The organism is Mangrovimonas aestuarii, from assembly GCF_028767185.1.
Taxonomy (GTDB): domain Bacteria; phylum Bacteroidota; class Bacteroidia; order Flavobacteriales; family Flavobacteriaceae; genus Mangrovimonas_B; species Mangrovimonas_B aestuarii.
Map to the genome: position 1 here is coordinate 1 of NZ_JARACK010000010.1, position 100,698 is coordinate 100,698.

The window sequence follows — 100,698 nt, forward strand, 5'->3', positions numbered from 1 at the left end:
CTCCTCCATCTGGTCGCCAGGGTTGTTCTCATCACATAGGCTAAGCGGTGTTGGCTGGGCCAGTACCGGTAGCTGGTTCACGATAAGCTCCAAACTGGTAACACTGGTACAGCCCGAAGCAATATCCACCACGTTAACCCATACCGTCTGTGCATAGGCTACCGTATTGGTATAGTTACCTGGAAGTACGATAGGATTTGTACCAGTAATAGCATTGGCTTCAGTTTCGTAAAACCCAATCAGATAGTCCATTGGGTCTAGTCCGTTAAGTATCTCACCCTCTTTTAAATTTAAGTTAAACTGGGCTATACCGTCATCACTGGCATCGTCGCACACCTCTAGTGGTGATGGGTCCATAATCTGTGGCTCTGGATGAACGATTAACTGTACCTCTATGATGGTGGGACAGTCTGTGGCGATGGCCATACTCTCCACATTGGCGTAAAGGGTCTGTTGGCAGGCAACTATATTGTTATAAGGCACATTTGTGTCTATGGCATTGACTCCAAAAAGGGCATCGTCCATGGTCTCGTGGTAGGTCACAACAAGGGTGGTATCTCCACCGGTAATCTCCCCATCCAAGCTGGCTAAGTCAAACTCAGAAAAACAGTCCGCATCGGGGTCGCACACCTCATACGGCGCCGGTATGTTGGCACCCGGTGCCTGTTGCACAGACAGCTCAACTAATGTGGTGGCATAACAACCTGTGGCTTCATTCTCCAATCTGGCATAAATGGTCTGCGGATTGGAAATATTGGTATAAGGTATTGACAATGGATTTAAATTATTATCAGCATCCGTTTGGCTGTAATAATAGCTTACCGAATAACCAGGAACGCTACCACTAATGTCGGCGCTAACTAAGGTAAGGTCGATAGACGTCAGTCCATCGGCTATGTTATCGTCGCATACAGCCAATGTCGGGTTGGGATTGTTGATCGTTGGTTGTTGGTGTACGATCACCGTTTCTGCCGTTGTGGAGGGACAGTCGCCATTGGTAGTATATTCCACAGTGTACACATCACCAGGGTTCCCTCCGGTGATGGTTCCCGTTACTGCATCTATTGTCCCTGGACCTGTCATAGAGGTCATCGAATAGGTCCCGCCTGGGGTTACAGCTTCAGCCATAGCTCCATCGCAGGTTGGTGAAAGCGTAAAACTCGCATCGTCGTTGGCTAGAAGGGTTACTGTTACAGACTCATTGATCTCCGTAAAACAATTTGAAGGCTGGTAAGTATATTCGACTCCATCAATCCAATACCCTAAATTTGAGCTCGTAAAAGTAAGTGTATTGGTTTGCTGTGCGGTAGTATATGATATGTACTGGATTGTATTTGGAGTTCCAGAGTTAATGGTTTGAACATTAACACCATCAGAGACAGTCATTACAGAAGCATTAGAATTAGGACTTACACTCAAAGTTATTGTTGTTCCCTCAGGAACAGCATCTTCAAGGGTTAATACCATGGTTTGGTCTGCACTAGAAATTTGAGCGGAGTTTGTATTATTTGCTGAACTCCCTACTGTCAATATTGCCCCTAAAGCATTAGCATTAAATTCACCCCCATTAGCACTAATAGCATTTCCTGAGATTAAATCAAAATTTGTTTCAGATGACACCACCGTTAAAGTCTGGTCTTCTGTTATGGAAGGAATTATTATGGAAGCTACTCCCAAATCACCTAAGGAAACGGATTGGTTAGCACCTCCGTTTAAATGATAGGTAACTATGGTATTGGGAGTTCCTGTAATTTCAAATTCAGCATTCCCTCCAGGACACACAGAACTTGACACATAGTTTACGTTAGCTAATGATTCAGGTATTACCGTAACATCAAAACTATTCGTTAATATAACTTCCCCACAATTATCAGTAATGGTTACTGTATAGGTTGTGTCTGAATCAGGTGAAAATGTAGGGGTTGGACTCGTGGGATCACTAACTCCACTTATGGGCGACCATTGAAATGTTGCATTGGAATATGAAACATCAACATTATCGATAGTTTCTCCGTAACAAATTTGTTGATCATAAATATTTACATCATTTAAAAAAGATATATATTTAAAACATATCTGTTGAAGGTTATAATACCCTCCTGTTGAACCGGTAAACCCAAAATAAACACTTGATGCGCCATTAAAAGCAACATTTATCAAATCTCCGGTATAAGATATACGTTCAGCACAGTCGAAGAAAACTTTAAATGTTTGAGTAGTCGCCCGCCATTGAATTTTTACTTCATGAGTATTACCATCTTCTATATTTACTGAAGTTGCCGAAGCATTAACAGGCCCGTCGAGGTTAGACGTAGAGGCATGGTTACTAACACCATTTTTGAGCAATGCAACGTGATCTCCATAGGGATCTGCCCTGTTACCGTTTTGATAGGTATCGAATTCAACAATGAGGGATGATAAAATCCCCTCATATCCAACACCTCCCCCTGATGCCCCTATAGTTGGTAAAGGTGTCGTTTTCATAACAAATGCAAGGCCATCGGCACCATTTGCATCATTACTTCCAAAATCTGCATCAAATATTATATCAAAATCATCATTTAGATCTATTGCATTATTGTACCATACTGCTCCCGATTGGTTATTGGTAGCACTAGTGATTTTATAGCAATCATCACCAACTAAAACCGCATCGTCTACAAATGATGGGATAAGCTGTGCAAACATTTTAACGCTAAAGAGCAAGAGTATAGCTAAAGTTTTGGCAGTTCTCATATCAGTTATTGGGGATTTTAATTCTTAAAAGCTTGCATGAAAATTATCTTCTTTAAGTAAAACAATATTATTATCAAACTATTTTAGAGCACAAAACAAGCAAAGCTTAAAAACGCCCTACAAAGTAGGGCGTTTAGCTATATAATCATTGTATATATTATCTGGTTAAATAAACCCAACCGGTTTTAGTTTTACCTCCATCATATTCTACTTGATAGAAATATGTTCCTACAGGAAGTTCATCACCTCCTTCAGATTGACCATACCATTGATTAGTATAGTCATTTCTTGAATACACTAACGTTCCATATCTATTGTAGATATTAATGCTTGTTACAGCAAGTCCACTTAACTCAAAGAAGTCATTGTAAGTATCTCCATTAGGTGTAATTACCTGAGGAAACTCACCACATTTCTCAGACACTAACACTTGAGCTTCACTAAAACAATGTGTTAGGACATTTTCAACTCTAACAACATACATTCCAGGAGTTTGAACAGACAATACCATTTCATTTTCACCATCAACTTGAATACCATCCATATACCAAGTAATATCTACTTCAGATTCTGTTAAGTCATTGATAACAACACTTACATCTATTGACTGATTCCCTGTAGGGCACACCTCATACTCTTGATCGAACAAAATCACTGGATCTTCACCTGAAATCAAGTTAAACGAAATTGTACTAATACACCCTGAGGCATTATCAGTTACTTCTACTAGAATAGCCTCTCCATTCGGTACTCCTAAATACTGATTTGGAGTATTTATCACATTAAAAGATTCATCATAATAACTAACTGTTACATCTGTTAATCCATTCAACAATTCACCTTCAACAAGAGTTAAATCATAATTAGCTAGACCGTCTGCATCATTATCACACATTGCCAAATCACTTGGCTGAACCAATGCCGGACCATCTGAAAAGCCTAAGCTTAACTCCAAAACCTCATAACATGTAGAAGCATTTTCTACTCTAATAAAAATTGTCTCACCAGAACTTGTATAATTAGAAACAGTAGCTATTGGATTAACATTATTAGCAGCATCTTCTAAAGTATTGAAGTATGTGATAGTTGCGCCAGTAACCGTCGCCAAAATATCACTTTCAAAAATGGTTAAATCAAAATCAGCTGATCCTGAATTATTATCACATACTGTAGATTCCAATGGCAGACCATCATTAAAATCACTCAAGTCAAAATCTTCTACATTTATCGTAAATGAAGAAGGAGTCAATAAAAGCCCACAATTATCTAATATATAAACTGTATATTCAGTAGTCTCTGTAGGTGTAAAAACTGGGTTTGGACTGTTTGGATTACTTACTCCTGTTGTTGGAATCCAATCGTATGAAGCTCCTAATTCATAAGTAACATCAATATTTGACACAGAATCACCTGAACAAATTGATTCGTCCTGTAATTCGAGGGTATTAGCAAACGAAACATATTTAAAGCAAAGCTGTTGAAGACTTGAAGAACCACCAGTAGACCCCGTAAATCCAAAATATACATTTGTAAGGCCACTAAAGACAGTATTCACTATATCTCCGGTATAGGAAAGTCGCTCCGAACAATCAAAATACACCTTAAATGTCTGAGTATCCACTCTCCAGGTAACTTTTACCTCATGATAAACTCCATCTTCAATATTACCTGACGAAGCAGATGCATCCACTGGCCCAGCTAAATTATAGGTTGAAGCATGATCTGCAACACCATTATACGTTAAAGCAACATGGTCAGCAGCGGGGTCACTTCTGTTCCCATTCTGCCAAATATCAAATTCAACGGCTAGCGAATTGTTAATCCCTTCGTAACCTAAACCTCCTCCAGGAGTTCCTATTATTGCATTTGCATTAGACTTTATTACTAATGCCATCCCATCGGCACCACCATCGTTATCACTGAAACTAAGATCGAAAACGATATCAAAATCCTCAGTTAAATCAATAGGGTTGTCATACCAAACTGCTCCTCTTTGAGTTGGGAGGTCATCTGTAATTCTGTAACAGTCATCTCCTAGCGAAACTGCATCTTGGACGAACGTAGGAACCAACTGAGCATAATTGTTAAAAATACCGCAAAAAAATATTAATGCGGTTAATGTTAATGATCGCATACTTGTTTTATTGTTGTTTAGTTTAAAAAATGTTTAGGCTAATCTGAATTGGAATCCATAGCATAATTCCAAATTCGCGTAAAAATAGCACCTTATTAAAGGCATTCCTCTTAATTAACCCTCATTAACCTTGGTCAACCTAACAAAATAAACTCAAGACGCTTACAGCTCAAAATCACCTCAAAGAAAATCCTTTGGCAGCCCACCAAGGGTGAATTTCTATCACCAATCGACCACTCTTAACCATTGGATCCAAATTAGCAAGACTATCGGCCATTTGTTGTGTAGGCACATTGTATATGGTTATTCCACGAATAATTCCGTCGTCTCCAAAAGGACCAGAGATATCAGCAAAACCTTGATCATACATACGCCCCAAATGAGCCAAGTGCAACCTTTGAAGGCTATCGGCTTCTACCTTTGTTTGAGAACGATTAGACCCACTTTTTAAAAATGCCATGAAGTACTGTTGCATAATAATGGTGTCTCCCGTTTTTTCGTCCACATAATCAAAAGTCTTGAAACCCTTACTTTCTAAATCTGTTTTAATTTCTTTGATTGAAACCTTTTGAACCTCCTCTACAACTTCCTCGTCAGTTATGGATTGTTTATTATTTTGACTATTACAGGCTACTAAACTAACAAGTGATAATACAATACATAAAGATTTAATTTGTTTCATAAGTTCCATGTTTTAAAGGGTTGCTTACTCAATTGTGAATTATAATATTTTGTTTGTCCGGTAACCTCTTGTCCCAGCCATTTTGGTTTATCAAAGTTTTCATCTACTGATGACAACTCTATCTCTGTGATAATCAGACCCTCATTATCTCCAAAAAACTCATCAACCTCAAACAGGTGATTGCCAAAAGGAACGTCGTAACGAACCTTTTCAATAACACCAGGTTCGCAAAGCGCAAGTAAAGCTTCGGCTTCGGACTTTGGAATAAGTTTTTCCCATTCAAAACGACTTAACCCATCTTTCGAGCTTTTTCCTTTAACAGTTATCACCCCGTCTTCACCCACCAACCGTACTCTTACGGTTCGTTCGGGATGGGTGTTTAAAAACCCTTGAACTATTCGCTTTTGTTTTGAAGCCTCTTTTTTAAATGCATCAGAGAGCACCAAATACTTACGCTCTATTTCTATCATTTATTTACCAGTATTTTTATTTTATCTGAAGTTATACGGCCAGATTCATAGTCATGATTATTTAACCAAACCATACAATTGGCTATTGTCTTTGCACCAATAGACTTATAGGTTTTCAAACTTCCAACAAGCAAAGGATTAAAAATTTTCATAACAAACTTGGCTAAACTTTCTCCAAACCTACTTTCTTGCCTATCTCCTGTAATTAAGGATGGTTGCAATATGTAGGTGTTGGGAATTTGCAACCCCAAAACGGCTTCTTCCATCCTCCCTTTGGTTCGGTTGTAAAAAATATTGCTGTTTTTATTCGCCCCTAAGGCAGATACAACTATAAAAGTATTGATATTATTGGCTTTGCAAAGTTCGGCTGAATCGACAGGAATACCGTAATCAATTTTCACGTAGGTTTCTTTATCGGGAGTTTTAACCTTTGTTGTTCCAACACAACAAAATACGACATCACCTTTAAAAATATCCTGGTAATCTTTTAGGGAAAAGACATCTATTAAGTGTTCTTCCAATTTAGGGTTAGAAATACCGCATGTAGATCGACTAAACAACATAATTTTTGAATACCGCTCGTCTTTCAAAAGTCTGTGCAAAAGGAGTTTTCCCGTCAATCCTGTTGCTCCCAATATGATTGCTGTTTTCCCCATAGATTATATTGGCTTTGATAAAGATATTATAATTTTACAAGATGCAACCAGAGCTTTCCATTAGAAAAATTATCCATGTAGATATGGACGCTTTTTACGCTTCTGTCGAGCAAATGGACAATCCTAATTTAAAGGGAAAGCCCATTGCAGTAGGCGGCAGCTCTAAACGCGGAGTTGTTAGCGCTGCCAGTTATGAAGCTAGGAAATTTGGTGTACGAAGTGCCATGAGCGGTATGCTGGCAAAACGACTTTGCCCTGAGCTCATTTTTGTTAGACCACGCTTTGACCGCTATCATGAAATCTCAAAGAAAATAAGAAAGATATTCTTCGAGTATACGGATTTGGTTGAACCTCTTTCATTAGATGAGGCTTATCTAGATGTTACCAAAAACAAGAAGAACCTTCACAGTGCCACACTAATTGCCCAGGAAATACGTAGCCGCATTCACAATGAAGTTGGCCTAACAGCGTCGGCAGGTATTTCCATCAATAAATTTATTGCCAAAGTCGCCAGTGACTACAATAAACCCAACGGGCAGAAAACCGTAAACCCCGAAGAGGTACTTTTGTTCTTGGAAGATTTGGACATTAGGAAGTTTTATGGGATAGGCAAAGTAACTGCCGAACGTATGTACCAACTAGGTATTTTCACCGGTAAGGACCTGAAAGGGAAATCGATAGAGTTTCTTGAAAGTCACTTTGGGAAGTCGGGAAGCTACTATCACCATGTAGTTCGAGGGGTTCACAATAGCCCAGTAAGACCCAATCGTATAAGAAAATCACTGGCCGCAGAACGCACTTTTAGCGAAAATCTTTCCAGCGAAATATTTATGCTTGAGAAACTGGAGAATATTGCCGAAGAGGTTGCTAGAAGACTAGCCAAAAGTAAAGTAGCAGGCAAGACCATTACCCTGAAAATTAAGTATAGTGATTTTTCCCTACACACTAGAAGCAAAACACTCCCTTATTTTATAAGTGATAAAAGCTTAATTATAGAAACAGCTAAAGAACTTCTTTATCAGGAAAGGCTTGAAAACTCTGTTAGGCTTCTTGGTATTTCACTTTCTAACCTGAATACCGATAAACAAAAACAAGCCAAAGAAACCAAAACTGTTAGTGTACAACTGAAGTTTGATTTTTAAAACAAAAGCACCACAAATTGTGGTGCTTTCTTTATTATTTAATGAAGAGAAGTATTTTAAATTTCCGTCACTCTAAGAGTATTTACCATCCCTTTATCCTGTATTGGCATAGCCGCTAAACTAATTAGCATATCTCCAGGCTCCAAATATCCCATATCCTGAGCCATGGCATTTACATCTTCTATAGTTTCATCGGTGCTAACAAATCTATCATAGTAAAAAGCTTTAACACCCCAAAGCAAACTCAATTGGGTTAAGATGTGCTTATTTGAGGTAAACACTAAAATATGTGCTTTTGGACGCCAAGCAGAAATTTGGAAAGCTGTATACCCACTGTTCGTTAAAGTTGAAATTGCTTTTGCATTAATTTCATTAGCCATTAAAGACGCATGGTAACAAATCGATTTTGTAATATAACGCTTAGTACGGATATGCGGTGGTGCCTGTGGCACTTGGATAAGTGGAGAATCTTCAACACTTCTAATTATATCCGCCATTTTTGCTATAACTTGAATTGGATACGACCCCACTGAGGTTTCTCCAGAAAGCATTACCGCATCGGCTCCATCCATAACCGAGTTGGCCACGTCATTAACTTCTGCTCTAGTAGGAGTTAAACTGGAAATCATCGACTCCATCATTTGTGTTGCGATTATTACCGGAATACGGGCTTGCTTAGCACGATGTACAAGCTTCTTCTGAATTAAAGGCACTTCTTGTGCTGGAATTTCAACCCCTAAATCGCCACGTGCAACCATTAACCCATCACAATAAGCGACGATTTTATCTATATTTTCAACCGCCTCAGGCTTTTCTATTTTAGCGATTATAGGAATTTTATGGCTGCTGTGCTCCCGGATCAATTCCTCCAATTGAATTAAATCATCTGCGTGTCTTACAAAAGACAATGCAATCCAATCTACTTCCTGCTCAATTGCAAAGATGGCATCAGCGATATCTTTTTCCGTTAAAGCCGGTTGTGAAATATTTGTATTCGGAAGATTAACACCTTTTCTAGAACGTAAAGGCCCCCCTTGAACAACTCTAGTAATCACCTCAGTTTTTCTATCGGTAGAAACCACTTCAAAAATCAGCTTTCCATCATCCAACAAAATGCGTTCACCTGGATTTGTGTCCATTGGAAAATTGTCATACGTCATGTAGACTCTTTCCTTAGTCCCCTCAAACACTTCTCCAGTAGCGAAAATAATCTCATCATTTTTATTGACAATCACCTCCTCCTTCATTATGCCTACTCGCAATTTAGGTCCCTGAAGATCTGCAAGAATAGCAGCATTATAACCATACTCGTCATTAAGTTCACGAATCATATCTATTCGCTCCTTAACATCGCTATAATCGGCGTGAGAAAAATTAATTCTAAACACATTTACTCCTTCGTCCAACATTCCTTTCAAAACATCTTTAGTACTTGTGGAAGGACCTAGAGTGGCAACTATTTTTGTTTTTTTTCGTAAAAGCATCAATCAAAAATTAAATGGTGTTTCAACTTTATTTTATCGGAATCTAATGAATAGGCGGTAACAACTTGCGGTATTTTTTGGATTTTATCAAGAAGCAACTTTTCTTTGGTGCTTTGAGAAAGACCTTTAACTTTAAGAATATAGTTCACTTTTTTGTATTCTGGCACCAAATAAAAAGGTTTTACAACCTTGGTTTGAGCACTGAAGAGAGAGACAGCTTGACTTTCATCCTCAACTTCCAGTCTACAAATATTTGAAACCAAATTCCAACTGCTCTGCATTTTTTCATCGTCCCACTCAAAGATGGCATAGGTTTGATTGCTCCTAAAGTCCAAATCCTTGGTTTTTCGCTTCAAACCAATATCTAAATACCTATTAATTAAATATGCTAAACGATAGTCGTCAATCGTACAGTGAATTCCAAATAAGGCATAAGGTTCTTCTTCAAAAAAGTCTTCTAAACTGAGTTTATGAACCGCCATAGATTACTTAATTAGTCACGTAAATATAGTATTAAATAAGGCATAAACACATTATTTGAGCTAAACTTAATACAAAATTATTTACGAAAACGTTGTAGTTATACAGAAGTATATTACTACATTTTTAAAAGAATTATTGCTGGGATTTTGTTATTTGCTTTTGAAAAACAAAATAAGCACGCTTAGATGCTTTCTCTTCGGCCTTCTTTTTTGACGTAGCTCGCGCTTTGGTTACCACCTTTCCATCGATAGAAAGCTTTACCGCAAAGTGACGCACATCGTCATTACCGGTATCGTCATAAACATTATAGTCGAAGGTTCTCTTTTCTTTCTGACACCATTCAATCAGCAAACTCTTATAACTAATAACCTTACCTTCCAATTTGCCAATATCTACGTAAGGAATAATAACCCTTTTATAAATAAACTTCTCACAATATTTATAGCCTCTATCTAAAAATATGGCACCAATGAGAGCTTCAAAAAGATTTCCATGAATGTTATCACCAAACTGTCCCTTAGGAATTTTACTCTCTACAAGATCGATAAGACCGAGTTCTTTTCCCAGTTCGTTAAGATGCTCACGACTTACAACTTTTGAACGCATTTTTGTAAGGTAACCTTCATCACCACCGGGCACTTCTAAATATAGGTGTGAGGCTATTACGGATCCAAGCATAGCATCTCCTAAAAATTCAAGACGCTCATAGTTAATAGCGTTTCCCTCCCCATCTTTCAGGTTCATCGAACGGTGGGTAAATGCCTTTTTATAATATCTTATTGTTTTGGGACGGAATCCTAAAATCTTATAAACAGACATAAAAAAATTCCCGTCGTCTTTCGAACGGGAATTTAATATGTTGCGAATGGATTTCATTCGAATATTTAATCTATTTTCTTGAACAACACACAAGCGTTGTGACCACCAAAACCAAAGGTGTTACTCATGGCTACTTTAACGTCACGCTTTTGGGCTTTGTTTAAAGTTAAATTCAACTCAGGGTCTATGTTTTCATCTACTGTTGAATGGTTAATTGTTGGCGGTACAATACCGTGCTCCATAGCCATTAAGGAAGCAATTGCCTCAATAGCACCTGCAGCCCCCAACAAGTGACCTGTCATAGATTTTGTAGAGTTAATATTTATGTTCTTTGCATGATCGCCAAACACTTCAGAAATAGCCTTTAATTCTGCCACGTCTCCAAGCGGAGTTGAAGTTCCGTGTGTATTAATATGATCTACTTCTTCAGGTTTAACACCTGCATTCTCTAAACAATTTTTCATTACAGCAATCACTCCAATACCATCAGGATGTGGAGCTGTCATGTGGTAGGCATCAGACGACAATCCTCCACCAACAACTTCAGCATAAATCTTGGCACCGCGTGCTTTAGCGTGCTCATATTCTTCAAGAATGATAGCTCCTGCACCTTCACCCAATACAAACCCATCACGAGTAGCATCAAAAGGTCTTGAGGCCGTTTCAGGACTTTCATTTCTTGTAGACAGTGCATGCATCGCATTAAAACCACCCATTCCAGCAATGGTTACTGCAGCTTCACTTCCTCCAGTTACAATAACATCACAATGTCCTAATCTAATATAATTAAGCGCATCGATAATTGCATTGGCAGAAGAAGCACAGGCCGACACAGTGGTATAGTTAGGTCCCATAAATCCATTTTTAATGGAAATGTTACCTGGCGCAATATCTGCAATCATTTTAGGGATGAAAAACGGATTGAATCGTGGAGAACCATCTCCAGCGGCATAATTTAACACCTCTTGCTGGAAAGTTTCCAAACCTCCAATACCTGCTCCCCAAATAACACCAACTCGTAATTTGTTAATGGTATCCAAATCCAATTTTGAATCAGCAATAGCTTCATCAGATGCAACCATAGCATATTGGGTGAATTTGTCCATTTTACGAGCCTCTTTTCTATCAAGAAAATCGGTAGCGTTAAAGTTTTTTAATTCGCAAGCGAATTTGGTTTTGAACTTTTCAGTATCAAAATATGTTATAGGCGCGGCACCACTTTTACCACTAACCAATCCATCCCAATACTCATCTTTAGTATTGCCGATAGGGGTTAAAGCACCTATACCTGTAACTACAACTCGCCTTAATTCCATAAAGTAAATTCCTTATTTAGCAGCTTCAATATAAGATATCGCTTGACCTACTGTTGCAATGTTTTCAGCTTGATCGTCTGGTATTTGAATGTCAAATTCTTTTTCAAACTCCATGATTAACTCAACGGTGTCTAATGAATCTGCTCCTAAGTCGTTAGTGAAGCTAGCCTCATTTACAACTTCGTTTTCATCTACACCTAATTTGTCTACGATAATCGCTTTTACTCTTGATGCAATGTCTGACATAATCTTTAATTTTAAGTTTTAATTTAGGAGGCAAAAATAAAAAACTTTATTTTAATACACACCTTTACTTAAAAAATGTGTCCGTAATTTAGTAAAATAAAATTGAAGTATTTATTTTTTACCTTCTATTTGTTCTGAATTATTCTTTTTTTTGCGGTAATATTCAACTCCTTAAATATCTGTTATGAAGCGTATCGTAATTTTTGCTTCGGGCTCTGGCTCCAATGCCGAAAACCTTATCAAATACTTTAGAAACACTACTACTTCAGAAGTAGTACAAGTATTGACCAACAACCCACATGCTAAAGTATTGGACCGCTGTAAAACCCTTAAAGTTAGTGCGCTTTCATTTAACAGAACAGCGTTTACTGCTAGTGAGGATGTACTAAACCTATTAAAGGCAGCCCAACCAGACCTTATTGTTTTGGCTGGCTTCCTCTGGAAAATGCCAGAGAACATCATAGCAGCATTCCCTAATAAAATTATAAACATACACCCTGCTCTATTACCAAAGTTTGGAGGAAAGGGAATGTACGGGATGCATGTCCACAATGCCGTAGTAGAAAATAAGGAAACCAAAACCGGTATTACCATACATTACGTAAACGAAAATTACGATGAGGGCACTACCATTTTCCAAGCAACATGCGAAGTAACGCCAACCGATACGGCTGACGATGTCGCTTCAAAAATCCATGAATTGGAAATGGAACATTTCCCTAAAGTGGTAGAAAAACTGTTGACCGAGTAATTAACAAGGTAAAGATCCCTGTTTTCACAGGAACAGAAGATGGGCAAAAAAAAGAAAAAATACTACACTGTTTGGAAGGGTCATCACACTGGGATCTTTGAATCCTGGGATGACTGTAAAGCACAAATCAAGGACTATCCCGGCTCACTCTACAAATCATTCCCAACCTTCGATGCTGCAAAAAAAGCCTACAAAGGAAATTATAAAGACTACGTTGGCAAAACCAAAACCTTAACTAGCGGACTCTCTGATGAACAGCTTAAAAAAATAGGTCTACCCAATTACAACTCCATTTCGGTTGATGCAGCTTCAAGTGGCAACCCTGGAAGAATGGAATATAGAGGTGTAGACACCAAAACGAAAAAGCAGCTTTTTATTCAAGGTCCCTTTGAAGAAGGTACAAATAACATTGGAGAGTTTTTAGCTATTGTTCACGGACTGGCATTTTTAAAAAAACACAATAGCAACCTTATTATTTACACCGACTCAAAAACAGCTATTAGTTGGGTAAAACGAAAGACGTGTAACACTAAATTGGAACGCACACAAAAGAACAAACCTCTTTTTGAATTGGTAGACCGTGCCGTGCACTGGTTAAAAACCAACACCTACACCACTACTATCGTAAAATGGGAAACCAAAGCCTGGGGAGAAATACCAGCAGATTTTGGAAGGAAGTAACTTCAAACCTAAAACTACACCCCAAACAGCAATCAATATTATCAATTTAAATATCAAAACAATCAATATTGTTTATAGTAGTAAAAATCTGTTAAGTAAGTAGTATTGCATGTAATCTTCATTAACTAAAATTACAAGCAAATGAAAAACCTAACATTGTTTGGCTGTCTCTTAGCGGTGAGTACAATATTCACTTCCTGCCAAAACAAAAATGAACAAATTGCTGATTTAGATGCTAAATCTGGAGCCACAAAACAAAGCAACTCCAATCTTAAGGCTACAAGCAACAGTGACTGGTGGCCAAACCAGCTAAACCTTACTATTCTTCGTCAGAACTCAGCGCTTTCCAACCCTATGGCTGAAAATTTTAATTACATCGAAGAATTCAACAAACTTGATTACGATGCCCTAAAAAGCGACATAAGGAAAGTGCTAACAGAATCTCAAGACTGGTGGCCAGCCGATTTTGGGCATTATGGTGGTCTCTTTATTAGAATGGCATGGCACAGCGCCGGAACCTATCGTACTGGTGACGGGCGTGGAGGCTCTCGCTCAGGGCAACAACGCTTTGCCCCGTTAAACAGTTGGCCGGACAATGCCAATTTAGATAAAGCAAGGAGATTGCTTTGGCCTATTAAACAAAAATACGGAAAGCAAATCTCTTGGGCCGACTTGATGGTACTTACAGGCAACGTAGCCCTAGAAGACATGGGGTTTGAAACCTTTGGATTTGCAGGTGGTAGAGAAGATACCTGGGAACCGGAAATAGACGTTTACTGGGGTGCAGAAAACAAATGGCTTTCTGACGAATCGCGCTACTCAGGAAATCGCAAATTAGAAAACCCATTAGCAGCAGTACAAATGGGGTTGATTTACGTAAACCCTGAAGGCCCGAACGGAAATCCAGACCCGATGCTAGCAGCAGAAGACATCCGCCAAACCTTTGGCAGAATGGGTATGAACGACGAGGAAACCGTTGCCCTGATTGCAGGTGGTCATACCCTGGGGAAAGCGCACGGAGCAGGCGATGCCTCTAATGTAGGTCCCGACCCAGAAGCAGCTGGAATCGAGGAACAGGGTTTTGGATGGAAAAGCACCTATAAATCAGGAAAAGGAGCTGACGCTATTACTTCAGGCCTTGAAGTAACCTGGACAGCAACACCAACTAAATGGAGTCATCTGTTTTTCTTTAGCCTTTTCGAAAATGAATGGGAATTAACCAAAAGTCCTTCAGGTGGACACCAATGGGTAGCCAAAGGCGAACCAAAAATGATGGTACCTGATGCCTTCGACTCTGAAAAGAAACACAAACCAACCATGTTCACTACCGACCTTTCACTTAGATTCGACCCTGGATTCGAAAAAATATCAAGAAAGTTTTACGAAAACCCAGAATTATTCAACAAGGCATTTGCTAGAGCTTGGTTTAAACTAACCCATCGAGACATGGGCCCAAAAACAACATATCTAGGACCAGAAGCTCCAGCTGAAGACTTAATCTGGCAAGACCCAATACCTGTAATAAACCACGAACTAATAAACAAACAGGATATCGAGTCTTTAAAATCAATCATCCTGAATTCTGGCTTAACGATTAGCGAAATGGTCTCTACCGCATGGGCTTCTGCTTCTACGTACCGTGAATCGGATAGAAGAGGCGGAGCTAATGGAGCAAGAATTCGCCTTGCCCCGCAAAAAGACTGGGAAGCCAACAACCCTGACCAACTAGCCAAAGTATTGGCAGTATTGGAAAAAATCCAAAGCGACTTCAATTCCAAGTCTACAAACAAAAAAGTTTCTGTAGCAGATTTAATTGTACTCGCAGGCGATGCAGCCATAGAAAAAGCAGCAGCCAATGCAGGCCACCCTGTAACCATACCTTTTGTTCCTGGAAGGATGGACGCCCTTCAAGAACAAACAGATGTCAACTCTTTTGCAGTACTAGAGCCAATGGCAGATGGCTTCCGAAACTACCTAAAAACAAAGTACACTATTCCTACAGAAGAGCTTTTAATAGACAAAGCACAACTCCTTACCTTAACCCCACCTGAAATGACAGTTTTGGTCGGAGGAATGCGCAGCCTGAACGCCAACTATGACGGATCTAACAAGGGAATTTTTACAGATAAAAAAGATGAGCTTACGAATGATTTCTTCACAAATCTTTTGGACATGAGCACAGAGTGGAAAGCTACATCAGACAGCAAAGAGGTATTTGAAGGACTGGATAGAAAAACCGGTAAACACAAGTACACGGCTACTCGTGCTGATTTGATTTTCGGATCTAACTCTGAACTTAGAGCCTTAGCTGAAGTCTATGCCAGTGCCGATGCCAAGGAAAAATTCATCAATGACTTCGTGGCTGCTTGGGACAAGGTTATGAAACTTGACAGATTTGACCTTGTGTACACTAAAAATTAAAAGTCATTACATGATACTAATCACTATTTCAATAAAGGCACGAACACGAAGTTTCGTGCCTTTATTGTTTATTATTTCTTGATAACCGCTCACAAAACCCAACACATCTTAAAACCAACACATTAAACACGAAACATCACAACTTACACTATAACAACATTTTAACTTATACATTCCTTGTTTATATATATATACAGTATATTTGCAAAAAATTTCAACGCGCTTTATGAGCAAACTAGTTATTGTTGGGACGGTAGCCTTCGATGCCATTGAAACCCCTTTTGGCAAAACCGATAAAATCCTTGGTGGTGCCGCCACCTTTATAGGCTTAGCCGCCTCCCAATTTCATGTTGATTCCTCTATAGTTTCGATTGTTGGTGGAGATTTTCCTAAGGAACACCTCGACTTACTTTCAAACAAGGATATTGACCTTAGTGGTATAGAAATCGTTAAAGAAGGAAAAACCTTTTTCTGGAGCGGTCGTTACCATAACGATATGAACTCTCGAGACACATTAGCAACGGAGCTTAATGTTCTTGCAAATTTCAACCCCGTGGTGCCTCAGGAATATAGAGATGCAGAAGTGGTAATGCTAGGTAACTTACATCCGCTTACTCAAATTAGCGTGTTGGAACAAATGAACAACAACCCAAAATTGGCCATTTTAGACACCATGAACTTCTGGATGGACAATGCATTGGAGGATTTGCACAAGGCTCTAAAACTGGTTGACGTTATTACCATCAACGACGAAGAAGCCAGACAGCTTACAGGAGAATATGCCCTTGTAACTGCTGCTAAGAAAATCCAAGACATGGGACCTAAATACGTGGTGATTAAAAAAGGTGAACATGGAGCCTTATTATTCCACAATGACAATGTTTTCTTTGCTCCCGCCCTTCCTTTAGAGGAAGTTTTTGACCCAACAGGTGCTGGGGATACATTTGCAGGGGGATTTGCAGGATATCTAGCAAAAACAGGAGACTTCTCCTTTGAAAACATGAAAAACGCTGTAATTTATGGATCTACATTAGCTTCGTTCTGTGTAGAAAAATTTGGAACCGAGCGCATGACCAACCTCACAAATAAAGAGGTTCATCAGCGCCTACAGCAGTTTAAAGATTTAACTCAATTTGAAATAGAACTATCATAATATCGCGCGCCTTTATGGCGCGCTTTTAACTCTTACAACACAACAACAGGATTATGAGCGATGCTTTAAAACATGAATGCGGAATAGCACTCATCAGACTCAAAAAACCACTAGAATTCTACAAAGAGAAGTACGGTACGGCGTTTTACGGTGTAAACAAGATGTACCTGATGATGGAGAAGCAACACAACCGTGGCCAAGATGGAGCAGGGTTTGCCAGCATTAAACTGGACACCCAACCTGGTGAACGCTACATTAGCCGCGTTCGTTCTATTGCACAACAACCTATTCAAGATGTATTTGCACAAATTAACCAGCGAATTAACAACGAATTTGCTGAACACCCAGAATATGTTGACAATGTAGCTCTACAGAAAAAACATATCCCATATATCGGCGAAGTGATGCTAGGGCATGTTCGTTATGGAACATTTGGAAAAAACAGTGTAGAAAGTGTTCACCCGTTTTTAAGACAAAACAACTGGATGTCTCGCAACCTAATTGTTGCCGGAAACTTTAACATGACCAATGTTAATGAACTTTTCGATAACTTAATCCGTTTAGGGCAGCATCCAAAGGAAAAGGCCGACACTATTACCGTAATGGAAAAAATAGGTCACTTCCTAGATGACGCCGTTTCTAAACAATATAAAAAACTTAAAAAGGAAGGCTACACAAAACACGAAAGCTCACCACTTATTGCAGAGCGCTTAAACATTGCCAAAATCCTTAAGAAAGCTTCTAAAAACTGGGATGGCGGTTATGCAATGGCTGGTTTATTAGGTCACGGTGATTCGTTTGTTTTACGTGATCCTGCAGGAATCCGCCCTGCGTTTTATTACGAAGATGATGAAGTTGTCGTTGTAGCATCGGAGCGCCCAGTAATTCAAACCGTTTTCAATGTTCCTTTTGAAACGATCCATGAATTAGATCCTGGACACGCTATTATTACTAAAAAATCAGGAGAAACGGAAATAACAAAAATCATTGAACCGTTAGAAAGAAAAGCTTGTTCTTTTGAACGTATTTATTTCTCTAGAGGTAGCGATGCAGAAATCTACCAAGAACGTAAAGATCTTGGAAAACTGCTAATGCCAAAGGTTTTGGAAGCGATTGAAAATGACACGAAAAACACTGTTTTCTCTTATATTCCAAACACAGCTGAAACGTCTTTCTTCGGAATGATAGAAACGGTTGAAAAACACCTCAACGAAAAGAAAACCCAAGCCATCCTAGATGGAAACGGCCAACTTTCAGCAGATCGCGTGAAAGAAATCTTGGCTGAGCGCCCTAGAATTGAAAAGATTGCTATAAAAGACGCTAAACTTCGCACATTCATTACCGAAGATAGTAGTCGTGATGATCTAGTAGCTCACGTTTACGACGTTACTTACGGCGTTATTAAGCCTAAAGACAACCTTGTAATTATAGACGACAGTATTGTAAGAGGAACTACTCTTAAAAAGAGCATTATAAAAATGGTTGACAGGCTTAAGCCTAAAAAGATTGTGGTTGTTTCGTCAGCTCCTCAAATACGATACCCTGATTGTTATGGTATTGACATGGCAAACCTAGAAAGCCTTGTAGCATTCAGAGCTGCCTTGGAATTATTAAAGGACAATAACCAATATCATTTGGTGGACGAAGTATACAAAAAATGTAAAGCTCAGGTTGATTTACCTGACGCAGAGGTACAAAACTTCGTCAAGGAAATCTATGACTCGTTTACTGATGAGCAGATTTCAGACAAGATTTCAGAATTGTTAAGTGATGAGACTGTTAACGCTGAGGTAAAAATCATTTTCCAATCAGTTGAAAACCTACATAAGGCCTGCCCTAAAAACCTAGGGGACTGGTACTTTACGGGAGATTATCCAACTGACGGAGGTAACCGAGTTGTTAACCGCGCATTTATAAATTTTGTTGAAGGAAATAAAGAACGCGCATACTAAATAAGCCACAATAGGCTTGTAATTAAAGGGATACAAAACACACTTAATCCGATTTAAGTGCATTTAATCTAAAAGATTATAGCTGTTATAAAATTAAAATTAATTTAGTATCACCATAACATAAGTAGGTTAAGTTCATGGTAGATTTGGGGCAAAAAAGGTGAGTACAATACTCACCTTTTTTATTTTATATAAATCCCCTTTTTGGTCTCTTCAGCCGATTTCTCTTCAATCTCATTTAGACTGATTTATATACCATTCAACTATTTTTTTTCGCGCCTAAGCTTCGGTCGCACTATATTCGTAGGACCATAACATAAGTAGGTTAAGTTTATGGTAGATTTGGGGCAAAAAAGGTGAGTACAATACTCACCTTTTTTATTTTACGCAACCTCAGAAAATCCCTCCTGTTATACCTAAATAGGGTTAACCACCTTTTAGTCCGATTTTTATACCATTCAACCATTAAATTTTCCCACAAACATCAATGCGACTTATCTTCGTAAGACCATAACATAAGTAGGTTAAGTTTATGGTAGATTTGGGGCAAAAAGGTGAGCATTACGCTCACCTTTTTATTTTCATCACCTAACTCTTTGCTAAAGACACAAAAAAAGCAGCCCAAACGGCTGCTTTGAAGTTTATTAAAGCAATCTTGATAATTACTTGTTCTCAGAATAACGACGTTCTACCTCGTTCCAGTTGATTACGTTAAAGAAAGCCTCTATATAATCTGGTCTTCTATTCTGATAATTTAAATAATATGCATGCTCCCAAACATCCAATCCTAAAATAGGCGTTCCTTGACATGTAACACCAGGCATTAATGGATTATCTTGGTTTGGAGTAGAACATACCTCAACCTTACCTCCTTTGTGAACACAAAGCCAAGCCCAGCCAGAACCAAACTGAGTAGCCGCTGCTTTACTAAATGTATCCTTAAAAGCATCGAAAGAACCATAAGCCGCCTCAATAGCATCTTTTAATTCACCAGACAAACGCCCTTTTCCTTCTGGGTTCATCACATCCCAAAATAAAGAGTGGTTGTAAAAACCTCCTCCATTATTTCTTACTGCACTATTGCTCATATCTAAGTTAGCTAGAATATCTTCAATAGACTTTCCTTCCAAATCAGTTCCTGCAATGGCATTGTTTAAATTATTGGTATAACCAGCATGATGTTTACTGTGGTGGATTTCCATGGTACGTGCATCAATATGAGGCTCTAAGGCATCGTATGCGTATTTTAACTTTGGTAATTCAAAAGCCATAATAATGTTGTTTATATATTAGTGTAAAAATTCCCTCAAATTTAAAGATAAAAGCCCGCAATTAAAAATATTTAATAGCAATCGAATCATCGATAGTTTTTATCTTGTATTCAAATTTCTTTTCATGGAAAACAACACGCCTTTTACCATCTACAACGCCTCTGCTGGAAGCGGAAAAACATTTACTTTAGTAAAAGAATATCTCAAGGTTGTATTAGGCAACAAAACCAACGATAGCTTTAAAAACATACTCGCCATTACCTTTACCAACAAAGCTGTTGGCGAAATGAAAGAACGCATTATAGCTACCCTAAGGGACTTCGCATCTGAAGACATTCTAATAAATCCAACAGACATGTTCAAAACGCTCTGTGATGACCTTCAAGTTACTCCAGAAAGACTTCACACAAAGTCTAAAAATGTACTAGAAACCATTTTACACAATTATGCTTCGTTCGACATTTCTACTATTGACGGATTTACCCATAAAATCATCCGCACTTTTGCACACGATTTAAATCTACCCCTAAATTTTGAAGTGGAACTCGACCAAGATAGTCTTTTGACTGAAGCAGTGGACAGACTCATTGCAAAAGCTGGAACTGATAAACAGCTCACCAAAGTACTGGTAGAGTTTGCAATTGAAAAAGCTGACGATGATAAAAGCTGGGATGTATCGTTCGATTTCAATAAAATAGCTAGACTTCTGGTAAGCGAAAACGACAGATTATATATATCACTCTTATCCGATAAAACATTTGATGATTTTAAGGTTCTAAAAACCAATTTGCGAAGCTTGATTAAGGAAACCGAAAAGGCAATCATTGATACTGCTGAAGGGGTATTAGCTCTCATTAGTGAATGCGGTCTTGAGCACAGTGATTTTAGCAGAGGCTCCGTACCCAACCATTTTAAAAAAATGAGTCAAGGGGTAATTGACTTATCCTTCGGATTGAAGTGGCAGGAGGAAATTCACGACAAGCCATTATACCCAAAAAAAGTATCGTCAGGAACAGCCCAAACAATCGATGGAATTCAACTTGAAATTGGTGCTGCTTTTGAAAAAACCAAAGCTTTGGTTTTCCATATAAAGTTTCTAAAACAATTTTATAAAAATATAACTCCCCTATCAGTTCTTAACGCCATAAACAAAGAATTGGATGACCTTAAAAACGAACAAAACAAGATTCTAATCTCTGAGTTTAACGGCATAATTAGCCATGAGCTAAAAAACCAACCCACACCCTTTATATACGAACGTTTGGGAGAGAAATTTATGCACTATTTTATAGATGAGTTTCAGGACACATCAGAGATGCAATGGAACAACTTAATCCCACTAATCAACAATGCATTGTCTGGTCAAAACTTAAAAGGGCAAGCGGGAACAGCCATGCTAGTAGGCGATGCCAAACAATCTATTTACAGATGGCGGGGAGGAAAAGCGGAACAATTTATCGACCTCTGCAACAACCATAACCCTTTTTACATTGAAAAAAAGGTAGAAACACTTCCTGCGAACTATAGAAGTTTTAAGGAAGTTGTGAATTTCAACAATGGCTTTTTCACCTACCTTTCAGAGAACATGTTTAGCGACACCAGTTATGGAGAACTCTACCAAAAAAGTGCAAAACAAGATCTTAAAATCGACAATCAAGGCTGTGTAAGCTTAAGCTTTTTGGATATAGAACGTGGAGATAATCGGGATGAAATTTACCCTGAAGCTGTGAATAGCAAAATAGAACAATGCTTGGCAAACGGGTTTACCCTTAAAGAGATTTGCGTATTAGTTCGCAAGAAAAAGGAAGGTGTTGCCATTGCAGATTTTTTAAGTGAAAAAGGCTTAAAAATTACATCTTCGGAAACCTTGCTAATAAACAATGCTCCTCAAGTGCAGTTTTTAGTGAATTTAATGAAACTGTTCGTTCAGCCAGACAACCATGAAATTACCGTTGAAGTTCTTCATTTCCTATCTGATTATTGGAACATTGAAGACAAACACAACTTTTTCAAAACCCACGTCAAACTTTCCGCAGATAAGCTATTGAATAGTTTTAACAACTATGGTGTTTCCATTCAAATGCCCATACTACTTAGTCTTACTTTATACGATATGGCCGAAACTTTGGTTAGAGAATTTAAACTCGTAAAAAACTCCAATGCCTACATTCAATTTTTCTTGGATCTAATATTGGATTACTCCCAGAGCCATAGCCCTGATCTCTTGTCGTTTTTAGACTATTATGAAGCAAAAAAAGACAATCTGAGCATTGTATCCCCTATTAATCAAGATGCCGTCAGTATAATGACCATTCACAAATCTAAAGGGCTAGAATTTCCTGTAGTTATCTTCCCTTATGCCGACTTAGATATATACAGAGAGCGTGAGCCTATGGCTTGGTTTCCTCTTAATACTGATGAATATGAAGGGTTTGATTATGCCCTATTAAACTATAACAATGATTTTGTACAGTTTGGAAAGTCAGGCGAAAAGATTCATTCAAGCCACCAAGCAGAATTAGAATTAGACAACATAAACTTGCTTTATGTAGCATTAACAAGGGCAGTGGAACAATTACATATTATTTCCAGTTTAGATATAAATAGCAAAGGGGAAACAACAATGAAAAAATACTCTGGCTTATTAATCAATTATCTTAATGATATTGGAAAATGGAGAGACTCCCAACACGATTATTGCTTTGGCAGTTTTAAAAAAATATCCATAGCCAAGGAGAAGAATGAGGAAAACCACTTACAGGAAGACTTTATTTCTATCCCTAAACACGAACACAACATTAATATTGTGACTAAGTCAGGTTATTTGTGGGACACAGCTCAAGAAAAAGCTATTGAAAAAGGGAACCTCATCCACAATATTATGGCTAAGATCAAAACTAAGACAGATGTCACCAATACCATGAGACTTTTTATTAAAGACAACATAATCACAACTGATCAAGGTCAAATTTTAGAGAATTTGACCTATCAAATTGTGAATCATGAATTACTGAGGCCCTATTACAGTACTGAATACGAAATTTACAACGAAAGAGAAATTATTACAGAAAACGGTCAAATATTGAGACCCGACAGAGTTGTTATTACCCCAGATAAGAACGCCATAATTTTAGATTACAAAACCGGAGAGGCTTTACCAAGTCATGAAACACAAATTAACAGCTACGGAAAAGCTGTAGAATCTTTGGGGTTTACAGTCGCCAAAAAAATTCTCGTCTACACGAATGATGAGATTACCGTAAAAGAAGTATAAATTTGCAAAAAACTTAGTATCATGTACGGAAAAATAGAACAATATCTAAAAGAAGAAATACAAGACATCAAAGACAATGGTCTTTATAAAGAAGAGCGCATCATTACTTCTCCTCAAGGAGCAGAAATCACACTTAATACTGGTCAGAAAGTTTTGAATTTTTGCGCCAACAATTACTTGGGATTATCATCCCATCCTGATGTAATCCAAGCTGCAAAAGATGCTATGGATACTCATGGATTTGGTATGTCATCTGTACGTTTTATTTGCGGAACACAGGATATCCATAAAACATTAGAACAAAAAATAGCTGATTTCTACGGCACTGAGGACACAATTCTATACGCTGCTGCATTTGATGCCAATGGAGGTGTTTTTGAACCACTTTTAGGTCCTGAAGATGCAATAATTTCAGACTCATTGAACCACGCTTCTATTATCGATGGTGTTCGTTTGTGTAAAGCCGCCCGTTACAGGTATCAAAACAATGATATGGCAGATTTGGAAGAACAGCTTAAAGCTGCTAACGATAAAGGAGCCAGATTCAAAATAATTGTTACAGACGGTGTATTCTCAATGGATGGCCTAGTGGCACCATTAGATAAAATTTGTGACCTAGCCGATAAATACGATGCATTGGTTATGATTGATGAATGCCATGCTGCTGGATTTATTGGCGAAACCGGACGAGGCACTTTAGAAGAAAAAGGAGTTTTAGGACGAATTGATATTATCACAGGAACTTTGGGCAAAGCCTTAGGCGGAGCTATGGGAGGCTATACTACAGCTAAAAAAGAGGTAATCGATATGCTTCGACAGCGTTCTAGACCTTACTTATTCTCAAACTCTTTGGCTCCAGCTATTGTAGGTGCATCAATTAAAGTGTTTGAGATGCTCGAAAAAGACACCTCTTTAAGAGACAAGTTAGAATGGAACACGTCTTACTTTAAAAAAGGGATGAAAGAAGCTGGGTTTGATATCATAGATGGAGACTCTGCTATTGTACCGGTAATGCTGTACGATGCAAAGCTTTCTCAAACCATGGCTAATATGTTATTGGAGGAAGGAATCTATGTTATCGGATTCTTTTACCCTGTAGTGCCAAAAGAAAAAGCAAGGATAAGAGTTCAGCTGTCTGCCGCCCATACCCAAGGACATTTAGATAAAGCTGTCGCAGCATTTATTAAGGTTGGAAAGACATTAAATATTATTTAATATGTAAATTAAAACGTGCTTAACTCCCTCAAAATTCGTACAAATAGCCATTTTTTTTATATCTTTAGTTTTGTTAATATATTTTAACATGTTACATTTGTTAGTAACTAACACTTAAAAATTAAACTTTTGAATATGAAAAATCTTAGCAGATTACTATTTGCGGGGTTACTGTTTCTAGGTTTCAGTAATACCTATGCACAGGACGAAAACAACCCTTGGGCGATCAGTCTTGGAGTGAACGCCGTTGACTTTTACCCTGGAGGTGATGACTCACCTTATGTGGGAGACATTTTTGACGAGTATTTCAATGCCAGCGATCATTGGAACGTTCTTCCTTCTCTATCTTACGTAACTGTATCAAAACATATCTCAAATGGATTCACTTTTGGAGTTACAGGTTCTATCAACCGCATCGATAACTTGGGTGAACTTTCTGTAGATGATTTCTCATATTATGGTGTGGATGGTACAATTAAGTACCATTTTAGAAGCTTAAAAACTTTTGATCCATTTTTAGGTGTTGGTGGAGGTTACTCATGGGTAGACGGCATTGGAGCAGGAACCTTAAATGGAAGTCTTGGATTTGACTTTTGGTTTACTGAGAACATTGGAATGACTGTTCAAAGTTCTTTTAAAAATTCATTTGAGGACTACTTACTTACTCACTTCCAACATTTCGCTGGAATTAAGGTGAAGTTTGGTGGTAAAGACACAGATGGCGATGGTATTTATGACAAAGATGATGCCTGTCCAGATGTACCAGGTTTAGAAATATTCCAAGGTTGTCCTGATACTGATGCAGATGGGATTGAAGACAGAAAAGACGATTGTCCTAACGAAGCTGGTTTACCAGAGTTTAATGGTTGTCCTGACACTGATGGTGATGGTATTCCAGACAATAAAGATGACTGTCCAACAGTTGCTGGCTTAGCTGAGTTTAATGGCTGTCCTGATACTGACGGAGATGGTGTTCCAGACAATTTAGATGAGTGTCCAAACGAAGCTGGTCCTGCCGAAAACAATGGCTGCCCTTGGCCAGATAGAGATGGCGATGGTGTTCCAGACAAAGATGACTTATGTCCAGATACACCTGGTACTGTTGCCAACAATGGTTGTCCTGAAGTTTCAGAAGAAGTTCAGAAACAATTGAACGCTTATGCTAAGACTATTTTGTTCGATACAGGTAAATCTTCTATCAAACAAAGCTCTGAAGAGGTACTTAATGATATTATCACCATATTAAAAGAGTACCCTAACGCTAAGTTCCACGTTGAAGGACATACTGATAGTGTGGGTGCTGAAAACATGAACATGGACCTTTCAGAGAGACGTGCTCGCGCTGTAAAAGACTACCTAATTGCGAATGGTATCGACGAGTTCAGACTATCTTCTAAAGGTTATGGAGAGGATAGACCAATCGACACTAATAAAACTAAAGCTGGTAGAGCCAACAACAGACGTGTTGAAATCAATCTAGTTAAAGAATAGCATTTACTATTAAACAACTATAAAAAAACGCTCCGGTATTCCGGAGCGTTTTTTATTTTTATGAAATGGTTACATTCATTCAAGAAGTCCTCCTCAATCTACTAAAGGAGCAACAGGATATTTCGCAACTTACATTCATTCTCCCCAGTAAGAGGGCTGGTGTCATACTGAAGAACCAATTGGCTAATTTAACAAAGAAACCAATTTTCCTGCCGCGAATAGTAAGCATTGAATCATTTGTCGAAGAACTTTCCGGACTTCAGACCACTTCTTCAACAGAACTATTACTTGAATTTTACTTAGTATATTGTAATAATACCGTAAAGGAGCAACAAGAATCTTTCGAAAACTTTTCTAAATGGGCTCAGGTTATAATACAGGACTTCAACGAAATAGACCGCTACCTCATTCCTCAAAAGCAATTATTTCAATATTTAAGCGCTATACAGGATTTGAGTCACTGGTCTGTTAACGAGCCAAAAACCGAAATGGTAAGCAATTACCTTAAATTTTGGAATAGACTTTACGAATACTATTTAAAATTCACGAATGCATTAGCTGAAAAAGGCATAGGGTATCAAGGGATTATTTATAGAGCTGCAGTAGATAAAGTTAACGACTACATTTCTGCAAATAAAGAAAAGCAGCATGTATTCCTGGGCTTTAACGCATTAAACACAGCCGAATCAGAACTTATACAAAGGCTGTTAGAAAATAATATGGCTAAAATATTTTGGGATATAGACGAAACATTTTTTAACCATCCAAAACACGATGCTGCTTTATTTACCCGAGAACACAGAAAAAATTGGACCTACTTTAAAAGCAACCCTTTTAATTGGATAACCAATAATTACAGAACGACTAAAAACATAGACATACTAGGAGTTCCCAAAAACGTTGGTCAAGCAAAACAAATAGGACATATTCTAAACAACCTTACTAAAACTAATAGAAAACTAGATAAAACAGCTGTGGTTTTGGGTGATGAAAATTTACTTATACCTGTTTTAAATAGCATTCCAAGCTCAGTAAACTCCCTTAATATTACTATGGGATTCCCATTAAGTTCGGTGCCGCTTGCCACTCTATTCGAACAATTGCTTGAAATGCATAAAAAAGGAACGAACTCTTTTTACCATAAAGATGTCATTAGCATATGCTCTCATCAATTTATAACTTCCTTACTAAAAAACAATCCTGATGATAACAACAGCATTATTAAGGATATTCAAAACAACAATTTGGTTTATATCACTATAGAAAATCTTAAGGAATTGGCACCTGAAAAGACTGCTCTCATGAACTTATTGTTTGGAAACTGGAAGAATGACGCCAACATTGCCATACAAACCATACAAGAAATAATATGGCTCTTAAAAAAAGATTTAGACCTTCAAAAAGATCGCAATGCCCTCCCTTTAGAATACCTCTATAGATTTAACGAAGTATTCAATGAACTGTCGAGATTAAATACTCAATACGGCTACCTTAAAAATATTAGTGCTCTCACAAGCGTCTACAAAGAACTGCTTAGTAGGGAAACATTGGACTTTCAGGGAGAACCTCTTGAGGGTCTTCAAATCATGGGGATGCTAGAATCCAGAGTATTAGATTTTGAAACTGTTATTATCACCTCAGTGAACGAAGGTATTCTTCCTGCGGGAAAAACTCAAAATTCTTTTATCCCTTTCGATGTAAAACTAGAAAATAACCTCCCGACATATAAAGAAAAAGATGCAGTTTATACCTATCACTTTTACAGACTGTTACAGCGGGCTAAGAATGTTTACATTCTTTACAATACCGAATCGGATGCCTTGTTGGGCGGAGAAAAAAGTCGATTTATAACTCAATTGGAACTTGAAGGTATCCACAATATAACACACAAAATAATACCACCAGTAGTTCCTGCTTTAGAGAACAAATTAACTCAAGTCGATAAAAATAACGATGTCATTGCTTCTCTTAACAACTTAGCATTAAAAGGCATTTCCCCATCTGCCATCACGTCTTACATAAGAAACCCATTAGATTTTTATTACCAAAAAGTACTCGGCATAAAAGAATACGACATGGTTGAGGAAACGGTTGCTGCAAACACCTTGGGTAGTGTTATCCATAATACCCTAGAAGACTTTTACACGCCGATTATAGGCAAAACTCTTACAGAGGAAAACCTGGAAAAAATGAAGGCTAAGATTCCACAAACCGTAAGCTCTCATTTTAAAACGCTTTACAAAAAAGGGGACATCACAAAAGGTAAAAACCTAATCGTTTTCGAAATCGCAAAACGTTACGTTCTCAATTTCATCAACAAGGAGATTGAAGCCCTAAAAAAAGGAGATTCGATTAAAATTATTGCACTGGAAGAGAAACTAGAAACAACATTAATAGTAGAGGGTATAGATCAGCCCGTTAAAATCCATGGTTTTGTAGACCGTATTGATGAGTGTAATGGTATTACACGGGTTATTGATTACAAGACAGGGAAAGTAGAAAGCTCACAAGTTACCGTAATTGATTGGGAAGAACTAATGACAGACTACAACAAATACAGCAAACCTATCCAAATTCTTACATATGCCTTAATGATGGAATCAAAAACACATTCTGAAAAGCCTTTGGAAGCAGGCATTATATCATTTAAAAACCTCAATGCAGGATTTATACCATTCACAAAAAAAGAAAGTGTAAGAGGCCGTAAAGAAAGCTTGATAACTCAAGAGACCTTAAGTAATTTTAAAGTACAACTGGAAAATATTTTGAGGGAAATCTACAATCCTGAAATACCGTTCGTTGAAAAAGAAGTTTAAAACGACTAATTTTGTGGTTATTTTTCATCTAATAGCTAAAGTGAAGGCATAAAAAAACCGCAATCTAAACGATTACGGTTTGTGGAGAAGATGGGAGTCGAACCCACGACCTCTTGACTGCCAGTCAAGCGCTCTAGCCAGCTGAGCTACATCCCCATTTTGCTATTGCGGCGTAAAAATAACATAAAATTGCAGGAATACACAATAAAATTTAAAGAGATTAACAAATTGGCAATACCAGCTTTAATTGCTGGAGTGTCAGAGCCTTTATTATCACTTACCGATACAGCTATTGTTGGGAATATAGAACTTAACGCCACCGAATCTTTAGCGGCTGTTGGCATAGTAGGCACATTTATCTCTATGTTAATTTGGGTCTTTGGCCAAACAAGAAGCGCTATATCATCCATTATCTCACAATACCTTGGCGCGGGAAAACTGGATGAAGTGCGTTCACTACCCGCTCAAGCTATATTAATTATAACTAGCCTCAGCTTATTTATCATCGCCTTAACACTACCCTTTTCATCATCTATATTTAAACTCTATAATGCTACTGGACTTATTCTAGAATATTGTGTTGATTATTTTCAGATACGAATATTTGGCTTACCCTTTACCCTTTTTACCATTGGTGTGTTTGGCGCCTTTAGAGGTATGCAGAACACCTTTTACCCAATGGTTATTGCCATAGTTGGAACCTTAACAAACATTGTCTTTGATATAATATTGGTTTACGGTATTGATAGCCACATTCAGGCCATGAACGTGAAGGGTGCCGCATATGCCAGTGTAACAGCACAAATAACAATGGCTTTCCTATCTGGATACTACCTATTACAAAAAACCCCAATCCCTCTAAAGGCATCATTTCCCTTTAACAAGGAAATAAAGCGCTTTCTACTTATGATTGTCAATCTTTTTGTTAGAACAGTATCGCTAAACGTTGCACTATATTTTGCCAGCTCCTTTGCGACCTCATATGGAAAAGAATATATCGCTGCTTATACTATAGCCATTAACATGTGGTTTTTGGGAGCATTTATTATTGATGGTTATGCTAGCGCTGGAAACATTCTCTCAGGACGTCTTTTGGGCGCTAAACAATACAAAACCCTGATAATACTGAGTAACTCACTAATTAAGTACGGCATAGCTGTTGGTCTTATTTTAGCCTGCTTAGGAGCTATTGCTTATAAACCTATTGGAAACATATTTACTGATGATTCGTTAGTACTGAAACAGTTTTATGAAGTATTTTGGATGGTTTTAGTAATGCAGCCACTCTGTGCCCTGGCATTTATTTTTGATGGAATGTATAAAGGCATGGGAAAGATGGCTCAATTAAGAAATATTTTGCTTTTAGCGACTTTTTTTGTGTTTGTTCCGGTACTTTTTTGGTTCGACCACTTAAACTATAAGCTTTACGCCATATTCATCGCATTTACAGCTTGGATTCTAGCTAGAGGAATTCCCTTGATCATTAATTTTAGAAAAACGTTCACTCCACTTGCACGAAATAATTAACTTTGGTCGATAACAAAACAGCATAACAAAATGAACTTTTTAAACTTTTTTAGCGGGAATGGACTGTTCCTGGTGTTAGCAGTAGTATTGATTGTTGTTTACATCATCAACAGAAATCGAAGACCAAAATAAACCAAGCCTATAAAATTAATCCAACCTATAACGCACACCCAAAAACAAACGTCTTCCTTGATTAGGAGCGTAAACATAAGATGGGTCGAAGGTTAAAGCGTATGGATTATTTGGCGTAGCCTGAATTGAACCATCCGGATTGTAAGTTATATTTTCATCAAAAGGATCATTAGCTCTAGCTATTATAAACGGATTTCCCTTATTTGGCGTCCAATTCAGCAGGTTCTTTACACCTCCATAAAATTCGAAGTGTACTATGCCATCATAAGTAAACTGAATGTTTTGAATACTCCAAACCGGTGAATATTGTTCTCTAGGATCTAAATCACCTAAAAGAGGTAACCTCATAGGCCCATAGATATTTCCGGTATAGTCAATACTCAGATTGTATTGATATAGCTTATACGTAAATGCCCATGTACCGGAGAATTTTTCGGTTAGCATTTGCTGCTCCTTTTGCCCGCCTTCGGTTTTGCTCACATCTTGGTAAGTGGCACCCAAAAGTAATTTTATTCCACTCCCAAAAGTTGCATCTACATTAACACTTACCCCTGTAGTGACTGCCGAACCATCAAGATTGTCGTAAATAATTTCATTAGGATCAGTATCGTAATCAGGTATAATTAAATTGGTAAAGTAAGTATACCAGGCCGATGCATCTAACCCAAATTGCATACCACCTTGCGTATAGAACTTTTTCATATAATTTAAATTAATATTATATGAACGCTCTGGCTTTAACTCTTCCTCAATCACAACATCACGGGCTCCAGTTAGTGCCGCATGTTCTTCAGCAAATAGATTTACCACCCTAAACCCAGTGCCTAAATTCAATCTGATAATATCTTCTTTGTTCGATTTGTACTTGTATGCTATTCGAGGTGTAAAAATATTTCCGTGTCGTTTATCGTAATCGTATCTAGCCCCCAACAACAACTTATGTTTCACACCAAAAGCCATTTCATCCTGCACAAAAACCGAAGGGATTACAACTTCATCGGGCTCAACCGTTACCGGCGTATTATCGTTATAAAAATTATATCTTGAAGCCACTCCAAACAGCATATCATGACGGCTTATGGCTTTATCCCATGTCAATTGAGCAAAACCTATACGTTGCTGTGCTAGATAAGGCATATCACCATATACAGAGTTTTGGTCATGGTCGGTATAAGAAAACTGGAATAACATTTTCTCTTCCACAGGAAGCTGATAGTTACCCAACAACTCATATCGTGTAGTATAGATACTTTCACCGTAAACTTCACCACCGCCGCGATAGTTTTTGTTCCATTGCATTTCACCTCCCCAACGATCTTCGTAGAAAAAACGTGTTGCTATTGAAAACTTCTTATTACTCGGTCGCTTTAAATCCCCTTTAAGAAACACCGAAACTCTATCCTGCAAGGTAACATCGGTAAAATTATCACCGTTGTTGTCAATTGGATTGCTGTAATTGTAATAGTTCGACCCAAAAAGAAGATTCAGTTTCTTTCCTAATGTTGATTTCAGCCCTAAATCGAAATTAGTCTCTCCCCATCCTGTTGTAAAAACATCTGTTGCTACTTGTGGTGCGTGTTCTGGCAGTTTGGTAATAATGTTGATAAGACCACCAACAGCCTCACTTCCGTACAATGAAGAAGCTGGCCCTTTTACTATTTCTACCTGCTCAATTAACGAATTGGGTATTCCCGACAAACCATAAACGGTTGACAACCCACTAACAATCGGCATTCCATCAATCAGCACCAATGTATAGGGTCCTTCTAGACCATTTATATGAATATCTCCAGTATTACATACATTACAATTAAGTTGTGGTCGCACCCCATTTACCGTTTGCAATGCTTCAAACACATTAGCCGTAGGGTTCTTTTTTAAGAATGTTGTGGAATATACTTCAACAGGTACAGGGCTCTCAAGCCTTGAAACAGGTTTCAAAGTCCCAGTAACGACAACTTCCTCTAAACTTTCCGATTCTTCTAAATTAAAATTAACAACTAAGTCTTTATTGTTGATTGTGATGACCTTGTGTTGACTTTTAAATCCAGTAAAAGATGCTGTGACAGTATAAGTTCCTGGAATAATACCAGAAATAACATAATTACCATCGTCGTCACTTACAGTTCCTTTATCGGTCTTATTTATTACAACGTTTGTATAAGGCAAAGGCATACCGTCAGAGTAAGTTTTTCCACTTACATTAAAACGCTCCTGCGCATAGCTTACAACACTAAAAAGCATTAATAAAATGCTAAGATTTTTCATCTTCAAAAACTATTTATTTTGCAAAGGTAAAGTTTTTTTTAGACAAGACTAAAAATATATTTTTATAAAAGTAAATAATGTATATTTGCACTAAATTTTTAGGTATGGTAACCTTTTCAGAGGAGAATTATTTAAAAGCCATTTACCATTTGGGTAAACACGGTAGCACTTCGGTAAGCACAAATGCCATTGCAAAAAAAATGGAAACTAAAGCCTCGTCTGTAACAGACATGTTAAAAAAGCTGGCTGAAAAAGATCTAGTTGACTATATAAAATACCAAGGTGTAAGCCTAACAAAAACGGGAAAACTCACTGCAACGAATGTTATAAGAAAACATAGATTGTGGGAAGTATTTTTAGTAGATAAACTTAATTTCTCTTGGGATGAAGTTCATGAAATTGCAGAACAATTGGAGCACATCAAGTCTGAAAAACTCACCAATGAACTAGATGCTTTTCTAGACTACCCTACCCACGATCCACATGGTGACCCAATACCCGATAAAGAAGGGAACATAAAAACCACCAATAAAATATTGTTAGCCCAGATGTCTATTGGAAAAAGTTGTTTATGTGTGGGAGTAAAAGACTCCTCAACAGAATTCCTTAAATATTTGGACAAGCATAAAATTGCCTTGGGAACAAGTCTTAAAGTAATTTCCAAAGAAGCTTTTGACAATTCAATTACACTAGGAATAAAAGATAACGAAATAACCGTATCGCATGTCATTGCGAACAATCTCTATGTAAAACAACAATAACTATGCTCAAAGATATTATACTATATTTTGAATCTATTGACCCAGTTTTAGGGGCTTTATACGCTTCTCTATTCACATGGCTACTTACTGCTGCCGGAGCGAGTTTAGTTTTTTTCTTTAAAGGAATGAATCGCGCTATACTAGATGGCATGTTGGGCTTTACCGGCGGTGTGATGGTTGCTGCGAGTTTTTGGAGCTTATTGGCTCCTGGCATAGAAATGAGCCAAGGTGAAGGCTTTATAAAGGTAATTCCTGCAGCAGTAGGTTTTTCTATGGGAGCTCTATTCATTTATGGACTAGACAAAGTACTCCCCCATTTGCACATCAACTTTAAAGAAAGTGAAAAGGAAGGTGTCAAAACTCCATGGCACAGAACAACTTTACTGGTCCTGGCCATTGCCCTACACAATATTCCAGAAGGGTTGGCTGTTGGAGTACTTTTTGGCGGCGTTGCTGCTGGAATACCAGAAGCCACTATTGGAGGCGCTGTAGCGTTAGCCTTAGGGATTGGAATACAAAACTGCCCAGAGGGGCTGGCCGTTTCCATGCCATTACGCCGACAGGGAGTCAGCAAATTCAAAAGTTTTTGGTACGGTCAACTATCTGCAATTGTAGAACCAATATCTGCTGTTATAGGCGCAGTTGCCGTATCGTTCTTTACCCCTGTACTTCCTTATGCCCTAGCCTTTGCTGCTGGCGCTATGATTTTTGTGGTTGTAGAGGAAGTAATTCCTGAAACCCAAAGAGACAAGTTTACAGACATCGCTACATTAGGGTTTATTGGCGGTTTTATCGTTATGATGACTTTAGATGTAGCTTTGGGATAATAAAAACGTAAAAAGCCTATAAAAAAACGGTCACCTTTTTGGATGACCGTTTTTTTTATTCTCTATAGACAATTTAATCGTTTAGTTTCAATACTGCCATAAACGCCTGCTGAGGAATTTCTACGTTACCAACCTGACGCATACGTTTCTTTCCTTTTTTCTGCTTTTCCAAAAGCTTACGCTTACGTGAAATATCACCTCCGTAACATTTCGCTGTTACATCCTTACGAAGTGCCTTAATGGTTTCTCTAGCAATAATCTTAGCTCCGATAGCAGCTTGAATTGGAATATCGAACTGTTGCCTAGGAATAAGCTCTTTCAACTTCTCACACATTTTCTTTCCAATGTTATACGCATTGTCCGCATGAATCAACGCTGATAAAGCATCAACCTGTTGAGCGTTAAGCAGAATATCCACACGTACTAATTTTGAAGCACGCATTCCTATTGGCATATAATCAAAAGACGCATACCCTTTAGATACCGTTTTTAAACGATCGTAGAAATCAAAAACAATCTCAGCCAATGGCATATCAAAAGTCAACTCAACTCGTTCAGGAGTTAAATAATTTTGATTGGTAATAAGACCACGCTTTTCAATACACAACGACATAACATTACCAACAAAGTCTGCTTTGGTGATTATAGTTGCTTTGATATATGGTTCTTCCACTCGATCCAATCCAGAAGGATCTGGTAAATCGGTTGGGTTATTTACAATTATTATATCATCAGGGTTCTTTTTGGTATAGGCATAATACGATACGTTAGGAACCGTAGTGATTACCGTCATATTGAATTCACGCTCTAAACGCTCCTGAATAATCTCAAGGTGAAGCATTCCTAGGAACCCACAACGGAAACCGAACCCAAGAGCAGCCGAACTCTCTGGTTGAAATACCAATGAAGCATCGTTAAGCTGGAGCTTTTCCATTGAGGCCCTTAACTCTTCGTAATCTTCTGTGTCTACAGGGTAAATCCCTGCAAAAACCATTGGTTTTACATCTTCAAATCCACCAATAGCATTTTTTGTTGGGTTTTTAGAATCGGTAATTGTATCACCTACTTTTACTTCACGCGCATCTTTTATCCCAGTAATAAGGTACCCAACATCCCCTGCTTTTATTTCCTGCTTAGGCACTTGGCTTAACTTCAAGGTACCCACCTCATCGGCATAATAAGACTTCCCTGTAGCTATAAACTTAATCTGTTGATTTTTCTTAATGGAACCATTGATTACCCTAAAATACGTTTCTACTCCACGGAATGGGTTGTAAACAGAATCGAAAATCAATGCCTGTAAAGACTCATCCGGATTACCTTTAGGTGCAGGAACACGCTCAATAATAGCTTCAAGAATTTGCTCAATACCTATTCCTGTTTTAGCACTCGCCGGGATAACCTCACTAGGATCGCACCCCAATAAGTCTACGATATCATCTGTTACCTCTTCAGGGTTTGCGCTTGGCAAATCCACTTTGTTCAAGACCGGGATGATTTCAAGATCATTCTCTAAAGCCAAATACAAGTTTGAAATGGTCTGTGCCTGTATACTTTGAGCCGCATCTACAACCAAAAGCGCACCTTCACAAGCTGCTATGGAACGAGAAACTTCATAAGAGAAATCTACGTGGCCAGGAGTATCAATTAGATTCAATATATACTGCTCTCCTTTATAAGTGTACTCCATTTGTATGGCATGCGATTTAATGGTAATACCACGTTCACGCTCCAAGTCCATACTATCAAGCAACTGCTCCTGTTTTTCACGCTCGGTGACAGAACCGGTAAAATCCAACAACCTATCAGCCAACGTACTCTTTCCATGGTCGATATGGGCTATTATACAAAAATTTCTAATGTGTTTCATAATCTAGAAAACTGGATATATCCAATCTGCAAATATAGTTATTTAAATGTGCTTTTGCTGTTTTGGTAAACTAGTATTTACAACAGAAAAACAACGAAGGGTTTATCAATTGCTTTTTTCAAAGAAAATCTTATGTTTGTAAAAACATAACCTACTTAATTCTTTGGAAATTCGTCTCATCCATCTATTGGCCTTATTCTTATGCGCTGTACTTGGCTACAGCCAAGGGTTAGAACTAGATGGAACAGTATTAGACGATAAAAACTCTCCCATAGCCTATGCAAATGTTATTCTTCTATCCCAAAAAGACTCTACTTTAGTATCTGGAGTAACTTCTAACGAAAAAGGCATATTCCACTTTCAAGATTTAAGGCCAGGAAACTATATATTAACAACTAGTTTTATGGGGTTTAAAAGCTATTCTCTAACATTAGAATTAGAGAACAAAATGGAGATACCTCCAATAATCCTTAAGGAAAATGAACAGCGTTTAAACGAAATAAACCTAGTTGGGACAAAACCTACACTAAAAAAAGAGGTAGACCGATTGGTCTTTCGTGTAGAAAACACTGCTTTAACCGAAGGCAGCATTTGGGATGTGCTTCGAGGCACTCCTGGAATTTTAATGATCAATGACCAAATAACTGTTAAGAATAGTGCCAACATTATCTATTTGATTAATGGCAAAAGGGTATACTTAACAGGAAATGAATTACAACAACTATTTTCAAGTTCTAATGCCGCTTATGTACAATCAATTGAAGTAATAACAAATCCACCTGCCAAATACGATGCTGAAGGAGGGGCGGTGATTAACATAAAAATGAGCAAAAATCTTATTACTGGTTATAATGGAAGTCTATTTGCAAATTACACTCAAGGAACTTACCCAAGACCATCGGTTGGAACAAGTCATTTTTACAGAAGAAAAAACACTGGTATTTATCTAAGCTATACGTACGATGCAGAAAAACTTAATCGTATTGATCGCTCGAATATAGTTTTTACTGAAAACGAATCTCCAATAGGGTCTTGGAAAAGCGATGTTGACCGAAACACCTCATCAAAATCACATAATGCCAATTTGAATGTTGAACATGCGTTTAACGATAAGAATGAACTTAACTTTTCGGCAAACACAAACTACACACCTTATTGGAAGCGCAGTACACAAACAGCAACTCAAGCTATAGACTCATCTTTTAACTCGTTAAACAATACAAACGACAATAAGTTAAACCTAGCCCTCAACCTAGATTACAGCCATCAATCAAACAAAGGAAATAAACTTAGTAGTAACCTGCACTTTACAAATTATGATTATGACAGGTTGCAAAATGTAACAACAGATTATATTGATGCTAACGGAATTTTTATCAGAAACAACTCCTTTAAAGCCATATCAGACCAAAAGACTAACATATATTCCGGGAATCTGGATTACTCAATTCCCATGAAAAATGAAGCAACCTTTGAAACTGGGGCTAAAGTAGCTTTTGTTGAAACAGAAAACGACATTGAACAAGCCCTAACAAACAATGGATTAACACTTTATGACAACCTAAATTCTGGAGTATTCGACTATAAGGAAACTACTTTGGCGGCATACGTAAGTTATAGCAAAACTTGGGGGAGTTGGAGTTTAAACTCAGGACTTCGTGCAGAAAACACTTCGATAGATTCTAAAACATCAGGAGCTTTCAACGACAATACCCAAGATTATTTTAAAGTATTTCCTACCGTAATATTTTCCTATAATTTCAACAACAACCACAACTTTAGCTTAAGTTACAACAAACGTATAACACGCCCTTCTTACACCAACCTAAACCCTTTTAAGTTTTACCTTTCTGACAATGCTTTCGTGCAAGGCAACCCTGACCTTAATCCTACTTTATCACACTTAACAACATTATCGTATACACTTAAAGACACATACACTTTCGAGTTATATTGTCGCTTCGAGAAAAATCCTATATCAGAAATCCCCCTTCAAGATAACAACAACAACAAAATAAAGTATGTTGCCACAAACCTTAAAGAAGCACACGATTATGGTTTCGACTTTATAACCTACAAACCTTTGACCAATGCTTGGTCTATTTACCTAGTAAATTCCATTTTCTATGATACTGCAGAGTTTTTTGCTTTAGAAAACAACACCCCTCTACAAAGCAACCAACGTTGGTCTATGTATACTAATGCTGTAAATTACTTTTCCTTTTTGGAGGACAAATCCCTTAATGCAGAACTATCTATTCTTTATATTTCACCTGTAATCGATGGACCTTCAAGAGTCTCCTCTAGAACTCAAGTTGACATTACAATAAAAAAGAGTTTTTTAGAAGGGAAATGGATTGCTTCTATGGCAATGAACGACATTTTCAGAACTACCGATTTTACTGTTACGAATAATTATTTAAATCAAGACAACAAAACCTACTCTTGTTTTGACAACCAATGGTTTCGATTTGGTGTACGATACAATTTTGGAAACACAGACCTAAAGGCAAACACAACCACAACATCTCATAACGAAAGAGAACGCCTAGAAAGCAACGATCACTAATCTTCCCATTCTGCTATAAATAAATTGGTATCGTGCCCGCCACCATTATTTCTGTTGGAAGAAAAAACCAATTTTGTGCCATCGTTTGAAAATACAGGAAACGCATCGAATGTATCACTATGAGTAATTCGTTCTAGATTTTTACCATCTAAATCAATCATATACAGATTAAATGGAAAACCACGTTCCGACTCAAAATTAGATGAAAAAATCACTTTTTCACCTGATGGATGAAAAAAAGGACTCCAATTTGCATTCCCTAAAAAAGTTAGTTGCCTTAACTCACTTCCATCGGCATTACAGATGTACAATTCCATTTCTGTGGGCTGAACAAGTCCTTGAGCCAACAATGCTTTATACTCATCAATTTCCCCTGGAGTTTTTGGTCTTGAGGAACGAAAAACAATTTTTGTACCGTCTGGCGAAAAGAAAGCCCCACCATCATAACCTAGTTCATTTGTAATTTGCTGTACATTGCTTCCATCTAAATTCATAGTATATAACTCCAAATCCCCACTTCTTGTAGATGTAAAAACTATTTTATCCCCTTTGGGAGATACCGTAGCCTCAGCATCATAACCTGGCTCTTGAGTTAATCGCTTTACAATATTCCCTTTTAAATCAGACACAAAGATGTCGTAACTATCGTAAATTGGCCAGACATATTTGCCATTCTTTCTAAGGGGAGTTTCAGGGCAAACACTATCCTTCATATGCGTTGAAGCATAAACAATGTACTTATTATCCGGCAAAAAATATGAGCATGTTGTTCTTCCTTTACCAGTACTAACCATTGGAGGCATAGTATCTTTAAACTCGTCATTGGCATCCATTAAAAACATTTGATCACAACCCACTTTCCATTTTGAATTATTAGACTGAAACACTAATTGTTTATCATCAAAACTCCAATATGCCTCGGCATTATCACCCCCAAAAGTTATCTGTCGCAATGATTTAAAATGAGATTCATCTTTAAAAATCAAACCATTGCCATCCATAACTATAGGAGCAGCAATAGTATCAGTTGGATTAACCTTAACTGGAACCCTAGGATCATCATCAGTATGCCTATTTCTACATCCTAACAACAAAACACCCATTGTAACAGAAAACAACCATTTTAGACACATAATATTGTTATTTTTAAGTAAAAATAACACTTAAAATGAAACAACTAATCTTTCTTTCATTACTCACTTTATTTACGGCATGTAAAAAGAACCCGTCTTTAACAGAAAACAATATTAAAAAAGACATAACGTTTTTGGCAGATGATAAACTAGAAGGTAGAGAAACGGGCACAAAAGGAGAAGAAATGGCCGCAAATTATATCGCTAAACGATTTAAACAACTGCAACTATCACCCAAGGGAACAAATGGATTTTTACAAACATTTTCGTTCAAACCAAAAATCAACCCTCATGAAAATGTTAAATACACTAATACATCTACAGAAAGCTCTATAACAGGGTCCAATGTCATAGGTTTTTTGGATAACAAGGCCTCCAACACTATAGTTATTGGCGCACATTACGACCATCTTGGATTTGGAGATGAAAACTCATTACACCGCGGCGAAAGAGCTATTCACAATGGTGCTGATGATAACGCAAGTGGTGTGGCGGTTATGCTAAGGCTTGCAGGGTTATTAAACGAACAAAACAAAAACAATAACTATTTGTTCATTGCCTTTTCTGGTGAGGAAATGGGACTTTTGGGTTCAAACTATTTTGTAAAACACCCTACAGTAGACCTAAAAACGATAAACTATATGATAAATCTGGATATGGTAGGGCGCCTTAAACCAGATAACACTTTAGCAGTTTATGGAATTGGCACCTCACCATCATGGAAACAAACTATAAATGCCACTAACACAAACTTCAAATTAACAGAGAAAGAGTCTGGAATAGGCCCATCAGACCACACATCGTTTTACCTCCATAATATTCCTGTGTTGCATTTTTTCACAGGGCAGCACAAAGATTACCATAAACCAGATGATGACATTGAAAAACTCAACTATGAGGGGATGGAGGCAATTTCCAACTATATTTTTGATATCACCACGGAACTAGATGACAATGCCAAACTTGCCTTTAGGAAGACAAAAAACGAAAGTGAAGAAGTTCCAAGATTTAAGGTAACTCTAGGAGTTGTTCCTGATTATTTATTTGATGGTAAAGGAATGCGAATTGATGGTATTAGCGAAGGCAAACCCGCTCAAATAGCTGGACTACAAAAAGGTGATATCGTGCTTAAACTTGGAGATCTTGAAGTTATTGATATGATGAGCTACATGAAAGCACTTGCTGTATATAACAAAGGCGACGAAACCGAAGTAACTGTAAACAGAAATGGAGACACTCTTATTGTTAACTTAAAATTCTAGATAATTACATCATTTTCAGTACCTTTGCAGCCCTTTAATAAATATTTTGACCTTTGGTAAAGATAGACAACATAGAACTCCCTGATTTTCCGCTGCTTCTAGCACCAATGGAAGATGTTAGCGACCCTCCTTTTCGGGCATTGTGCAAGGAACAAGGAGCCGATGTAGTATATACTGAATTTATTTCCAGTGAAGGATTAATTCGTGATGCTGCAAAAAGCACCATGAAATTGGACATCTACGAAAAAGAGCGTCCAGTAGGAATACAAATATTTGGAGCCAACCTTGAAAGTATGCTTCAAACTGTTGACATAGTTGAAAAATCTAATCCTGATATAATCGATATCAACTTTGGTTGTCCCGTAAAGAAAGTGGTTTGTAAAGGAGCCGGAGCAGGCATCTTGAAGGATATCGACCTTATGGTGAAACTTACCCAGGAAATGGTAAAGCGCACCAGTTTGCCAATTACCGTCAAAACTCGTTTGGGGTGGGATCACGACTCTATAAAAATTGTTGAAGTTGCCGAACGTCTTCAAGACGTAGGTTGCAAGGCCATATCCATACACGGGCGCACACGAGCACAAATGTACAAGGGTAATGCCGATTGGCGGCCTATTGCCGAAGTAAAAAACAATCCACGCATGAATATTCCTGTGTTTGGAAACGGAGATGTAGACACTCCAGAAAGAGCTATGGAAATGCGTGATGTCTACGGATTGGATGGTTGTATGATTGGACGTGCTTCAATAGGAAACCCTTGGTTCTTTAAACAAGTTAAGCACTATTTTAAAACAGGAGAGCACCTAGCGCCGATTTCGCTTGAAGAAAGAGTAGATGCAGCTCGCAGACATTTACAAATGGCCATTGATTGGAAAGGGGAAAAGCTCGGTGTTTTCGAAACCAGAAGGCATTACACCAATTACTTCAGAGGTATTCCCGGCATTAAACCTTTCAGAATGAAAATGGTAACCAGTGACGATCCTGCTGATGTTTTTACTGCTTTTGATGAAGTATTAGAAGCTTTTGGTGATTTTCAATTCACAGAATAGAACACACCCAGATCAACGATAATTACCACTCTTTTAAGTTTCAACTTTTGGGTTGTAGACTAGACTTTAGAAATCCTTAACATGAAATTAAAATTTTGATGTTATTTTTGAGATTGGTATATTCACAAAAAAATGCCTAGAACAACAATATCCATATTCTTTTCTATTCTGTTTGTGCTATTTGTTTCTGCACCAACAGTAATTTCTGTTATAGAAAAGAGTTTCGATGTTTCGGTATTTTTCAGCATGAATGAAGAAGAAAACAACGAAAATGAAGTTTCTAAGAAATTAGAACTTAAGATGTTTGAACTTACGGATACTGCTCAATTATCACAATTAGAGCGATCAGTTAAAAACGAAATCGTTTTTTACTTAAAGCCCTATGCGTTATTGTCTGCTGACAACACCTCACCCCCTCCTGAACAAGTATAATACACATTTATTTACAGCAAATTCACTGTTCTGAATTTGCCTATTCAATTATTTATTATCTGAAAAATGTTCAATTGCTTTGGTCTTTACATATACCAAAGCCTAAGTGTATTATATTATGTTCAAGTATATTAAAAATGACTTACCGGCAAGTATCGTAGTTTTCTTCGTAGCTCTCCCCTTATGTTTAGGAATAGCCTTAGCCAGTGGTGCGCCATTGTTCTCTGGTTTAATTGCCGGTATTATTGGTGGGATTGTTGTTGGTTCTTTAAGTGGCTCCAATATTGGAGTGAGTGGACCTGCAGCAGGTTTGGCCGCTATCGTATTAACTGCCATAGGCGCCTTAGGAGGATATGAAAACTTCCTTCTTGCTGTCGTTTTAGGTGGAGTCATCCAACTGATATTAGGATTCTTAAAAGCAGGGGTTATTGGATATTATTTCCCATCATCAGTAATTAAAGGGATGCTTACAGGAATTGGAATCATCATCATCCTAAAACAAATACCTCACTTTTTTGGTTATGATGCCGAACCTGAGGGAGCGGACAGTTTTCTTGAGGCATCTGGAGAAAACACCTTTTCCTCCATTTTGCATATTTTCGACAATATTATCATGGGGTCTATGATCATTGGTATAGCTGCACTTGGTGTAATCCTTTTTTGGGATAATATACTTGCCAAAAAAGCCAAGTTTTTTAAAGTTATTCAAGGGCCTTTAGTTGCGGTTGTATTAGGTATTATATTTTTTGTAATCACCAAATCCAACAGTGCTTTAAGCATTTCCGATTCCCACTTGGTTAGCGTGCCTATTCCAGATGATTTTAGTTCTTTTTTAGGACAGTTCTCCTTTCCTAATTTTGCAGCAATTACTAATTACGAGGTTTGGGTAACAGCATTTACAATTGCACTGGTAGCTAGTTTAGAAACTTTACTATGTGTAGAAGCAACGGATAAATTAGACCCACACAAAAATGTAACCCCAACCAACCGAGAGTTATTGGCACAAGGAACGGGAAATATTTTTTCTGGATTAGTTGGAGGTTTACCGATTACCCAAGTAATCGTTAGAAGTTCTGCCAATATTCAATCGGGAGGACGAACCAAACTGTCAGCCATTATCCACGGAATACTGTTATTAATTTCGGTTATCTTGATTCCAAGATTATTAAATATGATTCCTTTATCTGTTTTGGCTGCCATTCTATTGGTCGTGGGCTATAAACTGGCAAAACCAAAATTGTTTTTGGAAATGTACAGTTTAGGTTGGAAACAATGGCTTCCATTTATCGTTACTGTACTGGGTATTGTATTTACAGATCTATTAAAAGGAATAAGCCTAGGACTTGTTGTAGGGATTATTGTTATCCTCTTGAAAAGCTACCAAAACTCTCACTTCTTGCACATTGAAGACAAAAGTAACGCTAAGCATAAAATAAAAATGACACTTGCAGAAGAGGTAACCTTCATCAATAAGGGGGCCATTCTTAAAGAATTACACAGCTTGCCTCGAGACACTTATCTGGAAATTGATGTGATGAAGACTCGTTATTTGGATCATGATATTATTGAGATTCTAGAAGACTTTACCCATATAGCGAAAGAACGAAACATCGATGTGAAATTGATATCTGAACGGGGAGTGATTGAAAACCCTCCAAGTTTTATTCAGTTCTTTAAAGAACGTCCAAAATCCAAACTAAGCTTAAGCTAACACTTATGGATTCTAATGCACAAAACATATTGGTGCTTTCAGATTTGGGAGGTACAACTGATACTACCTTAAAGAGTGCAGTGAGTTTGGCCAACATGATTAATGGCAGAATTGAGTTGTTTCATGTGAAAAAGCCAAAAGACATTGTACAAATGGAAAATCAGTTGTCGGCAATTCGAAGCATTAACGAAGAAAAGAATAGAACTAGAAAGAGCATTCAAAAAATGATCCAGCCAATTGCGCAAACTTATGGAATACCAATCCAGTTTAACTTTGCTTTTGGCAACGTCATAAACGAAATAGGATCATATATCAAAGAATCCCGTCCAGATATCATTGTTATGGGTAAAAAGCAGTCCAAACTGCTTAATTTAGGAAGTGATAGGTTAACCCAATTTATACTGGACGAACACGAAGGCCCAATTATAATAGCCGGTATGGAAAACAGCTTAGAACCCAATAAACAATTATCTTTGGGAGTTTTTAATGGCTCATATTCGAGCTTTACCGAAAACCTATTGCCTTTTACTGAGCAACCTGTAAAATCCTTCAAAATAGTGCATGGTGATGACACTATAAGCACATACAAACATTCTGAAAATAAAGACATTGTGGAGTATATTTTCGAAGCAGGTGATCAAACCATTAAAAACATATCCAAATACCTATCTAAAAGCAATGTAAATTTGTTTTCTATAGATAGAAGACAATCAAAGTCAAAGAATAATATAAAATCAAAACATACAGATATTTTAAATATTGTAAATAACATTAATATCTCACTCTTATTATCGTCGAAGTAATTAAGAGACTATAAGTGAGTTATAAAATCAACTAAAATTATGAAAGCACATACTAAAGAGACACAAGCTACAATGACTCCAGAAAAGTCATTAACATTTTTAAAGGAAGGAAACTTAAGATTTCAGAACAACCTAAAGGCTAACAGAAACTTATTGGAACAAGTTAATGACACAAAAGAAGGCCAGTTCCCCTTCGCAACAATATTGAGCTGTATAGACTCAAGGGTATCTGCAGAACTTGTATTCGATCAAGGGCTGGGAGACATTTTTAGTGTGCGCATTGCAGGGAACTTTGTAAATGAAGATATTCTGGGAAGTATGGAATTTGCCTGTAAATTGGCAGGAACCAAACTTATTGTCGTACTAGGGCATACCAGTTGTGGAGCAGTAAAAGGGGCTTGTGACCACGCCGAAATGGGAAATCTAACTAAATTGATTGAAAAAATCACACCTGCTGTTAATGGAGTCGCAGAACCAGCTGACGAAAGTTTGAGAACGTCAAAAAACTTAGAGTTTGTAGATGCCGTTTCCGAGAAGAACGTTCATTTAACTATTGAAAGAATTCGTAAGGAAAGTCCAATTCTTGATGAAATGGAAAAAAATGGAGAAATTAAGATTGTTGGGGCAATGTACGACATCAATACTGGAGCTGTTAATTTCTATGAATAAAATTAAATTGCAGTTTTACATCTAAGATATATAGGCAGCGTTAGCATTATTGTTAACGCTGTTTTTTTTGTATTTAATCCACTTATTTTCAAACAAAAGAGACTTGTAGACATTTTTATATTTAGGATATAAAAGTTAAATTAGAGAAGTGATATAAAAAATATAATTTGAACAAATTATTCTCCAATTTTAAAGGTGATATGTTCGGAGGTGTTACTGCAGGTATTGTAGCATTGCCGTTGGCTCTTGCCTTTGGAGTTAGTTCAGGACTCGGACCTAGTGCGGGTCTTTATGGCGCTATTTTTTTAAGCTTCTTTGCAGCCCTTTTGGGAGGCACTAACACTCAAATTTCCGGCCCTACAGCACCAATGACAGCCGTAAGCATGGTAATTATTGCTGGTATAATTGCGACCAATGACGGCGATGTAGAGAAAGCCCTCCCTACTATTTTAGTTGTGTTTTTGCTATCCGGCCTTATGCAGATTGGATTAGGAGTTTTAGGTTTAGGAAAGTACATTAGATACATACCGTACCCTGTTGTGTCTGGATTTATGTCGGCGATAGGAGTAATAATTATCGTAACGCAAATTTTGCCATCTTTGGGATATTACCCAAAAGAAGATGCGGATTACGTAGCACAGTTTAAACCTATGGCAGAAGAGGCCATCCTAGAAAATATTTTAATTGAAGAAGCTGATGAAGGTATTTTGGTATTGGAAGATTTTAGGGAAACCATCGACCGCGCTGAACATATTTCGGAAGCCGATATTCTCAAAGAATCTGAAACCTTGGCAGCCAATAATGCTTCTGGCGTTGTAGGTGCTATTAAAGTATTTCCAAGAGCCCTTATGAAAATTAATTGGTTGGAACTGATTTTGGCCCTAGGAACCATTTTGATTATTTATGGCTTTAAGCGGATAACAAAAGCTATACCAAGTACCTTGGTAGCCTTATTTGTGATGTCTACAATTGCTATTGTTTTTGGGTTGGACTATAAACCTATAGAGCAAATTCCCAGTGGATTTCCATCACTTAATTTAGAAATGTTTACCAATTTTAGCTTTAATCAAGTAACTCCTTACATTTTTACTGCGCTTACATTAGCTCTTCTAGGCGCTATAGACTCTTTACTGACAAGTATTGTAGCAGATAATATGACCAAAACGAAACACCAACCTAATAAGGAATTGGTAGGGCAAGGCATAGGAAACAGTATAGGAGCAGTTTTCGGAGGACTACCAGGTGCAGGAGCCACCATTAGAACAGTCGTGAATATTCAATCGGGAGGGAAAACGAAACTTTCAGGAATGATTGCTGGTTTAGTATTACTCATCATTTTATTATTGTTGGGACCAGTAGCTTCCAAAATTCCTGCAGCAGTTTTGGCTGGAATATTGATTACGGTGGGTATTGGCGTTATGGACTACAAAGGGCTTAAGGCTATACCCAGCATGCCTAAAGATGTAAAAATAGGACCTATTCGATTCAGTATGGAAGTTATGATTATGATCGTAGTTTTGATACTTTCAACTACTTGGAATTTAGTATATGCTGTAGGAATTGGACTTGTCATCGCATCTCTCATGTTCATGAAAAAAATTGGAGACCTCACAGCCGAACGCTCTGACGTAAAACCTTTAACCAAGGCAAAGTCTATAGATGGCGGCCCCTATTTTCCGAAAAAGTTACAGGAGGAAGTATTTATAAAATATCTAAAAGGACCATTGTTTTTTGGTTCCACCGATGACTTTCATAGCTTGGCGGCACAAATACCAACGACTGCCAAAGTAGTTATAATTCGGTTAAGCCGCATGCAATATATGGATCAATCTGGTTTATACGCCTTTGAAGATGTACTTCAAGAATTAGGAAAAAATGGTGTGACCATTTTATTGGTTGGACTTTTGAAGCAACCTCGCTATATGATGGAACGCATTGAAATTATACCAGAACTAATCCCTGAAGATTGTATTTTTGATACTTTTAAGGATTGCATACAATGGATAAAAAGTAACGGGCAGTATTAGAATTAAAATGGATTTAAATAGAGTTTTTGAAAATAACGAAAAGTGGGTTCAAGAGAAATTGGCCAAAGATGAAAACTACTTTAACAAATTAGGAAAAGGTCAAAATCCACAGTTTCTTTATATAGGTTGCTCAGACAGTCGTGTTGATGTTGAGGGACTCATGGGCTTAGAGCCTGGTGAAGCATTTGTTCATCGAAACATTGCAAATATGGTTATTGCAACAGATTTAAATGCGATGTCTGTAGTGGAATATGCGATTAATCACTTAAAGGTGGCAGATGTAGTAGTTTGTGGTCATTATGCTTGCGGAGGCGTGAAAGCAGCTATGTTATCTGAGGACTTGGGCTTGTTGAACCCTTGGCTGCGCAGTATCAGAGACGTATATCGTTTACATGCCAAAGAACTCAACAGTATTGAAGATGAAGACAAAAGATACAATCGGTTAATTGAACTAAATGTACAGGAACAATGTGCAAACTTAATTAAAACGGCCGCTGTACAAAAAGCGGTTAGGGAACGTGGATTAAAAGTTCACGGATGGGTTTTTGATGTTCATACTGGAAAACTAATCGATTTGAGCATCGATTTTGAAAAGCAATTAAAGAACATCATGGAGATTTATCACTTGGATTAATACATTTACATTATTTAAAAAAGGGGATTTGACAGTATACCCCCCTTTTTTACATGAAAAAACTTAATTAATTAAATATTTTATTCCAAGAGGATTACTCTATTTCAATACAAGCTTTTTAGTTATACTTGCATTTCCAGAAGTAAAATGAACCATATACACTCCGCTTTGTAAGTTTGAAAGGTTCAATCGTTTGCTATAAAACCCTGAATTATTTGATAGCTGTGTACGGAAGACCTCTGCACCAGTTATATCATAAATTGCAACCTTATTTTTATCGGACTCTAAGGTGTTTACATCATAAACCAAGTTAACTTGCTTATCCAAACTTGGATTAGGGTACATACCAAAAGTTATGTTTTCGGTTACATCTTCAATACCAAGAGTTGTAGTTACATTTTCAAAAGTAAACGACACACCCCCCGTGCTACTACCATCAAAATCAACAAAATACATTCTGTAAACAGAATTATCTTCATATTTTATGTAGTAAGCTTGAGTTGGATCTACATTGAACGTAGACGACACATACGATTTCCAATCCCAGCCTATAGTATTGATTTCTTCAGAATAGGTTAAACTTGGGACGGTAGGCATTCCAGATGTTTCCTCATTTTGTGCTACACTTACCTGATCACTGTGCAAAACTCCAGTGACAGGCCAGTACAAACTACCGTCACCATAGTAATCAGAAATATATTTAGTGAATACAAAATCCCAATCGGCAGTAGCTGGTTGAGCTACTACTTCAGCACCGTTTACAAGCGAATAAAAGTTATAGGTATTGTTAGGGTTATTTGAATTGGCAAGCGTTACCGTTGTATCGGCACTCCAAGTAGTTGTACCAGCATCCCAAGTAGCATATTTAAAGGTATAACCATTATAAACATCTTCGTTCATAAACTTTCGGTAAGTGCCATCAGTATATTTTAAAACAAAAATAACGGATCCCTCCACATGGTGATTTACAGGGTTATACTCTCCAAAACCATAAGACGCAGATCCATTGTCGAAAGCTCCATTCCAAGAAGTTTCACTATTGTAAAGCTGTATCCAGGATGATTGATCTGCAATTTGTATGGTATTCCAATCGGATGGATTGTCAGAGACTTCAAAAACTTCAATTCCTGCATGGTCGTTAACACGAATCCCTATATTAAATGCTCCTGTTCTCAAAAATGCTAAATCCCAAGAATTAGCAGCATAGGAATTTGCCGTTTGTGTACTCAATTTATAATACACTTGGTTGGCGTAAGAAGGTGTCATACTTAGATCTACTGTGATTTCCTGTGCTAAGGCTACAAGTCCAAGACAAATTGCTGCAAAGGATAGTAATGTTCTTTTCATAATGATTGATTTTTAATGATATTTAAAGAATGAGAATGAATATTATTAATTGCTATTGTCGGTAAGCAATTCAAATTGGAATTCTGGATAACCACGAATGCCATTATCGTTGCTAAGTGCCAAGAATTTTATTTTATAAAAATTTCCATTAGGGTCTTTTAGAATGTAGAAGCGGTCTGTATACTGTTGCCCTTCAAAAACATCACGCCAATTACTTCCGATAACTCTTTGGTCTTCCTGAAGTTGAGATTCGTCTAAATCGCTATAAACAAACTCATCGTATGCTTTAATGTCAGTATCAACTTGATAAGCCGTAACTCCGCCTTTGCGATTATGAACTACAAAATCTGAATAGCCATAACTTCCATTACCCTCAATAATATTGGTGAAAACTGTAAAGCACATATCCCACTTTTCTTTTTCTGGCTCAACACTTACAGTTGTTTTCGTATTGAAACTAAAGAATGAAAAGTTGTAATCGCTATCTTTACCTATTGAAACTTCCTGATGATTGGTATCGTCAAGATTAGCATATTGAAGCACATAATTCTCGCCATCTTTTAGTACCCTAATTTTCATCCAGCCACGGTGTTCACCAATAACCGAAGCAGTACCAACTGTTGGCGTTTCTGTTCCTATTTCATAGCCTAGGTTAAGTAAGTAAACTTTGTTATTTTCTGGATTGTCGGACACCTCTTCAATAGCCGTACCCATAATATCCCCATTAGGAGCATCTACATAAGCTTCGTTTGCTGCATCGAAAGTTCCAATAGCCACTTGTGGCTGTAGGTTGGTTACATCATCAGAATCAATAGCATCGATATCCGTGGAGTTTAATAGAGCGGCCGCCATATAAATCGACCCATTTAAACCCACTCTAAATTCATTACCGGAATAAAAGCCTAAGTCCCATGAATCACGTTGTACCAGCGTAGTCGCATTACCGCTTAAATCAACATATACTTGATTACCTTCATTTGGCCCTCCTAGCTCAGGCTGAACAACACCCGACATTACAGGAGCACCATTAAGCACAATACTGTTATTCCCCTGTATTATGGCACCTTTATAATCTACATCAATAATGGTAAAGGTAATTTCAGTCGTTTCGTCCAAAAAAGGATTAAGCTTATTAAATGTTATGGTGTTTGTTGTTTCACCAGTATTGATTGACAATGTCAAAATATTATCGTTTGCTGCGGGAGTCGTTGTAAAGTCTTCACCGTAAATAGCGTTAACTGCATTTATAGCAACTGTAATTGTACCAGAATATTTTGCTGATGCCGAATAAACTAAAGGTAAATTTTGCTGCGATTCTATTTCCATCAAGTTTGCCGAAGTACTATTAAAGGCTACTACAAACGTGTCATAGTTTATACTGTCATCGTCTTTACTACAACTGTTAAAGGAAAACAGTAGTGCAAAAGCAAAGACTATTCGGATAAGTTGGTTGATTGTTTTCATCTCGATTATATATTTAAATTATATGCTAGTTTTAAAAAAAATGAACGGCCATAACCACGCATAATACTGGGTTGACCATTGTTATGAGTTCCTCCCGTGCTTGAAGTTGTGGCAACACGGGTAATATCCATTAGGTTTCTGAAACCAAGAGTTACTAATAATTTGTTTTTGATAAATGGTTGTTTTACAGAAGCATCCATCCAATTATAAGCGTTGGTAGTTCCTTGAACATATACTTGTTCACCATCTTCATTGGTACTTTCTAAAAACTGACGCTCCTCTCCAACATGTTTAAAATAAACGGCCAATACCGTTAAAGTTTTCGGGATAGTGTAACTTATGTTAGCGTTAAGCTGGAGGTTGTACAGAAAATCGTCCTTAGGATTATTATTGCTGTCCAATGTTTTTGAAATACCCAACACGCCTATACCCAATTGTGCTCTTAAAGTTTTATAGCTTAAACTGTTTTCTGTAAAAGCACCAATGGATTTGTAACGATCTATGTTATTGTATTTATAAGCTAAAGGACTTAAAGTCTCAACAGTAAGCTCTATACGATCTTGCACAGCTAAATATGAAAAGCTGATCTTATTGTTAAGACGCCAATTTTTATCCTTAAAATTAAATTTCTTTTTAAGATGTAGGAAAGCAGACAGACCTCGTTCGGGATCTAGATCAGGATTGCCTTGAACGTTATGGTTTACATCAACAAAATAAGTAAATAGTTCTTCGTAGTTTGGCGTTCGATTAGCAGTCCCCAAAACAGCTCTTAACTCCCATTCTTTTTTAAAATTATATTTTGAACTCAAAGAAGCATCATACTGGTTATCGAATAAACTAGAAAAACTCACTCTTGTACCTGGCATAAATGAGAGCCTCTTGGAAAGATAAATTTCAGAAGATGCGAATACACCATAGGTATCAAGTTGGTTTTTTACCAGCTCTATTCCCGGATCAATCGAAATGGCATAGGGAGAGCCTTCCCCACTAACAAAATCAACTTCGTAGCCAGCCTGTAGGTTAATTTTTCTTGTGTCAATAAGGTTACTGAGTGTCCCCCTTGAGAAGAATGCCGACCGTGATAGATATTCTCCTTTTTCAACGTTTTCTTTTACTTCTGTAAAAATCCTATATGTATATCGCTCTAAGTCTTTTGTTTGCTGTTGATAAGATACCGACACATTATAGTTCACCTTATTATTGATTGTACCTACAGCATTTAGATGATGATAAAAGCGACTGTTTGTGTAAACCTCATCCAAGGAACTTGGATTGATCGTTCCAGTTGCAGGGTTTTCGTTTAAATCTGGGCTTTCATCATATTTATATATGTCTTCATTAAAGTACTCAAATTTGTAGAAAGTGTTAATTACATCACTTTTAAAGCTTAGCAGGGCTTTTGTACTGTTTTGAAGTTTGGGCAACCATTCATACCCACCAAGGCTATCGCTCAAATAATAATACTCTCCTTGCTTATCACCCTTGTAACCAGAAAAATCGTTTCGTGTATGCCCTAAACTAGCAAACCAATGGTCATTAATATTGCTACCTAGTTTAGCCGATTGAATATGTCGTCCTCCATCAAAAGCATCATATTCTCCTCCGACGGTTTCTTCTTGAGCGTATATATCAACTTCCCATTTATAGTAAGACGCCTTTTTGGTAATAATATTAATTACTCCAGCAACAGCATTCGACCCGTATTGCACGCCCATAGCACCTTCAACTATTTCTATGCGCTCAATATCGTCTAGATTAATTTGGGTAAGATCCGTATTGTTACCCATACCCTCTTCATTAACAATCGGGATATTATCCACCAACACCTTAACATATTGTCCGTCGAGACCAAACATGCTGATCTCAGATTTACCTGTAGAGCTATTTGGTATAATATTAATGTTAAGCGTCTGGTTTAATAGGTCTGCAAGATTATTGGCTGCCTGCTGCTCAATGTCTCTTCTTGAAATAACCTCAACTTCAAAAACGGACTTTTCTACAGATTGCGGATTCAACTGCCCCGTAAGAACCACTTCCTCTAAGGATTGCATATTTGTAGTGTCCTGAACTTTCTCTTGACTGTAGGAAATGAAGAAGGAAAAAAAGAAAAAATAAAACAGAATTTTATTTTTATTTAGACTCATTATTAATAGTTTTGCTGCAAATATAGAAACTATTTTTATTTAGATTCAATAAAGATTATTTAATTTTTAAAAAACATCATTATCAACAAATCAACTTTATACAAAATGAAAAAGTTATCCATTCTTTTAGTATTATCATTGGCATTTACCTTGAATTCACTAGGGCAAAGCAAGAAAAAGCAAGACGAAAAAGCCATCAAGGACATGTGTGGTTGTTACGAAGTAAACTTTAATTTCGTTGAAACCTTTAGCTACTCTCAGGACTCTTTATACAAAGCATCTAAGATTAAGCATGCTAGAGGCTTAGAGTGGATTCAATTAATTGAAGACAGTAAGAATAAGATCTCTATGCAACATCTTCTTATTGTAGGAAGACCTGACACACCACACATCGTAAAACACTGGAGACAAGACTGGTTATTCGAAAATACCGACCTATACATGTTCGACCATGAAAACAAATGGAAGTACGTAAGCTTACCTAAAAAAGAAGTTAAAGGACAATGGACACAAAAGGTATTTCAAGTTGACGATAGTCCTCGTTATGAAGGAACAGCTACTTGGGTGCATGTTGATGGAAAAAGCTATTGGGAAAATACCACCGATGCTCCATTACCAAGACGTGAATACACGCAACGAAGTGATTACAATGTTACAACAAGACGCAACAGACAGGAAATCACCGATAATGGATGGATTCACGACCAGAACAACGACAAAATTATCCGTGAAAATAATAAAGTAGACATCCTATTGGCCCAAGAAAAAGGATATAATACATATACAAAAGTAGACGACAGTAAATGTAAAGCAGCTCAAGACTGGTGGGCAGAGAACCAATCAAAATGGGCTATTGTACGCACTAAATGGGAAAAAGTATTCGCAAGAAAGATAGACTTGGCTTTAGAAAGTAAGGTTGATAATAAACAATTGTTTAAATACCTATTTTCTGATGACAATAGTAGCTCGGAAGACATTAGCAGCATTATTGACTCATTTATAGTTAACCAATAATCTTATGAGTTTCAATTTCAAACCTACATTTTTATTCATATTGGTTGTCCTGCAAGTAGCTATGGCCGTTGCCCAGGACACCAATGTGTTTTTAAGTCGTGACTTTTGGAAATCTCAGCCTACAGTAGACGATATTAAAGCCAAGATAGACAAAGGTACTGATATAGCTCAACTTAATGGTTATGGCTTTGATGCCGTAGTCTATGCTATTTTAGAACAGGTGCACAATTCCACCATAAAATACATGTTGTCTATACCTGGCAATGGAGTTAACAAACTTACCCACGACGGACGCACTTATATTTTCTGGGGAGCTTACAAAGGCAATATTGAGTTGATGGAATACCTTTTGAAACAAGGTGCAAAAACCGATATCACTGACGATAAAGGCAATACTATTTTAAACTTTGCCGCCTCTACTGGACAACAAAACACAAAAGTGTATGATATATGCCTTGCCAATGGTAACAATTTGGAAAAAGACCTTAATCCTGATGGGGCAAATGCATTACTTTTGGTAGCACCATACATCAAGAATAACTCCCTATTGGAATACTTTACCAGTAAGGAACTTGACATAAATAGTACCGATAAACTTGGTAACGGAATATTTAATTACGCCGCTAAATCAGGCAACATCAACTTGCTTGAATCATTAATTAGTAAAGGTGTCAACTACAAATCCCTGAATAAGGAAAATGGGAACGCCATGCTTTTTGCCGCCAAGGGAACTAGAGGCAACAGGAATGGTATAGAAATATATGAGTTTTTAGAAAAGCAAGGAATCAATCCAAATGTAATTACTTCATCTGGGACAACCCCGCTTCATATTTTAGCAAGAAACGGTAAAATTGAAGTTATCTCGTATTTCTTGGAAAAGGAGGTAAATGCTAACCAGGCAGATGCCGATGGGAACACTGCTTTTATTCTGGCATCATCTGCCAACGATTTAGCCATCGTAAAGGTATTACACACAAAAACTAAAGACATTAATACCACAAACAAGAAAGGTCAATCTGCCCTAACTATGGCCGTTGAAAACAATTCGCTTGAAGTTATTTCGTTCTTAATCAAGAACAGAGCTAACATAAATATTGTAGACAGTAAGGGCAACACATTGATGTACTACCTTATTGAATCTTATAGCCCAAGGTCTGTAAATGAATTCCAATCGAAATTATCAGTATTGAGCGACAATGGTGTAAAAATCAATACCACTCAAGCAGATGGAAATACACTATTCCACCTTGCTGTAGAAAAGCAGGATGTGAAACTTTTAGAGCTTATAAACGGTTTTGGAATCGATGTAAACGCCACTAACAATAATGGTTTAACACCACTTCAATTAGCTGCTATGACAGCTAAAGATGCAGCTCTAATAAAATACCTTATTTCTATTGGGGCAGATAAGTCTGTAGTTACAGATTTTGGCGAAACACTTTTCGATCTAACTCAGGAAAATGAGAAGTTTAGAGACCAATCAACCATTGAATTTTTAAAATAAGTTATGACGATGAAGTTGAAATCGATATTAGCCGCATTTTTGGTTATGGGAATAACCCTTTCGTTTACCATATCTAAGAGCCAAACCTACAAATGCATGATACAAATGACCAACTATACTGGTGAGGGTGCCTATGTTGTAGTATCGTTAATCAATCCTAATGATGAGTATGAAGAAACACTTTACGTACATGGTGATGATGATGAATGGTATTTCGACATTACAGAATGGTGGCAGTTTTACGGGAAAAGACGTCCTAATATAGATGCCATCACAGGTGCAACCATAAGTAGCGGACAGCGCACTATTAACGTGATAAACATAACCGACAACAAAATTGACGCTGGTTATAAGATCCGTTTTGAAACTGCAGTTGAAGATCAGCAATACCACACAAGTGATGTAGAATTTGAGCTAACATCAGAAAGCGTAAAAAGTAAAGTAGAAGGAAATGGCTTTATCCGTTACGTACGAATAATGCCAAATTAAAATTGATAAGTTATAAAACAGCATAAGCAATGACCATTTCAATTTGGAGGTACAGTCACTTAGCCTTGGCTGTATCTTCTTTTGTGTTTATAGTATTAGCTTCGGTAACCGGAATAATTCTAGCTTTCGAACCGATTTCCAATAAAGTAAAGCCATATTACGTCGATGGAGCAGAAAACCTAACGCTTGCAGAAATTATTCCTGTACTTAAAGCTGAGTACGACGAAATCATGACACTTTCAGTAGATGCCAACGGTTTTGTATCAGCTTCAGCAATTACTAAAGATGGTAATATTTTAGATGGTTATATAGATCCGTTTTCGGGTAAAAAAATTGGTGATCCAATTAAAAAAGCGGCGCTGTTTGAATTTGCTACCAATCTACACCGTTCGCTTTTTCTAAAAAGTACAGGTAGAATTTTAGTTGGCATTGCTTCTTTTCTATTATTTCTAATTGCTGTTTCAGGACTGATTTTGGTTTTAAAGCGTCAAAAAGGTATTAAAGCCTTCTTTGGAAAAATAGTAAAAGAGAATAATCCCCAGTTTTTTCATATTGTTTTAGGACGATGGAATTTAATTCCAATTGCAATCATTACATTAACCGGAGTATATCTGTCGCTGTTTCGCTTCGAAATATTTCCAAAAGAAGGTATAAATCACAAAGTCAACTACGATACCCTAAGCGACTCACCAAACTTGTCCTTAAAAAGTTTTGCTGTATTCAAGAACATCAGGCTAAACGTTGTAAACGAAATTGAGTTTCCATTTTCAAGCGATATGGAAGATTTTTATGTTCTTAAACTTACCGATAAAGAATTATTGATAAATCAGTTTACGGGAAGTATTGAAAGTAGTGTAGACTATCCTTCGGCCAATGTATTATCGCAACTTAGTATTGCACTTCATACTGGAGAAGGAAGTATTATTTGGGCTTTAGTTTTGGCAATTGCATGCATGAACATTCTTTACTTTGTGTACTCTGGATTTTCAATGACTCTAAAACGCAGAAAATCGAGAATAAAGAACAGATTCAATAAAGATGACTGCGACTATATTGTTTTGGTAGGATCGGAAAACGGCACTACCATGCAGTACGCCTCCTTATTCCATAAAGCCTTATTAGAAACAAGGCTTAAAGTGTACATGGATGAACTAAACAACTTAACAACCTACAAGAATTTAAAGCACTTAGTAATTTTCACTGCAACTTACGGTCAAGGTGAGCCGCCAGCCAATGCCATAAAGTTTAAATCGCTTTTGGAAAAACATCCAATAAAAAATCATTTTTTATATTCTGTTGTTGGGTTTGGCTCTAAAGCCTACCCAGGTTTCTGTCAATATGCTATTCAAGTTGACCAGTTGTTAAGCAACAATAAACAGGCTACTTCTTTATTGGATTTACACACTGTGAATAACAAGAATTTTAATGACCTTAATACTTGGGCCGATAAATGGGCAACTGCTTTAGGCCATAAAATTGATATTTCTAAGGGAAGGAACATCTACTCCCCACCGCAATCCCAACTGTTTAAAATTATTGACCGAACCCTTCTTGAAAACACCCAAGACGACACCTTCCTTATTACTCTAAAACCCCATAAACGCAATCGCTTTGTTCCTGGTGACTTGCTTGCTGTACAACCAGGTGATAACGAACAGGAACGCTTGTATTCCATTGGCGCGACAAAAGAAAAGGAATTGGTATTAAGTATTAAAAAACACGAGTACGGACTTTGTTCAAACTACCTCTACAAACTAAAAAAACAAGATGTTTTAGATGCACAAATCATCACCAATAGCCCCTTTCATTTTCCGAAGGGCAAGCAACCCGTTGTGATGATTGCCAATGGTACAGGTATAGCCCCGTTTTTGGGCATGATAAACCAAAACTCAAAAAAACAGGAAACACATCTATATTGGGGAGGCAAAACCCCACAAGCATTTAAAATCTACGAAGAAGGTTTACAACAGAATTTAATTGACGGCAACCTCTCCAAGCTACATTTGGCTTACTCACGATTAAATAAACAAAAAGTTTATGTTCAAGACCTATTAAATCGTGATGCCGAGGTTATAGCAGATATAGTGAAAAATAAAGGAACTGTAATGGTTTGCGGATCGTTATCTATGCAAAATGACGTCCTGAAGGCACTAGATGGTATTGTCACTTCTTTAAACAAAAAGCCACTGGAATACTATAAAACCCAAAAACAGATAAAACTGGATTGTTATTAATTAAGCTGTCTCCTTATTTCCATGCTCATTTTCTCTAGACTCTAAAAAACTTGGAAAAACCAGTGTCACCAAGTTTTTCACCGGTTGATACAAAATAGAATTTTCCAATTCATCTTCCTCCACAAAAGGTAAAGTGTTGTTCATTTTAGAAAAGACAATCAGGATTACACTTAAGACCAATGCTATTTTCAAGGCTCCAAAAACGCCTCCCAAAATTTTGTTGAGCATCCCCAAGGCCGCAAAATCGGCCAGTTTTGTTAAAGCCTTTCCTGCCAAAGCAATTACTACAACGATAACCACAAAAGTGATGGCAAAAGCTACAATATTCACATAATTATCATCCCAATTTACGTAGTCTATCAACATGTTTCCGGCAAAATAACTAAAATGGATAGCGCCATAAACTCCAGCCACTAATGCCACCAAAGAAGCAATCTCAACGAAAAGCCCCTTTATAAATCCACGAACCAATCCAAACAGCAACAATGCCGCTAAAACAATGTCTAAAACGTTCATATAAAAATTAATTTCAACAAATATAAACTAACTTTGCAACTTGAAAATAAATCCACGAAACTTAGGATACATCATGACGAGAGACGAAAAATTAAAAGAGCGTTGGGGGCTTTTGGTTGAGCGCTTATCGGTTCAGTTTGCCGATGGAGACACCTTAGACCTCGATGCCATTATATATTTAGTTGGCGTGCAAGAACTTGGTCAGTTGCATCGCCGTTTTAAAAAAGACCATAAAGTAGATTTAATGCACATAGCTATTTGCCGACTTCTAGAACCATATGGCTATTACCAGTTTGATTATATTGATGAGGATGGCTGGCCTCACTACAACATTAAAGAAGAGCTGCCACATTTAAAGGCAGGAGAACAGAGTATCCTTATGAAAGAAGCCATTGTAAACTATTTTCTTGAACGGGAGTATATAGAATAAGATTTTTTAAATTTGCACTCATTTTAATTGATGCCATGATAGATAAGATTAAAGAGCTCATAGCTGAAGCCGAAGCATTTAACGGACAAACAAAAGAAGAAGTAGAAGCTTTCCGTATTAAATTCCTTGGAAAAAAAGGATTGCTTAACGACTTTTTTGCAGAATTCAAGAACGTAGCCAACGACCAAAAGAAAGAATACGGTCAGGCTATCAACCAACTGAAGAATGCTGCACAAGATAAAGTTACCGCTTTAAAGGACGCTTTGGAAAGTAAGGAAGAGGCTAAAGGGATTTATGGAGATTTGTCCAGACCTGGTGAGCCTATCGAGATTGGTGCACGTCACCCAATATCTATCGTAAAAAATCAAATCATCGATATCTTTTCCCGCATAGGGTTTAACGTGAGCGAAGGCCCGGAAATCGAAGACGATTGGCACAATTTTACCGCATTGAACCTTCCGGAATACCACCCGGCTAGAGATATGCAGGACACATTCTTTATTCAGACGAATCCGGACGTTCTCTTAAGAACACACACCAGTTCTGTTCAGGTGCGATACATGGAAAACAACAAACCGCCTATTAGAACCATTTCTCCAGGTCGTGTGTATAGGAACGAAGCTATTTCTGCACGTTCTCACTGTTTTTTCCATCAGGTTGAAGGACTTTACATTGATAAGGATGTAAGCTTTGCCGATTTAAAACAAACGTTACAATACTTTACAACAGAGATGTTCGGTAAGAGTAAAATTCGTTTGCGTCCATCGTACTTCCCGTTTACTGAACCTAGTGCCGAAGTAGACGTGTATTGGGGTCTTGAAACCGAAATTGATTACCGAATAACTAAAGGTACCGGTTGGTTGGAAATTATGGGGTGTGGTATGGTAGATCCAAATGTATTGGAAAACTGCGGTATCGACTCCAAAGAATATTCTGGTTTTGCTTTTGGTATGGGTATTGACCGTATTGTAATGTTATTGCATCAAATTGGAGATATCCGTTTGTTAAGTGAAAACGACGTGCGTTTCTTAGAGCAATTTAAAAGCGCCCTTTAATCATGAAAAAGGATATCGAAATCCCAAAAGTTGAAGGTGTATATATGGCGGTAGTACAGGAGTACAACGACATTTATAAAACCAACGATTGGAATGCTTACCTCATCAACGATAATGATGTAGCCCTAGAAATGGTTTTAGTTGTTTCTAAAGGATATGACAGAGACAGAGAAACATCTCTAATGCGCCATAAATTAGAAAAGCTACCACCTAAAAGTTACGCTAAAATTGAGTGGATGCAAGATGATGTACTAGCTCTTAACAACAGCTTTAAGGTTACTTTTTTTGAAGGAGGAAAAATGTACGACAGAAACTTTATCTTCAGCAAAAATACTATTAACGAAAAGGCGTTGAGAAATATTCCACTTATGCATGCAAAAGGAATTTTGGTACAATAAACTTTAGTTTAGCTACCCTACCTCTTTTTTAAAGTTATTGAAAAAGTCAATCAACTGATCGGGCTTTCTTAAATAATAACAAAGGTCGTTTTCTTCGAGAAGATCTTTTAAGTTACTCATACTACCTCCAACTAATAAAGGAAGATTTGTATGATCTATAATAGCCTTTACTTTATCTTGAATGAAACTAGGGTTTGTAATTACAAACATTGTCATCATAACATCTGGCTTGGAAATACTTATAACTTCCTTAAGGTTATCCAATGGCACATTTTGCCCAAGATAGTATGTTTTCCATCCCATCTCCTTTGCAATGTAATAGGCTAGCAATAACCCTATTTCATGTTGCTCTCCCTCTGGCAAAAATAAAACTACCTTTGGGGCATCTTCATTAGGAGTAGGCAAGAAATCAATCGCAGAGAATAACTTTTGCCTGATTAAATTGGATATAAAGTGCTCCTGTGCTGGCATTACCCTTTTAGTTCCCCATAGAACTCCTACCTGATTAAGAAATGGATATATTAGACCTGTGATTGTGTTTAAAAGCCCATTCCTAATTATTTGAGATTTTAATATTTCAAGAAACTTATCCTCATTCATTTCGAGCATACTCCTTACCAAAATATTAACCTCATCATTTTCCAGTGGCCGAACTAAAAGCTCTTCCACTGCATCATGAATTTCGGCTTGACTCATCTTATCTATTTTAGAAACACGAATACCATGCCTATTCAAAACGCCTACATTTATCAACGTACGCAGTTGTTCATCAGAGTAATATCTGATGTTTGTCCCTGTTCGTTCTGGCTTGATAAAAGAATATCTGCTTTCCCATTTCCTCAAAGTATGAGCATTAACTCCAGACAGAGCAGCAACTTGGGCCATAGAATATTTCACCATAATATCAAATTATTAAAGTTGAACCCGTTAATAATTAATTTCTATGAAGTAAAATTAATCAAATTAAAACACAATCAAAAACTCTTGTCTAATTTTAACAATTAAACTATTTGACAAAAAAATAAATTTACGTACATTTGTCTAACAATAACTAAAACACCTTTAGACATGAAAAATTTATTGTACTTATTATCAGCTTTTTGCCTTAGTTTATTTGTGGTCGCATGTAGCGACGACGACGATGGCAATAATGACATTTTTGAACCAACACAAGACATTGTTGAAATAGCTCAGGATACCCCAGAATTAAGCAGTCTGGTAGACGCTCTAATTCAAGCAGACGCCGGATTGGTTGATGTATTATCAGGTGAAGGCCCATATACAGTCTTTGCTCCAGACAATCAAGCCTTTCAAGATCTTTTAGATATTCTTGGAGATGACTACAACAGTATCAGCGACTTCGATACAGCAGACGAAAAAGCCCTACTAGCAGAAGTATTAACTTATCATGTTGTAATGGCAGAGGCCTATTCAAGTGATTTAAGTGATGGACAGAATTTAACAACTGTCCAAGGTGAAAACATATCTATTGTGCTTGACAACGGAGTATATATCGATGATGCCACGGATATGTTTGCTAAGGTAACAGAAGCCAACATCGAAGCAACCAATGGTGTTATACACATTGTAGACAAAGTACTTTTACCCCAATCCGTCTTAGACGCACTAACATTACCAAATATTGTTGAGATAGCACTAGACAATGAAGATCTAAGTAGCTTAGTAGCTGCATTACAGCAAGCAGATGCCGGCTTAGTGGAAGTCTTATCTGGAGAAGGGCCATTTACTGTCTTTGCACCTACCAATCAAGCTTTTCAAAATATCTTAGATGCATTAGGCGACGATTACAATAGTATAAGTGATTTTGATACTGCTGACGAAAAAGCGTTACTAACAGAAATACTAACTTACCATGTGGTACCCAATGCAGCTGCTTATTCTGGTGATTTGAGCAATGGCCAAACTATTGAGACCGCTCAAGGCGAATCAATCGGTATAAACTTAGATGGAGGCGTTTTTATTGACGATGCAACTGATTCTAACGCTCAGGTAACTAATGCAGACATAATGGCTAGTAACGGAGTTATTCACATTGTTGACAAAGTATTGTTGCCTCAAGCTGTACTTGATGCATTAGCCCTACCAAATATTGTTGAATTGGCTTTAGCCAATGAGAATCTAAGCAGCCTAGTTGCAGCGCTACAACAAGCAGATGCAGGGTTGGTTGATTTGCTTTCTGGAGAAGGACCGTTTACCGTGTTCGCCCCAACCAATGATGCTTTTCAGGACTTATTGGATGAGTTAGGAAACGATTACAATAGTATAGAAGATTTTGATACGGCAGAGGAAAAAGCATTATTGGCCAACATCCTGCAATATCATGTAGTTACTGCAGCAGCCTACAGCACAGATCTTAGTAATGGGCAAACAATTACTGCTGCCCAAGGCGGAACTTTAACTGTGGATTTGAGCTCTGGAGTAGCAATTGTGGATGAACAAGGAGGAAACTCTAACGTAATTGCTGCAGATATAGAGGCTAGCAATGGAGTGGTTCATGTAATTGACCGTGTATTACTACCCAATTAATTCTACCTAAACTAATTAATAGTCAAAATGCCTGTTACCGATCTACAATATCCGTTAACAGGCATTTTCGTAACAAAAAATATTTTTCTTAAATTGAAACAATATATCCCTACAAATGAAACCATCTAGCATAGTTATAATTGGCTCAGGATTTTCTTCTCTATCAGCAGCATGCTATCTAGCAAAAGCAGGATACAGTGTCACAGTTCTAGAGAAGAATAAAACTGTTGGAGGTAGAGCAAGGCAATTAAAACACAAGGGTTTCACTTTTGATATGGGCCCTACATTTTACTGGATGCCCGATGTTTTTGAACGATTTTTTAATGATTTCGGAAAAAAACCATCTGACTATTATAAATTAGAAAAACTTGACCCTGCCTATAGGGTATATTTTGAAAAAAAAGAATTTCTAGATATTTCTGGACAATTTGAAGAGATTGTTAAAACTTTTGAATCTATAGAAGAAGGAAGTGGAAATAAATTGAAACGTTTTATAAACAAGGCAGATACCAACTATCAAATTGCCATTAAAGATCTTGTTTATCAACCGGGGCAAAATGTTTTCGAAATTATAAATTTTAAAACCCTCTCAAGAGTCTCTTCCTTTTTCAGAACCATCAAAGGACAGATATCAAATTATGTCACCGATCCAAGGTTAAAAAAAACACTTGAATTCCCAGTCCTTTTTCTTGGAGCAAAACCATCTAAAACTCCTGCGTTCTACAACTTTATGAATTACGCCGATTTTAAACTTGGAACATGGCATCCCATGGGAGGCATGCATCAAGTTATACAGGCAATGGCAAAAATTGCCGAGGGGCTTGGAGTGGAAATCATTACCAATGTTTCTGTAAATAAGTTGCAAACAAACCAAAACAAGGTTTCTTTAGTTTGGACTTCTAAAGGTGGTTATGCTGCAGACATTGTTCTTAGCGGAGCAGACTATCATCACACAGAACGTTTGCTCGAAAAAAAACATAGGCAGTATTCAGACAAATATTGGAAGAATAAAACTTATGCTCCCTCGGCTCTTTTATTTTATGTAGGATTCGACAAAGAAATAAAAAACGTAAAGCACCACACTTTATTCTTTGATTCGGATTTCGATCATCATGCTGCAGCGATATACGATAATCCAGAGTGGCCGGAAAAACCATTATTTTATGCCAGTTTTCCAAGTAAAACAGATTCGTCTTGTGCCCCAATGAATACTGAAGCTGGTATTTTTTTAATCCCTTTAGCTCCTGATTTGGAGGATAGCGATGAGTTACGTGAAAAATATTTTAAGAAAATACTCAATCGTTTAGAATCGCTAACAGACCAAAAATTAGGTAATCATATTCTATTCAAGTTTTCATATGGAATTGCTGACTTTAAGTCTGATTACAATGCCTACAAAGGCAACGCTTACGGACTGGCAAACACCCTGATGCAAACCCATATACTCAGACCCAAGCTAAAGAGCAAAACCCTGAGCAATCTCTATTTCTGTGGACAACTGACAGTTCCAGGTCCTGGTGTCCCCCCCTCTCTAATTTCTGGAAAGTTAGCCAGCCAATTAATTGAAAAATATCACCCTCTATGAAAGCATTATTCGATAGTTCAAGCTTAGCTTGCAGCCAACTTATAACTAACACCTATAGCACTTCCTTTTCACTGGGGATACGTTTATTTGCTCCATCAATAAGACCGGCAATCTATGCTATTTATGGGTTTGTTCGTTATGCTGATGAAATTGTAGATTCGTTTCACGAATACAATCAAGAAGAACTACTAGATGAGTTTGAGAAAGATTACCAGAATGCTTTAAATAGAAAAATAAGTCTAAACCCAATTCTGAATGCCTTTCAGGAAGTTACACATAAGTATGAGCTACAAGAGTATGTAACCCACTTTTTAAAAAGTATGCGTTTTGATTTGCATAAAACAACCTACAGCTCCAAGGAAGAATACGAGGAGTACATCTACGGATCTGCCGATGTTGTAGGCCTTATGTGTCTTAAAGTGTTTGCAAACAATGATACCTTAAAGTTTGAAAAGCTTAAAAAATCGGCATCTCATTTAGGGTCTGCTTTTCAAAAAGTGAATTTTCTCAGAGACCTTAAGCAAGACCAGCAAGAACTCGGCAGAACCTATTTCCCCGACCTGACTGATGGCCATCTCTCTAATGTTACTAAAAAACAAATTATCGAAGAAATCGAATACGACTTTAAAAAAGCCTATCAGGGCATCATTAAACTCCCTTTGGAAAGCAGACTAGGAGTTTATGTTGCATATAAGTACTACCTAAAACTGCTTAAAAAAATTAAGCGAAGCGATTCCAGTAAGGTACTCGAAGGAAGGATTAGAATATCCAATCCCAGAAAATTTGCTATCTTAACGAGCGCCTATATTAGGTACAAGTTCAATATAATTTAAAGGAATAGACATGACTGCTTTGATCTATATTGTAATTACACTATTTACTTTTGTTTTAATGGAAGGCATAACATGGTTAACACACAAATATGTTATGCATGGTTTTTTATGGTATTTGCACAAAGACCATCACCAACCAAATCAACAGAACCGTTTTGAAAAAAACGACAGCTTCTTTTTAATATTCGCAACACCCTGCATAATGTTATGTTTTTTTGGGGTACGACCTAACCTAAACTATTTATTTTTTATTGGTTTAGGCATTTTTATCTATGGCATGGCTTATTTCCTAATCCATGACGTATTGATACACCAAAGGTTTAAATGGTTTAGAAATGTAAAGAACAAGTATCTTTTAGCACTTCGTCGTGCTCATAAAGTACACCATAAACATCTAAAAAGAGAAGATGGTGAGTGTTTTGGAATGTTATTGGTTCCCTTTAAATATTATAGGTTATACCATACGAAATGAAGCCATACACCTATCTAATAATTAATTTAGCCTGTATTGCCATTCCTCTCATAGCTAGCTTTTATCCAAAACATTCATTTTACAAAAACTGGCCCGCTTTTTTTAAAGCTAATATTATTATAAGTGCATTTTTCCTAGTTTGGGATTACTGGTTTACAGAAGCTGGTATTTGGGGGTTTAATTCAGATTATTTAACCGGTATTTATTTTGGAAATTTACCTTTGGAAGAGATACTCTTTTTCATTTGCATCCCATTTGCATGCGTGTTTACGTACTTCGCTTTACTGTATTTACTAAAAACAAATACTTACCTTAAAACCGAAAAGCTTATTACATATGTCCTAATCATTACCTTGCTGTCTCTCGCCATTGTTTATAACAAAAAGTCCTACACTAGCTTAACTTTCATGTTAACTTCTGCTTTCTTACTTTACACAAAACTCTCAAAAGTCAACCTATCTATTTATTATATAAGCTATTTACTCATATTTCCATTTTTCATTTTGAGCAATGGAATACTGACTGGCAGCATTATTGAAGCCCCTATAGTTTGGTATAACGCCAATGAAATTATAGGGCTTCGTCTTTTTACCATCCCAATTGAAGATAGCCTCTATGGCCTATTGCTTATCTTCTCCAATATTTTACTTTTCAACTTCTTCAGAAAAAATCTAAGTAATAAAGTAGAAATTAATTGCTAGCTTTCTTCTAAAACAGCTGTTATTTTTTCAATCACTGTTTCTGGTTTTATACTTCCCGCAGCGGTAAGATAGTGCTCTGGGTATTTATTTCCGTAGATTGATGTTGGAACCAAAGGGTATTCTTTCCTATCGGCGGTTAATTGAAGAGAATCAGGTTGGTTGAATGGCACAAAACCGGCATGAGGGTGAGTTACCCCCCAAATAGTAACAACTTTAACACCGTACATAGCAGCTATATGACCATTACCAGAATCCATTGAAATCATAACATCTAAATTAGAGATAACGTCTAATTCATCCTCAAATGACAGCTTACCTGCTAAATTTACTATATTACTTTTGGAACTGGAAAATTCGTCAAGCAATTTCGTTTCAGCCTGTCCTCCTCCAAACAAAACAATCAAATGGTTTTCTGAAAGCTTCTCAACAACTTTGCGCATCAATTCTAGAGGGTACATTTTAGAAGAAAAAGCTGCAAATGGAGCAATACCTATCCATTTACTATTTTTATGGCCTAACAGTTTTTTAGCCTCTGAACTAAGGTTGGCTTTCTCCGGAAATACAGGTGCTGACAAATCAATTGGGAAACCTAATTTTCCAAATACATCTGCATAACGTTGGTGGGTAGTTTTAAGCTGCTTAAATATTCTTCCTTTGGTAAGATCCTTTTTCTCCTCACGCCCCTTGTCTATTTGAAAAAAAGGCATATTCCCCATAAATCCTTTCAGTATCTTACTCCTAAGAACATTATGCAAATCGGCAACAGCGTCAACCCCTTGCTTTTTTAATGTCTTTGAAAGCCTAAACAACCCAACAACACCTTTGTGCACCCCTTTTACGTCTGCTACAAATACCTCAACATTTGGAAGGTCTTTAAAAAACGGTTTGTAAAAAGCCCTTGTGAGCACCGTTAAATTTACACCTGGATACTGCTTAACAAATGCACGTAAAACAGGTACTGTCATTGCAACATCTCCCATTGCCGACAGACGAATAACAAGAATATGTTTAATGGAGTTAGACATACTTAAAAAAAAGAAAGCACCCCAAAAGGGATGCTATAACTACTATTTTTGTGAACGTAACACAGGGTTTAATTCATCATCGTTGTACATCTTCATTTGTTTATACACTTTCATGTATTTATTACCGCTCTCGATATCTTGTAATAAATCGTCTATTGCAGTGCTCAAATCAACACGTTGCTCTAACAAAACATCCAATTTCTTCTGGCAAGCTGCTACATGCTCAGGAGTAGCGTCTGTTCGCTCCACTTCTTCATTCATATGGTAAATTTTCAACGCTAGGATTGACAAGCGATCGATTGCCCAAGCTGGGCTTTCCGAATTGATTTTTGCATCGCCATTAGCTGAAACATCGGCATATTTCTGTAAAAAATAACTATCAATGTACTCAACCATATCTGTACGATCTTGGTTTGAAGCATCAATTTGACGCTTTAACGTCAAAGCTGCAACAGGATCGATTTGTGGATCACGGATAATGTCTTCGTAATGCCATTGCACGGTATCGATCCAGCACTTTCTATAAAGAAGGTGTGCTAACAAATCTTCCTGTTCACTATAAGCATTAATGAACGGTTGATCCACAGTATTGATTACATGATATTTTTCAATCACTTCTTGAAATATCTTATTGGCTTTACTCGTAAACATATCTATTCAAATTTAAAACGCAAACCTACGCAAAATTATGGACATAGGCCCCATTTTCAATCACTCAGCTGACCATAGGAGGCAGAAAACTAATGGGTCAAATTGTATTTTAATTGGTTAACTTTACTCTAAACCTGAAGTAGACATATTATGCAAATTCACAATTTATCGCTTAACAATTCTATACTAAACAAATTTGTAAGTGAATTAAGGGATTCCAATATTCAAAGGGACCAAATGCGGTTTCGAAGGAATATTGAACGTATTGGAGAGATCATGGCTTATGAGATAAGCAAAACGTTCGGTTATCGCCCCACTAGCATAACAACTCCTTTAGGAAATAGCTCAATAAACCTACCAGAAGATGATGTAGTAATTTGCTCTGTACTTCGAGCCGGAGTCCCCTTGCACAATGGATTATTAAACTATTTTGACACTGCTGAAAGTGCTTTTATTTCTGCTTACAGACATCATAACTCTGAAAACCCAGAAGAGTTCGAGATAATTATTGAATATTTAGCTTGCCCAGACTTAACTGATAAAACGCTTATTCTAGCCGATCCTATGTTAGCAACAGGCCAATCATTAGCTGCCGCTTTCGACGCTTTAAAACCCCATGGAACACCAAAAGCAATGCATTTAGCCTGTGTTATCGGCGCCACTCAAGGAATAGATTATATAAAAAGCCATGTGCCAAGTCAAACCTCTTTGTGGATTGCTGCTGTAGACAATAAGCTTAACAATTATGGATATATTATCCCAGGTCTTGGGGATGCCGGTGATTTAGCTTTTGGAGAAAAACTACAACATTAACACAATAAAAGGAGTTAACAGTAACACTCCAACAAAAACCTCTTTAAACCAGTGATCTTTTATAGACTCAATGTAATTTGCCATGACTATAGACAAGGGCGCAAACAAAAACAACCACTCTCCCCCGTCTTTATTTGGAGACACTAAAGCAATTGCTAAAGCTAAGAGCATTGCAAATGCTACTGTCTTAAACGATGGTTTTACCCCTCTTTTCTTTTTTGTGATATTAACCAAATAAAACAATAACGCCCACATTCCAAACGACAACAATATTGTAATGGAAACTATAAACTGAAAAGTATTATAATGTGTAAAATCAAAATCGGCATCAAGTGTAAACGGAAGAAACTTTTCCCAAAAACCTGATTGTAAAGAAACGTAGGTCAGATACAATACATATACTGCAGCTAAACCAGTAAAAGGGATTATCCAATGTCTCAAACGGTTATCAGAATGCAGTACCAATGCCACAAATATCAATGGAAAGAACAACAAGGCCCAAGGATGAAACAAAGCTGCTACAGCAATCCAAAGTGCAGAATCGAATAACTTTTTCTTAAGATCTATTTGCGATCGAACACTAAGCAATCGTCTTAAGGCAAGAAGAATAAAAAAATTTGACAAGACAACCTTTGTATGAAGCATACTTTGAGGCAAAATCAAAAGAAAAACACTATAGAATAGCACGTCATAGTTATTTTTTTTGGAGAGGTTGTTCTTTATCACCATAAAGCTCAATAGCAAAAGTGATGCATAGCTCACCAAAAAAAGACCTATATGCTTCATTAAAGGCATAACATCAATAGCATCGTGCGAATACTGAGAATACCTTAACATAGCAATTACAAAAGCTACAGTAGCAATTACTAGGGCAAATAAGTAATTGATTGGCTTAGATTTACTAAAAATGCTTGTAATCATTAACTGTTTTTGTATTTTTGCTACGTAAATATACCACACTATGAAAGACTTATTTTACGCAATACAAGATTTATTTGTAAACGTACTTTTCAAGCCTTTAGACGCTATAAGATCTTTAGAACTTGAAAGCTGGTGGGCAGCTAATACCCTTTCTTGGATTTTTATCCTTATCGGATTTGTAGCCTTCCTTTATTGGATGAAGCAATTAAAAATCTTCAACGACAATCAGGAAGACGACAAAACCGTTAGTGCTCATTCGTTCCTATAAGTCGAATCCTATATCTTTACGATAGTACATCTTATCAAAATGTAGCTTTTCTATATTTTGATAAGATTTTTTTATGGCCTCTTGGTATGTATCGCCATATGAGGTAACAGCAATTACACGTCCTCCTGAGGTTATAATCTGACCATCCTTAATAACAGCTCCGGCATGGAAAGGTATAGAACCTTCCATGTTCTCGACACCTGTCATAACTTTTCCTTTTTCGTAAGCTTCTGGATAACCACCAGACACAACCATAACTGTTGTAGCTGCTCTTTTATCTACTTCTATGGATTTACTACCTAACGTTCCATCCCCTACAGCTTTGAACAACTCTACAAGATCGCTTTTTAAACGCGGTAAAACAACTTCTGTTTCAGGGTCCCCCATACGAACATTATATTCTATAACAAGTGGATCATTACCCACTTTAATCAATCCGATAAAGATGAATCCTTTATAAGGTAAATTGTCCTTTTTAAGACCTTCTACAGTTGGCTTAACAATTCGGGTTTCTATCTTCTCTAAGAACTCTTCACTAGCAAATGGCACAGGAGAAACTGCCCCCATTCCACCAGTGTTCAACCCTGTATCTCCTTCACCAATTCGTTTGTAATCTTTTGCTGTTGGTAAAATTTTATAGTCATTTCCATCGGTAAGCACGAAACAACTCAACTCAATACCATCAAGAAACTCTTCAATTACAACCTTGCTACTGGCATCTCCAAACTTAGCATCTACTAACATATTGTTTAATTCAGCTTTAGCCTCTTCAAGGTTATCGATAATCAATACACCTTTACCAGCAGCCAAACCATCTGCTTTTAAAACATAAGGAGGGTTTAACGTTTCAAGGAAAGCATATCCCTGTTCTACTGTATCTTTCGTGAAACTTTGATATGCTGCTGTTGGGATATTATGTCTCGACATGAATGCTTTTGCAAACTCCTTGCTTCCCTCTAATTCAGCTGCGGCTTTTTCTGGTCCAATTACAGTCACATGTTTAAGCGCGTCATCATTTAAAAAGAAATCGTGCACCCCTTGTACCAGAGGATCTTCGGGCCCTACAACAACCATTTCAATTTCCTTTTCAATTACCAAGGATTTAATGGCTTCGAAGTCGGTTACACCAATGGAAACATTTGTTGCTATTTCTGCAGTTCCCGAATTTCCTGGAGCAACATATAACTCGTTGCTCAATGGACTTTTAGCTATTTTCCAAGCAAATGTATGCTCTCGTCCTCCAGATCCTAAAACTAATATATTCATGGTTGTTGTTTTGTGGCAAAAATAATTGCTTTTACGCTTAAAAAATAATTATTTTACCAAAAACCCAGAAGACATATCCCCTTGAACATATTCGATCTGACATTGCGACTAAACGGCTATCCATTAGATGATGCAAAAGTTTTCTTGCAAAAACTGAAAGCAAAAAGAGATGAAGATTTCCTTGGGTTCATTCAACAGCAAAAAAGAGAAATTATTAAATTCCATTTGAATCAAAATCCAATTTACAAATCTTTTGGAAGGGATATTGACCTCAATAATTGGAATTCGGTCCCCGTAATGACCAAAAGGGATTTACAACAACCTTTGACCAATCGCCTTTCAAATGGATACTCCAAGAAAAACATCTATATAAACAAAACGTCAGGCTCTTCCGGTGACCCGTTTGTATTTGCTAAGGACAAGTTTTGCCATGCATTGACTTGGGCTATTATTATGGATCGGTTTTCTTGGTACAATATTGATTTTAACACCTCTAAACAAGCTCGATTTTATGGTATTCCACTAGATAGAGCAGGATATCACAAAGAACGTTTGAAGGACTATATGGGTAATCGATATAGGTTTTCAGTCTTTGACCTTAGCGATCAGGCTTTCGATAAAGTATTGAGTAAATTCAAAGCTTCAAAGTTTGACTATATCAACGGTTACACTAGCCCAATAGTTCAATTTTCTAAGTATTTAAAGAGAAACAACCTTGTTCTAAAAGATATTTGCCCAACTTTAAAATCATGTATAGTCACTTCGGAAATGCTTTTTGAAGACGACAAATTAACCATGGAGAAACAATTTGGTATCCCTGTGATTAACGAATATGGCGCCTCAGAGCTTGATCTTATCGCTTTTCAAACCCCTAATGGAATATGGCAATTAAACAACGAAACTTTATTTGTAGAAGTTTTGGATGAGAACAACAAACCACTTCCCAACGGAGAAGAAGGACGAATAGTTATTACATCCTTGTTCAATAAAGCCCACCCCTTTATCCGTTACGATATTGGTGATCTTGGAATCATTTCAAAAGACAGCACTCCGAGAGTATCAATATTGAAAAAGCTAACCGGAAGAACAAACGACATCGCCATTTTACCTAGCGGTAAAAAAGCGGCAGGACTTACTTTTTATTATGTAACCAAAAGCATTATTGAAGATGAAAGTAACGTCGAGTCATTTGTAATTGAGCAACACAGCAAATCGCAATTCCATATAAAATACACTAGTAAAACTTCCCTTTGTGAAACCAAAGAGCAAAGCATTACGGATGCTATGGAGCGCTATTTGGAAAAAGGGCTGAACATTAGTTTTGAGCGAAAATCAATCTTAGATAGAAATACCAGTGGTAAGTTAAAACAATTTCAATCTTTTATCAACACCGATTCACGATGAAAGAAGTATTGATTATTACAAATTACTACCCCCCAGAAATAGGCGCAGCATCTAACCGCATTCATCATTTAGCAACAGGACTAAAGGACCTTGGCTTTCAAGTCTCCGTGATAACACCATTACCAAACTATCCAAACGGAAAAATACTTCCGGAGTACAAAGCGAAACGAAAAATAATATCTAATGAAAAAAACATAACTGTAATCCGTCTTTGGCTATATGCCAACAATTCTAAAAACAAATTTTTACGTTTATTCGCTATGCTATCGTATAGTTTTAGCTTGCTATGTTATTTTGCCTTTAATTCTATTCCGAAAACAGTAATAATTCAATCACCACCGCTTTTGGTTGCTTTTACCAGCACTTTATTTCTTAGAAAGAAAAACCGAAAGCTCATACTAAATGTTAGCGATCTATGGCCGCAGGCCGGATTGGATTTAGGAGCCCTTAATAAAGGTATTGGATATTCTCTTTTAAAGAAAATTGAAAAATTTAATTATAAAAGAGCCGATTTGGTGTTAGGGCAAAGCCATGAAATATTAGATCACATAAAAAACATCTGTCCGGACAAGTATACCTTTTTATATAGGAATTACCCGAATTTCAACCTTCCAAATCTCAACCACAAACCACAAACCAATAACAAAAAGATAAAAATGGTTTATGCTGGATTGTTAGGTGTTGCTCAAGGCATATTAAAACTCTGCCATGAACTCGATTATACCAATATTGAATTTCATATTTATGGTAATGGAGCAGAAACAATTGGCATTAAAAATTTTATAGCTCAAAACCAACACTTACCTATTAGTTTTCATGGCGAACTCACCCGAAAGAAACTTCACCAAGAACTTTTACAGTACGATTTAACCATAATTCCCTTACTAAACAGAATATACGGGTCGGTACCTTCAAAAATTTTTGAATATGCCCATTTAGGGCTTCCTATGCTTTATTTTGGAGGCGGTGAAGGCGAGTCTATTATTTTAAACAACAAACTTGGATGGATTGCCCCAGAAAAGGATTATGAGCAATTAAACATAATAATAAACAGTATTAAAAAAGAATCTCTTTCAATCGAAAGAAAGAAGACCATAAAAGAAACCGCGAAAGTTAAATTTGATTTTAACAATCAATTATCTCACCTGAAAACACAAGTTTAGTAAGCTTTATCCTCTCCCCTAATTGCATTGCCTATAGTTTGAAGAATAATCTTTAAATCAAAAAGTATAGACCAGTTTTCGACGTAGAAGATATCGTATTTCACACGATTGATAATATCCTTATCCGTTTCTACTTCGCCTCTAAACCCACTTACTTGAGCAAGTCCAGTTATACCTGGTTTTACAAAGTGACGTACCATAAACTTATCGACACTCTTAGCATACATATCGGTATGGCTAACCATATGTGGTCTAGGCCCAACCACAGACATGTCTCCAAACAGTACATTGAAGAACTGAGGTAATTCATCAATACTAGTCTTTCTGATAAACTTACCCACTTTAGTAACCCGTTGATCTCCTCTAGTCACCTGATATAAATGAGCCTCTTCATTAGGCATCATAGACCTATACTTATAACAATTAAACTCTTTATAGTTGAAGCCATTTCTAGATTGTTTAAAAAAAACAGGCCCCTTTGATTCTAACTTAATTAGTATTGCCAATAACGGTGTTAACCATGAAAGCAAAAAAACAATTACAAAACACGAAAAAACAATATCGAAAGCACGTTTAAAAAACTGGTTTACCGGTTCTTCCAAAGGTATGTCACGTAAAGACAATATTGGTATATAGTCGTAATATTCATACTTGAGTTTCTTGGAATAAATTCCTTTATTGTCTGGTAAGAACTTTAATATTTTGAGGTTGTTGTCTGCAAAACTTATCACTTTTTGGAGCTGAGTATTAGAAAGCTCAGAAACAGAACAATAAATTTCATCTATTTTTTCATTCTTGATGAACGTGAAGCAATCATCCAAATCATGTTTATTCTTATCCTTTAAATTAAAAGTTGCTTTATGTGAATATCCATACTCTGGTCTACTTTTAAAAAAGTTCTCTAAGGCAAACGTTTGCTTGTTCTTACCGAAGATTACAGTATTTCTATAGTTTCCACCAAATGACACACGATACTTTTGCAAAAAATAATAGATAGAAAACTTAAAAACAGTAATTATAAAAAAAACGGATAACGTGTAATAAAAAATAACCCTAGGAATCGCTATAACATCATTGTAAAAACCAAAAAAAGCAAATATTATTAGTGCAAACAATCCTGCTTGCTTTAATATTAGCCCAGCTATGGTTACCTCTCTAGAATATCTATACACCTCATAAAATCTGGAGTAAATAGACATGACCACCCAAGCAAAAGAAACAAGCGGAACAAAAACAAACGGGTTAACATCCTTAAAAAAATAAAGCATCGCCAAACCATTGATTGCACATAAGTCAATCAAATAGGAAAATGGTCTTAAATAACCTGAATATCTACCTGCTTTAAATGTGCTCAATTTATTGCTTTACTTTCTTATGTGTTTTGAAAAATCTTTGTGTTCGCTTTTATAAAGCTCTTCTTGGGTTAATTGCTTAAAATAGTTGAAGGTATTAAGCATACCCTCTTCTCTGCCTACTTTAGGCTCCCAACCTAACAGTTCTTTTGCTAGGCCAATATCCGGTTGACGTTGCATAGGGTCGTCTTGAGGTAATGGCTTGTAGATAATTTTCTGATCTGTCCCTGTTAACTTAATAATCTCTTCTGCAAAATCCTTTATGGTAATCTCATGAGGGTTTCCTATATTAACAGGATTAGAATAATCGCTTAACAACAATCTATAGATTCCCTCAACTTGATCGTCAACATAACAAAACGATCGTGTCTGCATACCATCTCCAAAAACAGTTAAATCTTCTCCCCTAAGGGCTTGCCCCATGAAAGCAGGAATCACTCGACCATCATTTAATCGCATTCGAGGACCATAAGTGTTAAATATCCTGACAATTCTTGTTTCCAAGCCATGAAACCTATGGTATGCCATGGTCATCGATTCCTGAAAACGCTTGGCTTCGTCATACACTCCTCTAGGTCCTATAGTATTTACATTGCCATAATAATCTTCGGTTTGCGGATGCACTAAAGGATCACCATAAACTTCAGAAGTAGACGCTATTAGTATTCTTGCATTTTTTGCTTTTGCCAATCCCAATAGATTGTGGGTTCCCAATGACCCCACCTTTAGAGTTTGAATCGGGATTTTTAGATAATCTATGGGACTTGCAGGAGAGGCAAAATGAAGGATATAATCCAAATCACCAGGAATATGAACAAACTTACTTACATCATGATGATAAAACTCAAAATGCTCCAGAGGAAAAAGATGCTCAATGTTTTTTAAATCACCAGTAATAAGGTTATCCATCCCTATTACGTGCATTCCTTCTTTGATAAATCTATCACACAAGTGAGAACCTAAAAACCCTGCTGCTCCAGTAATAAGGACTTTTTTCATAGTAACTTACCTTTAAATTTTTATTGAAGACAAGATAACCAAATTTGCTTCAAAATCTGTCTAAGCAAGATAGTTTAAGGTCTTCCTATTGAAAAATAGTCAAATCCTTCCGTAGTCATCTCTTGTGTATCATAAAGGTTTCTACCGTCAAAAACGACTGGATTAGCAAGCAATTTCTTTACAGAAGATAAGTCTGGGGTTCTAAAAATACTCCACTCTGTACAAATCACTAGTGCATCTGCCCCATCTAAAGCCTCATACATTCCATCCGCAAAAGCAATGGCGTCACCAAGTTTACGTTCAACATTTGGCATGGCCTCTGGGTCAAATGCTATAACCTCAGCTCCTTTACTCAATAATAAATCAATTATTTCCAAGGCAGGAGCTTCTCTAATATCATCTGTTTCAGGTTTAAATGCCAATCCCCAAATGGCAATTTTCTTGCCTTTAAGGTTTCCACCAAAATAGTGTTCTACTTTAGGCAACAATACCGTTTTTTGTTTGGCATTTACATCGATAACCGATTTTAATATTTTAAAATCGTAATCAGAATCCTTGGCTGATTTGTGTAACGCTTTTACATCTTTTGGAAAACAAGACCCTCCATAACCTATTCCAGGAAACAAAAAGCGCTTTCCAATACGTGAATCGGTTCCCATACCTATTCTCACTTTATCCACATCTGCTCCAACTTTTTCACAAAAGTTGGCAATCTCATTCATAAAAGTGATTTTGGTTGCCAAAAAGGAATTCGCAGCATACTTTGTAAGCTCAGCAGAACGTTCATCCATAATTAGAATAGGGTTCCCAGAACGCACATAAGGCTTATACAGCTTCTCCATAAGGGCTGTAGCCCTCTCCGAACTCGAACCAATAACAATTCGTTCAGGCTTTAAAAAATCATCAACAGCAAATCCTTCACGAAGAAACTCAGGATTGGACACTACATCAAAATCGACTTTTGCGTTTTTGGCAATAACTTCACGAACGCGATCGGCGGTACCTACAGGCACAGTGCTTTTATCTACAATAACCTTATACTCAGAGATCATTTTGCCTATCTCATCAGCTACACCTAGTACATATTTCAAATCTGCAGACCCATCTTCATCTTCTGGGGTTGGTAAGGCCAAAAAGATTATCTCGCCGTGATCTAACCCTTCTTTTAGAGATGTAGAAAACTTAAGCCTATTATCACTAATATTACGTTCAAACAACACATCTAAATGAGGCTCATAAATAGGAACTTCACCTTGTTGCATCTGTTTAACTTTATTTTCATCAATGTCAATACACAGGACTTCATTTCCTGTCTCAGCTAAACAAGTGCCGGTAACCAAACCGACATAACCTGTACCGATTACTGATATTTTCATATGCTAGGGTTGTGTTTGGTACAAAAATAGGAAATCCTACAACTTAATGACATTTTTTAGACCTTATACTCAAAAAGTTTTAAAAGCATAGAGAACCAATGGTAATTACATCTGCAAGCGCTCTTTAAGCACCAGCCAAATAAACTTTGAATTACCAACCAAATAACGTTTCCACATGCGTTTAGGCTCTTGAGCAAATCTATAAAACCACTCCATACCTATTTTCTGCATCCATAAGGGAGCACGTTTCACTTTCCCTGCAACAACATCAAAACTTCCTCCTACCCCCATAATGAAGTTTACATTTTTCAAAAGAGCTTTGTTATCATATAGGAAATTTTCTTTAGTAGGAGAGCTTATGGCTACAAATAAAATTTGTGCCCCACTTTCTGCTATTTCCTTGGCTATAGCTTTTTCTTCTTCTTTTTTAAAATAACCATTTCTATACCCTGCCACTAAATCTGCGGAATAAGTACTGGAATATTTATCGACAACAGCCCTTACTACTTCTTCGGCAGCTCCTAGAAAAAATATTTTATAACTATTTTTATGCGCTAAAGCCACAAGATTTTCCATTAGGTCAATTCCCGCAACACGCTCCTTCAAGGGTTTACCCAACACTTTAGACGCCCAAACAACGGCCTGTCCATCTGCGTTTATTATATCACTTTCATTTACACTCTCTCTGAGCTGCAAATCCCTTTGCATAGCAACAATCTTCCCTGCATTCACAACAACATGGTGTAGTTGTTTACCATTGGATATTGTTTCTTCAACAATATTCAAGGTATCACTCATTGATAAGTTGTCTATGCTTGTATTAAGGATATTGATTTTGCTCATAATAGCTGAAAGCTTCCTGCTAAATATTAAAATAGATTGCAGCAGAAGGATAACTAAAAAAATTACCCGCCAAAAGTACTATAATCAATAAAACTGCTAAAGAGATTTGAACATTAAATCTAAAGGTCTAAAACAGAGTGTAAATTGGACAAAGTGTGGTTGAGCTACATTTCATTAAAACAAAAAAAGATGAGATGTAACCCAGAAAGTTTTACAGTTATATGTGCTTTTTCAACGAAAAGTTTTGAAGTTATTGCTACTTTGAACATTGGCTAAAAACTCATTGAGCTTATTAAGAGAATAAGGTGTGAAGGCCTTGGGGTGCCCAATCAAAACAAAATTCCCTTTTTCTGAAGTATGCCTTTTATATCTTCTAAAAGACTTTTGGATTAAATTTGACTTATAGCCATCTATTGAAACCACTGTATAAGACGGAATAAGCATTAATCGTAGTAATTGCCGTTTAGGCATAGCTATTGCCCCTCCATTTCCAAAAGCTACATGCTTATTTTGTTTTAGCATTTTTGCCAACGCAAATTTCCAAAAGAAAAAAGGGGCAACTTTGGTAGAGCTAATTGGTATTTCCGTAAACTCACCTTCAGAGTCTTCAAGTGTCAGATCATTAGAAAATTTATACTCGGTTACATATTGGGGAACATTTCGAAAATCATATTTCTGATTATCAGATTCATGATATCCATTTGGGAACACCGTACTATCTATCGTTACTCCATTGCGCTTTAAAGCGTCTTTAATATGTCCAAAAGGCTGTGCGCTCCAACCTCCCGCCCTATAAGCAACAGGATCTATATCTGTTATTCGTTTTAAGACATCTGTATATCTCGTTACAATATCTGCTGCGGCTTCTTTTGAAAAATGAGACAACCTGTAACGTGATGTGTCAAAAATCCATTTACCGTTTTCATAGATGGAGTCTTCCCAATGCGGATGAATATGAAGCTCTATCCCGTGTCCGCTTTGAGATAAATACTTAATTTGACGAGTTACTTTTTCATATTCCCCTTGAAGAAACTTATTGTCCGCTTTGTATTTTTCCAACGCCAATAAATAACCAGAATCCACAAAGCATGTAAATTTGATACCATATGGCTCAACAATATTCAATAATGCCTGCGTTGGTTTAATGATACAATCCTCAGCAGTTCCGCTTGATGCCCCAAAGAACAGCTCATAGTCAAGAGTAATATAAATATTCATCACAGCTTATATCTATTAATCAACATTAACGGTAATGTTAAAATATAATACAGAATTTGTTTGTCTCTAGGCATATTCGCTTTCCATTTTACATCTGGCTTAATGGAAATACTTTTGCTCGTTTTCATCCTATTACCTCCAATAATATGGGGCATTTCGTAATGCTTTGGAAGTTCAAAATTATTATGACCCTCTCCAAAAACATGTTCATGGATCTGAGAAGTCACCAAAACAGGATTTATAACAAAATCTTCGTACTTAATTTTAACTATGTCTTTGTCCATCCAACACAAAATTTGCCCAAAAAAATTGATTAAGGAATAATAAACAATAGTAGCAATAGGTTTTTTGGGTGTTTGAACCTGCTTTCCAAAGGAATTAATAACTCCTCGCACATCCCTAATAACATAAACCCCCTTGAGGTTAAATAAACCACCCTTCTTCAACAATAAATAACGTGCAATATATTTGGAAGAATCCAATAAAACCTGATTAGGGGCATTTAGTGTAATCGACTTGAAAATATCGTGCTGTATTTTCAAATATTCATCAGTTCCTTTCACATCACCTAATAGGAGCCCGGGTATATTTTTATGGGATTCACTTCGCTGTAGAATAGTGTCTAGGCGTTCAAGATCATTTTCATCAAAACTCAAATCATTAACAATGTTACCCCAAAAGGGACAGTCTTTAACCTCCTCACCACAAGAACACTGCTTACCTTCTTTTAAATGCTCAACAAACTGATGCATTTCTCCTATGGTCTGTATTTTAGGATGGCTATTCAATACAGTTGCCAAAAGCGTTGTACCACTGCGCCCTGCCCCTAAGAGATAAATTAATGCCGTTTTCAAGCTTTTTTAGAGTTTAATTTTAAAATGCGAGTTATCTAAAAGTGACTATAATATAATTCGAGTGTTCACTTTACTTACTCATACGTCGTCAAAAAAATACTTTTATTAGCAACTAATAATTTCGACATTGTTTCTCCTGAATTATAACGTTCTAAGCTTAGCTTAGGAAAAAGACTCAATCAAACAATAGGCAATATTATTTTACTTTTTGGACAACTCCATGTATTGACAGCAAAAGTATTAAAACTAATCCATCAATGAATGAATTACTTTTCTATAAGAGTGTTGCTTTTAAAATATTTCCATATAAAAAATGCCAGAAACAAAGAAAAATACTCTATTCCTTTAATCCTAACCATCATGGATTCTGTAAGGTTGGCAAGGAAAAATGAAACTATAATAAAAAGGAACAAATACTCTTTTTTTCTAACGGCAAATATTATAAGAAATGTAAATACCCCCAAATAAACAGTCCCGCCCAAAACACCATTAATGCTTAAATACTCCATAAACTGGTTATGGGCGTTATATTCGCGATGAGCTGCTACTATATAACCGTAGTTTGTATACTTTTCAACCCTTACCTCGTCAACGCTATCGAAGCCCACACCCCAAAAGGGATGCTCTTTAAAAATATCGTAAGAGACTCTTAAGCGCTCGAAACGGCTATCGCCCTCAACAGACTCTGTTGAAAACAAACGATCCTTTAAATAGGCGCTTCCATAGTAAAAGAACAGGGCCGTCCCAGTCGCAATAAAGAGAAAGATAGCAATCAGTTGCTTTTTATATTTAGAAATATTTTTAAGTAAATAAAGCCCAAAAACAAGAATGTAAATAAACAATGCCATCCTGCTAACCAATTGAAGCATCCCTAAAGAAAATAGGATCAGTAATGTTATTTTGAGAGTTTTATTAAGTTTATTCTCATGAAAAAGCAAATAGTAAGTAGCAGTGCAAATAAACAACCCTAAGTAAGCCGGGTGGGTATCTGCCACCCTTACAAAGTCATGACCCAAATGACGCCAACGTAAAAAATATGGCAACGGTTCACTATTTACTATCATTTCATAAACAACATTTCCATAACAAATTAATAGCGTGACCGCAGAACCAAAAACCAACCCCTTAAACAGACTACTCTCAATCCTATATACCTCGCTCCTCAAAGAACTGAATGCTAATGGCACCAATAAAAACGACCAGTATTTTTCTAAGTGTTTCAGGAAATGCAATCCTGAATTATTTAATGATGCCAATACTGCCAATAAAAAAAACAGAAGAACAGGTGTAAAAAATTTTAATGGTGTTTCAACACGAGACGTCCTATCTTTAAGGAAAAAGACAAAAATTGATACTATAACAAAAAGTCCTAATAAAAGGTTGTTTATCCCGGTATACATTGGAAGTGTAAGTGCAACCAGAAAAATAATATTAGCACTTACTTTTTCAAAATCTATACTCACCTGCTTCAACACATTCTCTTTTTGTTAAACATTTGAACTGAAACACATTATTTAACAATCTTTGTTAATCAAGAATTTCTGTACTTTAAAATTTTGGCAGGTACCCCACCTACAATAGCATAATTAGGCACATCTTTGGTTACTACCGCTCCTGCAGCCACAATTACGTGGTTACCAATTTTACATCCTGCAGTAACTATTACATTAGCCCCTAACCAAACATCATTACCAATAAAGGTTTCATAATAGGTTTTACCTTGTTTTTGTATGGGGATATCCAATCGGTCAAACTTATGGTTTCTTGAATATATTTTAACATCTGGCCCCATTATAACATTATCACCAATATGTACGTTGGCCTGAATCATACATCGAGTACCTAGTTCAGAATCATCTCCCAAAGTTGCATTAGGTGATATCTCAGCACCTTTTTTTACCCTAGGAGATTTTCCACATTGTATTAAATAGTGCTTTACCAATAATGATCTTATTCCAGGAAAAAAGAAGGCATAAGGTCTATAATCCTCAGGGGTATTCTTAAAAAACAATATATAAACCAGGTAAAAAATCTTTTTCAAAACTTATAAACTAAGGCTTTTATAGATTAACATTAATTCTTTGCAAACTTGTTGTAAAGATAACTTCTTAGAACTATCCAAAGCACATTGTTGTAGGTTTTCATACTTACTTATAGGCATCTCTTTAGTCTTCAAGAGGAGGTTGTATAGCTGTTTAATATTTTCTTTATCAAAAAAATATCCGTTCCTATCATGAATTACCTGCTCCTTGAATCCTCCAACCCTTGAAACAATTACAGGTACCCCACAAAACATTGCTTCGGCTGCGACAAGCCCAAAACCTTCCTCTCTAGAGGGTTGGACTAAAAACCGTGACTGATTAAACAAAAGCCTTAAATCATCCTGTGTTTTATCTATCATTAACGTGATTTTATACCCATCTTTTCTCATTTGATGTATTAAAGTCTCATACTTTATTCCTTTACCCACAATACAAAATGAAAACGTCTTAGGCAAAGCCTTAATGGCTTGAAGGAGCAAGTCAATTCCCTTGACTTCAAAAAAAGACCCTACAAAAATACAATCATATACTTTAGGTTCTTCTGGCATTTTATAAAACACTTTAGAATCGACTCCTGCCGATAAAACTTTCCCTGTTTTTAATCCTAATTTAGATTCCACTGTCAAAGAAAGTTCTTCTCCAACTGGTATAGCAAAATCAACACATTTAGCTAACTTCTTGTAATACAATTGGTTTTTTTCATTTACCCTGCTATTAATATCTGAGCCATGAAAAGTAACGATAACCTTAGTCTTGGGGTGTAATTTTTTATAGAACCAAACCAATATTATCAGTGGAAAAAAAAAGTGCAAATGCACCACATCATACTTCTTGAACAAAAAAGGAATGAATTTAACCCCAGCTCTAAGGTATTTAATAAAAGAGCCTAGTTTTGAGGTAAATGCCCGCTCCATATAAAAAATATCAAGCCTATCCTCTTCGCTAAATACTCTCTTTAATTCATCAAATTGGTTTTTCACAAAGATTCCCGCATAAGCTTTTTGCTTACTAGGATACATGTTGGATACGATCAAGACTCTCATAGATTATCAACAGAAATTATCTCATCCTTATTAACCAGTAAAACCAATACAACTGAAGTCAACAATACATAAAGGTTATTTGTTAACATGGGGTTTGTAATTGAATAAAACAAAAATAAAAACACCAAAGGCAACATCAATGTTTTATGAGAAGTAAACCCCTTTAAATATTTGATTAGATAATAAAATAGAAATATGAAAAATATTATCCCCAGAAAACCATATTCACCAACTATTGATGCCACGTTACTATCGTAAATACCCTTTTTACTTACAAAATAATATCGGTCAGCTTGTCCATACAAAGCATATACCGTATCTCCAGACAATACTGATCCAAAGGTTGCAGCACCAGTGCCTATTGGAAAAAAATCAAGAAAAATCAAACCCGAAAGGTATATCATATTTCCTCTTATATAGTGACTAGAAAGGTCAAATGTATCTCTTAAATTTCGACCTATTGACTCGACAAGACCTGTATAAAACCAAACATAAGCAAGCCCTAAAACCCCAATTAACACCCCACTTAATATTATCTTATAGTTCCTTTTAATTAACTCCCAATAAAACACAAAAAACAAAATACCTGCTGCAAGCATTGCCGTTCTGGAATCCGCCAAAATTATCACGAAGAATGCTGTTACTATTTTAATCCAATCATAGAAACTCAAGCTACTTTGCTTCACAAATTTTATATTTAATACATAGATCATGTAAAGTAACGCTATATATGCCAAATGGTTTGGATGAGTAAAGAATCCTACATACCTAATATTCGGTCTTGCAAAGGTTGCAATCTCCATCAAATGATTAAATCTGACACCAAGAATAACATGTATTAGGACACCTAAACCTGCAAAACAGACCGTGAATAAAAAAAAATTGTTTAATGTTCTTCGGCTATCCTTAAAAAGCTCGATCAATGCTAGAAGAATTATAAAAAACTTAATCGTAATAAAGGTCTGAAGAATAATTTCTAAAAAATCACTATTAAGTCCAAAAAACAAGCTAACAGCAACAGAGTAAACAACAAACACTCCAACAAAGAAGTAAATAAGCTTAATCCTCCTTTTCATCAAAAAGATTGGTAGTAAAACCATAATAGAAATCAAAAAAGCAACCTCGTCTAGATACTCAAATATGCGGCTTTTGAATATGGTCATAAACACACCTTTGAACACACTCATGAAGACCATTACTAAGAAAAGTGGCCGTACAACTCTATAGATAGCATTATTTATCTGTAAGCTCACAAGTAACTATATTTCTGGATTTGCTCTGCTGCATTAGTTTCTATATACTGCAATTCATCATTCGACAATATTTTTTTCCATTTACCCACTGAAGCCGTACTTATTGGATTACCAATATTATCATGATGTTGATTATATTTCACATCTCCTAGTTCATTTTTATTTTTCCAAAACAATAACATTTCAGGACTGTAATCAACACCCAAAAAATCACATATTTTTTTCAATTCTGAATCAGGAGACTTTACCAAATCTTCATATCTTATTTGATAAAACCTATCTTCAGGCAGCTGCTTCCTTAATAATTCAGCTTTTCTATTGGCCTCTTTCCAAAACTTTAGTGCTTCAAAATAATCATCGTACAAATTAGCCTTAACATAAGAACAAACAACATCTCTAGGATCCCTAACTATATGTATATATTGCGCTTTAGGAAATATTTTTGCAATTTTATCAATGAATATGGTGTTAATTGGTGTTTTATCTCCCCATCTCTTTGCTTGAGTTCCCTGGGAATTAATATAAGTGTTATAAATTACATTAATAACATTAGCTAACGATTGTTTCGTTGGTGGGAGATTCCTCGACTCTAAATGAGCACTTGATAAATTCATCTCCCATGTATAAAACTCCTTATAAGCTTCAAATTCAGAAACAACCATTGAGCTTAAAGTCTCCCAAGGCAAAAACGATAACGCCTTGTACTTCCTATATATCCTAGGCCAAACATACGATTCAGGAGGGATAGCCACTTGGTTACCTGTAACCAATAATGATCTTAAAAGCGTGTTTCCAGAACGTCCTGAACCTATTATAAAAAATGGAGATAGGGAACCGTCATCATTATTTGAAATTTTATGTCGTTTTATTATAAATCTTAAAATCACTTTAAGTGAGTCAAAAATTAAAACAACAAAAAAAGGCATCCGTGCTTTGAGAATATTGTTCACTTTCATAATGTAAAATAACTAACCAAGTTCTCCTTACGTTTTAAATAAACTGCTCCATAAATATTCCAAAAAGCTATACTTGCTACAGTAGCCATAGCTGCCCCCATAGCACCAAACTTTGGAGTTAAAACAAAGTTCAAGGAAATATTAATTATTAAGGCTATCGTCACAATATTTTGATATACCTTTTGTTTACCTATCATCTGTAAAATTAAGCCAACTGATCCTGACAAGGAATTAATAAGCTGCCCTAAACAAAGTAAAATTAGCACTGATGCCCCTTTTAAAAACTCCTCACCAAAAAGGCTTAGTAAAAACTTATGAAACAAGACAATTCCAACCACAACAAATAGAGTAAACATAAAATTTATCCGCGTTGAAAATTTAACAAGCGTTTTAAACTTATCGATTTCATCCGATTTGTAGTAGGAGGCTATTTTTGGTGCTAAGATAGAGTTTATAGCCTGGAGGGAAAAGCTTGTAAGGGTTGCAATTTTTAAAGCCACATTATAAACCCCTATCGTCTCGTCGGTTTCATAGATTCCTAAAACAAACGTATCTGCCCAACCCAAAAATACAATTATTGCTCCAGACAACATCATGGGAAATGCTTGCCTTAAAAAGTGCCAAGAATTTGTTTTCGGTATAAAATTCGGCCTATCAAACTGTTTTAAGGTTAAGAACACACTAACAATGGCCAATATAAACACCCCATAAAAATGAGCTTTAATAGCACTTAAGCTATCGTTTGAAATGTACAAATAACCAGCGAAAACTACTAAAGTAAATAAAAACCTCCCAGGGTTATTAAAAAATGCAAAAAGAGAATTCTTCTTAAAGGATCTAAACAACCCAGCGCATACCAAAGTAATCGTCCAAAACGGTATGGTTAATGCTGCCCAGAAAATATAGGGTTCCAACTGTGGTTTTTTAAAAAAATCTATGGCCAAATTGCGCCTAAGAAGAAATAAAATTGAAGCTAATACTAATGATACAAAAAACGCCTTGACTAAAACCTTATAAAACAGCCCGGAATCTGAATGATTAGTCTTATCTGAATAAAAAGGGATTAAATTAACATCTATCCCTAAACGACCAAATATGCTCAAGCACATAATCAATGTAAAACTTAGGGATACCAAACCTGTAACACCGGCTCCGTATTCACGAGCTATTAAATACGTAAATATATAACCCGCTAGCAATCCACCTAACCTTAGCACCAAAAAAGAAAACCCTTTACTAAGAATTTCTTTGTAGTCATTGTTTCCTATAACGCGATTTATCTTTTCTCTCACCAAAAAATTTACTTAAACAATGAATCCAACAATTTTTGTCTTGCAAAAATTGCAGGATGATGCTCTCCTTTTACTCGTTTTGTTCTCAAGCTAAATTCTTTATCTGAAAACTCAACAAAACGATTCCATTTTAAATATCTCTTGAAGTTGGATGAAGCAACCAAAATTTTCTGATCACCATAAATAAATTCAATCCCATTGAAAATAACTTCCTTCTCCTTTTTACCTAACTTTAAAATAAAATTATCTGCTCTATCAACGGAACCAAAATTGGCTTTTATTCCTTGTTTTACATTAGGCTTAAATATTTCTTGTATAATTTGAATATTCTTTTTTTGATTTTCATTGATGCCAATTCCATTTACCGTCAAAACAAACTCATCCTTTACATCGGAAGTTAAGCCAACCTTGACAACAAGATTTTCTCTCTCTATTACTGACTCATCCTTTGATCTGTTTTTAGCATCATTACAAGAAGACACTAACAAAGCCAACAACAATAAATGCCAAATATTATTCATAAAACATTTTAATTAACACAAAATGTGTTTGTTTTTTGAGAGTGCTAACCCTACATCTTTAAATTTAACTCACTCACACTTAACACTTCTTGCTGTTTTAAATTATGACCACCAACAAACACTTTAAAATCTACAATTTTTTCAAAGTGACAGGGTATTCTAAGCGTTTTCACCTCATATTCATTATAACTTAAACCTCTGGTTAAGTTAGTTTCCTTTTTATAAATGCCTTTATTAAAGTACTTTTTAAATTCGGGATTCACACCTTCTAAAACATTAGTTTGGCCTTGGCCTAACTGGTAACTTACAGTTGTTGATATATATTTAAGATTACCTTTTTTTCCTAAAAACATAATTTCCAAATTACCGTCATTAGTTTTATAGACTACTAGCTTCTCCACCCCTAGTTCATTAATCAATTTTTGATCTTTTATATCTTTATAAGATAAGGTGTATTTAAAGTCGGTATCAATATGATAATACCTGTTTCCTAAGTACTTTGTACCCTGTTGAGTCCGTTTTATTTGATAATTTTTCTTGACAAATTCTGCTAAATAATTTGATACTTTGGCGGCTCCCCGACTGTTTAAATGGCCTGCATCTTTAAAATCCCACTTGGTTATATTAAGAGTATCGTATAAATCATTAAAATCAATATATTCAACCTTTCTTGATTTTAAATACTTACGGATAAGTTCTTGGTAAGTATAATATACGTTAGTTCTATATCCTTTTGGAAGAGGTGCATTTACAAATATAAATGGAATATTGTTGTCTTTAAATTTCTGAATTATCCTATCAATTGTTTGCATCTGCTCTTGACTTAATGATTTTGTTGGGATAATCCGGTTTTTTGATACTATTTTTTTATTCTTCACAGCCCTTTCCCATCTTTTCTTATTAAATGAGAAATCAGAATAGTAACCTTTATAGTAGTCTTGGCTTTCTTTAAAATAATGAGGTTCCTGCGTCAATTTATTTTCCCACAGCGAGTGAGCTCTAAAAATCGGAATCTGCTCCAAAATACTTTCACCTCCATAAATCTTCTCCATAGCTTCCAATTTTTCAATTGAAAAGGGAAGGTAGTCAAATGTTTTAAGCTGAAAACTATTTACCCTATCAATATATGGAGGTTGACTTAGTGTCCCTTTGAAAACATCCACTATGGCTAATTGCAGATCATTATTCTCAAGAACTTCCTGAATGACAGGCGTAGTTGTTATAAGTCTCTGGCTTGAAATACCGAAGTTAAATGTACTAGTATTTAACTTAGCTTCAAAAACCCTAGGGTCATATGAACATAATGTATGAGAGGACCCAAAGAGTGCTATATCAATGCTACCCCCACTTTCTTTAAATTCATTGTATTCTTCAGTTTTATAGCTCTCTAATCCAATGTTACAAAAAGATTTATTGACAAAGAATACAACACTCAAAAACAAGAAGGAAAAAACAACAGCTTTTAAAATAAACTTTTTCATTTCTTAGAATTGAAAGTATATAAATTCCTTTGGTGCCATATCACCATAAACACCAAATATTACTAGAACAAAACCAATGGCCATATAAAAACTCCACCTAAAAAATAGTGGCTTGGTTGGAAGCGTCTTAGATAAACTTCTGTCACTGTTATAATGGAACCATTCAAAAACCACCAACAGTATTATTGCAAATATTGCAGTCCATAATTCTTGGGAACTCATTCCCAAATTGTATAGATTTAAGATTTGAGACGACTTGAAATCACCCATATTGCCTATTAACACAAAAGAATCTTCTAGACTATTGGCTCTAAAGAAAATCCAAGCAAAACATACAATTGTAAATGTTATGGAAATGTAAAACACTTTTCTAGCCAATGACTTATTATTAATCTTAAGCATTTTAGAGAACTTTAACCTTTGTTTTGTCAACGCTTTTTCAGCCACTATTATAATTCCATGAATTACCCCCCATATAACAAAAGTCATAGCTGCTCCATGCCATAAACCACTAACCAAAAACACAACAAATAGATTGAAATAGGTTTTATACTTTCCGTTTCTACTTCCTCCTAATGGAATATATACATAGTCTCTAAACCATGTTGACAAGGAAATATGCCATCTACGCCAAAACTCCGTAATCGACTTGGACAGGTAGGGGCTCCTGAAGTTCTTCATTAAATCAAAGCCCATAGTTCTCCCAGCACCTATTGCTATATCTGAATACCCAGAGAAATCGCAGTAGATTTGAAAAGCAAAAAATATAGTCGCCACAACAACTTCAAAACCATGATATGTTTCAGGATTATTATAAACTTGATTTACAAGGATTGAAACCCTATCTGCTATGACCATTTTTTTAAACAATCCAAAAGCTATAAGCAATAACCCCGATTTAACCTGATCATAATTAAATTTATATGTTTTATAGAATTGAGGCAATAAATGTGAAGCCCTTTCAATTGGCCCAGCGACCAACTGCGGAAAGAAGGCTACAAATGTAAAGAAAGCCAAAGGGTCTTTTGTTGGCTCTAGTTGCTTTCTATAAATATCAATCGTATAGCTTAAGGTTTGAAACGTATAAAAACTGATACCTACTGGTAAGATTATATTTAAAGTGGACACTTCCAGTTCCTTTCCAAACAGTCTAAAAGAATCTACAAAAGTTTCAATAAAGAAATTTGAATACTTAAAATAACACAAAAAACCCAAGTTTACCAGAAGGCTTATTGCCAAAAACACTTTCCTTTCTTTTTCTATTTTTGTTTTATAGATTTTTTGTCCGATTATAAAATCAACCAAAGAACTAAAGAATATCAAAAATAAAAATCTCCAATCCCACCAACCGTAAAACACATAACTAGAAACTAATAAAAGAATATTTCTAGTATTTTTATTTTGTGAAGCAATCCAATAAAGAATAAAAACTATTGGGAAAAAGACTGCAAAATCCAGTGAATTAAAAAGCATCTTGTCAATTTATAAAGTTGCTAACCCCACAAAAATCCAATACCATTTTGTCCTTTTTGATCTCCAAAGATTTAAACTCTTTATGCCCCACTAAAAACACAATTATATCGGCGTTTGCAGCGGCCATTTTATAATCGGTTAGTTTAAACACCTTATGCGACTCTATATTTGGCTCTACTATAAAATACTCCTCATTATTTGCATTCTGAAGGACTTTTTGAGCAATATATTTAGCTGGCGATTCCCTTAAATCATCGATATTCGGTTTAAATGCCAACCCCATTAATGCGATGCTCGGTTTTCTACCATGTTTCAATTCAAATTCCAATTTAGCCGTTTGTACTTTTTCGGCACACCAAAAGGATTTATAATTGTTGATTTCCCTGGCTTTCCCAATAATTTGTGATTCCAAAGGGTAGTCGGAAACTATAAAATACGGATCAACTGCAATACAGTGGCCACCCACGCCGCAGCCTGGTTGTAGAATGTTTACTCTAGGATGTTTATTGGCCAATTCTATAAGCTCCCAAACATTAATATCAGCCTTATCACAAATGAGCGACAACTCATTCGCAAATGCTATTTGTACATCTCTGGAGGAGTTCTCTACAAGTTTGCACATTTCCGCTGTTCTAGCATTAGTCCTGTGCAAATCACCTTTAATGAACTGGCGATAAAAAGCTATAGCCCTGTCTGTAGATTTGTCATTAATTCCACCTATCACTCTATCGTTGTGTACTAGTTCGTACATCACGTTTCCAGGCAACACACGTTCTGGACAATAGGCTATATCTAACTTATCTTTTAATTCAGGGCGCTGTGAATAAATAAGTTCCATCATTTTCTCTGTGGTTCCCACAGGAGATGTTGATTCTATGATATACAGATCGCCTTCCTTTAAAAGAGGGAGAATAGCCTTGGTGGCTGCTTCAACAAATGAAATATCCGGTTCGTTCTTTCCCTTAAAAGGCGTTGGTACTACAATTAAATAGGTATTGGCGGCAACAGGCGTCGTAGAAGCTTTTAAAAACCCCTCTCTAACAGCTTTTTCTACTGCTGAGTCCAATTCAGGTTCAATAATGTGTATTTCCCCTTTATTAATGGTTTCAACAACTTTTGAGTTAATATCCACTCCATGAACCTTTGTTTTATTTTGAGCGATTAGAGCGGCTGTAGGCAAGCCTATATAGCCCAATCCAACCATGACCACTTCAGGTTGATTCATTTTAAAAATTCTTTATACTATTAATGTAATTAACAATTCTTTCGCAAGCTTTGCCATCACCATAAGGGTTATGCAACTTACTCATTTGGTCATAAACCTCATCATTGGTCAATAAACGCTTTGCTTGAGAAACTATTTTCTCCACGTTTGTTCCAACTAGAATTACTGTTCCCGCTTCTACTGCTTCAGGGCGCTCTGTAGTATCACGCATTACCAACACAGGTTTACCCAAACTTGGAGCTTCTTCCTGCACACCACCACTATCGGTTATGATTAAATGGGCTTTATTCATTAACCACACAAATGCTGGATAAGACAAAGGCTCTATCAGTTTAATATTTGATGTATTTCCTAAAATATCATAAACAGGCTTTTGCACATTCGGATTAAGATGCACCGGATATACAATTTCACAATCATTGTGGTTTAAAGCTATTTGTTTAAGCGATTCGCAAATATTGATAAACCCTTGTCCGTGATTTTCCCGCCTATGTCCTGTTACTAAAATTTGACGCTTTGTATCATCTATTACAGATGCCAACTTTCTTATCTCATCATCTACATACCCATTAACTACCTTTTCTGAGCTAAAGTTTAAAGCATCTATTACTGTATTTCCAGTAACTAAAATGCTATTTTCTGAAACATTCTCGGATAACAAATTATGTTTAGAAGTTACTGTTGGTGCAAAATGAAAATCGGAAACCCTGCCAGCAATACTTCGGTTCATTTCTTCGGGAAACGGAGACCACTTATTAAACGTGCGTAAACCCGCTTCTACGTGACATACTTTAGCCCCAGAATAAAAAGAAGCGATACTGGCCGCCATAGTAGTGGTGGTATCTCCATGAACATAAACAAAATCTGGTTTAAATTCCTCCAAAACAGGCTTAAGACCAGAGATAATATCTGAAGTTAAGGTATAGAGATTTTGGTTTGGTTTCATTAAATCAAGATCATAGTCCGGTTTAATCTCGAAAAACTCCAAAACCTGATCTAACATTTCTCTATGTTGAGCTGTAATACAAACTTTTGTGACAAAATCAGTGTTCCTTTTCTCAAAGGCTTTTACCAATGGAGCCATTTTTATCGCTTCTGGCCGAGTTCCAAAAATTATCAGGTTTCTTTTCATCATTAGTTCAAATCATTCAAAGCCTTGCTTTAATATATCGTTCATCGCCTATTTTAAACACCTATACAAGGCATCTTTCCATTTTTTAACTTCAAAGCCACTATTTAAAATAGCAGAAAGATCTAAAACAGAATACATAGGTCTCTTAGCCTTGGCCAAAAATTCGTCAGTAGAAATGGGTAAAACATCTTGATTGATTCCTTTAACTTCAAAAATTCCTTTTGCAAATTCAAACCAACTTATCCCTCCTTCATTAGAGTAATGATAGGTACCATATTCCAAAGTTTCGGTAGTTAACATGTTCAATATTGCCCCGGCTAAATCCCCTGCAAAAGTAGGACTTCCAATCTGATCATTTACCACTTTCAATTCCTTTTTTTCTTTAGCTAGCCTCAGCATCGTTTTCACAAAATTATTCCCATAAAGGGAGTACACCCATGAAGTTCTAAGTATATAATAGTTCTCCAACACCCCCTTAATATATTCTTCTCCTTTGAGTTTAGAAGCCCCATAAACATTTATTGGATTAGGATGGTCTGTTTCCTTATAAGGGGTTGTCTTAGTCCCATCAAACACAAAATCGGTAGAAACATGCAACAAGATCACAGCATTATCTTTACAATTAAGCGCCAGATTCAGCACTCCCTCTGCATTTACAGCATATGCCTTTTCAGGCTCGCTTTCTGCTCTATCAACAGCTGTGTATGCAGCACAGTTAATACAATAATCAAAACGATTCTTAGAAAAGCAATGTTGCAGCTGCTTTGAATTAGTAATGTCTAATTCTTTTGAGCCCAAGAAAGTAAAATCAAGATCCGGGTATTGAGACGCCAAGTTCCTCAACGTCATCCCAAGTTGTCCGTTAGCACCAGTAACTAGCACATGTTTTCTCATAACACCAATTCTTCTAGTAACGGTAGCACCCTATCCTTTTCTGACAAATTAATCTCCATATCTCCAATACCCCAATCAACAGCTAACTGAGGATCATTGTAAATGATTCCTCCCTCATGATCTTTTGAGTAATAATTATCACATTTATAAGAAAAAATGGTATTGTCTTCAAGCACTAAAAAGCCATGGGCAAATCCTCTAGGAATAAATAACTGTTTGTTTTCTGTATCATCTAAAACAATCGAAAAAGACTTTTTGAATGTTGGAGATTCTTTTCTTAAGTCTACACAAACATCCAAAACGCTTCCCTTAATCACTCTTACAAGTTTAGCTTGGGCGAATGCTCCCTTCTGAAAATGCAATCCTCTCAATACTCCTCTTTGTGACAAAGACTGATTATCCTGAACAAAATTAACATTAATCCCTGTATGAGCATTAAATTCCTTTTGGTTGAATGACTCAAAAAAATAACCTCGATCATCTTTGTAAACTGAAGGAATAACAACAAAGCAATCTTTTAGACCTGTTTTCTCTACTCTCATTTTAGCTGTTCTAAATACTTACCATAACCACTTTTAATCAATGGCTTGGCCAATTTCAACAATTGTTCTTTATCTATAAACCCCATATTATAGGCCATCTCTTCAATACAGCCTACTTTAAGTCCCTGACGCTCTTCTATTACCTGAACAAATTGGGAAGCCTGCATTAAAGATTGAAATGTTCCCGTATCTAACCATGCAGTACCCTTGTCCAGAATCCTAACGTTTAACTCTCCTTTTTGTAAATATACTTTGTTGATATCTGTAATCTCAAGCTCTCCTCTTTGGCTCGGTTGTATTGATTTCGCAATATCTACCACTTTATTATCATAAAAGTAAATGCCAGGAACTGCGTAATTGGAACGCGGATTTGTTGGTTTTTCTTCAATCGATACAGCTTTTTTGTTTTCATCAAAATCAACAACGCCATAGCGTTTGGGATCTTGAACATGATAGGCAAAAATTACGCCACCGTTTAGATTTGTAGACGACTGGAGCAGCTCTTGTAAACCCGAACCATAAAAAATATTATCACCGAGTATCAAGGCCACGCTATCAGAACCAATAAATTCTTCACCAATCAAAAATGCCTCTGCCAGTCCTTTGGGCTCCTCCTGAACTGCATAACTAAACATACAGCCATAATCACTACCATCTCCCAAAAGCGACTTAAATCGAGGAGTGTCTATTGATGTTGATATAATCAATATTTCTCTTATCCCTGCAGACATCAAGGTGCTTAAGGGATAATAAATCATCGGCTTGTCGTAAATTGGCATTAGTTGCTTACTGACAACTTTTGTTAACGGATGTAATCTCGTTCCCGAACCGCCAGCGAGGATTATTCCTTTCATATCGTAGAATATTTTTTAAGATACCATTGAACCGTTTTTCTAATTCCTGACTCAAAATTTTCTTCGGCTTGCCACCCTAACTCATTTTTTATCTTTTCAGCATCTATAGCATATCTAAAATCATGTCCAGGCCTATCTGTTACAAATGCAACCTGATCTTTATATGATTTTTCTTTTGGCTTTAGTTCATCCAAAATATCACAAACGATATTGGCTATATACAAATTGTTTCTTTCATTTCCTCCACCAATTATATACGTTTCTCCTAATTGCCCTTTTTTGTAAACAAGTTCTATCCCTTTACAATGATCTAAAACATAAAGCCAATCTCTTACATTTTTACCTTCACCATAAATGGGAATAGGCTCTCCCAACAATGCTTTCCTGATAATTGTTGGAATAAGCTTCTCATCGTGTTGCTTAGGCCCATAGTTGTTTGAACAATTGGTAGTCACGACATTTAGTCCGTAGGTATGGTAATAGCTTCTAACCAAGAAATCCGAAGAAGCCTTTGTTGCACTATAGGGACTGTTGGGCGCATAGGCTGTATTCTCCGTAAAGTAACCGGTTTCCCCTAATGTTCCATACACTTCATCTGTTGAGATATGATGAAAAAGAGAGTCCTCAAATCCTTTTGTATATTCGTTTGGACCGTTTAACCAATGTTTTCTTGCTGCCTCCAATAAGTTGAACGTACCCAAAACATTAGTTTGTATAAAGGCTTCAGGGCCTGCTATTGAATTATCTACGTGCGATTCCGCAGCAAAATGAATAACGCCATTAAACTTATACTTTTCAAAAATACTAAATACCAGTTCTTTATCACAGATATCCCCTTTGATGAATTCATAGTTTATGCTGCCCTCTATTTCTCTTAAATTAGAAAGCTCACCTGCATAAGTGAGCTTATCTAAATTAACAATCTTAGTATTTTTATTTTTCTCTAAGAAATAAGGAATAAAATTAGAACCGATAAACCCAGCACCACCCGTTACTAAAACAACTCTATTCTCCATATTTATTTACAAACTTAACTAGCTTATTAGTAAGGAAAACAAGGCATAGTAATAAAAAAGCTATTGCAGGGAAAACAACAACATATTTTTCAATAATACTGGCTTTATTACCTATAGCCTGAAAACCGGAAAGCACTTCAAAAGGCACGTCTTCAAGGATTTTCTCCTCTTCCAATTCTTTCAATGCATCACGCAAAAGCAGTTCCTGACTTAATAATTCAAACTCCTTGGTTGTTGTTTTATCCTTCCCTATTGTAAGCCCTTCAGCTAGTTCAATAACATTTCCTCCAGTTTTGTTCTCATCTTCCAATACTTTTATATACACATTCTGCAAAGAATCAATTTCTCTTATTGAAGTCAATAGATTCTCCCTTTGGATTTCTATAACTTGATCCCTTTTTTTCATTTTATTCTTTGAATACTCCGTATTAAAAGATTCAATAATACCATTTTCAAGACCTTTATAAATATCCTTCTTATTGGAAAGCACGCTTATTTCATATATCCTATATTCATAAATACTTCTATTGGATATATATTGTTTAAAAGTAAGTTCAATTCCAGAAACAGTATCTATCGACTTAACATATTCATCATAAGCCCTATATTGATCGTTTTCACTTTCAGGTCCCGGATTGATTTCAATACCAGCAATGGCCTTGACTTCATCTACATCCATTTTAAACAATTCTGCCAAGGTTTCATATCTTTGTGTAGACACTAATGAGTTCAAATTCCTAACATTGGTAATCATCTCATATTGGGAGTCAAAGTATGGCTTAACCAACATCTGCGACTTATATGTTGTTGGTTTCGTTTTTTCAAGTCCAAACCCCAATAAAGCAGATACAACAATTACAGCAGCTATCAATTTAAAATTTACAATTATAGCCTTCAAGGCATAAATAAAAACAGAAAATATAGCTTTAAAGATGGAACCGATGAAATTAAAAAACCGGTCAAAAAGCTGCCCAATTATTTTAAACAATTGTCCCAAATCCACCTCTTCCGAAGTATTCTGTTGGTTGTTATAAGGATTGTTTGTCATGTATTCAAAATTTGTTCTAATATTCTTCTTGTTATTAAATATGTAGGTTTAACACCCGATGTTCCAAGGCCTCCAGATGCTAATGTACTTCCTGTCTCCAGAGGGTTATCACTGGCATAGTACGCATATCTCACTTTTACATCTCGATTAATATTTCCCCTTACCCTCGAAGCTGCTTGAATAGCTTTTTGGTAGTGTGCGCCTTCCATTTCCAACCCAATAACATTCCAGGTGGAATTATGGAAAAAGCTCAGAATATCCTTGTTCTGTAAGGAAGTCCCCAAAACAGTTACCATCGCCCCTTCATAGACGTCAATTCCATGCCCTTCAAGGTCTTCTTTTTTGAGTTCGTTATCAATAGGGTAGTTATCTGCTGTACCCTCAAAAATATGGGCAGAAGGAATCATGATATCCCCTTTTCCTCCTTCAAGAATTCCTGCTTTTCCCATAATTGATATCGACTTGACATTCAAATGAATTTTACCCCCATTTAACTCATAAGGTTTTAGCAATTCATCTATAGTTTCGTAAGCCTGTTCTCCAAAAGCATAATCCATCACCAATAAAACAGGTTTTTCCTTTTCAAGAGTTAGGGTATTTACAGTTATGTCTAGTTCGTCTATATTGAGACGATCTAAATCAAAAATCTGCACATCTATATTGGTCCCAGATTCATCCTTTATGTAATGCATCCCCATCTGCAACGCCCCTTGTTCTATTTTATTGCGCAATACATTATTTTCCCTTTTACTCAATAATTCATAAACCGAAAAAACGCCCTTCTTGTGAATGTCATCCTTGTGAATTATTGGCGTTAATAAAGTATTCATAACACTGTGCATATTGGCACTGATAATATGTATTGGACGATTAAGTAAATTATTGTCAAAAAGTTTCTCCTTAATCGTATTCGCCCAAGCCTCTCCATGAATATGATGTCCTAAACGCTCCCTCAAAACAGGACTAAATGTTACCGTTCGTTTAGCATTACTAACCATTTCGTCTATGGCCAGTTTTCCCAACCAATATATTATATGCAATAACCGTTCTGGTTGTGCTGAAGTTGCAAAACTAGAATAAACTTGAGTAAGTTCTTTAAATGTTCTCCCCAAAATATTTGCCGTATGTGTTATAGCAACCTCACGCTCTTGTTGACTAAGCTCGTTTTCTGACAAAACAGCTTGCTCAAGCTTCTCCCAATCCCTAGTTGTAGCACCGTCTTCATCTACCAATACCCTTTTACTAATTTTATGTGACTCAATAAACAGAAAGGTTAAATGAGTAAGGATATCATAGATTTCAGAACGCCCTCTTGTTACTTCAATGTTCATCTGTTCATTATCAATCCTGTAACAGTTTCGTCTTCGCTTAATAGGAATGATTGGTTTGAAATGAGAATTGGCATAGCCCTCATCACTAGTTAAATTAATAAATCGGCACTCTTCAATACCTTGGGGTAATCTATCAATTACATAAAGTAAACCTTCTAATTCGGCTTTTTCATCACTAACAGAGCCATAAATCTCAGGTCGAAGTACTAGCAGGGATTCTCGTAATGAATCACCGGAAATCCCCATGGGCTTATAAAATCCACGATTAAACAAGTGTCTCATAGTAATATACATACGCTCTATAGCATTTGAACTCTCTTGAGCTCTAGTTCTAGTATGGCGTATTTTACTATTCATTGACACTTAATTTACATCGTCCAAAGATACTATTATTTCGATAAACTGAACTATTAGCCCTGTTTAGCTAAAATTACAAATAAAAAAAGCTGCCCTTATAATTAGTGCAGCTTTTTTATTAATGATATATCTAATTTACCTCTTCAAAGTAAAGTGCGACCTAAAGGTCTTTATTTCTCCCGTTCTCGGTTCACTGTACTCTATGGTAAACCAGTAGTCGTTGCTAGGCATGGCGACCCCGTTGAAGTTACCGTCCCAACCATCGTCCGCTGGGCTTAGCTGTTTTAGCAGTTTTCCGTAGCGGTCAAAGATGTAGATCTTTGCATCCGGCTGGTTGTCCATTGCGGAAATTGTCCATGTGTCGTTGTAGCCGTCGCCGTTCGGGGTAAAGAACTTCATGTAGTCCATCACCGTTACCGTCACGCTGGCCTCTCCACAGCCGTTCTTGTCGCGCACCGTTACCGTGTGCTCTCCGGCCGATACGT

Annotated in this window: 85 protein-coding genes and 1 tRNA gene; 38 read left to right on the plus strand and 48 right to left on the minus strand. The window is 36.6% G+C overall.

Going from position 1 to position 100,698, the window contains the following annotated elements:
* From PWU04_RS12095 to PWU04_RS12115, 5 genes are all read right to left on the minus strand, one after another.
* Window positions 1-2,736, minus strand: a 2,736-nt coding sequence (locus tag PWU04_RS12095) for an L-type lectin-domain containing protein (RefSeq protein WP_274476375.1), incomplete at its 3' end; no start/stop codon positions are given.
* A gap of 157 nt (window positions 2,737-2,893) precedes the next feature.
* The gene (locus PWU04_RS12100) at window positions 2,894-4,870 is read right to left on the minus strand and encodes a lectin-like domain-containing protein (protein WP_274476376.1); all 1,977 of its coding nucleotides are present in this window, start codon (window positions 4,868-4,870) and stop codon (window positions 2,894-2,896) included.
* A gap of 175 nt (window positions 4,871-5,045) precedes the next feature.
* Window positions 5,046-5,552 carry a YciI family protein gene (locus PWU04_RS12105; protein ID WP_274476377.1) on the minus strand — a complete coding sequence of 169 codons (507 nt, stop codon included), beginning with the start codon at window positions 5,550-5,552 and terminating at the stop codon, window positions 5,046-5,048.
* Window positions 5,549-6,022 carry a CYTH domain-containing protein gene (locus PWU04_RS12110; RefSeq protein ID WP_274476378.1) on the minus strand — a complete coding sequence of 158 codons (474 nt, stop codon included), beginning with the start codon at window positions 6,020-6,022 and terminating at the stop codon, window positions 5,549-5,551. Before PWU04_RS12110 ends, PWU04_RS12105 begins: the two co-directional genes overlap by 4 nt.
* The gene (locus PWU04_RS12115; protein ID WP_274476379.1) at window positions 6,019-6,678 is read right to left on the minus strand and encodes an NAD(P)H-binding protein; all 660 of its coding nucleotides are present in this window, start codon (window positions 6,676-6,678) and stop codon (window positions 6,019-6,021) included. Before PWU04_RS12115 ends, PWU04_RS12110 begins: the two co-directional genes overlap by 4 nt.
* 41 nt (window positions 6,679-6,719) lie before the next feature.
* Between PWU04_RS12115 and dinB the strand changes: the two genes are divergently transcribed.
* The gene (dinB, locus tag PWU04_RS12120) at window positions 6,720-7,820 is read left to right on the plus strand and encodes a DNA polymerase IV (protein WP_274476380.1); all 1,101 of its coding nucleotides are present in this window, start codon (window positions 6,720-6,722) and stop codon (window positions 7,818-7,820) included.
* A 56-nt stretch (window positions 7,821-7,876) separates the two neighbouring features.
* On the opposite strand, the gene pyk is transcribed toward dinB, so the two are convergent.
* The 5 genes from pyk to PWU04_RS12145 form a co-directional block, all read right to left on the minus strand.
* Entirely contained in the window at window positions 7,877-9,304 is a 1,428-nt protein-coding gene (gene pyk, locus PWU04_RS12125; protein ID WP_274476381.1) for a pyruvate kinase, read from the minus strand.
* A complete protein-coding gene (locus PWU04_RS12130) occupies window positions 9,304-9,786 on the minus strand; it encodes an IPExxxVDY family protein (protein WP_274476382.1) in 483 nt (160 codons plus the stop codon). Before PWU04_RS12130 ends, pyk begins: the two co-directional genes overlap by 1 nt.
* 133 nt (window positions 9,787-9,919) lie before the next feature.
* Window positions 9,920-10,663, minus strand: a complete 744-nt coding sequence (gene rnc, locus PWU04_RS12135) for a ribonuclease III (protein WP_274476384.1) — start codon at window positions 10,661-10,663, stop codon at window positions 9,920-9,922.
* Window positions 10,664-10,671: 8 nt separating this feature from the next.
* Window positions 10,672-11,922: a beta-ketoacyl-ACP synthase II gene (gene fabF, locus PWU04_RS12140; protein WP_274476385.1), complete on the minus strand. Its 1,251-nt coding sequence runs from the start codon at window positions 11,920-11,922 to the stop codon at window positions 10,672-10,674.
* 12 nt (window positions 11,923-11,934) lie between these two features.
* A complete protein-coding gene (locus PWU04_RS12145) occupies window positions 11,935-12,168 on the minus strand; it encodes an acyl carrier protein (RefSeq protein WP_014781833.1) in 234 nt (77 codons plus the stop codon).
* A gap of 184 nt (window positions 12,169-12,352) precedes the next feature.
* Between PWU04_RS12145 and purN the strand changes: the two genes are divergently transcribed.
* The 5 genes from purN (at window position 12,353) to PWU04_RS12170 (ending at window position 19,126) form a co-directional block, all read left to right on the plus strand.
* Window positions 12,353-12,919 carry a phosphoribosylglycinamide formyltransferase gene (gene purN / locus PWU04_RS12150; RefSeq protein WP_274476387.1) on the plus strand — a complete coding sequence of 189 codons (567 nt, stop codon included), beginning with the start codon at window positions 12,353-12,355 and terminating at the stop codon, window positions 12,917-12,919.
* A 39-nt stretch (window positions 12,920-12,958) separates the two neighbouring features.
* Window positions 12,959-13,600, plus strand: coding sequence for a ribonuclease H family protein (locus tag PWU04_RS12155; protein WP_274476388.1), 642 nt, complete (start codon window positions 12,959-12,961; stop codon window positions 13,598-13,600).
* 141 nt (window positions 13,601-13,741) lie between these two features.
* Window positions 13,742-16,021 (plus strand): catalase/peroxidase HPI, encoded by a 2,280-nt coding sequence (katG, locus tag PWU04_RS12160; RefSeq protein WP_274476389.1) that lies wholly within the window; start codon window positions 13,742-13,744, stop codon window positions 16,019-16,021.
* Window positions 16,022-16,247: 226 nt separating this feature from the next.
* Window positions 16,248-17,174, plus strand: coding sequence for a PfkB family carbohydrate kinase (locus PWU04_RS12165; protein ID WP_274476390.1), 927 nt, complete (start codon window positions 16,248-16,250; stop codon window positions 17,172-17,174).
* Between the two features lie 53 nt (window positions 17,175-17,227).
* Window positions 17,228-19,126, plus strand: a complete 1,899-nt coding sequence (locus tag PWU04_RS12170) for an amidophosphoribosyltransferase (RefSeq protein WP_274476391.1) — start codon at window positions 17,228-17,230, stop codon at window positions 19,124-19,126.
* 662 nt (window positions 19,127-19,788) lie between these two features.
* On the opposite strand, the gene PWU04_RS12175 is transcribed toward PWU04_RS12170, so the two are convergent.
* Window positions 19,789-20,397 carry a superoxide dismutase gene (locus tag PWU04_RS12175; protein WP_274476392.1) on the minus strand — a complete coding sequence of 203 codons (609 nt, stop codon included), beginning with the start codon at window positions 20,395-20,397 and terminating at the stop codon, window positions 19,789-19,791.
* Between the two features lie 124 nt (window positions 20,398-20,521).
* Between PWU04_RS12175 and PWU04_RS12180 the strand changes: the two genes are divergently transcribed.
* From PWU04_RS12180 to PWU04_RS12195, 4 genes are all read left to right on the plus strand, one after another.
* Window positions 20,522-23,671, plus strand: coding sequence for a UvrD-helicase domain-containing protein (locus tag PWU04_RS12180; protein ID WP_274476393.1), 3,150 nt, complete (start codon window positions 20,522-20,524; stop codon window positions 23,669-23,671).
* A 21-nt stretch (window positions 23,672-23,692) separates the two neighbouring features.
* Window positions 23,693-24,886, plus strand: a complete 1,194-nt coding sequence (gene kbl / locus PWU04_RS12185) for a glycine C-acetyltransferase (RefSeq protein WP_274476395.1) — start codon at window positions 23,693-23,695, stop codon at window positions 24,884-24,886.
* Between the two features lie 135 nt (window positions 24,887-25,021).
* Entirely contained in the window at window positions 25,022-26,377 is a 1,356-nt protein-coding gene (locus PWU04_RS12190; RefSeq protein ID WP_274476396.1) for an OmpA family protein, read from the plus strand.
* 65 nt (window positions 26,378-26,442) lie between these two features.
* Entirely contained in the window at window positions 26,443-29,193 is a 2,751-nt protein-coding gene (locus PWU04_RS12195; RefSeq protein WP_274476397.1) for a PD-(D/E)XK nuclease family protein, read from the plus strand.
* Window positions 29,194-29,275: 82 nt separating this feature from the next.
* On the opposite strand, the gene PWU04_RS12200 is transcribed toward PWU04_RS12195, so the two are convergent.
* Window positions 29,276-29,349: transfer RNA gene (locus PWU04_RS12200), tRNA-Ala, on the minus strand.
* Window positions 29,350-29,382: 33 nt separating this feature from the next.
* On the opposite strand from PWU04_RS12200, the gene PWU04_RS12205 reads away from it, so the two are divergent.
* Window positions 29,383-30,720, plus strand: coding sequence for an MATE family efflux transporter (locus PWU04_RS12205; RefSeq protein ID WP_274476398.1), 1,338 nt, complete (start codon window positions 29,383-29,385; stop codon window positions 30,718-30,720).
* A gap of 147 nt (window positions 30,721-30,867) precedes the next feature.
* Here PWU04_RS12205 and PWU04_RS12210 read toward each other — a convergent pair whose 3' ends face one another.
* Window positions 30,868-33,120, minus strand: coding sequence for a TonB-dependent receptor (locus PWU04_RS12210; RefSeq protein ID WP_274476399.1), 2,253 nt, complete (start codon window positions 33,118-33,120; stop codon window positions 30,868-30,870).
* Between the two features lie 104 nt (window positions 33,121-33,224).
* On the opposite strand from PWU04_RS12210, the gene PWU04_RS12215 reads away from it, so the two are divergent.
* Both PWU04_RS12215 and PWU04_RS12220 read left to right on the plus strand, forming a co-directional pair.
* Complete coding sequence (locus tag PWU04_RS12215; RefSeq protein ID WP_274476400.1) at window positions 33,225-33,881, plus strand: metal-dependent transcriptional regulator; 657 nt, start codon at window positions 33,225-33,227, stop codon at window positions 33,879-33,881.
* Window positions 33,882-33,883: 2 nt separating this feature from the next.
* Window positions 33,884-34,708, plus strand: coding sequence for a ZIP family metal transporter (locus tag PWU04_RS12220; protein ID WP_274476401.1), 825 nt, complete (start codon window positions 33,884-33,886; stop codon window positions 34,706-34,708).
* Window positions 34,709-34,781: 73 nt separating this feature from the next.
* On the opposite strand, the gene lepA is transcribed toward PWU04_RS12220, so the two are convergent.
* The gene (lepA, locus tag PWU04_RS12225; RefSeq protein WP_274476402.1) at window positions 34,782-36,578 is read right to left on the minus strand and encodes a translation elongation factor 4; all 1,797 of its coding nucleotides are present in this window, start codon (window positions 36,576-36,578) and stop codon (window positions 34,782-34,784) included.
* 163 nt (window positions 36,579-36,741) lie between these two features.
* Between lepA and PWU04_RS12230 the strand changes: the two genes are divergently transcribed.
* Window positions 36,742-39,147 carry an outer membrane beta-barrel family protein gene (locus tag PWU04_RS12230; protein WP_274476403.1) on the plus strand — a complete coding sequence of 802 codons (2,406 nt, stop codon included), beginning with the start codon at window positions 36,742-36,744 and terminating at the stop codon, window positions 39,145-39,147.
* Here the strand turns inward: PWU04_RS12230 and PWU04_RS12235 are convergent.
* Window positions 39,144-40,280 (minus strand): TolB family protein, encoded by a 1,137-nt coding sequence (locus tag PWU04_RS12235; protein WP_274476404.1) that lies wholly within the window; start codon window positions 40,278-40,280, stop codon window positions 39,144-39,146. The two genes, PWU04_RS12230 and PWU04_RS12235, sit on opposite strands and share 4 nt — an antisense overlap.
* Before the next feature lie 35 nt (window positions 40,281-40,315).
* Between PWU04_RS12235 and PWU04_RS12240 the strand changes: the two genes are divergently transcribed.
* From PWU04_RS12240 to PWU04_RS12275, 8 genes are all read left to right on the plus strand, one after another.
* Complete coding sequence (locus tag PWU04_RS12240) at window positions 40,316-41,542, plus strand: M20/M25/M40 family metallo-hydrolase (RefSeq protein ID WP_274476405.1); 1,227 nt, start codon at window positions 40,316-40,318, stop codon at window positions 41,540-41,542.
* Between the two features lie 53 nt (window positions 41,543-41,595).
* A complete protein-coding gene (dusB, locus tag PWU04_RS12245; protein ID WP_274476406.1) occupies window positions 41,596-42,591 on the plus strand; it encodes a tRNA dihydrouridine synthase DusB in 996 nt (331 codons plus the stop codon).
* Between the two features lie 132 nt (window positions 42,592-42,723).
* Window positions 42,724-43,023, plus strand: coding sequence for a hypothetical protein (locus PWU04_RS12250; RefSeq protein ID WP_274476407.1), 300 nt, complete (start codon window positions 42,724-42,726; stop codon window positions 43,021-43,023).
* A 118-nt stretch (window positions 43,024-43,141) separates the two neighbouring features.
* Window positions 43,142-44,734, plus strand: coding sequence for a SulP family inorganic anion transporter (locus tag PWU04_RS12255; protein WP_274476408.1), 1,593 nt, complete (start codon window positions 43,142-43,144; stop codon window positions 44,732-44,734).
* A 5-nt stretch (window positions 44,735-44,739) separates the two neighbouring features.
* A complete protein-coding gene (locus tag PWU04_RS12260; protein ID WP_274476409.1) occupies window positions 44,740-45,537 on the plus strand; it encodes a universal stress protein in 798 nt (265 codons plus the stop codon).
* Window positions 45,538-45,576: 39 nt separating this feature from the next.
* Window positions 45,577-46,206: a carbonic anhydrase family protein gene (locus tag PWU04_RS12265; RefSeq protein ID WP_274476410.1), complete on the plus strand. Its 630-nt coding sequence runs from the start codon at window positions 45,577-45,579 to the stop codon at window positions 46,204-46,206.
* A 167-nt stretch (window positions 46,207-46,373) separates the two neighbouring features.
* A complete protein-coding gene (locus PWU04_RS12270) occupies window positions 46,374-48,233 on the plus strand; it encodes a SulP family inorganic anion transporter (protein WP_274476411.1) in 1,860 nt (619 codons plus the stop codon).
* A gap of 7 nt (window positions 48,234-48,240) precedes the next feature.
* Window positions 48,241-48,867 (plus strand): carbonic anhydrase, encoded by a 627-nt coding sequence (locus tag PWU04_RS12275; protein WP_274476412.1) that lies wholly within the window; start codon window positions 48,241-48,243, stop codon window positions 48,865-48,867.
* Between the two features lie 99 nt (window positions 48,868-48,966).
* Here the strand turns inward: PWU04_RS12275 and PWU04_RS12280 are convergent, their stop codons facing one another.
* The 3 genes from PWU04_RS12280 to PWU04_RS12290 are packed head-to-tail and all read right to left on the minus strand — an operon-like array spanning window position 48,967 to window position 53,822.
* Window positions 48,967-50,214 (minus strand): T9SS type A sorting domain-containing protein, encoded by a 1,248-nt coding sequence (locus PWU04_RS12280; RefSeq protein WP_274476413.1) that lies wholly within the window; start codon window positions 50,212-50,214, stop codon window positions 48,967-48,969.
* A gap of 45 nt (window positions 50,215-50,259) precedes the next feature.
* Complete coding sequence (locus PWU04_RS12285; RefSeq protein ID WP_274476414.1) at window positions 50,260-51,678, minus strand: HmuY family protein; 1,419 nt, start codon at window positions 51,676-51,678, stop codon at window positions 50,260-50,262.
* Between the two features lie 5 nt (window positions 51,679-51,683).
* Complete coding sequence (locus PWU04_RS12290) at window positions 51,684-53,822, minus strand: TonB-dependent receptor plug domain-containing protein (protein WP_274476415.1); 2,139 nt, start codon at window positions 53,820-53,822, stop codon at window positions 51,684-51,686.
* 105 nt (window positions 53,823-53,927) lie between these two features.
* Here PWU04_RS12290 and PWU04_RS12295 point away from each other — a divergent pair, with 105 nt between their 5' ends.
* The 4 genes from PWU04_RS12295 to PWU04_RS12310 are packed head-to-tail and all read left to right on the plus strand — an operon-like array spanning window position 53,928 to window position 59,063.
* A complete protein-coding gene (locus tag PWU04_RS12295) occupies window positions 53,928-54,836 on the plus strand; it encodes a DUF6607 family protein (RefSeq protein ID WP_274476416.1) in 909 nt (302 codons plus the stop codon).
* A gap of 4 nt (window positions 54,837-54,840) precedes the next feature.
* A complete protein-coding gene (locus PWU04_RS12300; protein ID WP_274476417.1) occupies window positions 54,841-56,340 on the plus strand; it encodes an ankyrin repeat domain-containing protein in 1,500 nt (499 codons plus the stop codon).
* Window positions 56,341-56,349: 9 nt separating this feature from the next.
* Window positions 56,350-56,829, plus strand: coding sequence for a DUF2271 domain-containing protein (locus tag PWU04_RS12305; protein ID WP_274476418.1), 480 nt, complete (start codon window positions 56,350-56,352; stop codon window positions 56,827-56,829).
* 29 nt (window positions 56,830-56,858) lie between these two features.
* Entirely contained in the window at window positions 56,859-59,063 is a 2,205-nt protein-coding gene (locus tag PWU04_RS12310) for a PepSY domain-containing protein (protein ID WP_274476419.1), read from the plus strand.
* Here PWU04_RS12310 and PWU04_RS12315 read toward each other — a convergent pair whose 3' ends face one another.
* Complete coding sequence (locus tag PWU04_RS12315) at window positions 59,064-59,579, minus strand: CvpA family protein (RefSeq protein ID WP_274476420.1); 516 nt, start codon at window positions 59,577-59,579, stop codon at window positions 59,064-59,066. It lies immediately after the preceding gene.
* 73 nt (window positions 59,580-59,652) lie between these two features.
* Here PWU04_RS12315 and PWU04_RS12320 point away from each other — a divergent pair, with 73 nt between their 5' ends.
* Genes PWU04_RS12320 through PWU04_RS12330 form a run of 3 tightly spaced genes read left to right on the plus strand, consistent with a single transcriptional unit; the run spans window position 59,653 to window position 61,462 of the window.
* Entirely contained in the window at window positions 59,653-60,009 is a 357-nt protein-coding gene (locus PWU04_RS12320) for a hypothetical protein (RefSeq protein WP_274476421.1), read from the plus strand.
* Between the two features lie 35 nt (window positions 60,010-60,044).
* Window positions 60,045-61,064 carry a phenylalanine--tRNA ligase subunit alpha gene (gene pheS, locus PWU04_RS12325; RefSeq protein ID WP_274476422.1) on the plus strand — a complete coding sequence of 340 codons (1,020 nt, stop codon included), beginning with the start codon at window positions 60,045-60,047 and terminating at the stop codon, window positions 61,062-61,064.
* A gap of 2 nt (window positions 61,065-61,066) precedes the next feature.
* The gene (locus tag PWU04_RS12330) at window positions 61,067-61,462 is read left to right on the plus strand and encodes a hypothetical protein (RefSeq protein ID WP_274476423.1); all 396 of its coding nucleotides are present in this window, start codon (window positions 61,067-61,069) and stop codon (window positions 61,460-61,462) included.
* A 12-nt stretch (window positions 61,463-61,474) separates the two neighbouring features.
* Here PWU04_RS12330 and PWU04_RS12335 read toward each other — a convergent pair whose 3' ends face one another.
* Window positions 61,475-62,362 (minus strand): MerR family transcriptional regulator, encoded by an 888-nt coding sequence (locus tag PWU04_RS12335; RefSeq protein ID WP_274476424.1) that lies wholly within the window; start codon window positions 62,360-62,362, stop codon window positions 61,475-61,477.
* 168 nt (window positions 62,363-62,530) lie between these two features.
* Between PWU04_RS12335 and PWU04_RS12340 the strand changes: the two genes are divergently transcribed.
* The 5 genes from PWU04_RS12340 (at window position 62,531) to PWU04_RS12360 (ending at window position 67,600) form a co-directional block, all read left to right on the plus strand.
* On the plus strand, window positions 62,531-64,009 hold the full coding sequence (locus tag PWU04_RS12340) for a fasciclin domain-containing protein (protein WP_274476425.1): 1,479 nt from the start codon (window positions 62,531-62,533) through the stop codon (window positions 64,007-64,009).
* Window positions 64,010-64,124: 115 nt separating this feature from the next.
* The gene (locus PWU04_RS12345; RefSeq protein ID WP_274476426.1) at window positions 64,125-65,594 is read left to right on the plus strand and encodes a phytoene desaturase family protein; all 1,470 of its coding nucleotides are present in this window, start codon (window positions 64,125-64,127) and stop codon (window positions 65,592-65,594) included.
* Window positions 65,591-66,427: a phytoene/squalene synthase family protein gene (locus PWU04_RS12350; protein ID WP_274476427.1), complete on the plus strand. Its 837-nt coding sequence runs from the start codon at window positions 65,591-65,593 to the stop codon at window positions 66,425-66,427. The genes PWU04_RS12345 and PWU04_RS12350 overlap by 4 nt, the downstream gene beginning before the upstream one ends.
* Before the next feature lie 10 nt (window positions 66,428-66,437).
* The gene (locus tag PWU04_RS12355) at window positions 66,438-66,899 is read left to right on the plus strand and encodes a sterol desaturase family protein (RefSeq protein ID WP_274476428.1); all 462 of its coding nucleotides are present in this window, start codon (window positions 66,438-66,440) and stop codon (window positions 66,897-66,899) included.
* Window positions 66,896-67,600 carry a lycopene cyclase domain-containing protein gene (locus tag PWU04_RS12360; RefSeq protein WP_274476429.1) on the plus strand — a complete coding sequence of 235 codons (705 nt, stop codon included), beginning with the start codon at window positions 66,896-66,898 and terminating at the stop codon, window positions 67,598-67,600. Before PWU04_RS12355 ends, PWU04_RS12360 begins: the two co-directional genes overlap by 4 nt.
* Here PWU04_RS12360 and PWU04_RS12365 read toward each other — a convergent pair.
* Window positions 67,597-68,625, minus strand: a complete 1,029-nt coding sequence (locus PWU04_RS12365) for a glycosyltransferase family 9 protein (RefSeq protein ID WP_274476430.1) — start codon at window positions 68,623-68,625, stop codon at window positions 67,597-67,599. The genes PWU04_RS12360 and PWU04_RS12365 overlap by 4 nt on opposite strands.
* 42 nt (window positions 68,626-68,667) lie before the next feature.
* On the minus strand, window positions 68,668-69,276 hold the full coding sequence (locus tag PWU04_RS12370; protein WP_274476431.1) for a DUF4254 domain-containing protein: 609 nt from the start codon (window positions 69,274-69,276) through the stop codon (window positions 68,668-68,670).
* Window positions 69,277-69,426: 150 nt separating this feature from the next.
* Here PWU04_RS12370 and upp point away from each other — a divergent pair, with 150 nt between their 5' ends.
* Window positions 69,427-70,089 carry a uracil phosphoribosyltransferase gene (gene upp / locus PWU04_RS12375; protein ID WP_274476432.1) on the plus strand — a complete coding sequence of 221 codons (663 nt, stop codon included), beginning with the start codon at window positions 69,427-69,429 and terminating at the stop codon, window positions 70,087-70,089.
* Here upp and PWU04_RS12380 read toward each other — a convergent pair.
* Window positions 70,078-71,010 carry a DUF6427 family protein gene (locus tag PWU04_RS12380; protein ID WP_274476433.1) on the minus strand — a complete coding sequence of 311 codons (933 nt, stop codon included), beginning with the start codon at window positions 71,008-71,010 and terminating at the stop codon, window positions 70,078-70,080. The two genes, upp and PWU04_RS12380, sit on opposite strands and share 12 nt — an antisense overlap.
* Before the next feature lie 40 nt (window positions 71,011-71,050).
* On the opposite strand from PWU04_RS12380, the gene PWU04_RS12385 reads away from it, so the two are divergent.
* Window positions 71,051-71,278: a DUF6341 family protein gene (locus PWU04_RS12385; RefSeq protein ID WP_274476434.1), complete on the plus strand. Its 228-nt coding sequence runs from the start codon at window positions 71,051-71,053 to the stop codon at window positions 71,276-71,278.
* On the opposite strand, the gene purD is transcribed toward PWU04_RS12385, so the two are convergent.
* The gene (gene purD, locus PWU04_RS12390) at window positions 71,273-72,544 is read right to left on the minus strand and encodes a phosphoribosylamine--glycine ligase (RefSeq protein WP_274476435.1); all 1,272 of its coding nucleotides are present in this window, start codon (window positions 72,542-72,544) and stop codon (window positions 71,273-71,275) included. The genes PWU04_RS12385 and purD overlap by 6 nt on opposite strands.
* Before the next feature lie 81 nt (window positions 72,545-72,625).
* On the opposite strand from purD, the gene PWU04_RS12395 reads away from it, so the two are divergent.
* Complete coding sequence (locus tag PWU04_RS12395) at window positions 72,626-73,948, plus strand: phenylacetate--CoA ligase family protein (RefSeq protein WP_274476436.1); 1,323 nt, start codon at window positions 72,626-72,628, stop codon at window positions 73,946-73,948.
* Complete coding sequence (locus PWU04_RS12400) at window positions 73,945-75,111, plus strand: glycosyltransferase family 4 protein (RefSeq protein ID WP_274476437.1); 1,167 nt, start codon at window positions 73,945-73,947, stop codon at window positions 75,109-75,111. The genes PWU04_RS12395 and PWU04_RS12400 overlap by 4 nt, the downstream gene beginning before the upstream one ends.
* Here the strand turns inward: PWU04_RS12400 and PWU04_RS12405 are convergent.
* The 24 genes from PWU04_RS12405 to PWU04_RS12520 form a co-directional block, all read right to left on the minus strand.
* Complete coding sequence (locus PWU04_RS12405; RefSeq protein WP_274476438.1) at window positions 75,108-76,466, minus strand: undecaprenyl-phosphate glucose phosphotransferase; 1,359 nt, start codon at window positions 76,464-76,466, stop codon at window positions 75,108-75,110. The genes PWU04_RS12400 and PWU04_RS12405 overlap by 4 nt on opposite strands.
* A 9-nt stretch (window positions 76,467-76,475) precedes the next feature.
* Window positions 76,476-77,462 (minus strand): UDP-glucuronic acid decarboxylase family protein, encoded by a 987-nt coding sequence (locus tag PWU04_RS12410; protein ID WP_274476439.1) that lies wholly within the window; start codon window positions 77,460-77,462, stop codon window positions 76,476-76,478.
* Window positions 77,463-77,536: 74 nt separating this feature from the next.
* Entirely contained in the window at window positions 77,537-78,838 is a 1,302-nt protein-coding gene (locus PWU04_RS12415) for a UDP-glucose dehydrogenase family protein (protein ID WP_274476440.1), read from the minus strand.
* Between the two features lie 105 nt (window positions 78,839-78,943).
* Window positions 78,944-79,681: a WecB/TagA/CpsF family glycosyltransferase gene (locus tag PWU04_RS12420; protein ID WP_274476441.1), complete on the minus strand. Its 738-nt coding sequence runs from the start codon at window positions 79,679-79,681 to the stop codon at window positions 78,944-78,946.
* Window positions 79,682-79,912: 231 nt separating this feature from the next.
* Entirely contained in the window at window positions 79,913-80,902 is a 990-nt protein-coding gene (locus PWU04_RS12425) for a polysaccharide deacetylase family protein (RefSeq protein ID WP_274476442.1), read from the minus strand.
* Complete coding sequence (locus PWU04_RS12430) at window positions 80,899-81,753, minus strand: sulfotransferase (RefSeq protein WP_274476443.1); 855 nt, start codon at window positions 81,751-81,753, stop codon at window positions 80,899-80,901. Before PWU04_RS12430 ends, PWU04_RS12425 begins: the two co-directional genes overlap by 4 nt.
* A gap of 266 nt (window positions 81,754-82,019) precedes the next feature.
* Window positions 82,020-83,216 carry an O-antigen ligase family protein gene (locus PWU04_RS12435; protein WP_274476460.1) on the minus strand — a complete coding sequence of 399 codons (1,197 nt, stop codon included), beginning with the start codon at window positions 83,214-83,216 and terminating at the stop codon, window positions 82,020-82,022.
* Window positions 83,217-83,284: 68 nt separating this feature from the next.
* Window positions 83,285-83,794, minus strand: a complete 510-nt coding sequence (locus tag PWU04_RS12440) for an acyltransferase (RefSeq protein ID WP_274476444.1) — start codon at window positions 83,792-83,794, stop codon at window positions 83,285-83,287.
* Between the two features lie 3 nt (window positions 83,795-83,797).
* Window positions 83,798-84,814 (minus strand): glycosyltransferase family 4 protein, encoded by a 1,017-nt coding sequence (locus tag PWU04_RS12445; protein WP_274476445.1) that lies wholly within the window; start codon window positions 84,812-84,814, stop codon window positions 83,798-83,800.
* Window positions 84,815-84,834: 20 nt separating this feature from the next.
* Window positions 84,835-86,001: an O-antigen ligase family protein gene (locus tag PWU04_RS12450; protein WP_274476446.1), complete on the minus strand. Its 1,167-nt coding sequence runs from the start codon at window positions 85,999-86,001 to the stop codon at window positions 84,835-84,837.
* 86 nt (window positions 86,002-86,087) lie between these two features.
* A complete protein-coding gene (locus PWU04_RS12455) occupies window positions 86,088-87,047 on the minus strand; it encodes a sulfotransferase family protein (protein WP_274476447.1) in 960 nt (319 codons plus the stop codon).
* The gene (locus PWU04_RS12460) at window positions 87,044-88,339 is read right to left on the minus strand and encodes a flippase (protein WP_274476448.1); all 1,296 of its coding nucleotides are present in this window, start codon (window positions 88,337-88,339) and stop codon (window positions 87,044-87,046) included. The genes PWU04_RS12455 and PWU04_RS12460 overlap by 4 nt, the downstream gene beginning before the upstream one ends.
* An 8-nt stretch (window positions 88,340-88,347) precedes the next feature.
* The gene (locus PWU04_RS12465; protein ID WP_274476449.1) at window positions 88,348-88,860 is read right to left on the minus strand and encodes a hypothetical protein; all 513 of its coding nucleotides are present in this window, start codon (window positions 88,858-88,860) and stop codon (window positions 88,348-88,350) included.
* A 50-nt stretch (window positions 88,861-88,910) separates the two neighbouring features.
* Window positions 88,911-90,341 (minus strand): SGNH/GDSL hydrolase family protein, encoded by a 1,431-nt coding sequence (locus tag PWU04_RS12470; RefSeq protein WP_274476450.1) that lies wholly within the window; start codon window positions 90,339-90,341, stop codon window positions 88,911-88,913.
* 3 nt (window positions 90,342-90,344) lie between these two features.
* Window positions 90,345-91,814 (minus strand): MBOAT family O-acyltransferase, encoded by a 1,470-nt coding sequence (locus PWU04_RS12475; RefSeq protein WP_274476451.1) that lies wholly within the window; start codon window positions 91,812-91,814, stop codon window positions 90,345-90,347.
* Between the two features lie 4 nt (window positions 91,815-91,818).
* Window positions 91,819-93,039, minus strand: a complete 1,221-nt coding sequence (wecC, locus tag PWU04_RS12480; protein ID WP_274476452.1) for a UDP-N-acetyl-D-mannosamine dehydrogenase — start codon at window positions 93,037-93,039, stop codon at window positions 91,819-91,821.
* Window position 93,040: 1 nt separating this feature from the next.
* Window positions 93,041-94,171, minus strand: a complete 1,131-nt coding sequence (wecB, locus tag PWU04_RS12485) for a non-hydrolyzing UDP-N-acetylglucosamine 2-epimerase (protein WP_274476461.1) — start codon at window positions 94,169-94,171, stop codon at window positions 93,041-93,043.
* Window positions 94,172-94,219: 48 nt separating this feature from the next.
* Window positions 94,220-95,065, minus strand: coding sequence for a dTDP-4-dehydrorhamnose reductase (gene rfbD, locus PWU04_RS12490; RefSeq protein ID WP_274476453.1), 846 nt, complete (start codon window positions 95,063-95,065; stop codon window positions 94,220-94,222).
* A complete protein-coding gene (rfbC, locus tag PWU04_RS12495) occupies window positions 95,062-95,607 on the minus strand; it encodes a dTDP-4-dehydrorhamnose 3,5-epimerase (RefSeq protein ID WP_274476454.1) in 546 nt (181 codons plus the stop codon). The genes rfbD and rfbC overlap by 4 nt, the downstream gene beginning before the upstream one ends.
* Entirely contained in the window at window positions 95,604-96,461 is an 858-nt protein-coding gene (rfbA, locus tag PWU04_RS12500) for a glucose-1-phosphate thymidylyltransferase RfbA (RefSeq protein WP_274476455.1), read from the minus strand. Before rfbA ends, rfbC begins: the two co-directional genes overlap by 4 nt.
* On the minus strand, window positions 96,458-97,477 hold the full coding sequence (rfbB, locus tag PWU04_RS12505) for a dTDP-glucose 4,6-dehydratase (protein WP_274476456.1): 1,020 nt from the start codon (window positions 97,475-97,477) through the stop codon (window positions 96,458-96,460). The genes rfbA and rfbB overlap by 4 nt, the downstream gene beginning before the upstream one ends.
* Complete coding sequence (locus PWU04_RS12510) at window positions 97,467-98,525, minus strand: hypothetical protein (RefSeq protein ID WP_274476457.1); 1,059 nt, start codon at window positions 98,523-98,525, stop codon at window positions 97,467-97,469. Before PWU04_RS12510 ends, rfbB begins: the two co-directional genes overlap by 11 nt.
* A complete protein-coding gene (locus PWU04_RS12515; RefSeq protein WP_274476458.1) occupies window positions 98,522-100,213 on the minus strand; it encodes a DUF6909 family protein in 1,692 nt (563 codons plus the stop codon). Before PWU04_RS12515 ends, PWU04_RS12510 begins: the two co-directional genes overlap by 4 nt.
* A gap of 135 nt (window positions 100,214-100,348) precedes the next feature.
* The coding region (locus PWU04_RS12520) for a T9SS type B sorting domain-containing protein (RefSeq protein WP_274476459.1) at window positions 100,349-100,698 on the minus strand (350 nt) is incomplete at its 5' end.

Coding starts and splice junctions, on each gene's coding strand:
- rfbB (WP_274476456.1), bottom strand. CDS start 97,477: ATGGAGAATAGAGTTGTTTTAGTAACGGGTGGTGCTGGGTTTATCGGT.
- PWU04_RS12350 (WP_274476427.1), top strand. CDS start 65,591: ATGAAAGCATTATTCGATAGTTCAAGCTTAGCTTGCAGCCAACTTATA.
- rfbA (WP_274476455.1), bottom strand. CDS start 96,461: ATGAAAGGAATAATCCTCGCTGGCGGTTCGGGAACGAGATTACATCCG.
- purD (WP_274476435.1), bottom strand. CDS start 72,544: ATGAATATATTAGTTTTAGGATCTGGAGGACGAGAGCATACATTTGCT.
- PWU04_RS12335 (WP_274476424.1), bottom strand. CDS start 62,362: ATGGTGAAATATTCTATGGCCCAAGTTGCTGCTCTGTCTGGAGTTAAT.
- PWU04_RS12130 (WP_274476382.1), bottom strand. CDS start 9,786: ATGGCGGTTCATAAACTCAGTTTAGAAGACTTTTTTGAAGAAGAACCT.
- pyk (WP_274476381.1), bottom strand. CDS start 9,304: ATGCTTTTACGAAAAAAAACAAAAATAGTTGCCACTCTAGGTCCTTCC.
- PWU04_RS12300 (WP_274476417.1), top strand. CDS start 54,841: ATGAGTTTCAATTTCAAACCTACATTTTTATTCATATTGGTTGTCCTG.
- PWU04_RS12465 (WP_274476449.1), bottom strand. CDS start 88,860: ATGAATAATATTTGGCATTTATTGTTGTTGGCTTTGTTAGTGTCTTCT.
- PWU04_RS12415 (WP_274476440.1), bottom strand. CDS start 78,838: ATGAAAATATCAGTAATCGGTACAGGTTATGTCGGTTTGGTTACCGGC.
- PWU04_RS12380 (WP_274476433.1), bottom strand. CDS start 71,010: ATGATTACAAGCATTTTTAGTAAATCTAAGCCAATCAATTACTTATTT.
- PWU04_RS12280 (WP_274476413.1), bottom strand. CDS start 50,214: ATGAAAAGAACATTACTATCCTTTGCAGCAATTTGTCTTGGACTTGTA.
- PWU04_RS12340 (WP_274476425.1), top strand. CDS start 62,531: ATGAAAAATTTATTGTACTTATTATCAGCTTTTTGCCTTAGTTTATTT.
- PWU04_RS12145 (WP_014781833.1), bottom strand. CDS start 12,168: ATGTCAGACATTGCATCAAGAGTAAAAGCGATTATCGTAGACAAATTA.
- PWU04_RS12420 (WP_274476441.1), bottom strand. CDS start 79,681: ATGAGCAAAATCAATATCCTTAATACAAGCATAGACAACTTATCAATG.
- fabF (WP_274476385.1), bottom strand. CDS start 11,922: ATGGAATTAAGGCGAGTTGTAGTTACAGGTATAGGTGCTTTAACCCCT.
- PWU04_RS12240 (WP_274476405.1), top strand. CDS start 40,316: ATGAAACAACTAATCTTTCTTTCATTACTCACTTTATTTACGGCATGT.
- PWU04_RS12455 (WP_274476447.1), bottom strand. CDS start 87,047: ATGAAAGTGAACAATATTCTCAAAGCACGGATGCCTTTTTTTGTTGTT.
- PWU04_RS12400 (WP_274476437.1), top strand. CDS start 73,945: ATGAAAGAAGTATTGATTATTACAAATTACTACCCCCCAGAAATAGGC.
- PWU04_RS12175 (WP_274476392.1), bottom strand. CDS start 20,397: ATGGCTTTTGAATTACCAAAGTTAAAATACGCATACGATGCCTTAGAG.
- PWU04_RS12385 (WP_274476434.1), top strand. CDS start 71,051: ATGAAAGACTTATTTTACGCAATACAAGATTTATTTGTAAACGTACTT.
- PWU04_RS12165 (WP_274476390.1), top strand. CDS start 16,248: ATGAGCAAACTAGTTATTGTTGGGACGGTAGCCTTCGATGCCATTGAA.
- PWU04_RS12355 (WP_274476428.1), top strand. CDS start 66,438: ATGACTGCTTTGATCTATATTGTAATTACACTATTTACTTTTGTTTTA.
- PWU04_RS12360 (WP_274476429.1), top strand. CDS start 66,896: ATGAAGCCATACACCTATCTAATAATTAATTTAGCCTGTATTGCCATT.
- PWU04_RS12210 (WP_274476399.1), bottom strand. CDS start 33,120: ATGAAAAATCTTAGCATTTTATTAATGCTTTTTAGTGTTGTAAGCTAT.
- rnc (WP_274476384.1), bottom strand. CDS start 10,663: ATGAAATCCATTCGCAACATATTAAATTCCCGTTCGAAAGACGACGGG.
- PWU04_RS12190 (WP_274476396.1), top strand. CDS start 25,022: ATGAAAAATCTTAGCAGATTACTATTTGCGGGGTTACTGTTTCTAGGT.
- PWU04_RS12100 (WP_274476376.1), bottom strand. CDS start 4,870: ATGCGATCATTAACATTAACCGCATTAATATTTTTTTGCGGTATTTTT.
- PWU04_RS12470 (WP_274476450.1), bottom strand. CDS start 90,341: ATGAAAAAGTTTATTTTAAAAGCTGTTGTTTTTTCCTTCTTGTTTTTG.
- PWU04_RS12260 (WP_274476409.1), top strand. CDS start 44,740: ATGGATTCTAATGCACAAAACATATTGGTGCTTTCAGATTTGGGAGGT.
- PWU04_RS12235 (WP_274476404.1), bottom strand. CDS start 40,280: ATGTGTCTAAAATGGTTGTTTTCTGTTACAATGGGTGTTTTGTTGTTA.
- PWU04_RS12305 (WP_274476418.1), top strand. CDS start 56,350: ATGAAGTTGAAATCGATATTAGCCGCATTTTTGGTTATGGGAATAACC.
- PWU04_RS12310 (WP_274476419.1), top strand. CDS start 56,859: ATGACCATTTCAATTTGGAGGTACAGTCACTTAGCCTTGGCTGTATCT.
- PWU04_RS12365 (WP_274476430.1), bottom strand. CDS start 68,625: ATGTCTAACTCCATTAAACATATTCTTGTTATTCGTCTGTCGGCAATG.
- katG (WP_274476389.1), top strand. CDS start 13,742: ATGAAAAACCTAACATTGTTTGGCTGTCTCTTAGCGGTGAGTACAATA.
- PWU04_RS12450 (WP_274476446.1), bottom strand. CDS start 86,001: ATGACCATATTCAAAAGCCGCATATTTGAGTATCTAGACGAGGTTGCT.
- PWU04_RS12475 (WP_274476451.1), bottom strand. CDS start 91,814: ATGCTTTTTAATTCACTGGATTTTGCAGTCTTTTTCCCAATAGTTTTT.
- PWU04_RS12265 (WP_274476410.1), top strand. CDS start 45,577: ATGAAAGCACATACTAAAGAGACACAAGCTACAATGACTCCAGAAAAG.
- PWU04_RS12510 (WP_274476457.1), bottom strand. CDS start 98,525: ATGACAAACAATCCTTATAACAACCAACAGAATACTTCGGAAGAGGTG.
- lepA (WP_274476402.1), bottom strand. CDS start 36,578: ATGAAACACATTAGAAATTTTTGTATAATAGCCCATATCGACCATGGA.
- PWU04_RS12250 (WP_274476407.1), top strand. CDS start 42,724: ATGCCTAGAACAACAATATCCATATTCTTTTCTATTCTGTTTGTGCTA.
- pheS (WP_274476422.1), top strand. CDS start 60,045: ATGATAGATAAGATTAAAGAGCTCATAGCTGAAGCCGAAGCATTTAAC.
- purN (WP_274476387.1), top strand. CDS start 12,353: ATGAAGCGTATCGTAATTTTTGCTTCGGGCTCTGGCTCCAATGCCGAA.
- PWU04_RS12445 (WP_274476445.1), bottom strand. CDS start 84,814: ATGTATCCTAGTAAGCAAAAAGCTTATGCGGGAATCTTTGTGAAAAAC.
- dinB (WP_274476380.1), top strand. CDS start 6,720: ATGCAACCAGAGCTTTCCATTAGAAAAATTATCCATGTAGATATGGAC.
- PWU04_RS12195 (WP_274476397.1), top strand. CDS start 26,443: ATGGTTACATTCATTCAAGAAGTCCTCCTCAATCTACTAAAGGAGCAA.
- upp (WP_274476432.1), top strand. CDS start 69,427: ATGCAAATTCACAATTTATCGCTTAACAATTCTATACTAAACAAATTT.
- PWU04_RS12170 (WP_274476391.1), top strand. CDS start 17,228: ATGAGCGATGCTTTAAAACATGAATGCGGAATAGCACTCATCAGACTC.
- PWU04_RS12115 (WP_274476379.1), bottom strand. CDS start 6,678: ATGGGGAAAACAGCAATCATATTGGGAGCAACAGGATTGACGGGAAAA.
- PWU04_RS12275 (WP_274476412.1), top strand. CDS start 48,241: ATGGATTTAAATAGAGTTTTTGAAAATAACGAAAAGTGGGTTCAAGAG.
- PWU04_RS12410 (WP_274476439.1), bottom strand. CDS start 77,462: ATGAAAAAAGTCCTTATTACTGGAGCAGCAGGGTTTTTAGGTTCTCAC.
- PWU04_RS12295 (WP_274476416.1), top strand. CDS start 53,928: ATGAAAAAGTTATCCATTCTTTTAGTATTATCATTGGCATTTACCTTG.
- rfbC (WP_274476454.1), bottom strand. CDS start 95,607: ATGAGAGTAGAGAAAACAGGTCTAAAAGATTGCTTTGTTGTTATTCCT.
- PWU04_RS12110 (WP_274476378.1), bottom strand. CDS start 6,022: ATGATAGAAATAGAGCGTAAGTATTTGGTGCTCTCTGATGCATTTAAA.
- PWU04_RS12285 (WP_274476414.1), bottom strand. CDS start 51,678: ATGAAAACAATCAACCAACTTATCCGAATAGTCTTTGCTTTTGCACTA.
- PWU04_RS12515 (WP_274476458.1), bottom strand. CDS start 100,213: ATGAATAGTAAAATACGCCATACTAGAACTAGAGCTCAAGAGAGTTCA.
- PWU04_RS12330 (WP_274476423.1), top strand. CDS start 61,067: ATGAAAAAGGATATCGAAATCCCAAAAGTTGAAGGTGTATATATGGCG.
- PWU04_RS12180 (WP_274476393.1), top strand. CDS start 20,522: ATGGAAAACAACACGCCTTTTACCATCTACAACGCCTCTGCTGGAAGC.
- kbl (WP_274476395.1), top strand. CDS start 23,693: ATGTACGGAAAAATAGAACAATATCTAAAAGAAGAAATACAAGACATC.
- PWU04_RS12155 (WP_274476388.1), top strand. CDS start 12,959: ATGGGCAAAAAAAAGAAAAAATACTACACTGTTTGGAAGGGTCATCAC.
- PWU04_RS12345 (WP_274476426.1), top strand. CDS start 64,125: ATGAAACCATCTAGCATAGTTATAATTGGCTCAGGATTTTCTTCTCTA.
- PWU04_RS12315 (WP_274476420.1), bottom strand. CDS start 59,579: ATGAACGTTTTAGACATTGTTTTAGCGGCATTGTTGCTGTTTGGATTG.
- PWU04_RS12290 (WP_274476415.1), bottom strand. CDS start 53,822: ATGAGTCTAAATAAAAATAAAATTCTGTTTTATTTTTTCTTTTTTTCC.
- wecB (WP_274476461.1), bottom strand. CDS start 94,171: ATGAAAAGAAACCTGATAATTTTTGGAACTCGGCCAGAAGCGATAAAA.
- PWU04_RS12370 (WP_274476431.1), bottom strand. CDS start 69,276: ATGTTTACGAGTAAAGCCAATAAGATATTTCAAGAAGTGATTGAAAAA.
- PWU04_RS12220 (WP_274476401.1), top strand. CDS start 33,884: ATGCTCAAAGATATTATACTATATTTTGAATCTATTGACCCAGTTTTA.
- wecC (WP_274476452.1), bottom strand. CDS start 93,039: ATGAATCAACCTGAAGTGGTCATGGTTGGATTGGGCTATATAGGCTTG.
- PWU04_RS12320 (WP_274476421.1), top strand. CDS start 59,653: ATGACGAGAGACGAAAAATTAAAAGAGCGTTGGGGGCTTTTGGTTGAG.
- PWU04_RS12105 (WP_274476377.1), bottom strand. CDS start 5,552: ATGAAACAAATTAAATCTTTATGTATTGTATTATCACTTGTTAGTTTA.
- PWU04_RS12255 (WP_274476408.1), top strand. CDS start 43,142: ATGTTCAAGTATATTAAAAATGACTTACCGGCAAGTATCGTAGTTTTC.
- PWU04_RS12215 (WP_274476400.1), top strand. CDS start 33,225: ATGGTAACCTTTTCAGAGGAGAATTATTTAAAAGCCATTTACCATTTG.
- rfbD (WP_274476453.1), bottom strand. CDS start 95,065: ATGAGAAAACATGTGCTAGTTACTGGTGCTAACGGACAACTTGGGATG.